This is a genomic window from Streptomyces sp. WG7, from assembly GCF_049975785.1.
GTDB lineage: Bacteria > Actinomycetota > Actinomycetes > Streptomycetales > Streptomycetaceae > Streptomyces.
Genome location: NZ_JBNGGE010000019.1, coordinates 1 through 115,343, shown reverse-complemented (window position 1 = coordinate 115,343; position 115,343 = coordinate 1). Strand labels below are relative to the sequence as shown.

The window sequence follows — 115,343 nt, the reverse complement described above, 5'->3', positions numbered from 1 at the left end:
GCCGCGGTGAAGGCCGGCTGGAGCAGGGGTTCGCCGCCGGTGAGGGTCACTCCCCCGCCGGCCGTGACGAGGAAGTCCCGGTACTTGTCGATCTCCGCCATCACCTCGTCGACGGTGGCCTCCCGGCCGTCTCGCATGTGCCAGGTGTCGGGGTTGGCGCAGTAGAGGCAGCGCAGGGGGCAGCCGCTGGTGAAGAGGACGAACCGGGTCCCGGGACCGTCCACGCCGGTGGACAGGTCCCAGGAGTGGACGCGGCCGGTGACCGATCCCGCTGCCACGGTCGGGGGCATCGTGCTCACAGCGATCCGTGGAAGGTGCGGCTGATCACGTCGAGCTGCTGCTCGCGGGTCAGGCGGACGAAGTTCACCGCGTAGCCGGAGACCCTGATCGTCAGCTCGGGGTACTTCTCCGGGTGTTCCATCGCGTCCTCCAGCACGGCGCGGTCCAGCACGTTGACGTTCATGTGGAAGCCGCCCGCGGACATGTAGGCGTCGAGGATGCCGACCAGGTGGCCGGCCCGCTCCTCGGGGACGTGGCCCAGCCCTTCCGGGGTGATCGTGGTGGTCAGGGAGATGCCGTCGCGTGCCGCCTCGTAGGGCAGCTTGGCCACCGAGAGGGCGGAGGCGGCCACGCCGTGCTGGTCGCGGCCGTTCATCGGGTTGGCGCCGGGCGCGAAGGGCTGTCCGGCGCGGCGACCGTCGGGGGTGTTGCCGGTGTGGTGGCCGTACACGACGTTGGAGGTGATGGTCAGCACCGACTGCGTGTGTTCGGCGTCGCGGTAGGTGGGGTGCTCGCGCACCTTCGCCATGAACGACTCCACGAGGGTGACGGCGAGGGCGTCGGCCCGGTCGTCGTTGTTGCCGTACGCCGGGAAGTCGCCCTCGGTGTGGAAGTCCACGGCCAGTCCGGTCGCGTCACGGATGACCTTGACCCGGGCGTGCTTGACGGCGGAGAGGCTGTCCACGGCGACGGACAGGCCGGCGATGCCGCAGGCCATGAAGCGGTGCACCGGGTGGTCGTGCAGGGCCATCTCGATGCGCTCGTAGGCGTACTTGTCGTGCATGTAGTGAATGACGTTGAGTGCGTCGACGTAGGTCTGGGCCAGCCAGTCCAGTACGCGGTCATAGGCGGCCGACAGCTGGTCGTAGTCCAGGTACTCGCCGGTCAGCGGGGGCATCTCCGGGGTGATCTGGTCGCCGGTCATCTCGTCCCGGCCGCCGTTGACGGCGTACAGCAGCGCCTTGGCGAGGTTGACGCGGGCTCCGAAGAACTGCATCTGCTTGCCGACCGCCATCGCGGAGACGCAGCAGGCGATGGCGGTGTCGTCGCCGGTGCGCGGGCGCATCAGGTCGTCGGACTCGTACTGGACGGCGCTGGTGTCGACGGACACCTGGGCGCAGAACTCCTTGAAGCCGGCCGGCAGGCGGGGCGACCACAGGACGGTCAGGTTCGGTTCCGGTGCGGGGCCGAGGTTGTAGAGGGTCCGCAGGAAGCGGAAGGAGGTGCGGGTGACCAGCGGGCGGCCGTCTGCGCCGATGCCGCCGATGGACTCCGTCACCCAGGTCGGATCGCCGGAGAACAGGGCGTCGTACTCGGGTGTGCGCAGGAAGCGCACGATGCGCAGCTTGATGACGAAGTCGTCGATCAGCTCCTGGGCCCGCCCCTCGTCGAGGAGCCCCTCGTCGAGGTCGCGCTGGAGGTAGACGTCCAGGAAGGTGGAGGTACGGCCCAGCGACATGGCCGCGCCGTTCTGCTCCTTCACCGCGGCGAGGAAGCCGAGGTAGAGCCACTGAACGGCCTCGTGCGCGGTGGCCGCGGGCCGGGTGACGTCACAGCCGTAGGACGCCGCCATCTCGGCCAGCTCTCCCAGTGCCCGGATCTGCTCGACGAGTTCCTCCCGGTCACGGACGACGTCGGCGGTGGACGGCCGGGCGTCCAGCAGGGCCCGCTCGGCACGCTTGGCCTCGGTGAGCCGGTCGGTGCCGTACAGGGCGACGCGGCGGTAGTCCCCGATGATCCGGCCGCGGCCGTAGGCGTCGGGCAGTCCGGTGATGATGCCGACCTTGCGGGCGGCGCGCATGGCGGGGGTGTAGGCGTCGAAGACGCCCGCGTTGTGGGTCTTGCGGTAGGTGTCGAACACCTTCGTGACGAACGGGTCGGGCTCGTAGCCGTACGCCTTCAGCCCGTTCTCCACCATGCGCAGGCCGCCGTTGGGCATGATCGCCCGCTTCAGCGGGGCGTCCGTCTGCAGGCCGATGATCAGCTCGCGGTCGCGGTCGATGTAGCCGGGGGCGTGCGAGGTGATGGTGGAGGGGGTGGCGGCGTCCACGTCGAGCACGCCCCTGCGCCGCTCCTCCGGGAACAGCGCGCTGACCTTCTCCCAGACCGCTCGGGTGCGGTCCGTGGGACCGGCCAGGAAGGAGGCGTCGCCCTCGTAGGGCGTGTAGTTGGCCTGGATGAAGTCGCGCACGTCGATGCGCTCACGCCACCCGCTCCCGGCGAACTGCCGCCAGGCGTCGGCGGTCCGGGGGCCGGCTGTCACCGTCGCGGTCATCACAGGTCCTCTCGTCGTACGGTCTTGTCACTGTCGATGCTCGTCGTGCGGGTCCGCGGCGAGGAGTGCCGGACAGGGCACCGGGTGGTCCCGTGCGGCCCCGACCGGCCGGGACCTTCGGCCCCGACCGGCCGCCGTGGTGTCAGTCGTGCGGAACCACGGCGACGGGACATCCGACGTGGTGAAGGACGGCGTGCGTGACCGGCCCCGTGAAGACACCGACCTGATGATCGAGCCCGCGGCGGCCCACCACCAAAAGGCCCGCGTCCTGAGCGGCCCGCACCAGAACCACCGCGGCGCGCCCCTCGGTGACTGTCTCGGTCACGGGGACGGTCGGGTACTTCTCCCGCCAGGGACGCAGCACCGCCGCCACGGTGCGCTCCTGGTCCGCCAGTGCCTGAGCCTGCGGCCACGGAACGGGAGCCGGGCCCTCCGGGGCCGCGGACACCAGGGGCACGGACGGAACGGGGGCGGGCCGGAAGGCGGTCCGGAAAGCGTGGACCACGGACAGGCCGGTGCCACGCCGGCGGGCGGCGTCGAAGGCGAACTCGATCAGTTCGTCACAAGGACGGTCCGTCTGCAGCCCCAGGACCACCTGGCGGTAGGGCGTCTGTGGTATCTCCTCGGGGGCGACGCCGTCGGTGGCCGGCAGGTGCTCGTCGGCGGCGGACCGTCCCGCGCGGACCAGGACGACCGGGCGGGCGGACCGGCCGACGACTCGCTGGGACACGGAGCCCGTGAGAAAGCCGCCCACAGGCCCGAGGCCACGGGAACCGAGGACCAGCAGGTCGGTGTCGGCCGCGGCCTTGAGCAGGCCGGCCACCGTGGCGTCGCACACGAGTCGGCCGGTGATCCGTAGCCCTGGGTGGGCGGCCCGGACACTGCGTACGGCCTCGCCCAGGAGCTGCTCGGCCCAGTCGCGCTCGGTGCTGTCCATGGGGACATACGGCGCGGGGTGGGGGTGGCGGTGCCAGACGTGGATCACACCGAGTCCGGTTCCTCGCCGCTGAGCCTCCTGGGCCGCCCAGTGTGCGGCGGCCAGTCCTTCGGTCGATCCGTCGATCCCCACCACGATGTCGTGCGGCATGACGTGTCCCCTCCCTGGTCGTCGGAATCCGATGGCTTCGAGCCTCGGCCCGGCCGTGCCGGTGGTCCACGGGCCGTACAGCCCCGGCAGGGCGCCGATGGTCCCTCCTGCATGGCAAGGGCTCATCGGGGGCCGACCGGTCCCTCACGCGGGACGGCCGGCACCTCGCGTCCGGCCCGCCCCCGTCCGACGCTGGAGTCATCACGCCCCAACGCTTGAGGAGCGCAGCGTCATGGTCCGTTACGTGTACGACTTCACCGAGGGCGGCCGTGACATGGCCGATCTCCTCGGCGGCAAGGGATCGAACCTGGCGGAGATGACCCGGCTCGGGCTCCCCGTACCGCCGGGATTCACCGTCACCACCGAGGCGTGCCGCGCCTTCCTGGAGACAGGCAGCGAACCCGCGGGCCTGTGGGAGGAGGTCTCCGCACACCTGGCGGGCCTCGAAGCCTCCGCCGGCCGTTCGCTGGGGCAACCGGACGACCCGCTGCTGCTGTCCGTCCGCTCCGGCGCGAAGTTCTCCATGCCCGGCATGATGGAGACGATCCTCGACATCGGCCTCAACGACGACTCCGTCCTCGGGCTTGCCAAGGTCTCCGGCAACGAACGCTTCGCCTGGGACTCCTACCGCCGCCTCGTCCAGATGTTCGGCAGCACGGTCATGGGCGTCGACTCCTCCCGCTTCGAGCGGTCCCTCGCCCTTCTCAAGGACCTGCGCGGCGTCCAGGACGATGTGCACCTGACGGCATCCGACCTGGCCGAGCTGGTCGAGACGTACAAGAACCTGATCCACCTGGAGACAGGTGACCACTTCCCCCAGTCCCCCGCCGAGCAGCTGCAGCGGGCAATCCTGGCCGTATTCGAGTCCTGGAACGGCGAACGCGCCCGCCTGTACCGGCGCCGCGAGCACATCGCCGACGATCTGGGTACCGCCGTCAACGTCCAGCGCATGGTCTTCGGCAACCTCGGGGCCGACTCCGGCAGTGGCGTCGCCTTCACCCGCGACCCGGCCACCGGCCGTTCCGGCCTGTACGGCGACTATCTGCCCGACGCGCAGGGCGAGGACGTCGTCGCCGGCATCCGCAACACCGTGCCGCTGGCCGAGCTGGAGCGCCTGGACGCCGCGTCCTACGACGGGCTGCGCACGCACATGCGCACCCTGGAACGCCACTACCGGGATCTGTGCGACATCGAGTTCACCATCGAACGCGGCACCCTGTGGATGCTCCAGACCCGGGTCGGCAAGCGCACCGCCGAGGCCGCCTTCGTTCTCGCCGCCGAGCTGGCCGACGAAGGGCTCATCACCCCGGACGAGGCGCTGGCCCGGGTGAGCGGCGAGGGCCTGGCCCGGCTGATGTTCCCGCGCTTCGACGCCTCCGCGACCGGTACCGCACTCGCCCACGGCGTCCCTGCCTCTCCCGGCGCGGCGGTCGGGACCGTGGTCTTCGACTCCGCCCAGGCGGTGCGCCGCGCCGCGGCCGGCGAGAAGGTGGTCCTGGTCCGTCAGGAGACCACCCCGGACGACCTGCCCGGCATGATCGCCGCTCAGGCGGTCCTCACCAGCCGGGGCGGCAAGACCAGCCACGCGGCCGTGGTCGCCCGCGGCATGGGCAAGGTCTGCGTGTGCGGCGCCGAGGAGCTCACCGTGGACACCGAGGCCCGGCGCTTCACCGCCGCGGACGGCACCGTGGTCGAGGAGGGCACCGTCGTCTCGGTGGACGGCTCCGCCGGAGCGGTGTACGCCGGTTCGGTGCCGCTGGTGGACTCGGCGGTGATCCGGTATCTGGAGGACGGCCGGGGCGACGGTGGCTCGCAGGGCGTGGACGTGGTCGACGCGGTGGCCCGGGCGCTGGCCCGCGCCGACACCGTGCGGCGGCTGGAGGTGCGGGCCAACGCCGACACCCCGGAGGACGCCGTCCGGGCCCGCCGGTTCGGAGCGCAGGGCATCGGCCTGTGTCGCACCGAGCACATGTTCCTCGGTGACCGCCGCAAGCTGGTCGAGCAGATGATCCTGGCCGGCACGGACGCCGAGCGCGACCGGGCCCTGGCGGATCTCCTGCCGCTGCAGCGGCAGGACTTCGTCGGCATCCTGGAGGCCATGGACGGTCTGCCGGTCACCATCCGGCTGCTGGACCCGCCCCTGCACGAATTTCTGCCCGACCACACCGAACTGGCGGTGCGGATCGCCACCGCTCAGGCCCGTGGCGAGGAGCCGGACGCGCACGACGTCGCACTGCTCGGCGCGGTGAACCGCATGCACGAGGAGAACCCGATGCTCGGGCTGCGCGGCGTACGCCTGGGCCTGGTCGTGCCCGGCCTGGTCGCCATGCAGGTCCAGGCGATCGGTGAGGCCGTGACCGAGCGCCTGTCGGCCGGTGGCGCACCCCAGGCGGAGATCATGGTCCCGCTCGTCGGTGACGTCCGTGAACTACGCCTCGTACGCGCGGAGGTCCAGCGGGTGCTGGCCGAGATCTCACGGGCGGCCGGAGTCGTCCTCGACTGCCCGGTCGGCACCATGATCGAGTTGCCCAGGGCCGCCCTGACGGCGGGCCGGATCGCCGAGGAAGCCGAGTTCTTCTCCTTCGGCACCAATGACCTGACCCAGACGACCTGGGGCTTCTCCCGCGACGACGTCGAGGCGGAGTTCTTCTCCGCCTACCTGGACAAGGGCGTCTTCTCCACCTCCCCCTTCGAGGCGCTCGACCGCGAGGGGGTCGGCCGGCTGGTGAACATCGCGGTCGCCGAGGGCCGCGCCACCCGCCCGGACCTCAAGATCGGGGTGTGCGGTGAGCACGGCGGCGACCCCGACTCGGTGCGCTTCTTCCACACCGCCGGACTGGACTACGTCTCCTGCTCGCCGTTCCGGGTGCCGGTGGCGCGACTGGAGGCGGGGCGGGCGGCGCTGGAGGAGACCGAGGGGAGCGACAGCAGGTGAACCGCGGGGCGGGGCCGCCCGGCCTTCGTGCCAGGGACCGGCCGCTCCGTCCTCCAGGGCCGGTCGCCCCTGGGACGAGAGCGACCGGCGCAGCAGGCTTGAGGCGACGCAGAACGATCACAGGGAGTGGAACACATGACCGCCAAGGACATCGGTGCCCGCGAGACCGCCGCCGCCGTGCTGGTCCGCGCCGACGGCGAGGTGGACGAGGAATCTCTCGCCTACCTCCACGAGAAGGTCGCCGCCGCTCTGGACCGGCCCGGCCTGCCGCCCGTGAACGGTGAGGTGCGCGTACGGCGGGCATCGGCCCACCATGTGGAACTGCCCTGGTCCGGCCGCACCGACATCCGGGTCGGCAGGGACCTCGTCGTCGTCCACGCGCGCGAGGCGAGCGCCCGCGAACTCGCCGACCGGCTCCACGACCGGCTGCGCTCCGCCACCGAACGCGTCGCCCACCGAAGCGACACCACCCGCCGGACGGCCGCCCCGCCCCCGTGGCGCGGCGGCCCGCAGAAGTAGGCGCCACACGGCGCCCGCCCGACCTGGCGGGGAGCCGGAACCGAACCGGGCTCCGGCCCTCCCCCGCCCGCGCGCGTGAAGGAGATCCGCCGTGACCGCTCACATCGTCGGCGAGGTAATGACCAGGGACGTCGTCCACGCCCTCCGGACGACACCGTTCAAAGAGGTCGTCCGGTTGCTCGACCACCACCGGATCAGCGGACTGCCGGTGGTCGACGCCGACGACAAGGTCCTCGGCGTCCTGTCCGGCAGTGACCTCGTACGCAACCAGGCGTACCGGGACGGCCCCGCTCCGCCGCCGTCCGTGACGGCGGGCGATGTGATGTCGAGCCCCGCCATCACCGTGCACCCCGAGCAGACCGTGCCGGACGCCGCCCGGCTCATGGAGCGCCGCGGCGTCGAGCGACTGCCCGTGGTCGACGAGGCCGACCGCCTCATCGGCATCGCCACCCGCCGGGACCTGCTACGGGTCTTCCTGCGCGCGGATGACGACATCCGCCGCCAGGTGACCGAGGAGATCGTCGTGACCGCGATGGGGATGCCGTCCGACGCGGTCCGCGTCGCTGTCCGCGACGGCGTCGTCACCCTCGACGGCCGGGTGGAAGCGCGTAGCCAGGTGCCGGAACTCGTGCACGCCGTCTGGCGGCTCGACGGCGTGGTCGGCGTGGTGAACGGCCTGGGCTTCCGCTTCGACGACCGCGAGTCGCCCACCCCGTCCCACCGGACCGGGAGCCCGTGACCTCAACGGCCGGCGCCGATGTGCGGCGGGCCGGGCGGGCCGGCCGTGCCGGGGGCCGACGGTCCCTGCCCAGCCGGGCCGGACGGACGCGAGAGGGGCCCTTCGGCGCCTGCCACGGCACCGGGACCCGTCGGAGAGTGGAGCCAGGGAGGGGCGCCGGTCCCCCGCGGTGTCCCTCCCGTCCCGAGCCGCCGCATGAGCACGGCGGTCCCTGACAACGGAGGCACACCACCATGACCCGACAGGACGTGCGGACCAAGGACCGCGTCGGGATCGACGCCCCGTCCGACACCGCGGTCGCCGTGGACCGTCTGGTCACGGCCGGCCTCAAGGCTCTCGCCGACTACGAGGCCCTCTCCCAGGAACAGGTCGACCACATCGTCAAGAAGGCGTCGGTCGCCGCCCTGGACCAGCACACCGCCCTGGCCCGCCTGGCGGTCGAGGAGACGGGGCGCGGGGTCTTCGAGGACAAGGCCGCCAAGAACATGTTCGCGTGCGAGCACGTCACACACAGCATGGGCCACACGAAGACCGTCGGGGTCATCGGCCGGGACGACATCGAGGACATGGTGGAGATCGCGGAACCGGTGGGCGTGGTGGCCGCGGTCACCCCCGTCACCAACCCGACCTCCACCACGGTCTTCAAGGCGCTGATGGCGCTGAAGACCCGCAACCCGGTGATCTTCGCGTTCCACCCGTCCGCCCAGCGGTGCAGCTCCGAAGCGGCCCGCGTCGTGCGGGACGCGGCCATTGCCGCCGGAGCGCCGGAGCACTGCGTGCAGTGGATCGAGGCCCCGTCCGTCGAGGCCACCCGCACGCTCATGCATCACCCGGGCGTCTCGCTGATCCTCGCCACCGGCGGCAACGCCATGGTCAAGGCCGCCTACTCGGCCGGCAAGCCGGCCCTCGGGGTCGGTGCCGGCAACGTCCCGGCCTACGTCCACCGCAGCGCCAAGCTGCGCCGAGCCGTCAACGACCTCGTGCTGTCCAAGTCGTTCGACAACGGCATGATCTGCGCCTCCGAGCAGGCCGTCATCCTGGACACGGAGATCTACGACGCCGCGATCACCGAGTTCCGCTCCCTGCACGCCCATCTGGCCACCCCGGAGGAGAAGGCGAAGCTGGAGTCCTTCCTCTTTCCCGCCACCGGCGGTTCGGGCGCCGGCTGCGAACCCAAGGTCAACGCGGCCGCCGTCGGGCAGAGCCCGGCGTGGATCGCCGAGCGGGCCGGATTCTCGGTGCCGGCGGACACCTCGGTCATCCTGGTCGAGGCCGAACGGGTCGGCCCGGACGAGCCGCTGACCCGTGAGAAGCTCTGCCCGGTCCTCGCCGTACTGCGCGCCGAGGACGAGCGCCGCGGGTTCGACCTCGCCGCCGACATGGTCGCCTTCCACGGCCAGGGCCACAGCGCCGTCATCCACACCGAGGAGCCTGCCGTGGCGGAGGCGTACGGCATGCGGATGAAGACGGTACGGATCATCGTCAACTCGCCGTCCTCGCAGGGCGCGATCGGCGGCATCTACAACGGTCTGCTGCCCTCGCTCACGCTGGGGTGCGGCTCCTGGGGCAGCACGTCGGTGTCCAACAACGTCTCCGCCGCCCAGCTGCTCAACGTCAAGCGGGTCTCCACCCGCCGCAACAACCTCCAGTGGTTCAAAGTCCCGCCGAAGATCTACTTCGAACCGCAGGCCATCCGCTACCTGACCTCCATGCCGGACGTCCACCGCGTCACCATCGTCACCGACGCCACCATGACCCGCCTCGGATTCGTCGACCGGATCAGCCGCGTCCTGCAACGGCGTCGGGAGCCGGTCACCCTCCAGATCATCGACAACGTCCAGCCCGAACCCAGCATCGACTCCGTCCAGCACGGCGCCGACCTCATGCGGGACTTCCGCCCCGACACGATCATCGCGCTCGGCGGTGGCTCCCCCATGGACGCCGCCAAGGTCATGTGGCTGCTGTACGAGCAGCCCGGCATCGGCTTCGCGGACATGCGGCAGAAGTTCTCCGACATCCGCAAGCGCGCCTTCCGCTTCCCCACCCTCGGCAAGCAGGCCCGCCTGGTCTGCGTGCCCACCACCTCCGGCACCGGCGCCGAGGTCACCCCGTTCGCCGTCATCTCCGACCCCGCGACCGGCAAGAAGTACCCGCTCGCCGACTACGCCCTCACCCCCAGCGTCGCGATCATCGACCCCCTCCTCACGACCGCGTTGCCCCCGGCGCTCGCCGCCGACAGCGGCTTCGACGCCCTCACCCACGCCATCGAGGCGTACGTGTCCGTCTACGCCAACGACTTCACCGACGGCCTCGCCCTGCACGCCATCCGCCTGGTCTTCGGAAACATCGAGGCGGCCGTGAACAACCGTGCCAACGCCGCGGAGGCCCGGGAGAAGATGCACAACGCCGGCACCATCGCGGGCATGGCCTTCGGCAACGCCTTCCTCGGCATCGTCCATGCCATGTCGCACACCCTCGGCGCCACGTTCCACATCGCGCACGGGCGCACCAACGCGGTCCTGCTGCCGCATGTCATCCGCTACAACGGCACCGTCCCGACGAAGCTGACCGGCTGGCCCAAGTACGAGAACTACCGTGCCCCCGAACGCTTCCAGGACATCGCCCGCGCCCTCGGACTGGCCGCGGCCACTCCTACCGAGGGCGTGGAGTCACTCGCCGCGGCCGTCGAGCGGCTCCGTGACGCCGTCGGCATAGAGCCGACGTTCCAGGCCCTCGGCGTCGACGAGCGCGCCTTCCTCGACGCCCTGCCCCAGCAGGCCCTCAACGCCTACGAGGACCAGTGCGCGCCGGCCAACCCGCGCATGCCGATGCTCGACGACATGCAGGAGCTGATGCGCACGGCGTACCACGGCTGAACAGGCCGTGCCGGAGGCCGCCGCGCGGGAGCCTTACAGCTTCCGCGCGGCGGCTTCGCCATGCCGGCGGAGCTGACGTACCGAGGGGTCGCACGGGCCCCTGCGCATGGGCCATCGGACCCTACTGCCCGGCGAGCACCTGGTCTTGGCTGTCCCTATGACGCACGAGCACGCCCGCACCGGCCCGATCCGCTCCGAGTACACCGTCGGCCACACGACCGTCCTGGAACTGCGTGGAGACCTCGACATCGCCGTGACACCGATCGTCACGGCCCGGCTGGACGCCCTCACCGCATGCCCACACCCCGATCTGGTCGTGGACCTCCGTCCTGTGCCCTTCCTGGACTGCGCCGCGCTGGGAGTGCTGTGCAAGGCACGCGTGCGGATCCGTGAGCGGCACGGCAGGCTGCGTCTCGTCTCCGGCAGCGACCGCTTACGCGACATCATGCGCCGCACCGGGCTGGCGGACTCCTTCGATGTCTACAGGTCGCTGACGGACGCCCTGGCTGTCCAGCCCCGCGGGTACCGACGCGTCGTCCCAGCCTTCGCCGACCGCCCAAGTGGGGGCTTCAGCCGATCCCGCTGACGGGCGGGCAGTTCTCCGCGGGCGCCACCACTCGCCCAGGGAGCGGACGCAGCAGGGCCCGGACAGCGGATCCGACGTCCGCGGTCCGGGCCCCTCGGGGTTCCTGTCAGCCGTCCCACGTCCAGTCGGCTACCTCGGGAAGGTCGACACCGTGCTCGCGGATGTACGCGTGGTGGCGCAGCCGGGCGTCCTCCATCCCCTGGCGCACGGCCGCCGCGCGCACCGCGAGGCCGGGGACACGGTCGATGACGTCCATGACGAGGCGGTAGCGGTCCAGGTCGTTGCGGACCACCATGTCGAACGGTGTGGTGGTCGTGCCCATTTCCTTGTAGCCGCGCACGTGCAGGTGCTGGTGGCCTGTGCGGCGGTAGGCCAGTCGGTGGATCAGCCACGGGTAGCCGTGGTAGGCGAAGACGACCGGCTTGTCGGGGGCGAACAGGCCGTTGTACTCGAAGTCGCTCATTCCGTGGGGATGTTCCTCGCTCGGCAGCAGTCGGGCGATGTCGACGACGTTCACGACCCGGACGGCCAGCTCCGGCAGGTGGTGCCTCAGCAGCTGTGCGGCGGCCAGTACCTCCTGGGTGGGGACGTCGCCCGCGCAGGCGAGCACCACGTCGGGTTCCCGGGTGCCGTCCTCGGTGCCGGCCCAGTCCCAGATGCCGGCGCCGCGCGCGCAGTGCACCCGGGCTTCCTCCATGGTCAGCCAGTCGAAGCAGGGCTGTTTGCCGGCGACGATCACGTTGACGTAGTCGCGGCTGCGCAGGGCGTGGTCGGCGACGGAGAGCAGGGTGTTGGCGTCCGGCGGCAGGTAGACCCGTACGGCTTCGGGGCTCTTGTTGAGGATGTGGTCGACGAAGCCGGGGTCCTGGTGGGAGAAGCCGTTGTGGTCCTGGCGCCATACGTGGGAGGTGAGCAGGTAGTTGAGGGAGGCGATGGGGGCGCGCCAGGGCAGGCGGCGGGTCACGCGCAGCCATTTGATGTGCTGGTTGACCATGGAGTCGACGATGTGGACGAACGCTTCGTAGCAGGAGAACAGTCCGTGCCGGCCGGTGAGGAGGTATCCCTCCAGCCAGCCCTGGCACGTGTGTTCGGAGAGTATCTCCATCACCCGGCCGTGGCGGTCCAGGTGCTCGTCCACGTCAAGGGTGCGGGCCTGCCATGCCTTGCCGCTGGCGCCGTAGACGGCCTGGAGGCGATTGGAGGCGGTCTCGTCGGGGCCGACGACGCGGAAGTCACGTCGGTCGGCGGTCTCGCGCATGATGTACTCCAGCAGGTCGCCGAGGACGCGAGTGGGTTCGTGCAGGGTCGCGCCCGGCTTGTCCACCGGGACGGCGAACCTCTCCAGAGGCGGCAGCGGCAGTTCGCGCACCAGCAGGCCGCCGTTGGCGTGCGGGGTCGATCCCAACCTGCGTGCGCCGTCGGGGACGCACGTCAGGACGTCCGGGCGAGGTGCCCCGTGCTCGTCGAACAGCTCTTGCGGCCGGTAGGAGAGCAGCCATTCCTCGAGCTGCCGCAGGTGGTCGGGGTTGTCCCGGACGGCTGACAGGGGGACCTGGTGAGCTCGCCAGGTCCCTTCCACGGGAAGACCGTCGACCTCGGCGGGGCCGGTCCAGCCCTTGGGGGTACGCAGAACGATCATCGGCCAGCGGGGCCGCTCCGTCTCCCCCTCCTCGCGGGCGGCGCGCTGAACAGCGGCGATACGGTCCGCGGCGGTCTCCATGGCCTGGGCTATCGCGCGGTGGACGGCGGCCGGCTCGTCTCCGGTGACGTGGATGGGCTCGTGTCCGTATCCCTTGAGGAGTTCGTCGAGTTCGGACTCCGGAAGCCGGGACAGCACGGTGGGATTGGCGATCTTGTAGCCGTTGAGGTGCAGGATCGGCAGGACGGCGCCGTCCTGCACGGGGTCCAGGAACTTGTTGGAGTGCCAGGAGGCGGCCAGCGGCCCGGTCTCCGCCTCACCGTCACCGATGACACAGGTGACCAGCAGGCCGGGGTTGTCGAAGGCGGCGCCGTAGGCGTGAGAGAGGGCGTAGCCGAGTTCCCCGCCCTCGTGGATGGAGCCGGGCGTCTCCGGGGCCACGTGGCTGGGGACGCCTCCGGGGAACGAGAACTGCCGGAACAGCCGGGCCATCCCGGCGGCGTCCCGGGTGATGTCCGGGTAGGTCTCCGTGTACGACCCTTCCAGCCAGGAATTGGCCACCACGGCGGGGCCGCCGTGACCGGGCCCCCAGATACAGAGGGCTTCCAGCCCCCGGGAGCGGATGAGTCGGTTGAGGTGTGTGTACACGAGGTTGAGGCCAGGTGAAGTGCCCCAGTGACCGAGCAGCCGCGGCTTGACGTGCTCAGCGCGCAGCGGTTCGGTGAGCAGAGGATTGGACATCAGGTAGATCTGGCCGACGGACAGATAGTTCGCTGCACGCCAATGGGCGTCCAGCCTCCTTAATTCCTCGTCCGAGAGCGGACTGGACACCTGTTGCGAATGGGCGCACATGTTGGGTTTCCTTGCGATCGATGGTCGGCTCGACGGAGAGCCCTGCGAGGTCTTTCGTCTCACCCTGCCCCGTTCACCGGGTACCCGGCAGGGCCGACCGGACCCTTCTGTACACATACCGCTTGCGGCCGCCCGGTGTTCGATCGAATAGAGGGGAAGGCTCCCGCGAACGCCCCCTGATCGAGCGGCAGTCTCCGGATCGCGAGGTGGGGGCACAGCCTGTCGAGAGGTCCGTCTCGCGATCCCCGCATGGCATCGTCGCCGCCGGGTACCGATGGCGTTGTGCCGGCCGGATGGTACGGCGTGGTCCTGGGGAGGTCGCGCGCCGTACCATCCACCGCGAGGTGGACGGGCCCTCGTCCACCAGGCCACTGCGACGGGCTAGACGGACACGTGCGGGATACGCGCCCGGCATCCTTCGACCCACCTCCGTGGCGTGCCTGCGCTGCCATGACCGGCCACTACGACCAATTGAGCCGTTGTCCCCCATAGCCGCTTCCTCCATCCCTGTGCGGACAGACAGCCCACCGCAACGTCCGGGAAACGCCTCCTGAGTCCGGAAAGCGCCGCGGCAACCGACACTCCGCGCTCTCGACCACTCCAAGGGAGCCGACGACGCAGGACCAGCAAAGACACGCCTCGGGCCGAGGCTTCGGCGAAGGCGCACTCCATGGCCTCTACAGCCTCTCCGGCGGACGCCGACGCGTCGACGGCCACCAGAACGGGAGCGGTCGAGTCGGCCGTGGCGTCGACCACCAGCACCGGGCAGACACTGTGGCGCATCAGCCTGCGCACGACCTTGTCGCGGCGTGGATGGCCGGCCCCCTGCCGGTGGCGGTCGAGTACGACGAGCGACGCGTCCCCTGCAGCGGCTTCCAGCACTGCCGCGGGATCACCCAAGAGGACCTCGTGAGTGATGTCGACCTTCGGTGCGACCACATGAGCTCTCCGCAACGCCGCCGGTGGCAGACCGTCCATCTCGCGCGGTTCGGACCCGTCCGGATCCCAGGGCGGCACGCCGTCCGGTATTCCGCCGGTAGGCCATGCGATGGCCTGAGTGAACCGCAGGGCCACTCCTCGCCGATCCGCCTCACGCGCCGCGCAGTCCACGACCGCGGGTACCTCACGCGAGCTGTCCAACGCCATCACGACCGGGCCGTCCATGACGATCCCTCCCCTCCCTCGCTTGACGGGACCGGCCGACGGCGCAGCCCCGCTTACTCGACGAAAGGCTGCTGCGGCGCCCCACTCCGGCACAGGGGCCGAACGGGCCGACCCTCCGCCGTACGGCCCCGAGGTGCAGCGCCCCCGGTCCGAAGCCGCGCAGCCCGCCGGGACCGGCGTCAACCGAGTACGTCGGAGAGAGCGCGCCGGGGCAGAGCACGTACGCGTGGTGCGTGCCCGAGGCGCAGGATCACCTGCGGGTACTGCCCGGCGGTGAGAGCCTGTCGGACACGGGTGCGCAGGTGAGGCACTTCCAGAGGTTGTGTGTGAAACGCCGCCATGACTCCGTGCCCGGCCGCGTGCAGGAGCAGCCGCTGAAGCGCCTGCCCGGACCGCAGCCAGGTGAGCGGATCGTCCTTGCCCGTGGCGAGGAGCACCACCAACCCGGTCCGGGCGGGCCATCGTCGAGGAGGCGTGGGGAACATGTCCGTCAACCCCGCATAGTCCCGCCCCGCGAGGGCGGTGGAGTCGGGGTGGAGGACGCTGACGTCGGCCGGCACACCGTCGTCTCGTGGCCGGGCGAGCCGCCAGGTCCAGGCGGCCCGTTCGGTGGCGAGCCGTGCGTCGGTGCGATGGGCTTCCTCGCCCACACGGACCAGTTCGGCCAGCAGTCGCCGTTCCGTGGCGTCATCGATGATGTGCAGGTCCGCGCCCTCCCGACGCGTGTGATCCCGCATGCCGTCGACAAGATCTGGGGGCAACGGTTCCGGCAGGAAGGGACCGTGTGCGGTGTGCTGTCGGCCCAGAGCGGCGTACAGACGCTGTTCCTCGTCAGTGGGCCGGGTGTAGGCACCCCACCCAACAGTGGCGAGGTGTGCCGGGTCCTGTGGGTCGGGGAACGTGTGGACGACGGGCCGGAAGCCCAGGTACAGCATGGCCAGCCGCACGTTGAACAAGGCGGCGCCGCAACCGACCACGAGTTCCCGTCCGTGGGGGTCGGCGAGTGGCAGCCCGCGCCGGGTGTCCGCGTGCAGCTCGATCCCCATGTCGCCGTCCGCGACGAAGCGCCAGGGCTGGGTGTTCAGGAGCGACGGCGCGGTCATCGCCGCACGGACGAGGAAGGTGGACGCGTGGGAGAGGCGCCCGCTGCGGAAGGACATGGGAGTGCCTGCCTTTCATGAGGGCGGGACGACGGGACACGACGATTGGCCGTGAAGACCAACGGCGCCTGGTGGAGAAGACGGTTCTCTGCCCACCTGCAGCTTCGCGCCGCCCGGCAGTACCGGGCAGAGGCGATCGGTCCGTGGTACGGCCCCACTGGCCCATGTGCCCTGTACGTCGGTGACGCCAGTTGCCCTGCCTGCGGCCGGGAACGGTCAGCCGGAGCGGACCTCACTGCGCGCCGGGTCCGGTGTGGATGCGGCTGTGGAAGGCCGGGGCTTGTCGAGCATGCCCGACGCCCGGTCGGACGCCCTGATGCGCGAGACCACGCCACGGGTCGGTGCCAGGCGGGTGAGTACGGGACCGCACACTGCCAGAAGGATCACGTAGCAGGTCACCAGGGCCGCAAGGCGGTCCTGAGCGGTAGCGGCCAGTCCGATGACGACGACCGAGAACTCCCCGCGGGCGACGAGCGCGGTCCCGGCTCTCAGTCTGCCCCGGCGGCCCGCTCCCTCACGCCCTGCGGCGTACCACCCCGTGGCCACCTTGGTGATCGCGGTGATGAAGGCCAGGACCGCTGCGGCCGGCAGCGCGGGCAGCAGATGCCCTGGATCGGCCGACATGCCGAGAGCGAGGAAGAACACCGCGGCGAACAGGTCGCGCAGCGGGCCCAGTACGGTCCTGGCCCGCTCGGCGGCGGCGCCGGTCAGCGCGAGCCCGACCAGGAAGGCCCCGACCGCGGCGGAGACGTGGACCAGCTCGGCCAGTGCGGCGATGACCAGGGTGAAGCCGAGCACCCTGAGCAGTACCTGCTCGGCGTCGGCCGGAGACAGAACTCGGCCGACGTGATGTCCCCAGCGGCTCGACCCGCCTACTGCCGCCCCCACCACCGCAGTGGCCGCGAGTACGGCGAACAACGCTTCCCACCAGCTGCCTCCGGCGGTGACGACCGCGAGGAGAGGGAGGTAGGCGGCCATCGCGAAGTCCTCCAGCACCAGCACCGACAACACCGCGGGCGTCTCACGGTTGCCGAGCCGGCGCAGATCGCCGAGAAGCCGGGCGATGATGCCGGAGGACGAAACGTAGGTCGCACCTGCCAGGGCCAGGACACCTGCGGCGTCGAGACCGAACAGCCATCCGGCCACGGCTCCGGGGATGGCGTTGAGAACGAGGTCCACGACAGCGGAGGACCGGTGACGGCGCAGGCTGGCCGTGAACTCTCGGGCGGTGAAATCCAGGCCGAGGGTCAGCAGCAACAGGATCAGTCCGATCGCGGCGCCGGTGTCGACGAACTCGCGAGCCGCTGGGACCGGCGCGATGCCTCCGTCGCCCAAGGCGAGCCCTGCCAGCAGGTACAGCGGTACGGGCGTCAGGGCGAAGCGTCTGGCGCCCGCAACGATCAGACTCGACGCGGTCAGGATGATGCCCAGTTCCAGCAGCAGGGCTACAGGGGTGTGCACGGCTCAGCCTTGGATGATGCGTTGTACGCCGGTGATGCCTTCACGCGTGCCGATGACGACCAGCACGTCTCCGACGTGCAGACGCTGGGCAGGTCCGGGTGAGGCGATGACGTCCTCACCGCGGACCACGGCCACGATCGACGCGCCGGTACGGGTACGGGCCCGGGTTTCTCCCAGTGGCCGTCCGGCGCACGGGCTGCCGGGGCCGACCTCCAGTCGTCCGGCGTCCAAGCCGGGGACCTCGCGCGTCAAGTCGGCGAAACGCTCGGCAATGCGCGGGGCGCCGAGGATTTCGGCGAGAGCGTCCGCTTCGTCCCCGGTGAGCCGCAGCACCGGATGAGCCTCGTCGGGGTCGTCCCGCGGGTAGACCACCAACTCGAACTCCCCCGAGCGCTGGGCGACGACACCGATCCGGTGGCCCTCGTGGTTCACGAACTCGTAGCGCAGTCCCACGCCGGGCAGCAGCACCTCGTTGACGTCCATACGCGCCCCTTCCTCGTTGCGACTCACCTGTTCTGTCCGCTCATCGGCGACCACCCGCGTCACCCGCCGTAGCCGTCCCGAGGCTCAGGGGCACGTGCTGAGAGAGACCGGGCACGCTCACCCGGCCTCCTTCCCAGACGGACCAAGATCCTGTTCTGGTGCGCGCCGCCATCCCGCGCCGGCCCGACGAGGGACGACCCGCGCGGCACACCGGTAGGCCCGCGGACGTGCTGGTGGGGCGGGCCCGTGGGTGGTCCCGCCCCACCAGTCGTGTTCAGCGCAGCCACGCGTAGTCGCGGACGACGGGGAGCCGCGCCCACCACCGGCCCAGCCCGAAGACGTTCCCGGCCGAGACCGCGGCCAGGACGATCAGCACCACCGCATACACCAGGTGGTAGTCGGCGAACGGGTTCGTCGACATGCTCGCCGACCCGTCGGACAGGTGCTTGGCCGGCGGCCACTCCGCCACCCACATCAACGCCATCATCACCGTCCCCGCCAGCGCCGCCAGACGCAGCGCCACCCCCGCGGTCAGAGCCAGCCCGATCCCCAGCAGACCCAGCATGAACAGCCAGTCCGCCCACGCCGCCCCGGCCCACGAGTGGAACGTCGACTCCATCGGACCGACGGCGACATGCCCCAGGAAGCCCTCCGTGGGCGAACCACCGTCGACCCAGCCCTTCCCGGACGCGGTGGCGTAACCGAACCCGAACGTCTTGTCCAGGAACGCCCACAGGAACACGAACCCCATCAGCACCCGGGCCGACGCGAACACACAGGCCCGAGCGGTAAGCGCGCCGGCCTCCACCGACCCGGGCGCGGAAACCGCGCCGTCACGACGGAACGACGGCAGACGAAAACCCGAACTACGGTGCGTGGACTGGTGCACGGCCATGACAGTGACTCCTTCAGAGAAGATCCGGCTGGTTCCTGACACCACTCACTCTCCCGGACCCCACCACCCCGCACCCGACGCCGAAGGGCCACACCCCAGGGCCCCAACAGCCCCGATCCACAGGGACCTTCGGCCACCACCGGTATTGAAACAGCCCGCCTGTACGCGGTGGTGTCTCACGCATCGCGTACAGGCGGGCTGAGGATCGGACAGGAGGAGGTCTCCCTCGTTGAGTTCGCTGTCCTGGGCAAGTCCTTCTCGGTCAGTCGTGCGAGATCACCGCCACCGGAGCGACGGCATGATGCAGCAGCGCCTGGGTCACCGGACCGATATGAGTGCCGACCACCGCCCGACGGTTCTGCCTGCCCACCACCACGAGGGCGGCGTCATAGGAGGCGTCGACCAGGTGGCGCCCGGCACCACCGATCGTGGCCTGCGTGTGCACCTCCACTGTGGGGTACCTGTCCTGCCACGGTCGCAGGACGTCGGACAGTTCGCTCCGTACCTGCTTGACCATGCCGTCGTTCAGGTCGGGCATGAGCGCGCCGCCGTAGTAGTAGGGCGGCAACGTCCAGCCGTGAATGATCCGTAGGCTTACGGCGCGCCGTGAGGCCGCGTCGAACGCGAAGTCGATCACCGCGTCATTGGGCTTGTGCAGGTCCAGGCCCAGGACGACGTCACGGTGGCCGGAGACGGCGGAGACCTCGCGTGCCGAGGTCTCCGCCGGCGCCTCCTCTTCGCCGTGCTCGGCAGCACGGACGAGGACGACGGGCCGCTCGCACGAGGCCAGGACGGCATGGGAGACGGAACCGAGCAGGTATCCCGCCGCCTTGCTCAGTCCGCGGGAGCCCAGTACCAGCAGCTCGGCCTCCTCGGCGGCCTTCAGCAGAGCCGGGACGGGCAGACCGGGGATCTCGTCCGTGTCGATCCGCAGCCCGGGGCGGGTCTCGCCGACGCGGGAGCGCGCCTGGGCCAGCAGGTGCTGTGCCGATGCCCGCTGGAGGTCGCTCGGCGGCACCGGCACGCCGAGTCCGGTCGCAGGTGCGAAGGCGGGGGCTTGCCACTCCCACGCGGTCACGAGCCTCAGAGGCAGGTCCCTGAGCTGTGCCTCGTGCGCGGCCCAGTCTGCGGCAGCCAGGCTCGCCGGCGAGCCGTCCAGTCCGACGGTGATGGTGCGGGTCATGGAAATCCTCCTTCAGGCTGCTTCGAGTCTTGGTCCCGTCAGGCGGTGACAGCAGGGGCCACTGGTCCTTGGCCAGGACCCGACCGTCCCGGAATCCGACTCCCGGTGCGCCGCCTGCTGCTTGTCATCCGATGGGGAGTTCGGGTCGTACGAGCGTCCCCGATGTTCCGTGGGCGATGGCGTACGCGGCGTCGAGGGCTCCGATCGCGGCCAGGCCACCGGTCCGTTCCACGAACCGGGCAGCGGCCTCGGTCTTGGGCTTCATCGAACCCTCGGGGAAGGCCCTGTCCCGAAGTTGCGCGGGGGTCACGTCGAGCACGGGCTGCTGGCGAGGCGTGCCGAAGTCGGCGTACACGTGCGGGACGTCGGTGAGGATGAGCAGGAGATCGGCCTTGAGTTCCTCGGCCAGGAGAGCGGCGGTGAAGTCCTTGTCGACGACGGCTTCGACCCCGGTCAGCGCCCCGGTGTCGTGATCGGCTGTGACGGGGACGCCTCCGCCGCCGGCGCAGACGACCAGCGTTCCGCTGTTCAGCAAGGCTTGGACGGTGTCCGTCTCCACGATGGCCTCGGGCGCCGGGGACGGGACGACGCGGCGCCATCCCGTGGTGTCCTTGGCGATGTGCCAGCCGCGCTTGCGGGCGAGGACGTGCGCCACCTCCCGCGAGTAGACCTGGCCGACGAACTTGGTGGGCCGCGCGAAGGCCGGGTCGCCCGCACGGACCACGGTGTGGGTGACGAGCGCGGCGACCTGCCGTCCGGGAAGGGCACCTCGCAGGGCCCGGGCGAGCAACGACCCGATCATGCCCTGCGTCTGAGCACCCAGGACGTCCAGCGGGTAGGGAGTGGACAGGGCGGGATCAGAGGCGCTTTCGACGGCCAGTAGGCCGATCTGGGGGCCGTTGCCGTGCGTGATGACGAGTTCGTTGTCACGGGCGAGTGCGGCGAGGGCGGTGACGGCCCTGTCGATGTTGACCTGCTGCACCGCGGCGTCGGGGCGTTCGCCCCGGTGCAGTAGGGCGTTGCCGCCGAGGGCGACGACGATGCGCATGGATCAGTCCTCCAGGGTGGCGACGAGTACGGCCTTGATGGTGTGCAGCCGGTTCTCGGCCTGGTCGAAGACGAGGGAGGCCGGTGAGGAGAAGACGTCGTCGGTGACTTCCAGGCCGTCCAGTCCGTAGGTGTCGAAGAGTTGCCTGCCCAGACGGGTGCTGCGGTCGTGGAGTGACGGCAGGCAGTGCATGAACCTGGCGTCCGGGTTGCCCGTGGCCGCCATCGTCTTGGCGTCGACGCGGTAGGGCAGCAGCAGTTCGACGCGCTCCCGCCAGGTCTCCGCCGGCTCCCCCATGGACACCCATACGTCGGTGTGCAGGAAGTCGGCGCGGTGGACGGCTTCCTCCACGTCCTCGGTCAGGGTGATGCGGGCCCCGCTGACGGCGGCGAGGGAGCGGCAGGCGGTGACGAGGCCGGCTTCGGGCCACAGCGCTCTGGGGGCGGCGATCCTCGCGTCCATACCGAGCAGGGCTCCCATGGACAGAAGGGAGTTGCCCATGTTGTTGCGGGCGTCCCCGAGGTAGCAGTAGCTGATCTCCGCCAAGGGCTTCGAACTCTGTTCGGTCATGGTGAAGACGTCACAGAGGCTTTGGGTGGGGTGGGTGGTGCCGGTCAGCCCGTTGAAGACCGGCACACCGGAGTGCTCGGCGAGTTCGGTGACGACGGACTGGCCCGAGCCGCGGTACTCGATGCCGTGGAACATGCGGCCGAGGACACGGGCGGTGTCGGCGACGGACTCCTTGACGCCGAGGTGGGTGTCCCCGGGGCCGAGGTAGGTGGTGGCGGCTCCCTGGTCGGCTGCGGCGGCCTCGAAGGCGCAGCGGGTACGTGTGGAGGTCTTCTCGAAGATCAGGGCCAGGTGCCGGCCGGTCAGGCGCGGCCGTTCGGTGCCCAGGCGCCGGGCCTTCTTGAGGTCGGCGGCGAGATCCAGGAGATGACTGATCTCCGGTGCGGTGAAGTCGAGCTCGCTCAGGTAGGAGCGGCCTCGCAGGTCGATGCTCACGGCGGTTCCTCGTGGTTGGCGGTCAGACGACCGGGTCGCGTTCGATGGGGCAGCTCATGCAGCGGGGACCGCCCCGGCCGCGGCCGAGTTCGGCACCGGCGATGGTGATCACTTCGATGCCCTGCTTGCGCAGGTAGGTGTTGGTGGTCACGTTGCGCTCGTAGCCGACGACGACACCGGGGGCCACGGCAAGGAAGTTGCTGCCGTCGTCCCACTGTTCGCGCTCGGCCGCGCGTACGTCCTGCGGTGCGGACAGCATGCGGACCTTGTCCAGGTCGAGGGCCTCGGCCAGGGCAGTGGCGAGATCCGACTCGGCGTTGACGTCGAAGCCGCAGTCACGATCCGTGCTGGGCACCAAGGACCAGGAGCGCAGGGAGTCGGCCAGGCCCGGATAGACCGCGAAGGCGTCCCGGTCGACCATGGTCAGGACGGTGTCCAGGTGCATGTACGCCCGTGTGGCGGGGAGCTGGACCGCCAGCAGGCGCTTGGCCGTGCCCTCGGCGAAGAGGCGGGTGGCGAGGGTCTCGACGGCTTGGGAGGTGGTGCGTTCCCCCATGCCGACCATGACCGTGTCGTTGCCGAGGACGTGGACGTCACCGCCCTCCAGGGTGCCCTGACCGCCGGGCGCCGGGAAGTCCTCCAGGATCGGAGCAGTGGCGGACTCGGCGAACAGCGGGTGGAAGCGGTAGACGGCCGCAGCGTGCAGGCTCTCCCGGCGCCGAGCCGGCTTCGCCATGGGGTTGACGGAGAGCCGGTCGTAGATCCAGCACGAATTGTCGCGCGGGAACAGATGGTTGGGCAGCGGCGTGAGGGCGAAGTCCTCCTCACCGAGCGCGCTCCAGAACAGACTGTTAGGAGTGGTCAGCGGCAGGTCGTCCTTCAGCAGGCCGCCGATCAGGTAGCCGGCGAGTGTCTCACCGTCCAGGTCGGCACACAGGTGCCGTATCGGCTCCGCGAGGGCGGGGCCGACGGCGCCCGGCGTGATGATCCGGTCCAGGAGCCAGGTGCGAGCCTCAGCCATGTCCAGGACCTCGGCGAGCAGGTCGGCGAAGTAGTGGACGCGTACGCCCTGGTCCCGCAGGGCCTGTGCGAAGGCGTCGTGCTCTTCGCGGGCGCGCTTGGCCCACAGGATGTCGTCGAACAGCAGGGCATCGACGTTGCGAGGCGTCAAGCGGGAGAGTTCGAGTCCAGGCCGGTGCAGGATGACCTGGCGAAGTCGGCCGACCTCGGAGTCGACGTGGAAGACGGTCATGGTCGCAAGCTCCAGGGAGGGAAGGGTGGCGAGTGGTCAGTGCTGGTCGCGTCGAGCGCTTCTGCGAAAGCGGACGACCGTCGTCCGGCGGCCGGGCAGGCGAGCGGGCGTGGTTTCCGGTGCTCGTGGGCCAGGAAGGACGGGCGCGGCCGAGCCGGACGAGTTGTCGGACGCCGCAGGCGCGGGGCCGTCAGGCGCTTCGCCCTCGTGGCGGGTCCGCTTGAGCCAGACGTACACCGGCAAGCCGAGCAACAGCACGAACAGGCCGTAGTAGACCGTCTGGTAGCCGCTGCCCTGGATCGACCAGTAGGAGAAGGCCATGGCCAGTGCGGCCACGGTGACATCCCGGACCAGTCGGCCGAGCGTGAGGCCGTCCCGGCCGCGGACCAGGACCCAGTACAGCTGTGCGGCGGCGGAGAACAGGTAGGGGATCACCGCGGTGAGCACACTCAGCAGAACGATCTTGGTGAAGACGTCGTCGAAGCGGGTGTAGCTGAACACCGTGATCAGGGACGCGAGCACGGTCGAGACGACGATGCCGAAAATAGGTACTCCGCTGGTGCCCCGCGTCCTGGCGAAGGCAGCGGGGAAGAGTCCGTCGCGGGCGGCCGCGTACGGCATCTCCGCGCAGAGCATCGTCCAGCCGTTGAGTGCGCCGATGCCGGAGACGATGGCGGCCACGGCCACGGTGTTGCCCGCCCACGTGCCGCCGAAAATGTTGTTGGCGGCGTCGGTGAACGGTGCGGTGGACGAGCCCAGCGCGCCGTGCGAGACAGTACCGAAGACGGCGAGCGTGCCCAGGATGTAGATGACCGCGCAGGCCAACGTTCCGTAGACGGTGGCTCGGGGCACGTTGCGCCCGGGCTCCCGTACCCGCCCGGCGACCACCGAGGCAGCCTCCAGCCCGAGGTAGCTGAAGAGCGCGATGGCCGCGGCCGCCGATATCGCCCCCAGCGTCGACTGTCCGCTGGCATTGAAGGGACCGAAGTTGTCAGGGTCGACGAACAGCAGCCCGATGGTGGCCATGAAGATCAGCGGTACGAACTTCACCACGGTCGTGATCACCTGAAAGGCGCCCGTGTTCCGCACGCCGGTGAGGTTGACCGCTGCAGGGATCCACAGCCCTACCAGGGCGATCAACATCGAACCGCCCACCTGGTGGCTGGTGTTGACGAACACTTCGACGTACCCGACCCAGGCCACCACGATCGCCGCGTTGCCGGCCCACGCGGTGATCCAGTACGACCAGGCGTTGAGGAACCCGGCGAATTCCCCGAACGCTTCCCGGGCGTATACGTAGGGTCCGCCGCTTGACGAGGTGCGCTTGGACAGCGCTCCGAACGTCATTGCCAGCGCCAGGGCGCCGAACGTGACCGCCGCGAACGCCACGAGGGAGATCGGCCCGTACGGCGCGAGTGCGGACGGAAGCGCGAAGACGCCGGTCCCGATGATGCTGCCGATTACCAGGGCGGTGGCTGCCGGCAAGCCCAGCGAGGATGTCGCACTGGGACGGCGATCCGTGCCTGTCCCACCCGGGGACTCGGATTCTCTTGAGGTCGAGGGCATGGCAGCACTCCTGATGTCGGCCGTTTTCAGCAGGCGAGTCGATCTATGACTGATCCTGCTGCGGCGTGAGCGCGCCGATCAGTGGCTATCGGTCCACCGACGAAGGCCGATGGTCCCTGTGATCGCTTCCGACCGGCCCACGGAACCTCGGTACCACTCGTGAATGCCCGCTCCTTTCGCGAGTCGTCGAGGACTCGTCCTGATGCACGCCTGGTCGAGCGCAATTGCAAAGCACGCGCACCCCGGAAGCCTCACCGGAACACGCATCGCATGAGGTGCCCACCACAACGTGAGTGCAATCGGAGCCGATCTCATGGCGAAGCCGCGCCGTAGCGTTCCGGCGCGGCTTCGTCGTCCTTGAGATTCGTGCGGTGGCCCGTCAGAGTGGCTCGCGGCGGTGCCCCACCATTCACCGACGCCCCTATAACGCGGGGGCGCGGGAAACTGGTCTGACCAGGTTGAAGACCTCGCGGGCTGCGTATCGCTTGAGGCATCGGATGATCTCACGACGGGTCTTGCCCTCCTGGGTGCGGCGTTCGAAGTACGCCTGGGTACGCGGGTCGTGGCGCAGCCGGGTGAAGACGATGCGATGCAGGGCGGCGTTGGCCTGCCGGTCGCCGCCGTAGTTGAGCCGGCGCGTGCGCCGTCGGCCGGAGGAGTACTCGATGGGGCTGACTCCGCAAAGGGCAGCAAAGGACGCCTCGGTGTTCAGTCGCTCGGGGTTGTCCCCCATGGTGATCAGGAGAGTGACGGCACTGTCCGGACCGATGCCCACCGGTTCGAGCAGCTGTGGGGCGTGGTGTTCGACGAGCCGGGTCAGGCGCTGGTTCAGCTCATTGATCTGCCCGGTGAGCTGTTCGATACGCTCGGCGAGCATGCGCAACGTCATGTGGGTGGCCTGGGCCACCGCGTCCTCGTCTCCCCCACCGTCGTGCGGGCCGAGGCGCGCGCAGGTGCGGAACAACTCGGCATTGCCCAGGCTCGACAGCCGTTCCCGCAGCGCGGGGTCGGCGATGACCAGGACGGCCTTGAGCTGGTTGATCGCCTGGGTGCGGGCCTTGACCGCGGAGTCCTTGGCGAGCTTGTAGATCCGGGCGCTGTGCACCGGTCCGTCGCCGGATTTGGCCCGGGCCTGGGCGCGGCCGCTGAGCACGGCCCGCGCGGCGGCCTGAGCGTCGAGCGGGTCCGACTTGCCGAGCAGCCGGCGGGCCGTGCGGTCGGGCCGGTTCACTTCAAGCACCTCGACGTGCTGAGCCAGCAGGTACCGGGAGAGGCCCGCTCCGAAGGTACCGGTGCCCTCCACGCCGGCCCGGCGCACCGTCCCCCGCTTGCGGGCCCAGACGAGCAGCTGTCGGTAGCCGGCCGCCGTCGCCGGAAAGGACTCGGTTCCCAGGACCTTTCCCAGCGGGGAGACCACGGCGGCGACATGCACCTCGCCGTGCGTGTCCACGCCCAGGACCACCTCGCGCCGATTGGGCGGATCCATGCTGGAGGAGGTGCTGCGCTCTCTGGTCGTCATGATGGTTCGCCTCCCACGTGCTCACGTGCTGGGTGGATGGCACCGGCCCGCTCGGGCGGTCTGAACCGTGATGGCGCCTGGAACTCGGCAAGGCCCCTATAGGGACACGCCCTGTGGCTCGGTACCAGCAGAAACCATCCCGCAACGACAGTCGACAAGCCTGTGACTGGACACTTCGGTCAAAGATCTCAAGAGTCAGACCCCCGTACGGAACGGCATCGCGCAACCGTCCCATCGTCCCCGGTGCATCAGCACGTCCCGACCACAGCCGGATGGCTTCGCCCGAACCAGTGCCCAACCTGGCTGGAGCAGGCTGAGAATGAGCCGAATCCCCGCCCACTCGTGACCGGCAATGACGGACAGCCGTCTGGCCCGCCGCACGGTCGTCCCTTCATCGACCATCGCACGAACGGCTTCGAGTCCTCTTTCTGGTACACGGCTGTGCACAAGTCATATAGCGGGCACCGACGGCCCGCGATGCGGCGAACTCGGTGCGCTGGTGGCGTTCCCGCTCCCGGTGGGCCTGGGCTATCTACTGCAGGACGATCCCGGCATCAGCGGGCCAGTCCTATTTGAAAGAAGCGGACTTAACGTCCAATCAGGGGCTTGGCGACTGAGTCCTGATTCCCTCGGTAAGGGCCCGTCGGCCCTTACCGGTGCGCCGGGTGGGTGTGGTTGCCAGGACTGTCGCGGGGTCGGGCCTGCCGCCGTCACCAGGGGAGTGTGCCGGCGCGATCGGTCACCGTGCCGGTGGGCGTGTCGGGCCCCAGGGTGGCGATACGCACCGCCGCCTCCGCGCCCTCCTCGACGCTCTGCCCGATGTGGCCGGTGAACTCGGTCGCGGTCTGGCCGGGGTCCACCGCGTTGAAGCGGACGTCGGGGATCGTCCTGGCGTACTGCATGGTCAGCATGGTGACCGCGCTCTTCGACGAGCCGTAGGCGGCGAGCGGATACTGCGACTCGACCCGCTCCGGGTCGTGGGTCAGCGTGAACGACCCCAGACCACTGGTGACGTTGACGACGGACGGGGCAGCCGCCTTCCGCAGCAGGGGCAGGAACGCGTGCGTGACGCGCACCAGACCGAAGACGTTGGTTTCGTAGACGTGGCGGATCTGGTCGGCCGTCATGTCCTCGGGGGCCGTCACTTCACCGAGGATGCCGGCGTTGTTGACGAGAACGTCCAGGTGGCCGGCCCGCGCGCGCAGCGTCTCGACCGCCGCGCCGACCGACGCGTCGTCGGTCACGTCCAGCTGGACGAAGCCGGCGCCGAGCCGGTCGGCGGCCTTGCGTCCGTTCCCGGCGTCCCGGGCTCCGATCCAGACCGTCTGGCCCACCTGGACGAGTCGGCGCGCGATCTCGTGGCCGAGGCCCCTGTTGCCGCCGGTGATCAATGTGGTGGTCACGTCGTGTCTCTCCTGTGCGTGTCGTCGGAGCGGGTGCTCCCGCAAAAGCGGTCACCGGGAGCACCCGCGGGATCGGTTCGCGGCGGTGCGGCCCGCCGGCGTCGATGCCGGCGGGCGTCCGGCGCTAGTGGGCGGGACGGAACGGGCGCAGCAGGCGGATGCCGTCCTCGATGGATCCGTCGATCAGCTCGAGCATCTGCGGGACGAGTTCCCGCATCCGGGGCGCGGCGAGGTGTGCGTCGAGGTGGGCGCGTGTCTCCCAGCGTTCGTAGATGACGAACTCGCCGGGTCGGCCCTCGACTTCGTGGGCCTCGTAGTCGATGTTGCCGAGGTCGTTGCGCGAGGGGGTGACGGCGGCGGTGATGAACGCCTTGAGGTCGTCCTCCCTGCCCGCCTTCGCCTTCGCGTCCCAGACGACGGTCACGTAGCCGGTGGGTGTTGCGGTCATGGTCATTTCTTTTCTGTTCCGGGCTGACGGGCTGTGTGTCGGTACCGGGCCGGTGTCAGCTCTCGATGAAGTCGAGGAGGTCGGCGTTGACGGTGTCGGCGTTCACGGTGCACATGCCGTGCGACAGTCCCGGGTAGACCTTCAGGCGCGCGTTCTTGACCAACGTGATCGCCATCTCGGCGGAGTTGGCGATCGGGACGATCTGGTCGTCGTCGCCGTGCATGATGAGCGTGGGCACGTCGATCGCCCGGAGGTCGTCGGTGAAGTCGGTCTCCGAGAACGCCTTGATCCCCTCGTAGTGCGCCTGCGCGCTGCCGGTCATTCCCTGACGCCACCAGTTCTGGATGACGCCCTGGGAGACGTCCGCGCCCGGGCGGTTGAACCCGTAGAACGGCCCGGAGGCGAGGTCGAGGTAGAACTGGGAGCGGTTGGTGGCCACGGCCTCGCGGAAGCTGTCGAAGACCTCGACCGGCAGCCCTCCCGGGTTCGATTCGGTCTGGACCATGAGCGGCGGGACCGCTCCGATGAGGACGGCCTTGGCGACCCGCCCGGCACCGTGCCTGGCGACGTACCGGGCGACCTCTCCGCCACCGGTGGAGTGGCCGACGTGGACGACGTCGCGCAGGCCGAGGTGCGCCACCACGGCGGCGGCGTCCGCCGCGTAGTGGTCCATGTCGTGCCCGTGGCCGACCTGGGCGGAGCGCCCGTGCCCGCGGCGGTCGTGGGCGATGACGCGGTAGCCGTGCTGGACGAGGAACAGCAGTTGGGCGTCCCAGTCGTCCGAGCTCAGCGGCCAGCCGTGGTGGAACATGACCGGCCGGCCCGAGCCCCAGTCCTTGTAGAAGATTTCGGTTCCGTCGCTGGCGGTGACGAACGGCATGGTCTGCTCCTCGTGGTCTCGCCCGGGTACCGGGCGGATTCGATGTCTCCACGAGAATGGCTCGGCCACCGTACCGACAGCCTCCGTCAGCTGACTGACATCCGGCCGACGGCTCGCTTACGTCAGTACCGGGGCAGTGCTGAGACCCGACCGGTAGCTCTCACAGCCCGGTGGCCGGAAGTTCGGGAGGCAGCGCCTCCAGAGCGTCGCGGAGCCCGGCCCGCGACGTGATCCCCAGCTTCGGGAACACACGGTAGAGATGCGACGACACGGTCCGCGGCGAAAGGAACAGACGCGACGCGATCTGCGGGTTCGACAGCCCTGTCGCCGCCAGCCTGGCGACCTCCAGCTCTTGCGGGGTGAGGGCCTCACCAGCCTTGCTCCGGCCGGTCCGCGTCATCCCGGTGGCGCGGAGCTCCGCCGCGGCCCGAGTCTCCCACGAACGGGCCCCGAGCGCCTCGAAGCGGCCGCGGGCGGCGGTCAGCTGCACCCGGGCCTCGCGGTTGAGTCCCTGACGGCGCAGCCTCTCGCCGTACGCCAGATGAGCACGGCCGACCTCGAAGGGCCACTGCTCGACGCCCGGCAGTGCGAGTGCCTCCTCGAAGCACCGGACCATGTCCTCGGCAGCCGATGTCATCGCCGTGACCGTGGCCGAGCTCAGCGCGAGCCGCGACGAGAGGTGGCCGACACCGGCGTCGCGCAGCGCGTCCGCGTGCCGTCGCGCCTCCTCGTGCCGCCCGGTGCGCACGGCGGCCTCGACGAGGTCCGGCGCGGACCACACGGCCTCGGGGTTGAACGGCGGCAGCACACCCGGGGCGCAGATCGCTGTGGCGTGCCGGAAGGCCGTCTCGAAGTCGGCGGCGCCGAGGGCCGCCCGGGCCGCCGCTTGGTGGGCGCAGTTCTCCAGCCGCCGCAGTCTTCTGGGCCCCGACCACCCCCAGACGGCCTCGCAGTGGCGGCGGCACGCGTCGAGGTCGCCGCGCTGGGCCGCGGCCATCGCGGCGATGTAGTGCCCCACCTGGGCGAACAAGTGGTATCCCGTCTCCTCGGACAGGGCGACGAGCTCGTCCGCGGCGTCGGCCGACGGCTGCCAACGGCCGGTGTACAGGTCGTCCAGGGCGACGAACATCAGGGCCGGCATGCTCGATCCCACCGCGTCGCCGTCGCGTATGACCCGCAACACGGCCTCGCGGCAGCCCGGAAGCCGGTCGAGGTACGAGGCGGTCAGGGCGGTGCGGATGACCACGTCGGCGTCACTCTGGTCCCTCAGCCGCGCGATCTCCTCGTCCAGGCGGCGCAGCATGCCGTCGGTGAGGGAGCCGAGGTCGTGGTGGACGCGAGCCAGGGACGCCGCGGCGGCGGGCGACGCCGCGGGAAGCTGGGCGAGGACCTCGGACAGAGGCTGCCAGTGCTCGGGCCGGCCCGAGTACTGGCTGGCGAGCGTGAGGGTGAACAGCGCGGTCTCCAGCTCGGCGGACGGCGGACCGGGCGACACCGGCGCCTGCTCGAGCGCCTCCATCAGCAGCGCGTGGGCGGTGTCGGCGTCCCCTTCCGTGACGAGCACGAGGAAGCCGGCCGTCGCGGCCGCCAGGAGCGACCGGACCGCCGGATCGCCCTCGACCTCACGCATGATCTCGTGGCTGATCTCCAGATGACCCGCGACCCAGGCGGCGACGTAGGCGGCCTGCGACAGGCGGCGTCTGCGGACCATCCGGTCGGGGCTCAGCTCGGCCGCGCGCCGCAGCCTCGCGATCGCGCCGTCGGCGTCACCGCGTCGCAGGCTGCTGCGGGCCGCCGACTCCACGACGGCGGCGACCGCCTCGTCGGGCGCCGTCGTGGCTCTCGCGAGGTGATCACCGCGCCGCTCGGGCTGGTCGGCCAGCGCGTCGGCCAGCCGGCGGTGGGCGCTGCGCCGCTGCTCGCCGGTGGAACCGTCGACCACCGCGGCCCTGACCAGCGGGTGCCTGAAGCGCACCACGCGGCCGTTCTCCGCGACCATGACCAGGTGGTCGCGCTCCGCGGGAGCGAGCCCGTCGAGCCCGCCCGGCCCGCCGGCCGCCTCGAGAATGCCGATGTCGCCGGAGCCCTCGAGAGCCGCGAGCAGCAGTACCTCGCGCGTTCTGTGCGGCAGCCGCCCGACGCGGGCGCTGTATAGAGCGCGCACGTCCCGTCCCTGGCCGCTCGCCCACCCCGCCCCTTGGCCGTGTTGGCCGCCGGACGCCCCGGCGGACCCGGCGAACTCGAGCAGAGCCAGGGGGTTTCCCTGCGCCTCGTGCGCCACGGTCGAAAGGACCCGACGGGGGAGGTGGGCGAAGCGCCGGGACAGCAGTCGCAGGGCGTCCGAGTCACCCAGCGGCGCGATCTCGAGCTCCGGCAGGCCGGTGGACCGGAAGGATGCGTCGGACTCCGTTCGCCCTGCTCCGAGCAGCCCGATGCGGCGACCGCCCAGTCTTCTGGCGACGAAACCCACCGCAGCCCGGCTCGCCTGGTCGACGGCATGAAGGTCATCGACCACGAGGAGCAACGGCCGCTCCTTCGCGGCCTCGTCGAACAGGGACAGTGCCGCGTTCAGGACGGCGATCCGGCTCGGCGCGGGACCGGCGCCGAGACCGAGGGCGACCTCGAGGGCCTCCCGCGTGGAACGCGGCAGACGACCGAGCTCGTCCGGCAGCGAGCCGACGAGCTGATGGAGCCCCGCGAAGCTGATGTCCGTCTCGTACTCGTCGCCGCTCCCGCGGACGACCCGCATTCCCTTCGCCACCGCCAGCTCGGCGGTCGCGTCCAGGAGCGCCGTCTTCCCCACGCCCGGATCACCGGTGAGCAGCAGGACGGCTCCGTCCGTCCCGGCCATGTCCAGGAACGCCGCAAGCTCTGCGAGCTCGCCCTCCCGGCCGACCAGCCCAGTCGGGCCGACACCCATGCCTGTCCTTGACTTCGCCCACATCCGCCGTGTCCCTCGCTCTGCCTCGCGAGGCGGTCGAACCACCAGCCACGCACTTGACCAGCGATTATCGCACCCACCGGCAAACGGAGTGTGAAGCCATCTGCTTCGCCGACACCCGCAGCTCCCAGACGAAGATCATGCAGAACACCCGTCGGGCGCTGCGGCCCCACCGCAACGACAGCACGAAGGCCACGCGGGTCATCGTGCCGGTCTCTCCCCCGGCCTGGCAAAGACCCGGCCGGCATGGTCGCCTCCGCCGGCTATCGCCCCTTCGTCGCCGTCCTCCGAGGCCTGCGCAGTCGTGATGAACGACTCGTCGAGCAGCTCGCATCCCGCGCCCGCACCGGCGGACAGCGCAAGATCCACGTCCGACGCGACGAAGACGGACGGATCATCGGTGCCGACACCGGCGGCGAGGACGTCGTCCAGGGCCAGCGGGTTCGCGGTGCCGAGCGGGTGCGTCCCCGTAGCCGGTGTGAACAACGTGTCACCGTCGTTGAGCAGGTGCACCGGGCGCACGGCACGGGCGCCGTCGTACGCCGTGCCGGCCAGGTTCCCGCGGCGGCGAGGGTTCCCTCACAGAACTGGCACCGCGACGCTTTCCTCGCCCCTCCCACGCTCCGGGCTCGTCCCGAGCGCCGTCAGCGTCACCCCGGCTGCCACCGCCAGCGCCGCCACCAGCCCCGCCGCGAGCACCGCCCAGTGACCCAGGAACGTACAGACGACCACCAGCAGCGCCGTGGCCGGCAGCACCGACTGCTGGGCGATCCCCACCTTGTAGAAGCGCGAGTGCAGCGCCCACACCGTGAGCAGGAACAGCGCTGTCGGCAGCGTCACCGCCGCCGACGCCGACAGCGCCGAAAGGTGCGCCTTGCCCACCGCCTGCTCCACCGCCACCTCCAGGCCGGCCCCGATCGCGGCACCCGAGACGAAGATCAGGTAATGGCCGTAGCCCCAGAGGAAGGACTGCCGGTTGGAGCGGAGGTGCCCGTGGATGGGGACCGCGAAGTACACCCACCAGGCGGCGAAGATGATCAGCAGTCCGCCGGCGGCGATGGGCAGCAACTCACCCAGGGCCTCGTGCTCGTCGATCCCCGACTTCACGGCGACGGTCGCCGCCGCGATGGTCTCGCCGAGCACGATGAGCGTGAGCAGCCCGTACCGTTCGGCGATGTGGCGGGGGTGCCACGGCGTGGGGTGGGCCCGCTCCGCATACAGCGGTACGGCCATCTCCAGCAGCGCCATCACCAGGAAGACCCACGGGCGGCCGGCCTCCGGCAGGGCCAGTAGCCCCAGCCAGCCGATCTGGCACAGCCCGATGGCGTACCGCAGCGCCATCGTCCGCTCGGGGCCCTGGCTCGACCGCGCCACGCGCAGCCACTGCGCCGTCATGGCGAGCCGCATGATCACATAGCCCAGGACGACGACCAGGTACGCGTGTTCCTCGAACGCCGGGGAGACGCCTGCCGTCAGGACGAGCACGCCGGCTATCTGGATCAGCGTGACGATCCGGTACAGCACGTCGTCGTTGTCGTAAGCCGAGGCGAACCACGTGAAGTTCATCCACGCCCACCAGATGGCGAAGAAGATCATCAAGTAGTTGAGGATCCCCTCGCCCGTGTGTCCCTCTACCATGGCGTGCACCAACTGGGCGCCTGCCTGGGCTATGGCCACGATGAAGCACAGGTCGAAGAAGAGCTCCAGTGAGGAGACGCCGCGGTGGGTCTCGTCGCGGCCTCGCGCCGTGAGCCTGCGCAGTGGTCTGTGGTGTGCGGGCGCCGCGGAGCACACCGGCGGCGGAGCCGGGCTGCTTGTCATCTGGTGAGCCAAGCTCCGAAATGCCGCTGCAGTCGGGGATTGATCTGCCAGACCATCGCTGCTGCCGCCGCCGGGACGAGTACAGCGAGTCGCACCGGCAGGTACAGATCCTCCAGAACAGGGTTCGTGGCCAGGCCCAGCAGGACGATGGTGGGGTAGATACCGCACACGGTGAGGAGCCACAGTTTCCAACGCCGGACGGCGGCCGGAACGGTGGGGCCGAGCCGGGGCTCGGCGTTCGCGGACGCGTCCCGGCTCTGCTCCCGGAGCGTGTGCCGGATGTCTGTCACTGCCGGTGGGCTTGGCAGTCCAGGATCGTCGGCACCGTAGGCATGGGAAACAATTCTCTCGTTCATGGACCACTCCAAATCGAAATGCTGCGTGTCGTTGTGATTCCATCGGTTCCTGCTCGACCGAGGCGATGTTGGCGCTGCGTGATGGGCTGCCCGCGCGCAACAGCGGCAGCAGTTGCCGGGTGAGCAGCACAGGGCTCAGATGGTTTCGCTGTGTCTCGGCCGGAGCGGACAGGTCGGCGATGTATTGCTCGGCCCCGAAACGCTGCGCGATCGGCACCGGTCGCTGCGGGGCACGACCGTGCAGAAGTAACTGGTGCACGACTTCCGCAAGCTCCTCAGCCAGAGCGAGACCAAGACCGTTCGTCGCTCCGGTGATCAGAATCGACGCCTGGTGCAACCTTCCCGTGCAGGGGTCAAGGCCCGACGGCCCGGCACCCAGGTGGGCGCCGGGCCAGGTCATGATCTGATCAGTGAGCGGACTGGGTGTGGTCCTGCTCCACGTACACCTTGAGGGCCTGGAACTCCTCGATCGCTCGCGGGCCGCACAGATAGCCGTAACCGCTGCCCTTGACGCCGCCCTCCTCGAAGTCCTCGCTGATGGCTCCCCAGGTGTTGATCCACACCGTGCCGGTGCGGATGCGCCGGGCGATCCGGCGGGCCTTCATCGAGTCCGAGCTGAACACCGAGGCGGCCAGACCGTAGATGGTGGCGTTCGCCTTGGCCACGGCGTCGTCCTCATCATCGAAGATCTCGAACGTCTGGACCGGACCGAAGACCTCCTCCTGCACGATCCGGACGTCGGTGCGGTCCACCTCGATCAGGCTCGGCCGGTAGAACGCGCCGGCGGCCAGCGGGCCGTCGGTGACCACACCGCCGCGCAGCAGCACCGTGCCGTACGAGGCGGCTTCCTCGACGATCGCGTCCACCCGCTGGGCGGACGCCCGGTCGATCACCGGGCCGAGCTGGGCCTTCTCGTCGTCGCCCGACCCGAGCCGCACCTGCGCGAGCGCGGCGGTGAGCCGAGTGCGCACCTGGTCGGCGATGTCCCGGTGAACCAGTACACGGGAGCCGGTGCAGCAGAACTGCCCGTTCATCAGCACCAGCGACTGCACCACGGTGGGGATCACCATGTCCAGATCGGCGTCGGGAAAGACCACCATCGGCGCCTTGCCGCCCAGTTCCAGACCGAGCCGCTTGAGCGTGGTGGAGGCCGCAGCCGCGATACGGCGCCCGACCGGCGTACTGCCGGTGTAGTTGATCACGTCGACCTTGTCCGAGGAGACCAGGAACGGGGCCCCGGTGTTGCCGGACTCGGTGAACACGCTGACCACGCCCGCCGGGATCTCCGTGACCGAGGCCAGGACCTGCGCGAAAAGCTCATTGGTCAGCGCCGTCTGAGCCGGAAGCTTGACCACGACGGTGCAGCCGGCGGCCAGCGCCGGGCCCAGTGCCCGCACGGTCAGCATGATGGGGGAGTTCCAGGGAGAAATGATCCCGGCGACACCGAGCGGCTCGGGTACCGAGTGGGTGTACTGGCCGGGTGCCGTCTCGGCGGCGCGCCCGGCGGTCTGAGTGCGCACAGAGGCCGCCGCGTACCGCAGCCACCCGACCGCACCGCTGACCTCCCACGTGGTCTCACCCAGCAGCTTGCCGTTCTCCCGGGACAACATGGCCGCAACCTCGGGTACCCGGGCCTCGAGGGCGTCGGCCAGCCGGCTGAGCGCGGTCGCCCGGAGCGAGGGAGTGCGCGCCCATTCGGTGGTCTCGAACGCGGCGGCGGCTGCGTCCACGGCGGCCGAGGCCTCTGCCTCGCCACCGTCGTAGAACGAGCCGACGACGGTGCCGTCGGCCGGGTTGATCGATTCCAGAACCGAGCCGGAGCCGGTCCACTGTCCGTTGATCCAGTGCTGCGCGATGGTGTTCATGGTCCGCTCCTCGTGGTCTCACCCGGGTACCGGGCGGATTCGATGTCTCCACGAGAATGGCTCGGCCACCGTGCCGACAGCCTCCGTCAGCTGACTGACATCCGGCCGACGGCTCGCTCACGTCAGTACCGGGACAGTGCTGAGACCCGAGCGGTGGCTCTCGGTGGACGCCAAGTCCACTTCTGGTAGCGGACTCGTCCCGGCTGCTCGAGGAATCCTTGGCGGGCGAGTCGTCCCAGGCGGGAGCAGGTGACGTTGATCGAGGGCTCGTCGGTGGGCAGGTCGAGGTGCTCGTGCAGATCGCGGACACGGAACACCTTTCCGGGGTGCTCGTTGAACATGGTCACGATGCGCTGGTAGACGGTGGCAGTGGCGGTCTCCGCGGGGGCCGTTGTGTGGTGGGGAGGGGTGAGGCCGTCGATGACTTTGCGGGTGGCGGCGAGCTCGGCCAGGCGGGCTTCTGTCTCGGCAAGGTCGGTGGTAAGCCGCTCGATCTACTCGCGCAGGTGGTCAGCGCGAGCTGCGGTTTCATCGTGTTCGGTCTGCAGCAGCCGCAGGAGTTCGCAGACGTTCACGCGGCCAGCTCCACGTCGTCCCGCCATGTGGGAGTAGGGGCGGTGAGGCGGCGGAGCATGCCGGCGGTGGAGGCCCAGTAGACGCGGGAGGTCGCGTTGTCGGGCCGGTGATCGTAGTTTCGGGCCAGGCGCCGCTGCAGCATGAGGGTGCCGTTGACCTGCTCGACCACCCACCGCTTCGGTTGCGGGACGAAGCCTTTCCCCTCGTCGTCGAGGTTGCGGCGAACCACCTCGACGGTGATGTCCTTCACCGCCCCGTGGATGATCACGGCGTCCTTGAAACCCTGGTCGACCAGGACCTTCTCCAGGCGCATCCCGCACCGCTCGGCCGCCTGGTCCAGCAGGGCGATGCCGGCCTCGTTGTCGTGCGCGCTCGCGGCCAGAACCACCACTCCGATGATCAGACCCAACACGTCGACGGCGAGCCCCCCGCTTCCTGCCGGGCGTCTTCTTGTTCGCGTCCAGTCCCGTCGTCTCCTTCGGCACCCCGGCCGCCACGCGGACGGACTGGGTGTCGATGATCACCAGGGACGGGTCCTCTAATCGTCTGGACCGCTCCCGCACCTGGCAGCGCAGGATCTCCTGGATCCGCTGGTCGAGGCCGTCCTGGCGCCACAGGGTGAAGTAGTAGAACACCGCCGACCAGGCCGGGAGGTCGTGCGGCAGGAGCCGCCACTGGCAGCCCGTCCGGTTCTGGTAGAGCAGCGCGTTCACGACCTCGCGCAGGTCGCAGGAGCCCGGGTTCCCGGTCGCCGACTGTGCCACCCGCTCCTGCTTCCACGCGGTGACCAGCGGCTCGATCAGCGCCCACTGCTCGTCGGACAAGTCGGTTGCGTACGGCATCCGTTCCATGCCCGCGACCCCATCATGCACACGCCATGGCACGAGGACGGAACCGTCCCATCACCCACGAACGGGCGACACCACATCATCAGGAACGGGACTTAACGCCCTCTGAGAGGACGTTCGCGTCATTTGCGTAGTGGTTTGGGTTGGTTTGGCCGCGCCAGGATTGGCCATATACAGGCAGAACAGGCGGTTTGGGGCCGCCGTTTCGGCAGACGCGATCCTGCGTTTCACCCCGGTTCTGTCCAATAGCTCCTGTCCGGTTCGAAGAACATACCGAAAAGGGCTTTTGCCTCGCTCGATCGAGCGATATGCCCGGGCGCGGGCCTCGTGCATGAGTATCCCCATGACCTCTTCGCAGCCGCGCCTGCCGTACCTGAGTGATCTCTCCGACGCCCGCTGGGCGTTGATGGAACCGACGTTGACGGCTTGGCGGGCCGAGCGTCAGAAGACCTCGCTCAATCTCGGCGGCAAGGTCACTGACCTGCGGGAAGTCATGAACGCGATCCTCTTCCTCAACCGGACCGGCGTCCCGTGGCGCTATCTTCCACATGACTTTCCGCCGCACACCACGGTGTTCGGCTACTTCAGTGCCTGGACCGCCGACGGCACCATCGAGAAACTCGGCGTCCACCTGCACCGGATGGTCCGTGAGCAGGCAGGACGCACCGCCGAGCCCACCGCCTGCGTGATCGATGCACAGAGCGTCAAGACCGCGACCAGCGTTCCCACCGATACCCAGGGGACGGATGCCGGCAAGAAGATCGTGGGCCGCAAGCGCAGCATCGCCGTCGACACCCTCGGCCTGTTACTGCTGGTCATCGTGACCGCCGCCGGCGTCTCCGACAACGAGGCCGGCAAACAGCTCCTCACCCAGCTCGCCGCCGATCACCCCACCATCACCAAGGCATGGGTCGACACCGGCTACAAGACCAAAGCCATCGAATACGGCGCCACTCTCGGCATCGACGTCGACGTCGTCCCACGAAACGAGCAGGTCAAAGGCTTCTCCGTGATCCCCAGGCGCTGGGTCGTCGAGCGAAGCTTCGGATGGATCATGATGCACCGCCGACTCGCCCGCGACTACGAGACCAAACCCGCACACTCCGAGAGCATGATCCGCATCGCGATGATCTCGAATCTCGCGAAACGAGCAACCGGCGAAACACCCATAACCTGGCACAACCCATGAACTATCCGGTTTTCAACCGGAACGTCCTCTGAGTACGTGTTCGCGGCCGTCGCTGACTTCGATGAGGCGGATGACCACGCTGTCCTGGCTGCCGTACAGCCCGAACCAGCCGCGGTACGTGCGCAGGGCGGGAGCGTCGCCGGTCCATTCGCCGGTGACGGCCGGGCCGCCTTCTTCGAACTGGAGGGCCGCGAGGTACCGGGTGGGCTCCGGCTGGTCCGCCGTACGCGGGGCGGGAACGTCCCTGGCCTTCAGGGCGGCGAAGTCGGCGTGCGCGGCCTCGACGGCTTCGGGGTACGCCTCGCGCTTGGCGTGTTCGGCGAGCGCCCGGTAGATGCCGGCGACGGAGGGGTTCTGTCCCTTGCGCTTGCTGGTGGGGGTGATCAGGTCGGGCTGGATCTGCTCGACGGACTCGCCGCCCGCGCGGCACCGGAGCACGGTGTGGAGCATGTCGGCGGTGATGACCGGGGGTCGGCCGCCGTGCTTGCCCTTGCGGGCCGCGGTGTCGAGCCCCTCCAGCGTCGACTCCGGGATGTCCTCCCGTTCGGTCTCCGCCATCGCCGCGAAGAACGCGAACAGCAGCTTGCCGGGGCCGGTGGGTCGTAGATGCCGGGCAAGGGCCCGGCGAGCATCTCCAGGACCAGGCCGTGGGCGGTGAGGTGGTCGGCGAGCACGGTGAGTTCGGCGGCGTCGCGGCCGAGCCGCTTCATCTCGTACACGGTAAAGATGACGCGGCTGTGCGGGGCGTGGGCCTTGACCTCCCGCGCCGTACAAGCGACTCCTCGAACTGGGCCCTCCGCGGACGCGGGTGCTGATCTTCTCGCTGAAGATCTTGTCCCTCGGGATGCCGTGGCCCGCAAGGCGTCGAGCTGGGAGTCGTCGTCCTGCCCAAGGGCGGAGCAAGGGGCGCGGGTGGTGCCGTCTCTTACGCCGGCCTCCGCGCCGGTTCTCGTGATCGTCACGGACTCATGGCAGGCCGAGCCCTCCACGGTCCGCGCACGCGTGGAACTCGTCCACGGTCAGCGTCGGATGCGCAGGGCTTGGCGGCATGGGGAAGGGCAGTCCGGCACCGCGTACCTCGATGATCTTTGGGGTGGGGTCTCGTCGCAGCCGTGTGTCTCGTGGAGGCGGGCCCGGAGAACGTCACTCGATGTGGGTCGTTGCCCTACCTGCCGGCCAGGGCTGCTGATACTCGATGAGTCGGCCTGCCGGGTCGTGTCGGCGGTTGGGTGCGAACAACAACTTCGTTCGAGAAGCAGCGCCGGGTATGCGGCCCGAAGAAGGGAGTGTCTTGTCGCATACTCGGCGCTGACCGGCAGAGTTACGCCGTCGTGGCTGCTGTCTCGGTGGCTTCGACTGCGGACTTGAAGTCAGGGTGGACCCCGATTTGATCAAGCCACACGCTCATCGAGTTGTAGCAATTGAACCTTTCGATCTTTCCGTCACGGAGGTACCAGAGGTCCGCCGCCGGCACGTCGATCCGGTTCCCGGTCGGTGGGATCTCGCCGACCGGAGTCGGAAACCCTCCGAGATGCGTGCCCTGGATTCGCAACTCGACGGCGACGACATCACCGAACGCATGTACCTCGAGCAGCTCACGGTGTACATCGGGGAACGAGCGGGCGAGGCCCGCGATCACCTGGGGAATCTGCTCTCCGCGGAAACTCTGCGAGGTCGACATGTCGTTGAACGACCCGTCCTCGGTGAACAAGGCCAGGAAACCGTCACCGTCGAGAACGTTCCCTTCCGCGAGCCGGTAAGCCTCGCGAATGGTCTTTTCGTTACTTTCCATTCCTGTTCTCCTTTGAGTTTCGCAACACGCTCACGGTCCGCGCTTGTCTTTGATTGACACTTTCCGGATGTCGTAACGATAGTTGTTACTTCAGATTGTCGCAACCTTCACTGTTGCGACTACGCTGTCGTAACATGGAGCGTTGCGACCGGAGGAGGGGTCATGAGCGCCAACAGCAGGCTGACCATTGCCGCCCATGCGCTGGCCTGGATCGGCCTCTACCAGCGCCAGGGCCACGAGGTCGCCACCTCCGAGCAGATCGCAGCCAGCGCGAACACCAACCCCGTGGTGATCAGACGGCTGCTCGGCGAGCTGCGCAGGGCCGGCCTCGTGGAGTCCCGGCGGGGCGCGGGCGCGGGCTGGTCGCTGGCGCGCGAGCTGGGGTCGATGACCCTGCTCGACGTGTACGAGGCAGTGGAACCCGGCCCGCTGTTCGCGATGCACCGCACCGCCCCGGACCAGGGATGCGTGGTGGGGCACGGCATCCAGCCGGCAATGCAGAACATCTACGAGGGCATCGAGGAGACCCTGAGACACGAACTGGCCCGCGTCACGCTCGAGAAGGTACTCAGGGACGTACTCGCGGCACCTCGCCAGCCTCTCTGATCAGCTGGGCGACCCCGTGCGAACCGTAGGGTTCGGCGTGGGTTCTGCCCACCGGGGCGGAGTGACGTGAGCGTGGAGACGGAATCCCGCGCCGAACGCGTTGGATCCACCGCCGGAACAGACGGCGGGCGCAGGCCGAGCTCACCGCGGACCAGGCCGTACTCGTCCAGCGGCTCTACGCCGACGAGCGGGAGAAGACCGTCCAGCAGATCCCCGACAGATCCGGCGTGCCCCGTTTCACGGTGCACGGGCGCCTCGACAAGCCCAGACCGTCCCCCGCCAGGCCCAGAAGGCTGCGACCGCCCACCCAGCCGGACAGCCGGACAGACCATCAGCTGCCGCAATGATCGGCAGACCCTTAGGCCAGGACGTCGACGCGCCCCGAGCACGCCCGCTGAATGGCCTGCAGGTCCGCCCGCGCAGGGCCGTCTCTTCCGCCGTGGACAGCTGTCCGCACCTTCGCCTCGATCTCAGCCACCACCTCGTCGGTGAGGAACGGCAAGCCGATGCGGCGGTAGCCGGTGTCCACGGGCGTGGACAGGCCGAGCTTGACGGCGTCCCAAGCCCGCAGCGCCGCTTTCTGCTCGTCGGTGTGGCCGCCGCCCGCCTGCCGCCCGCCGCGCAGCCGCCGGATCCAGGGCTTCGCCGTGCTCGTCGTGCTGCGGCTGCGTGCCTGGTCGAGCTCGTCGAGGTCTCTCAGCAGGGTCTGCGTGTCGGCGTGGATCTGCGTGCACAGCTTCCGCGCCCGGGCGAATGTCTTGTGGGTGACCACCGCAGCGGCCACCACGAGCGTCAGGCCAGTGGAAATCAGAGGCACCGGGTGCGTGGCGACGAACCGTGCCCCCAGGAAAGCCACCACGGCGAAGATGCCGGTCACGTTCGCCAGCGCCCGGAAGACAGCCGCTCGCTGGATACGGCTCGCGAGCCGCTCCAGGACGTGGTCCTTCGGCTCGGCGATCCGAGACAGGATCGTCAGCGCGATGTAGATCAGTGCCAGCGAGAGCGCGGCCTGCCGGTAGTTGACCGGCTGCGCCGTGCCGTCGAAGACCTTGACCAGACTGACGATCGGGCCGGGGACCGCGAAGCTCCCGACGATGAACAGGATCACGAAGATTTTGAGGATGCCCTCACGGAGATGGTTCGCCTTCAGGTAGCGGTTCAGGGCTGGCATCCCGGAAAGTGCCACCACCCATCCGCCGATGAAGAGGAACTTACCCAGCCCCCGCTGGCCGTCCCGGAAGAGCAGGTCGCCGTACATGATGCTCGCGAACCCGAGGGGAAGCAAAGCGAGTTGCCCGTAGGTGCGCACGGTGCGGACCGTTGTCATGGGCCCACTGTGCGAGACCGCACCGGTCGGCCGTGCTGATTTGAGGCAGGCCAGAGGGTTTCGGCGCCGTACGACGGTTGTTGGTTCGCTTACCTGCCCGCGCCGCGCTCGGATTGCGCCTGCCGTCAGCCGCTGCTCGGAGACATGCCTGCCCCGACCCGCCCGCGCGTGGGCTTTCGCAGGCCAGTGACCGGCTGGTGAGTGATTGGCCGACGATTTACTACCAACCCATTGACTGTTCCGAGCCGAACGGCGGTGATCGAACCTGAGGGATCCCGTTGACACCGGTACAGCTCGTCACGACTGCCGATCGGGTAAGGGCTCTTTCCCGGATTGCTGCCCGCTGCACCGCATCGTCTTCACCCGGCTACGTCACGACCCACGCACCCTGGCGTACTACGAAAGCCGCACCCAGGAGGGCAAGACCCGACGTAAGATCATCCGATGCCTCAAGCGGTATGCGGAGGTCTTCAACCTGGTCAGACCAGTGTCCAGCACCCCCGCGTTATAGGGGCGTCCTGGAGCATGCCCACGAAGCAGCGGCCGTCCACCGTGTCGCTAGCCGCACGGCTGGGCACCGACTCCAAGACCGTGTGGAACTGGCTGCATGGAAAGTCGCGGCTGTCGGCGGGCGGCCCCACCAGCTCCTCTGAGAACAAGGCGGCATTCGCCTGTCGGTCGCCGCCGTAGTTGAGCCGGCGCGTGCGCCGTCGGCCGGAGGAGTACTCGATGGGGCTGACTCCGCAAAGGGCAGCAAAGGATGCCTCGGTGTTCAGCCGCTCGGGACGTCGCCCGTCATGGCTGCGATCGCGAATTCAGCGTCCCTGAGAACAGCGCTGGCAGACAAACTGCATGACGAGCCGAACGCGTCACGCGGGCACGCACAGTCAACTTCCCAGTGATGCCCCACCGGAGCGCTCCGGTGAGGCTTCGTCTCATGGCTCCAGGTGGAGGCCCGCCAAGGATGCTCCCCGGCGGGGCCTCGATCTACACCGGCGCTGTCACGCGTCTGTCACCAGCTACGCCGACGCCACCGGACCGCAAAGCCCTGACCTGCTACAACGCACACACCATGGACTGGCATGGACGCCGATAGACGGTCTCTACAACCTGTGCCATGTGGTACCCAGTGAGGGACCCAGGATCAGGACCGGGGCCTCTTCTGGCCCGTCAAAGCGGTATTGCAGGGTGTTCGACGGTGTCTCACTCACGGCTCCGACCCTCTCACGTCTCACAGACGCCCTTATAACGCGGGGGTACGGGAAATCGGTTTGACCAGGTTGAAGACCTCGCGGGCTGCGTATCGCTTGAGGCATCGGGTGATCTCACGGCGGGTCTTGCCCTCCTGGGTGCGGCGTTCGTAGTACGCCCGGGTACGCGGGTCGTGACGCAGCCGGGTGAAGACGATGCGGTGCAGGGCGGCGTTCGCCTGGCGGTCGCCGCCGTAGTTGAGCCGCCGGGTTCTTCGCCGGTCGGAGGAGTACTCGATGGGGCTGACTCCGCAAAGGGCGGCAAAGGACGCCTCGGTGCTCAGCCGCTCGGGATTGTCTCCCATGGTAATCAGGAGAGTGACGACGCTGTCCGGGCCGATACCCACCGGTTCGAGTAGCTGCGGGGCGTGGTGTTCGACGAGCTGGGTCAGGCGTTGGTTCAGCTCATTGATCTGAGCCGTGAGCTGTTCGATGCGCTCGGCGAGCATGCGAACGTCATGTGGGTGGCCTGGGCCACCGCGTCCTCGTCTCCCCCACCATCGGGTGGGCTGAGGGACGCGCAGGTGCGGAACGGCTCGGCATTGCCCAGGCTCGACAGCCGTTCCCGCAGAGCCGGGTCGGGATGGCCAGAACGGCCTTGAGCTGGTTGATCGCCTGAGTGCGGGCCTTGACCGCGGAGTCCGTGGCGAGCTTTAGATCCGGGCGCTGTGCACCGGCCCGTCGCCGGACTTGGCCCGGGCCCGGGCACGACCGCTGAGCACGGCTCGCGCGGCAGCCTGCGCGTCGATCGGGTCCGACTTGCCGAGCAGACGGCGGGCCGATCGGTCGGACCGGTTCACTTCGAACACCTCGACGTGCTGGGCCAGCAGGTACCGGGACAGGCCCGCGCCGAAGGTGCCGGTGCCCTTCACCCCGGCCCGGCGCACCGTCCCCCGCTTGCGGGCCCAGACGAGCAGCTGCCGGTAGCCGGCCGCCGTCGCCGAGAAGGACTCGGTGCCTAAAATCTTCCCGAGCGAGGAGATTACTGCATGAATCACCACCCTCTGCCACAGAATCAGGCAGATACACCGGCATGCACCGGAATCGCCGGGCTGCGGTAGACGTTCGTAGTCTCGGACCAGCGGGGCTCGTGGGGGTCGGCCGCGTTCCCGAAGCGGTGGGCGAGACAGTCACACTCCGCAGTGAACGAACTGGAGTCCGCGGACGTGACCACGTACAACTGCGACACGGGGCCTGCTGCCGCTCGAGCTTCAACACCCGCGAGCTGTCAAAAGGCCCTCCGCTCGGATCGGGTGGAACCCGTGAACCACTTTCCTGCAGGCAACCGCTCAGCTGTACTGGCTATGCTCTGTCAAGTGCAGCAACCATTAGCCACCCTCCTCGCCTACCCGGCGTCCGAGGCTGCCGACGAACGGCTCATGGGCCACCGAGGCGGCGAACTGCCGCCGATCAGCGTAGTCATCCTGGCTGCGGAGAAGGACATGGCCGGGCTGGACGTCTGTATACGGGGTGTACTCGCTCGCTCCCTGAACCCCGTGGAGCTGGTGCAGGTTGTCGCTCAGCGCCTACCGGCGCGGTCCTTCGACGGTCTAGATTCGCGCGTCGTCTGGTTCGACGAACGAAGCTGCGCACCCAGCAGCCGGGATGTGCGTGAGTACCTGCAAGGCTTGGGCAGAGATCCGTCCACTGCCTCGTGGTACTTCCAGCAACTGGCGAAGCTGCAGTGTTTCGATGTCCTTCCCGCAGGCACGCCGGAGCATGTCCTGGTGGTAGATGCGGACTTCGTGTTCCTGCGAGACATGGCATTCGTCGACGGCCAGGGGGCTTCCGTGTTGCCGTACGGCTATCCCCTCTCCTGGCGCCTGAACACCCGGGTGCACCGGCTGCCGGACCACCACACTGCGCTGGAGGCGGCTGGGCGGCTGATCCCGGGCTGGCTGCCTGTGGACGCCTACAGCGGCATGCAGCACCACATGGTTTTCGATCGCACCATTCTGGGCGATATTATCCAGCGGGCCCAGAAAGCACACGGCATACCCTTCTGGCAAGCGTTCCTGCGCACCGCCGACCCCTGTAAGTGGACGGGCGCCTCTGAGTACGTCCTCTACCGACACTTCGCCGCGCGCTTCTTCCCCGAACGCGTGCGCCATCGGCACGTCGATGCCGTCGACGTGATCCAGGCACAGGGACACGGCGGCTTCGTCCTACCTGAGGTGGCCGCTGCCGCCGAGGGTTCGTCGCTGCACGCTGTCGGCTGCCACCGTTTCCTCCATTACGCCGAGCGGCTCGCGACCATGGATTACATTCCCGCCGACCTGCGCCGTACCGTGTGCGCCGAGCCGACACCTCTCCAACTGCGTCTGGACGGAGGACTGTTGACCATACGGAACGCGGTCCCGCCACTCACGCTCGCTTGAGGCCGCCTGGGCGCGTTGCCACTCGACTTTCGACGTTCTGACAGGTTTGGGTGCTCACGCGGCGGCGTTGGTACTGACGGCGGCCCATGTCTGCTGGACGGTGCGGATTTCTTGCTCGGTGGGCTGACCCTGGGCGGGTGGGATACATCGGGCGGCGATGATCACCCGGCGGAGCTTGGCGACCATGTCTGACAGCGAGGGGGCGGTCTTGGTGGTGTACCAGGGTGCGCGCCGGCGGTGCTCGGCCACGTCGCCGGGCTGGTGGCCGTGCAGCGCGTACCAGGCCACGGTGATCGTGTAGCAGCACAGCCCGAAGGGCACGGTGCGCTCGACGGCGGCGCGAGTGCGGTTGTGGGCCTGGCCGGTGCCGAGCAGGTGGCGGGCCTCGGCGAAGGTGACCTCGATGGACCAGCGCATCTCGTATCGGGTGATCAGGTCGGCCGGGCTGCTGGTCAGGTCGGTGGTGACCAGGGCGAGGCCGCAGCCGGTGTCGGTGGTGTCGTCCCGGAGCAGGATCACGCGCACAGTGCGGGCATGGAAGGAGCCATACCACAGGCAGGTGACCTCGGCCAAGTGCACGGTGTCGGTGCGTTGGTAGCGCGCGACCCGCACCGGAGTGAAGTCGGCGGCGGCCGCGAGCTGGGGGGCGTGCCCAACCGCGTGCCCTTGAGCTCGGGACGCCCGCGTTTGCCGGTCGGGGGCGGGGCCAGGGCGAAAAGCACCGAGGACGCGGGCAGCCGGGTGTTGAAGGTGCAGGTCGCCGGCAGATCGAGCAATGCCTTGCCGTGGTAGGCGACGTCCGCGACGACGGGCCTTTAGAGGTCCTAACAGAAGTCGTCGATCGCGTGACTGACGACTTGTCGGCTCGTTGGTGTGGCTGTGGGGAAGCATCAGTCGCGGCCGTGGATCGTGTCGGACGAACTGTGGTCGCTCATCGAGCCGTTGCTGCCCGAGCCGGGGCCGAAGCTGGTGGCGGGGCGGCCGCGGGTGCCGGACCGGCAGGCCCTGTGCGGGATCCTGTTCGTGCTGCACACCGGCATCCAGTGGGAGTACCTGCCCCAGGAGCTGGGCTTCGGCTCGGGGATGACGTGCTGGCGGCGCCTGGCCGCCTGGAACGAGGCCGGCGTGTGGGACCAGCTGCACCTGGTGCTGCTGAAGAAGCTGCGGACCGCGAAGAAGCTCGACTGGTCGAGGGCGGTGATCGACTCCTCCCATGTCCGGGCGGCCCGCCGGGGCCCAAAAGCGGTCCCAGCCCGGTCGACCGCGCACGGCCGGGCAGCAAGCACCACGTCCTCACCGACGGCCAGGGCATCCCGCTCGCGGTGTCGCTGACCGGCGGAAACCGCAACGACGTCACCCAGCTCCTGCCCCTGCTCGACAAGGTCCCCGCGGTCTCCGGCGCCGTCGGCCGGCCACGTCGGCGGCCGGACGCCCTGCTCGCCGACCGCGGCTACGACCACGACAAGTACAGGCGCCTGCTGCGGGCCCGCGGCATCCGCCCCGCTATCGCCGAACGAGGCCAGGAACACGGCTCCGGCCTGGGCATCTTCCGGTACGTCGTCGAAAGGACGATCGCCTGGCTCCACGGATTCCGCCGCCTGCGCATCCGCTGGGAACGACGCGACGACATCCATGAAGCCTTCCTCGGCCTCGCCGCCTGCCTCATCACCTACCGACACGTCCAACGCCTTTGTTAGGACCTCTTAGGCCACCCACACCGCGGGGGTCCAGGCCATGGGCCTGATCCTTGCAACGGGCGGCGGATTCGTCGGGGAGCGACTGCTGGGATGGATGGAGGCAGTCAGAAAGCTCCTGAGCCGGTGGGCTGAGGCTTCGAACGCCCCTCTCCGCAACGCGAGAGACATCGCGCGACGCAGGCCCCACACTGCCCCGCCGGTGAGCGGGGCCAGAACGCGGTTTCCGCGTGCCGGTTCACCGCGGCGGACGGGCACCGTGGGCAGAGACTTCACCCACGGCGGAGAGCATTTGGGCAACATGGTGGCCGTCGGGCCATATCGACTACCTGGATCTCGACTACTGATCTCGGAGCCCATTTATGGCGAACATCGGCTCCCCGTGAACTGAAGCACAATAGCCGCCACAAGCGCAGACCGGCTGTCACCAATGCCCCGAGTTATTCACCGCTCGGGCGAAATGTCGTCTGTGCGCTGGTTTGCACCAGTATCTACGGCGCACTGTACGTGGACATGAGCACCCTATGGATACTCTTCGCGCCCTTCCGGTTCCCTAGGGTGACGGAAATGATGAGCGCACCGCACATAAGCCAGGTGATCCGCGGTCCCCTGTCCCTCGGCCGGGCGGACTGGCGGCGAAGGAGGTCAGGGTGTTGCTTCTCATCTCCCCGGACGGTGTCGAGGAGGCTCTCGATTGCGCGAAAGCTGCGGAGCATCTCGACATCGTCGACGTCAAGAAGCCTGACGAGGGCTCTCTCGGCGCGAACTTCCCCTGGGTCATCAGGGAGATCCGCGAAGCGGTCCCGGCGGACAAGCCGGTGTCCGCGACCGTGGGGGATGTCCCGTACAAGCCCGGCACAGTGGCCCAGGCTGCGCTCGGCGCGGTCGTCTCGGGGGCCACGTACATCAAGGTCGGCCTATACGGGTGCACGACGCCCGATCAGGGCATCGAGGTCATGCGTGCGGTCGTCCGTGCGGTGAAGGACCACCGCCCCGAAGCGCTCGTCGTCGCCTCCGGATACGCCGACGCTCACCGCATCGGCTGCGTCAACCCGCTCGCCCTGCCCGACATCGCCGCCCGATCCGGGGCCGACGCGGCCATGCTCGACACCGCCGTCAAGGACGGGTCGCGGCTGTTCGACCACGTTCCGCCGGACGTCTGTGCCGAGTTCGTCCGGCTGGCCCACGCGTCCGGTCTGCTCGCCGCCCTCGCGGGCAGTGTCAAACAGACCGACCTCGGTCCGCTGACCCGCATCGGCACGGACATCGTGGGCGTGCGCGGAGCGGTCTGCGAGGGTGGCGACCGCAACGCTGGAAGGATTCAGCCGCATCTGGTGGCCGCCTTCCGGGCGGAGATGGACCGGCAGGCCCGGGAGCACGCGGCCGGCGTCCCCGCGGTGAACTGACCACCGGCATGCCGACATTCGAGTCCGAGCGCGTTCCCGGACGTCAACCCGCGCGTTTCGCCGTGGTCGATCCGGCCACCGGGGAGACCTTCGACGAAGCCCCTGACCAGCAGCCGGACGAGTTGGACGCCGTGGTCGACCGGGCCCACCGGGCCTGGCACGGCTGGCGGGCCGACCCCGTCGTACGCACGACTGCGTTGCGCGTGGCAGCCAACGCCGTGGAGGCGGCCGGCGATGACCTCGCTCGGTTGCTCACCCTGGAACAGGGCAAGCCCCTGGCCGAGTCGCACGCGGAGGTCGCCCGTACGGCGGCTCGCCTGCGCTACTTCGCCGACCTGGCCCCCCGAACCCGGCAGATCACCGACGGCCGGCCCGTACACAGCGAGATCCGCTGGCGATCCCTCGGACCTGTCGCCGCGATCGTGCCGTGGAACTTTCCCCTCCAGCTCGCGGCGGCGAAGTTCGCGCCCGCACTCGTGGCGGGCAACACCGTGGTCCTCAAACCATCCCCGTTCACCCCCCTCGCCACCCGGCTGCTCGGCACCGTCCTCGCCACCGCCCTGCCCGAGGACGTCCTGACCGTCGTCACCGGCCGCGAACCACTCGGCGCCCGCCTCGCTTCCCACCCGGGCATCCGCCACGTCACCTTCACCGGCTCGGTACCCACCGGGCGGGCCGTCGCCGAAGCGGCGGCGGCCTCGCTCGCCCGGGTCACACTGGAACTGGGCGGCAACGACGCCGCCGTCCTGCTGGACGACGTCGAGGTGGAACGGATCGCGGACCGGCTGTTCTGGGCCGCGTTCCGCAACTGCGGGCAGGTCTGCATGGCGGTCAAACGCGTCTACGCTCCGGCCCAGCTCCACGCCGAAGTCGTCGAAGCCCTCGCCCAGCGCGCGAAGACCGTCGCCGTCGGCTCCGGCCTGAACCCCGAAACCCGGCTGGGCCCGGTCAACAACGCCCCCCAGCTGGCCCGGGTCGAGCAGGTCACGAAGCAGGCCCTGGCGGACGGGGCCCGGGCGGCGGCCGGCGGCCACCGGCTGGACGGGCCCGGTTACTTCTTCGCTCCCACGATCCTTACCGACGTCCCGCCCGGCAGCCCGGTGGTGACCAAGGAACAGTTCGGGCCGGTCCTGCCGGTGCTGCCGTACCGCAGCCTCGACGAAGCCGTCGACGCGGCCAACGGCACCGGCTTCGGCCTGGGCGGCTCCGTATGGGGCACCGATCTCGACCGGGCCGGGGCGGTGGCCGACCGGCTCGAATGCGGCACGGCCTGGATCAACCACCACGCCGAACTGTCCCTCGCCCAGCCCTTCGCAGGCGTCAAGAACAGCGGTGTCGGCATCGCCGGCGGGCCGTGGGGGCTCTACGGCAACCTCCGGCCGTTCGTCGTCCACCGCCCGCAGGAGGCATGACGATGAGGTTCCAGGCGGCCGTACTGCGTTCGCACGGCGACCCTTTCGCGGTCGAGGAGGTGACCCTGCACACGGAACCCGCAGACGGTGAGATCCTGGTCGAGATCGCGGGCTGCGGGATGTGCAGGACCGATCTCGCGGTCCGGCGATCGGCCGGCCGCAGCCCGCTGCCGGCGGTGCTCGGCCACGAGGGGGCCGGGGTCGTGGTGCGGACGGGCGGCGGCCCGGACACCACGATCGGCGTCGGTGACCACGTCGTGCTGAGCTTCGACTCCTGCGGACACTGCCGCAACTGCCGCGGCGCGGCCCCCGCCTACTGCGACTCCTTCGCCTCCCTCAACCTCTTCGGAGGACGCGAGGAGGACACGCCGCGGCTCACCGACGCGACCGGGGGAGCGCTGGCCCCCCGCTGGTTCGGCCAGTCCTCGTTCGCCGAGTACGCGCTCGTCCCGGCCCGCAACGCCGTCCGGGTCGACCCCGCACTGCCCGTCGAACTGCTCGGGCCGCTCGGCTGCGGCTTCCTCACCGGCGCCGGAGCGGTGCTGAACACCTTCAGCGCCGGCCCCGGCGACACCCTCGCGGTCTTCGGCGCGGGAGCGGTGGGCCTGGCCGCGGTGATGGCGGCCACCGCCGCCGGCGCGCTGACCGTGGCCGTCGACCGGCATCCCGGGCGGCTGGCCCTGGCCGAACGGTTCGGCGCGATCCCGCTGCCCGCCGAAACGGCCGGACTGCCCGAGCAGATCCGGCGGCTGACCGACGGCGGCGCGCAGTACGCGCTGGACACCACGGCCTCGTCCCCGCGCATCAACGACGCGCTCCGGGCACTGCGCCCGACCGGCAGCCTCGGCCTGGTGGCACGGCTCCACACCGCGCTGCCGCTCGACCCGGGCACGCTCGACCGAGGCCGCAGCATCCGCCACATCTGCGAAGGGGACGCCGTACCCGGACTGCTGATACCCCGGCTGACCGGGCTGTGGCAGGCCGGACGCTTCCCCTTCGACCAACTGATCCGCACCTACCCACTGGCCGACATCAACGAGGCCGAACGCGACTGCGACGCGGGCCGCGTGGTCAAACCCGTACTCCTTCCGGCGGGAAGAAGCCGATGAGCGAGGCACTCCGCACCGCAGCCTCACCGCATCCGACAAGCAGGCACCTCGCACCCCCACTCCCACCAACGGAGGAAACATGGTCGGCACGGCACCCCGGCACACGGACGCGGAAGGCGTGGACGCAGGTGTGGGGCTGACCGCCCTCCTGGTCGCCGCGGCACGGGCGATCGAGACCCACCGCCACGACAGCCTGGCCCAGGACACCTACGCGGAACACTTCGTGCGCGCCGCCCCGGCGTGCGCGGACTGGCCGGTGCGCATCCAGCAGGTCCCGGACGGCGACGGCAACCCGCTGTGGGGGCGGTTCGCCCGCTACTTCGGCCTGCGGACCAGGGTCCTCGACGACTTCCTCCTCCGGACGGTCCGTACGAGCGCCCGCCAAGTCGTCCTGCTGGGAGCGGGGTTGGATACCCGCGCCTTCCGCCTGGACTGGCCGTCCGACTGCGTGGTCTTCGAGATCGACAGAGCGGGCGTGCTGGCCTTCAAGCACCAGGTGCTCAAGGACCTGTCGGCCACCCCCAAGGTGAAGCGCGTCCCCGTACCGGTCGACCTGCGCGCCGACTGGGTCACCGCGCTGACCACCGCCGGCCTCGACCCGGTCGCACCGAGCGTCTGGCTGGCCGAGGGACTCCTCTTCTACCTGCCAGGCCCCGCCGAGACGTACCTCATCGACACGGTGGACCGGCTGACCACCGAAGGCAGCGCACTGGCCTTCGAAGCCAAGCTGGAGAAGGACCTGCTGGAATACCGCGACAGCCCGATCTACACGGCGACGCGAGAACAGATCGGCATCGACCTGCTTCACCTCTTCGACAAGGAACCACGACCCGACTCCGCGGGTGACTTGACGGCCAAGGGCTGGTCCACCTCGGTACACACCCCCTTCGACTTCACCCGCCGGCACGGACGTGGCCCCCTGCCCGAGCCGAACGACGCACTGGAGGGGAACCGGTGGGTGTTCGCGCACAAGCCCTCGCCCTGACGCCCGCAACGCTCACGACGTCCCCCCGCAGGCTAAGGGCGGGGCCCGCCGCAAGGCCCCGCTCGGTGGGACGTGTCCCGATGGAAGCGGCAGTTCGGTCACGTCTTAGCGGTGCCGCCCACGGCCGAATAGCCGCTGACGGACCGTGTCAGACAGCCCGGGCAGCCACCAACTGGTCGCCCGCGATCCCGGCCATGTCCGGCGCGTAGTAGTCCTTGATGCCGGCGGCCCACATAGCCACGGTGATGCGGTCCTCAGCGTCCGGACCGAAGGCGTCGAAGAGGGCGTGGATGTTCGCCTCCTCGAAGCCGATCGCCGTCATCAGCGATACGAAGAGGGGGCGCTCGATCAGGCCGTCCCCGTCGGGGTCGCCGAGTGCGGAGAGCGCCTCGGCGAACTCTGCGATCGTGGGACCGAAACGCTCGGGGTCAAGCACGAACGGACGGAACTCATCCATGGTGATCACACCGTCGCCATTGGCGTCCAGTTCAGTGGCCAGCGTCGTCCAGTAGCGGCGGAACGCGGCCCGCATGGCGGCCTTGGCACCGTCGTCCGAAGCGTCCGCCGCCTCCAGAACACGGCCCGTCATCAGATCGAAGTCGTCGGAGTGGATGACTCCGTCGCCGTTGACGTCGAAGAGGGAGAAGACCAGCTCGACCCGCTTGGCGGCCTCGTCTCGCATTTCCATCACCTGTCTTCTGCGACCCGGCGATCCCGGGCCTGGGCCAATGAGGACCTCTACTCGACCGTGTTGGGACACACGAAAATCCCCTGCCAACTGCACTGATGCAACCCCGCACGTGCAGCGGCCATCACCCATGGAACCGCCATGACGAGCCACAGGTTCTCGATCTCCGCATTTGATACCAAAAGGACTGCTGAATGAGCAGACGTGACAAGTCAGATGCCTCGCCTGCGACAACCAGGCTGCTTCGACCGATCCCATTCCCCAGCTCGGGACAGCACCACTCGGCGGCGTCTTCTACTGCGACTCCACGGGCATCACCGTCCGCGGACGCGGCTCGCGCCCTCCTCGAAAGCATGGAGACCCTGGTAGGGCAGCGGGCCGCTCACCTGCAGACGGTCGTGGCCGAGCTGCGCTCCGCCACGACGGACCTGCGCCGGTCTCAGCAGGGGCTGGAGCAGCGGGAGCGGGGGCTGCGCGAGGAGGTGATGATCGTCGAGCTGCGGCAGGAGGTCGGCAGCGTCCTGGCCGCCGAACTCGACCTCCACGCGCTGGTCCAGCACGCGGTCGACGCCGCCACCCGCCTGGCCGGAGCGAGGCGTTCGGCGCCTTCTTCTGCAACGTCCTGGGCGAGACCGGAAAGACGTACCTGCTTTACATGATCTCGGTGTCGACCGGTCGGCCTTCGACAAGTTCCCCATGCCGCGCAACACCGAGATGTTCGATCCGCTACGGCACCACTGCACGCCTGGACCGGCGTCGGCTATCTCACCGCAACCGCCTCCTGGGATGCCTTCCCGGGGCACACCCCCGACGATGTGCAGAAGCGGCATCGGCGTCTTGCAGACCAAAGCGGCAGCATCCGCCTCACCCGGCAGCCAGGCTCTGCCCTCGACGACCGGCGGGCAGGGCCCGGCTCAGGGCAAACCCATCGCCAACGAGACAGGGCGGGGCCGGCGCATGGCCCCGCCCACGGGGTTCCCAACTGTCTCTCTGGCCGGGCTCTCACCTCGTCCCGGCCTCGAGTGGTCCAGAAGCTCCTCATGGTGTGGACTTTCCGACACGGAGAAAGTCATGGACCCGCCAGGCCGAAGGCCGCGACGGCGAGCCGAGTGCCTGTGTTCTGGAGGCCCAGAGCGTGAAGACCTCCAGCAATGTGCCGGCGGCCGGCCAGGGCATCGACGCCGGCAAGGAAATCGCAGGCCGCAAGCGCCATATCGGGGTAGACACCCTCGGCCTGCTCCTGGCCGTCTGGGTCACCGCGGCAAGCGTTTCCGACAACGTCGGCCGGCATGCACCTGATGTCCCACATCGCCGTCGCCCACCCTCGCGTGACCAAGGCATGGGCCGACACCGGCTACCGCACCAAAGCCATCGAGCACGGCGCCCGCCTCGGCATCGACGTGGAAGTCGTCCAACGGGACCCCGCAGTCAAAGGCTTCAAGGTGATCCCGCGACGCTGGGTGGTCGAGCGGACCTTCGGCTGGCTCATGCACCACCGCCGTCTCGCCCGCGACTACGAAACCCACCCCCACCGCTCCGAAGCCATGATCCACGTCGCCATGATCGACCTCATAAGCCGACGCCTCACCCGGGAATCCACCCCGAACTGGCGCGACACCTGAACCTCGAACCAAACAACCCTGCCGGGACAAAACGCTCTTTTAGCGCCGGTTTTCGCTCCGTCGGAATTCCTGAACCGCGGCGGGGGCCCCGTTCGCCCCTCCCGCCTGGACCAGGCCCGTCTGGTACGCGATGACGACGAGCTGTGCCCGGTCGCGGGCGTTGAGCTTCGTCATCGCGCGGTGGATGTGCGTCCGTGCCGTCAGTGGGCTGACCACCAGCAGCTCGGCGATCTCCGCGTTGGACTTGCCCTCGGCCGCCAGCACCATCACCTGCCGTTCCCGTCCGGTGAGGTCGGCGAGCCGTTCCGGGGGCACCAGGTGGGTGCCGGGGGCCGGGGAGGTGAGGAAGCGGGTGATCAGGGTGCGGGTGGCGCCGGGGGAGAGCAGCGCCTCCCCGGAGGCCACCGTGCGGATGCCGGCCAGCAGGGCGTCCGCGGTGACGTCCTTGCCGAGGAAGCCGCTGGCTCCGGCTCTCAGCGCCTGGGCGACGTAGTCCTCGGTCTCGAAGGTGGTCAGGATCAGCACGCGGGTGGTCGCCAGCTCCGGGTCGGCGCAGATCGCCGCGGTGCCGGACAGGCCGTCCGTCCCGGGCATGCGGATGTCCATGAGCACCACGTCCGGGTGGTGGGTACGGGCCAGCTCCAGCGCCTCCGCCCCGTCGGACGCCTCCCCGACGACCTCCATGTCCGGACAGGAGTCGATCAGAATGCGGAACGTGGCCCGCAGCAGGGCCTGGTCGTCCGCGAGCAGCACCTTCACGGTCATGGAGACTCTCCTTCGACGGCGGCGGACGGTTGCAGCGGCAGCGCGGTGGTGACCTCGAAGCCACCCTCGGGGCGTGGGCCCGCGCTCAGGTCGCCACCGATGGACTGGGCGCGCTCCCGCATGCCCCGCAGCCCGAAGCCGCCGGACGTCCCGCTGACGGCGGTGGCGGTGGCCGGGCCGTCGTTGCTGACGGTGATGAGCAGCCGGGAGTCGGCGTAGGTGAAGCTGACGTGGGCGGCGCGTTCGGGGGCGTGCTTGGCGACGTTGGTGAGGGCTTCCTGCACGATCCGGTACGCGGTCAGGTCCACGCCCGGCGTCAGCGGGCGGCGCACGCCCTCCTGGTGGACGACGACTTCCAGGCCCGCCGAACGGTAGGTGTCGATCAGCTCGGGAAGGCGGGCGAGCCCCGGCGCCGGTTCCAGGCCCTCGCCCTCGGACCGGTCGTCCTGGCGCAGCAGGCCCAGGGTGGCCTTGAGCTCGCGCAGCGCCGCGGAGGTGGTGCCGGTGAGGTCGTCGAGGATCTTCCGGCTCTGCTCGGGGTTGCTGCGCGAGAGGTGGGCGGCGGTGCCGGCCTGGGCGTTGGCGAGGGCCAGGTGGTGGGCTACGACGTCGTGCAGCTCGCGGGCGATGCGCATGCGCTCCTCGGTGACCCGCAGCCGGGCCTCCTCCTCCCGGGTGCGTTCGGCGTGCTCGGCGCGGGCCTTGACCGCTTCCAGGTAGTCGCCGCGCAGCCGGGCCAGGCTGCCGCCGACGAGCGGCAGGGCCATCCAGAACACCGGGCCGATCACGGTCAGGACCGGGGAGAGGTCGCGCATGCCGTCGGAGAACAGGTGCACGGTCAGCAGGGCCACCGTGACGACGAGCGCGTACAGGCGGACGGTCCGGCGGTCGCACAGGACGGCCAGCCAGTACATCGCGGCGAGCAGTGGGGCCAGCAGCATCGGGGTGAGCAGGTAGCCGCGCGCGATCGCGGCGATGGTGACCCCGGCGACCACGACCACGACCGTGCGGGTGTGGGTGCGGTACTTCAGCAGGACGAAGCAGGACAGGCCGAGCATGACCTCCAGCGACTTCCCGATGTCCGGGCGGTTGACGCCGGGGAGGCTGAGCTGGGTGCCGAAGGAGGCGCAGCCGATGAGGGCCAGCACCACCATCACGTCCGGGAAGCGGGGGAAACGCGGGAAACGCGGGAAGCGCGACGCGTGCTGCTCCACGCGCTCGGTGTAGCGCTCCAGGCTGCTGCTCATGGTCGGCTCTCTCGGTGAGGGGCTGGCATCCATGGTGGACGATGCGAAGCCGCCCGGGTCGCGGGACGACCTCGGGCGGCTCCTGCGCACCCGGTCAGGCGCGGGCGAGGTCCTTCTCGGCCGGTTCCGCCTCGGGCTCGGTCGGGCGGGTCAGCGCCTCGCCCTCCACATCGACCCGGGGCAGGATCCGGTCCAGCCACTTCGGCAGCCACCAGGCCCGCTCGCCGAGCAGGGCGAGGACGGCCGGGACGATCGCCATCCGGACCACGAAGGCGTCGAGCAGGACGGCCGAGGCGAGGCCGAAGCCGATCATCTTGATCATGGCGTCGCTCTCCCCGATGAACCCGGAGAACACCGCGATCATGATCAGCGCGGCGGCCACGACGACCCGGGCGCTGTGCTGGAACCCGGAGGTCACGGCCTGGGCGGGCCGTTCGCCGTGGACGTACGCCTCGCGCATCCGCGAGACCAGGAAGACCTCGTAGTCCATGGCGAGGCCGAAGACGATGCCCACCAGGAAGATCGGCATCAGGCTCATGATGGGGCCGGTCGTCTCCACGCCCAGCAGGTCGGCGCCGTGGCCCTGCTGGAAGACCACGACCACCGCGCCGAGCGAGGCGAGCACCGAGAGCAGGAAGCCGGCGGCCGCCTTCAACGGGACCAGGATCGAGCGGAAGACCACCAGCAGCAGGATCACGGCGAGCCCGACCACCACGAGCAGGTACGGCACCAGCGCGGACTGCACCTTCTCGGAGATGTCGATGTTCATCGCGGTGGTGCCGGTGACCTCGAAGGTCGCCCCGGCCTCGGACTCGATGCCGGGCCGGTCGCCGCGGACGGTGTTGACCAGGTCCTTGGTCTCCTGGTCGGTCGGCGCGGTGGTGGGGACGACGGAGAAGACGGCCGTGTCACCGGATTCGTTGAACTGGGCCGGGGACACCGACACCACGCCCTCGGTGCCGCCGATTCGCTCGGAGACGGTCTCGGCCGCCGCCTTCGGGTCGTCGGCGTCCTCGGCGTCCACGACCACGGTCAGCGGTCCGTTGAAGCCGGGCCCGAAGCCCTCGGCGAGCGCATCGTAGGCCCGCCTCTGGGTGGTCTCCGTGGACTTGGCCTCGTCGCCGGGCATACCGAGCTGGAGGTCGGTCATCGGCAGCGCCAGGGCGCCGAGGCCCGCGACGGCGGCGAGCAGCACGGGCAGCGGGCGGCGCAGCACGAAGCTCGCCCAGCGGGTGCCGCCGTTGACCTTGCGCGTCTCCTGCGGCGTACCGCCCGCTCGGCGGGCCTTGCGGTCCTTGCGGGTCAGTACGGCGTTGGGCCAGAAGCCGAGGAAGGCCGGGACCAGGGTCAGCGCGATGAGGACGCCGACGACGACCGCGCCCGCCGCGCCCAGGCCCATCTCGGTCAGCATCGGGATGCCGACGACGGAGAGACCGGCGAGCGCGATGACGACGGTGAGCCCGGCGAAGACCACTGCGGAGCCCGCGGTGCCGGTGGCGAGGGCGACGGCCTCCTGGGGCGCCCGCCCCTTGGCGCGCTCCTCGCGGTAGCGGGAGACGATGAACAGGGCGTAGTCGATGCCGACGGCCAGGCCCAGCATGATCGCCAGGGTGCTGGTGGTGTCGGTCAGGCCCAGCGGACCGGCCAGGGCCGTGATGGCGAACAGGCTGATGCCGACGCCGATGAGCGCGGTGAGCAGCGGGAGTCCGGCGGCGGCCAGTGAGCCGAAGGTGATCAGCAGGACGACCGCTGCGACGGCGATGCCGATCGCCTCGGCGGTGCCGCTGGGTCCGCCCGTGTCCTCCATGGCGTCGCCGCCTGCCTCGACGGTGAGCCCGGAGTCACGGGCGTGCTCGAGCGACTCGTCCAGGTGGCTGCGACTGGCGTCGGTGAGTCCGGAGGCGTCGACCTTGTAGGTCACGGTCGTGTATGCGGTGGAGCCGTCCTCGCTGACCGCGCCGGACTCGTACGGGTCGACGGTGCTCGCGACCTGCGTGCCGTCCCCGAGTTCGGCTATCGCGGCCTCGACGGCCTTCTTGTTCTCGGTGGCGGTGACCTTTTCGCCGTTCGGCGAGACGAAGACGACGCGGGCGGTCGCGCCGTCGGCGGCGGCGCCGGGGAACCGCTCCTCCATCAGGTCGAAGGCTTTCTGCGATTCGATCCCCGGCATGGAGAAGGGTTCCTCCTCCGCCTCCGGCGCGGTCATGCCGGCGAGTCCCACGGCGGCCAGCACGGCGGCCCAGACAAGGGCGACGGTCCAGCGTCGCCTGAAGGCCAAGCGGCCCATTCGATACAGAAAAGCAGCCACGGGAGGGTCTCCACATCCGGGTCTCGAAGGTGCCTCCAGACTCCTGAAGAGGGGGGTGTCCTGTCGTCGTCCGGCTGCCGACACTGCGCGGTACTGAATCCGCAGTACTACGCCCTCCTCGGATCCCACCCGGGGACGAGAGCGGGTCGGCCTCAGGTCGCGGGGTTGAGTTCCTCAACCCCCGGAAACGGCACCGGCGGTCATCCCGCTACCGCGTCCGCACGGTAAGGGGCGCGCGTCTCCGTCCGCCGGTGCCGTCTTCCCCCCGTCCTCGGAGGCATTCCCGTACCTCATCGACGACCGGCTCGTGCTGTTCACCATCGACGGCCGGGCGGTGTTCCGGGACACGGCGATACGGGAGTTCGCCGTGTGAGGTTCTTCGCGAGGCCGAAGTAGGCGGCGAGGTGGCAGCGGTAGGGAAAGCGGTCCGTCGCCGACATCGTCGATCGTCCTGCCTCCGGTCCTGACGCCGATACGCGGCATGGACGTCAGGACCTCGGAACGAGGGTGGGCCTCCAACAGTTCCCCGATCCACGAGGCCAGGAGTCGCCGCCTCGTCGGTCTCCCCGTCTCGCTCAGTACGTCGCCGAGGCGCAAGTGTTGCGGGCGGCCTTGCGCTGCGCGGCCCGCGAGAACTCAGGCCGGGAGGCCCAGTTCCCTCGCGATCAGCATGCGCTGTACCTCGCTCGTGCCCTCGCCGATCTCCAGGATCTTGGAGTCCCGCCACATCCGCGCCACCGGGTACTCGTTCATGAACCCGTACCCACCATGGATCTGCGTCGCCTCGCGCGCGTTGTCCACCGCCACCGTCGAGGAGTACAGCTTCGCCACCGCCGCCTCCTTCTTGAACGACTCCCCCCGCACCAACCGCGACGCCGCGTCCCGCCAGCCCACCCGCGCCATGTGGGCCCGCATCCCCATGTCCGCGATCTTGAACTGGATCGCCTGGTAGTCACCGATCGGGCGCCCGAACGCGCGACGCTCACCCGCGTACTTCACCGACTCGTCCACACACCCCTGCGCCAGTCCCGTCGCCAGCGCCGCGATCGCCACCCGCCCCTCGTCCAGAATCCGCAGGAACTGCGCGTACCCACGCCCCTCCTCACCCAGCAGGTTCCCACCCGGCACCCGCACGTCCGAGAACGACAGCCCACGCGTGTCCGACGCGTTCCAGCCCACCTTCGAGTACGGCGCCGCCACCGTGAAGCCCGGCGTCCCCGACGGCACGATGATCGACGAGATCAGCGGCCGCCCGTCCGGCTTGCGACCCGTCACCGCCGTCACCGTCACCAGACCCGTGATGTCCGTACCGGAGTTGGTGATGAAGCACTTCGACCCGTTGATCACCCACTCGCCCGTCGCCTCGTCCCGCACCGCCGTCGTCCGCGTCCCGCCCGCATCCGAACCGCACTCCGGCTCCGTCAGCCCGAACGCCCCCAGCATCTCCCCCGCGCACAACTGCGGCAGCCACTGCCGCTTCTGCTCCTCCGTCCCGAACCGGAACACCGGCATCGCACCCAGCGAGACACCCGCCTCCAGCGTGATCGCCACCGAGGAGTCCACCCGCGCCAGCTCCTCCAACGCGATCCCCAGGGCCAGGTAGTCCCCGCCCATCCCTCCGTACTCCTGTGGGAACGGCAGCCCGAACAGCCCCATCCGCCCCATCTCCCGCACGATCTCGTACGGGAACTCATGGCGCTCGTACAGATCCCCGATCTTCGGGGCCACCACGTCCTGGGCGAACTCGGCGACCGTGCGGCGTAGTTCCTCGTGCTCGGGGGTGAGGCGATGGTCCATGGTTTCGTCGGTCCTTAGTGAGAGGATTCGTACGCGGGTCAGGCCTGCCACGTCCCGGCCAGTCGCGAGGCGGCTACGCGCACCACGTCCGCCGTACCCGCCTTCGCCTCGGTAGGTACGTAGTCCGGCCTGTTCGAGACCGGTGCGCAGCAGGCCCCTGTGGCGTTGCAGCGTGCTGCGCAGCCCCGCCGTGTGCGCCGTCACGGGCACGGAGTGCCGGCCGCGGGTGCCGGTGCGGTACTGGTCCGGCCTCAAGCAGCCGCTCGACTTCCGCTCGGGCGTCGGCGGTGGACGGGTCGAGGGTGAACGGCGGATGGGACGGATCCACGAGGTGCACCCATGAAGAGTGGGGATACCGGTGCGGCCGCGGGTGGGCACGTGTTGCCACCCGCGGGCCGGCCGTCAGCGGTCATGGGGTGCGGTCAGCCCAGTGGGGGCCAGGTGAGGACCGCTTCGTTCTGACTGGTGAGCTTGGACAGCGGTACGAACCGGAAGTAGAGGTCGCGCGCCAGGGCGGGAAAGAGGCCCTCCAGCTGCTCGGTCTCGCTCAGCGCACGGGCCGCGGCGACCAGCCCCTCCGTCCGCGGCCTGCGCTCGTCCTCGTAGCCGCGCAGCGCCGCGACCGGGTCCGCTGTGGCGCGCAGGTGCTGGGCGAGGACGACGGCGTCCTCGATGGCCAGCGCCGCCCCCTGGCCCAGACTCACGAGCATCGGGTGGGCCGCGTCGCCGAGCAGGGTCGTACGTCCGGTGCCCCACCGCCGGAGGAACGGGCGGTCCTGGGCGGTGATGCGGACGATCGATTCCTCGGGGGTGGTGCGGATCGCCTCCCGCACCTCGTCGGCCCAGCCCGCGAAGAGGCCCGCGAGCCCTTCCTTGCCGCGCCGCAGGTGTCCGGAGGCGCCCGGGGGCACGTTCTTCGTCGCCCACCAGTAGGCGCGACCACGGCCGATGTCGGCGAGGCCGAAACGCTGTCCACGCCCCCAGTAGTGCGCCGCGTAGCCCTTGCTCATCCGCGGGTGTGTGAAGGGCACCGTGGCCAGCCAGCACGCGTAGTTGCCGGGCCGCGGCTCGTCGGCGCCCGCCACCCGCCTGCGAATCGCCGAGTTGAAGCCGTCCGCCCCGATCAGGAAGTCGCCCGAGGCGGTTCTGCCGTCCTCGAAGGTGACCTCCACCCCGTCCTCGCCGCTGACGAAATCCACTGCCGCGGCGCCGAGTTGGATGACGCTCTCGTCCCCGAGGGCGTCCAGCAGCGTCTGCTGGAGATCGGCCCGGTGGACGGCGTAGTTCGACGCCCCCAGCCGGTCCGAGACCTCCCGGAACGGAAGGGCCCTGATCGGACGGCCCCGCCGGGTGAGGAACTTGAGCTCGTCGAACACCGCACCACGCTTGTCCAGGCCCGGGGCGATGTCGATGTCGATGCCGCGCAGCGCCAGGACCGCGTTGCACATCAGCGACACCGCCGTGGTACCCGGCCGCAGCTCGGAAGCCCGCTCGAAGACCTGTACCTCGACGCCCACACGGCGCAGCGCCGCGGCGGCGGCGAGGCCGCCGATGCCCGCTCCGACGATGAGGGCCTTGCGCGGGGGGGACTCCGTCATTTCCCACTCCTCTCCGACGGTCGTCGGCCCGGTCGGCCGGCCACCGCCTGTGCCACCTTCTCGGCAACGACGTTCACGTGCGGTTCCTCCAGGAGCACCAGGTGGTCACCGGGGACGTCGACCACCTGGAGCCGGCCCGTGGTCAGGTCGCCCCAGCCGTTGGTGGGGTCCGCGTGCAGGCTCTGTGCTGCTCCGTGCATCGGCTGGAGGATCTCCGGCAGCTCCGAGGTCGCGCGCAGCAGCACCACGTCCTCGTCGCCCGGTTCGGGCTGGTAGGTGAGGATCGCCCGCCAGTGCGCCTTGAACATCTGGAACAGGCGCCGCACGGTGGTGCGCGAGCTGCCCGCGGGCAGGACGCCTGCCTGCGTGGCGTGTCCGACGATGAAGTCGAACTTCGCCTCCTCCTCCAGACCGTCCGGCAGCGAGACCACCGGTGCGGTGCCACCGCGCTCCATCCACAGCAGCTCCCAGAAGAACCACTCCAGCAGCGAGTGGTCGGCGATGTCGGGCCGCTCCCCCTGTTTGACAGCGATCGGGTCGATCAGCACGGTGCCGTGCAGGGCGCCCGGGTCACTGCGGCGCAGCTGGCGCGCCATCTCGAAGGCGATGAAGCCTCCGAAGGACCATCCTCCGATCACGTAGGGCCCTTCGGGGCACGCGCGCCGTACGGCCTCCAGGTAGCCCGCCGCCATCTCCGGGATCGAGCTGAGCGGCTCCGTGCCCGGCACGGTCCCCCACGCCTGAAGCGCGTAGACCGGCTGGTCCTGCGGTAGGTGACGGGCGAGTCGTACGTAGCACAGCACATGGCCGCCCAGCGGATGGACGAGGATCAGCGGCGGCTTGTCCCCCTCGGTGCGGATCGGCACGACCGGGTCGAACCGGGCCGCCGCGTCGCTGCCCCGCAGGCGTTGGGCCAGCCCGGCGACGGTCGGGGCGGCGACGAACGCCGAGAGCGGAACGCTGACGCCGTAGCGCTTCTCGATCGTCATCACCAGCCGCATCGCGGTCAGTGAGGTGCCCCCGATGTCGAAGAAGTTGTCCCGCACGCCCACCGCGGGCAGTTCCAGCAGTTCCGCCAGGATGCCCACCAGCGCCTTCTCGTGCTCGTCGGCGGGTTCGGTGGCGTCCGACGACGGCGCGGCCAGTGGCATGCGACTCAGCAGCGCGTCGTCCCGCTTGCCGCTGGGCGTCAGGGGCAGGCTCGCCAGCCACTCCAGGTGCGAGGGCATCATGTGGTCCGGCAGCACCGCCCGCAACCGGCTGCGCACCTCGTCCAGGTCCACGGCCTCGGGGTCGCCGACGAGGAACGCCGCGAGGAACGCGTCGCCGCCCTCCCGGCGCCGCGACACCACCGCCGCCTCGCGGATACCGGACGCGGACTGCTCCTCGGCGAGCTTGGCGATGGCCAGTTCGACCTCGGCCGGCTCGACCCGGAAGCCACGCACCTTCACCTGGGAGTCGGCGCGGCCCAGCCATGCGAGGTTGCCGTCGGGCATGAGTCTGGCGAGGTCGCCCGTGCGGTAGAGGCGGGCACCCGTCTCACCGGACGGGTGCGGTACGAACCGCTGCTCGGTCAGGTCGGGACGGTTGCGGTAGCCGTGGGCCAGGCACACCCCGCCGACGTAGACCTCTCCCTTGGCGCCCGCCGGGACCGGCCGCATGAGGCCGTCGAGCAGGTGCAACTCGATGCCGTCCACGGGGACGCCGACGGGCGGCAGGTCGGGGAAGCGGGCCGGGTCACCGGTCATGGTGTGGTGGGTCAGCAGGTGGGTCTCGGTCGGCCCGTACTGGTTCTCCAGTACGGTGTCCGGCCGCGCGGCGCAGAACCGGCGGATCTCGTCGGTGACCCTCAGCTGCTCACCGGAGGAGATGATCACCCGCAGGGCACGCGGGCGGATGCCCAGCGCCTGGGACGTCTCCGCGAGCTGCTGGAGCGCCACGTAGGGCATGAAGACGCGCTCCACCTCCTCGCGGTCCAGGAGCCTCAGCAGGGCCGGCATGTCCCGCCGCTCGTCCTCGGCGAGCAGTTGCAGGGTGCCGCCGCCGCACAGTGTGGAGTAGATCTCCTGGAACGCCACGTCGAAGCTCAGGGGGGCGAACTGGAGGGTCTTGCCGCCCGCCGCGCCGCTGGCGGAGGGCACCTGCCAGCGCATGTAGTTGGCGAGCACCCGGTGCGGGAGTTCGACGCCCTTGGGCTCGCCGCTGGACCCGGAGGTGAAAAGCAGGTAGGCGACGGTCTCGCCGGTGATCTCCGGCAGTTCCGCGGCGCCACCCGGGTCCGGTTCGGCCTCGAGCAGCCCGTCCACGTACAGCAGCCGGGAGGAGTCGTCAAAGAGCAGTGCGTGCGTCTCGTTGGTGACGATCCACAGCGGATCGGCCTGGGCGGTCATCACCGCGAGCCGGGCCCGCGGGTAGCTGACGTCGAGCGGAACGCAGGTGGCTCCGGCCTTCCCCACGCCCAGGACGGTCGCCAGGGTCTCGGGCGAACGGTCCATGGCGATGCCGATGGTGGAACCGGTGCGCACTCCGGCGCCGACGAGGCCGTGGGCTATCCGGTTCGCGGCCGCGTCGAGCTGGGCGTACGTCCAGCTGCGGGCACCGCAGCTGACGGCCACCGCGTCGGGCGTACGGGAGACGTGCTCGCCGATCAGCCGGATGACGTCCGCGGGCGGCTCCCCCGCGAGCTGCGCGGCGGGTACGCGCCCGCCGCCCAGGAAGGCGAAGTCCACGTCCCCTTCGGGTTGCTCGGTGATCCGCCGGAGGATGGTGACGTACGTCTGTCCGATGCTCTCGGCCTGGGAGCGCGAGAAGGTGCGTCCGTCGCAGTCCATACGCAGCCACAGGCGCTCGTCCACCGGGTCGACCACGGCGTTGACCAGGAGCTTGAAGTTCGTTTCCTCCCAGGTCCTGAACTCGGTCAGCTCCATGCCGGTGCCCTCGAAGAGGGACGTGAGCACGTGCGGGTCGACGTAGTTGAAGGCCGTGTCGAAGACGACGTCCCCGCCACGGTCCTCCTGGATGGCGCTGAGCGGGTAGCGCCGGTGGGGATGGCTCTCCCGCTCCTGTGCGTACACCTCGCGCGCCGAGTCCAGCCAGGAACGCGGCTGGGCGTCCAGGCGCAACGGCAGGGTCTCCAGGAACAGCCCGGTGATCCGTTCGGCGTCGGCCTGCTCCGGCCGTCCGCCGGTGACCAGACCGGTGGTGATGTCCTCCACGTCGGAGAACAGCCGCAGCGTCAGGCAGTGCGCTGCGAGCAGCAGGGACTTGACCGGCAGGCCGTGGGTGCGCGCCAGGCGGCCCACCCGGTCGGCCAGGCCGTCCGGCAGCTCCACCTGGTGCACGACGAGACCCGTGTCGCCCGCGGGTTCGTAGGGCCGCAGACCGTCGAGCTGGGCCAGTTCCGCGCCGTCGAGCAGCCGCTGCCAGTACTGCTTGCTCTCCTCCGAGGCGAGGGCCCGGCGCTCCTCGCGTACGTACAGGGCCGGCGAGGGCAGCGCCTGCGACGGGACGGCGGCGACGGGCTGTCCGGCGTGGTGGAGGAAGTCCTGGAGCAGTTCGCGCACCAGCGTGGCCACGCTCCAGCCGTCGAGGATCGCGTGGTGGAAGCTCAACACCAGTTCCAGGCGGTCGCGCAGGACGTGCATGCGGAACAGGTACAGCGGCGGCCGGTCCAGTCGGTACTCGTGGTAGCGCCGTTCCTGGACGTGCCGGTCCACCTCGTCCTGCGCCTCCTGCTCGCCGAGGCTGCGCAGGTCCACGATCTGCAGTCCGCCGTCGGCCTGCCGGTGCACCAGCTGGAGCGGCTCGGAGTAGCCGCCGAGGTCGAAGGCGGAGCGCAGCACCGGATGGCGCCGTACCAGGCCGTCGAAGGCGCGGCGCAGCGCCTGCTCGTCCCACGGCGACTTCAGCGAGTAGCGGAAGACGTCGTGGTAGACGCACGACCTCTCGTGCTCCCGGCTGTGGTAGAGCAGGCCCAGGTGCAGCCGGGTGGCCGGGTAGGCGTCCGCCAGGCCGGTCAGCCGCGCCCGGTCGACGCTCGGGACCAGGGCGAACGGTGCGAGCGGTGCGTCCTCTTCCTCCCGCGGTGCGGTCGTCGCGGCCGCCGCGAGCGCGGCGACGGTGGGGTTGCGGACCAGGTCGGCCAGGGTGAAGTGGACCCCCGCACGGCGTGCCTCCGCCTGGATGCGGAGCATCTGGATCGAGTCCCCGCCCAGGGAGTAGTAGTCCTGGTCGACGCCGACCGCGTCGGTTCCCAGTACGGCCGCCCAGACCGCCGCGAGCTTCGCCTCGGTCTCGTTGGACGGCGTCTGCGCGCCGGTGTCCGTCTCCACCCTGGGAGCGGGCAGCCGCCGCCGGTCGGCCTTGCCGTTCGTGGTCAGCGGTATCCGGTCGATCCGCACGAAGTACGCCGGGATCATGAACTCCGGCAGCGAGTCCAGGAGTCGGGACCGGAGGCGGGCCGCCTCCACCTCCTCGTCCGCCACGTAGTAGCCCACCAAGTGCACGCCACGGCCCGGCGCGGTCCGGTCCACCACGAGGGCGTCCCGCACGCCCGGGCAGGCCGCCAGGCGGTTGCCCACCTCGCCCAGCTCCACACGGTTGCCGCGGATCTTGACCTGATCGTCCAGCCGCCCCAGGTACTCCAGGGTGCCGTCCGCCAGCCACCGCGCCCTGTCGCCGGTCCGGTACATGCGCCCGCCAGGCGTGAACGGGTCTGCCACGAACGCCGCGGCGTCCAGCTCGGGTCGTTCCAGATAGCCGCGCGCCACGCCCACGCCCGCGATGCACAGCTCACCGGCGACGCCGGCGGGCTGGAGGTGCCCGTGCGCGCCGACCACGTACAACCGGATGTTGTCGATCGGCCGCCCGATCGGCACCCGGCGCACCTCCCCGTCCGTTCCGCCGGGGCAGTCGTAGTACGTGACGTCGACCGTGGCCTCGGTGGGGCCGTAGAGGTTGACCAGCCGGGGAGCCGTGGCACCGGCAGCCGCGAACACCCGGTTGAAGCGGTGCACATGAGCGGGTGTCAGCGTCTCACCGCTGCAGAACACCTGGCGCAGGGATGCCGCGTCCGCCGCTCGGGCCGGGTCCTCCTCGACCAGGTCGAGGAAGGGACCGAGCATCGACGGCACGAAGTGGACCACGCTCACCCGGTGTGCTCGTACGGTGCGGAGGATGGCTTCGGGGTCGCGCTCCCCGCGGGGCGGCAGCAGCGCCAGGCCGGCCCCGGTGAGCGCCCACCAGAACAGCTCCCACACCGACACGTCGAAGGTCGCCGGCGTTTTCTGCAGCAGGACGTCCCCCTCGCCGACCGGGTAGCGGCGCTGCATCCACTCCAGCCGGTTCACCACGGAGCGGTGTTCGATCTGCACGCCCTTGGGCCGCCCGGTGGATCCGGAGGTGTAGATGACGTACGCGAGGTCCCGCGGTCCGCCCAGCGGGACGGGTGCGGCGGGCACGGTGGACGCCGCGGCCTCCAGGCGCCGTACGGGCGCGGCGTCGCCCACCAGGGTGGTGGGCACGGTGCTGCCCAGCAGCACCGCCGCCACCTTGCTGTCCGCCAGGACGAACCGGACCCGCTCCTCGGGGTGGCCCGGGTCGACGGGGACGTAGGCGGCGCCTGCCTTGAGGACGCCCAGGACCGCTGCGACGAGGTGCGGGCCGCGCTCGGCCACCACGGCGACCCGGTCACCCGTCTGCACGCCGTCCTCACGCAGCTGGTGCGCGATGTGGTTGGCCCAGCCGTCGAGGCGGGCGAAGGTCAGCGACTGTGCGGGGTCGTCGGTGACGACGGCCACCCGGTCGGGCGTCCGTGCCGCCTGCCGCTCGAAGAGCGCGTGGACGGTGGCGTCCTCGGTGAACGCGTGCACCGGGCCGGTGCCCGTCGCGATCAGGGTGGCCCGCTCCTCCTCGCCGGTCATGGGGATCTGCGACAGCGGCAGGTCCGCCCCCGCGAGCGTGCCCTTGAGGATCGCCTCGATGTGGGTGGCCACCGACTCCACGGGGAAGTCCGCGTCGAACACGTCCAGGGCGTAGTCCATGTCGACCAGGACGTCACCGACGTCGTCCAGTTCGTTGACGACCACGGCCAGCACGTCGTCGTCGTGGGCTCGCGCCTGCACGACGGTCTCGTACTCCACGCCCTGGACGGCCGGCGGACTGGGCCAGCGCAGATAGGCGATGGTGGTGTCGAACAGCCGCTTGGGGCCGCTCTCCTGGAGCGGTACGCAGCGCAGCAGGTCGCCCAGGGAGAAGCGCTCGTGCGGCTTGAGCTCCCGGGTCGATGCCTGCACCTCGGCGACGAGCTCGCTCATCGTACGGTCCTCGCCGGCTGTCACCCGCAGCGGCAGGGTGTTCGCGAAGTGGCCTACGGTCTGCTTCTGCTGAGTGGTGGGCCGGTTCAGCAGCGGTACGCCCAGGACGACTTCGTCGCTGCCGTGCACCCGCGACAGGTAGACGGCGAAGGCGCCCGCGACGAACGCGAAGACCGAATGGCCGCGTGCACGGATGCTCTCGATGACACCGCGTTCGATCACGAAGCTGTGGCGGGCACTGCTGCGGGAGCCGGCCGGGGCCGAGCGGCTGAAGAGGGCCGGGGAGACGGCCCGCAACTGCTTCTGGAAATAGGCCCGGTCATCCGCGTAGTCGTCCGAGGCACGGTAGCGGCGCTCGTCCTCCGTGAATTCCAGGTACGACGGCACGGACGGCTCTTCGAACCGCCCGGTCCTTCGGATACGGTCATATTCGGCGCGGACTTGGGACATGAAGAGGTTCAGGCCCCAGGCGTCCGCGACGATGTGGTGCACCTTGACGTAGGAGTGAAAGACTCCCTCGCCCTCCTCGAGGACCGCGAGCGTGAACAGCCGGCTGCGTTCCACCTCGAAAGGAACGTCGAACGCGTCCTTGATCCACGCCTCGCAGGCGTCCCGCGGCGATGGGGCGTCGGAAAGGTCGATCGTCGGGATGTCGTAAGCCTCGTCCTCGACCCACTGGCGCGGGGTTCCCTCCTCCGGGTCGATCCGGATCCGGAATGCATCGTTGCGGTCGACCGCACGGCGCAGGCACGCCTTGAGGAGGTCGACGTCCACGTCACCGGTGAACCGGTCGGTGATGAAGCAGTTGAACTGCGGGAGGTCCGGAAAGAGAGAGTTCGCAGCCCAAATATCCTGCTGGTAGGCCGTGAGGGAGTAACGCTCCCGTCGATTCACGATCGCTCCATTTCCTCGGCTCTTGCCTTCATTTCCTGAGCTGTTCGACTGTCTTCTCCGATGCCCTGCGCTCGCCGTGGCCGACGTCGTACACCCGTATCAGCCGCCGCTCTCCGAGGCGATGGTGCTGCCGTGGTACCAGGGGTTTCCCGCTGCCTCGGATATGAGGTTGCGCGACTGGGTCTCCCGCGCCTTGCCCAGATCGAGAGTGAGGTACTGGACGAACTCCAGAGCGGTGAAGTACTGCCGAATGAAGGTCGACTGGTCGAGTTCGATCTCGGTGACGGTGACCTTTGCGTTCTGCGGGATCGGTGCAGTCAGCAACGACACCAGATTCCTCCGCTTGGCCCGGGTGTATTCATCCTCTTCCGGGTCGGAGAAGACGAGGATGCTGTGCCTGCGCTCGGGGTCGGTGAGCGTGGCCACCTCGCTGTGGCAGAACTCGTGGAAATAGTTGCGCGTCGCCGGCACCATGGCGATCTCGTTGAAGTGCATCTTGGCCAGCTTCAGCAGGCTCTCGTGCCACTTGGGTGAGCCGAGCATGATGACGTTGGCGTTCTCGCTGCGCGCGGCGGCGTCCGCGGCCAGGGCACGCAACTCGGGGGTGAAGTCGGTCCGCAGGTCCTCGGCCAGGGAACGGACCTCGGGCCCGTAGTCCTTGTCCAGCAGACCGAGCCGCAGGAACATGTCGACCAGGATCGAGAAGTACTGGCCCACATGGAACAGCGGGTACTCGCGGTCCGGCTTGCTCAGCGTCCAGCGCGCGATGGACACGCCGTGCTCCTCGCCCAGCTCGCCCAGCCGGCCGCCCGAGGTGAGCAGCAGCACCCGGTCATGCATGGGGCGCAGCGCGTGGAAGGCACGGACCGGCTCGTTGGAGTAGCCGCTGTACGAACTCAGGATGACGAGCGTGCGCTCGTCCTCGATCACCGCGCGCGGAACAAGGTACTCGAAGTCGTAGTCGTTGAAGACATACACTTCGAGGTCGCTGCGGATCGAGTTGAAGAACACCTTTATTACGTCCGACACGATGGCCGAGCAGCCCATTCCACTGAAGACGATGCGCGTGAAGTGGCCGTCCTTCAGCCTCTTCAGGAGGTCGGATGAGATGCCGGATATGTCATACTCGTCGAACTTGGTGAACCCTGCATGGTACTCCTGCTCCAGGAACTCCTGGTAGCGCTCAAGGCGTGATCGCATGTATTCCTCTTCCTAGGGAATTAATGGAGTGCCGTAGATTCCAGCACGAGGAGCGTGCGCGCCCCGGTTGTGCACCGAGTGCTTCACCACATGAACTGGCCGCCGTCCACAATCAGTTTCTGCCCCGTGACGTACGCGGCTCCCTCGCCCACCAGGAACTCCAGCGCGTCCGCCATCTCGTCGGTGGCACCTATCCGGCGCTGCGGTATCTCACTCAGCAACGCTTCCATGTACTCCGGCTCGGCCAAGCGGTAGCGTGTACGCATTTCGTCCGTGTCGATCATTCCCGGAATGAGGCAGTTCACGCGGATACTCGGCGCGAGTTCCATGGCCAGGCACTTGGTGAGATGAAGCATCCCGGCCTTGCTCGAACAGTAGTTGGCGCCGTTCATCCGGGGTCGAATCGCTGTGGTCGCACCGATGTTGACGATGGAACCGCCGCCGGCCTCCAGCATGACCGGGGCGAAGGCCCGCGTCATGTAGAACGGGCCGGACAGATTGGTGTCCACCACCCGGCGCCAGTCGGCGTCGGAAATCTCAAGCACCGGACGGTCGATATTGAGACCGGCATTGTTCACCAGGACCTGCGGGACTCCGTGCTCGGTCCGTACGAGTTCCGCGAGTTCGGCGACCTCGCCCGGATCGGACACATCCGACCGTACGACGGACAGCCCCTTCTCCACCTCTTGCACAGCAAGATTCGCCGACTCCTCGTCACTGCGATACGTGGCGACCACCCGGAATCCCATCCGGGTCAGACGGTGACTGAAAGCGAGACCGATTCCCTTGGTTCCGCCGGTAACGATGGCAAGCCTGTCAGGCGAGTTCACTCGCGCTCCCTTTCTTGGATGCGGCGCCGAGGACACGAACAGGGCACGCCGCCTCGCCCCGACTTCGAGGAGACGGGAAGGCGGGTGGGGTGACGACAGCGGTGACGGTGATGCGGTCCGGATCGCGTGCCGGCAGCGCGGGGCGGCGCTCGGCGCCGCCCCGCGCCCTCGCGCGGAGCCGCACGGATGCGTGCGGCTCGCACACGAGCGTGCCGCATGAAGGGGGATGGGACGGGCCTGTACGTGGGCGAACGGCGCCCGGGTGGAGGATGCCGGAACGCATGGGTGCACGGACCTGAGCACCCGAAGGGTGCGTCACCCGGGCGCAGGGCCCCGTCGAAGTGATCCGGCCGCGCCCTGTCGGGCGGGCCGGCCCCGTGTCAGACGGTCGGAGTTGCCCGCCTGACGGATCGGCAGCGCGGCATGGAACGGACCGGACTCACCGGGCGATGGGCTTGCGGGCACGCAGGATGACGTCGAAGCGGCCCGGGTACTGGCGGTCCATCGGCTCGAAGCCCGCTTCGGTGTACCACTGCTCGAATTCCTGCGCCGTGTAGATACGGCCCTCGGGTGACGCGATCGTCTGGACGTACCCCGCCATGAACGCGGCGTGGGCGGGCCCGGTCTCGTCGTCGTCCTGGGCACACGCGACGATCACCATGTGACCGCCCGGCTCCAGCGCGCGGTACGTCTTCGCGAAGAGGTCGCGGACCTGATCGGGCGACCAGATCTCAAGGAAACGGGAGTAGACGACGCAGTCGTGGGACGAGGGAAACTCGTCCTTCCAGATGTCGGTCCCGACCGCGTTGATGCGCTCGGAGAGGCCCGCCTCGGCGATGCGGGCGGCGGCCATCTCCGCCACGTTGGGCAGTTCGAGGATGGTTGCCCGAAGATGCGGCCAGCGCTGCGCGAAACCGATGGAGTTGGTCCCGGTGCCTCCGCCGACGTCCAGCACCTTCTTGTAGGACGAGAAGTCCACGGCGTTGACGAGGTCCTCGACCACCGAGCGGCTCTGGTGCTCCATCATGGCCGTGAAGACCTGCTCCAGGTTCTTGTCCTCTCCGAGGAGCTCGTAGAGCGTGGTCGCCGGGGAATCGGCGAGCAGTTCGCGATGCAGCCCCTCGTTCTCGTTGTTCACCAGCGACTCGTGGAGCCAGCCCATCGGCTGGTACAGCATCTCGTGGGTGTAACGGACGATCACCGGCATGAACGCGTTCTGATCGCCGGCCAGCAGGTCGGTGGCCGCGGTGTTGTGGTAGCCGTCGCCCTCCTTGCGTACGAGGCCGAACGCACAGCATCCGAGGAGCAGCACGTGTCCGGCACGTTCCTGCAGTCCGAGCTCGGCGGTGATCTCGTCAAGACTGCGGCCCGGCCGGTTCTTGAGCAGGGTGAAGAGTTCAAGACGCATGGCGGCGTGCATGAACGGAAACCTGAAGCTGGTGTACACCAGCTCCCACAGCTCGTCCAGGGCCGTCTCCGAAGATTCCTTCACAGTGTGTCCTCCACGTCTCTTTCAGATCGCGAGCAAGCGCTTTCGGCCATGGAGTAGTCAAGTCCCGCAACGTCCTGTTTTCTCCGGTTGGTGCTCAATGCGGAATAGACATACGGCGTACCGCAACCGCTCACCCGCCCGTCAGCCCGCCCGCGGCGGGCGTGTCACCACCGCACCGGCAGCTCCCGCACCCCCCGGATCAGCATCCCCGGGAGCCACTCCCCCGGCTCCCCGTCCGCCGTCAGGTCCGGGCAGCGCTCCAGCAGCGTGCGCACCGCCACCTCGCCCTCGAGGCGGGCGAGGGGAGCGCCCAGGCAGAAGTGGATCCCGTGTCCGAAGGAGAGATGGCCCCGGGCCTCGCGCCGTCGTACGTCGAAGCGTTCCGGATCGGGGAAGCGCGCCGGATCGCGGTCCGCGCCGGCCATGGCGATCAGCACGATGGCACCGCGCGGCACCCGTACCCCGCCGATCTCGGTCTCCTCCAGGGCGATGCGCGGCGTGGTGGTCTCCACCGGCCCGTCGTAGCGCAGCGTCTCCTCCACCACCCCCGCCGCCAGCCCCGCCGGATCGGCCCGTACGGCCGCCAGCTGCTCGGGGTGCGCGAAGAGCGCACGCACCGCGTTGCCGATCGTGTTGACCGTCGTCTCGTGCCCGGCGACGAGCAGCAGGAAGGCCAACGAGACCAGCTCGTCCTCGGTGAGCCGGTCGCCGCCCTCGTCGACCGTGTGGACGAGGGCGCTGAGCAGGTCCTCCCCGGGGCTCTCGCGCTTGGCGGCGATGAGCCCCTTGAGATACGGCATGACCTGCTCGTACGCCTCCTTCTCCGCCTCGGGGCTGGTGGGCGCGAGGGTCTCGTTGGACCAGGCGTGGAAGGCGGCGCGGTCCAAGCCGGGGACGCCGAGCAGTTCGGAGATGACGATCATGGGGAGCGGGGAGGCGAACGCGTCGATGAGGTCGGCGCGGCGCGCTCCGTCCGCCGTCATGCGGTCCAGCAGCTCGTCGGTGATCTCCTGGATGCGGTCCCGCATCCCCTCGACCCGCCGGGCCGTGAACTCCCGCGCCACCAGCTTCCGCAGCCGGGTGTGGTGGGGCGGGTCGCTCATCAGCATGTTGGCGTTGCCGAGCATGTTCAGGGCGTACGGCGGGCTCCAGCCGGCCTGCCGCCACTCGCGCTGCCAGTCCCGGCTGAGCTGCGGGGCGGTGAAGGCCTCGCGCGCGGCCTCGTACCCGACCACGAGCCACACCCGGCCCCTGTCGGGTGTGACTACCTCGTGCACCGGACCGCGCTCGCGCAGCCGCGCGTAGGCGACGTACGGGTCGGCGGTGAAGTCGGGGCTGAGCGAGGCGAGCACCTCGATCCCGCCGGGGCTGTCGGGCCGGTCGGTCAAGTCGGGTATCGCGGGATCGGCGGCGGCTTTCTCGGCCTCGGTCACGACGGAATTCCTTCCCTCAGGCCCGGATTGCCGGCCCCCGCCGACCACTCCGAACACGGCCGCTCACTTGACAACACCGAAGCGGGCGTGAGGCTTCACCTCGCCACGGCCGTTCACATACATAGTTTTTCTAGCCGCAGATACAACACCAACCCCGGTGGTCGCACAAGGTGTTCAAGGTTCTCGCATCCGCACCAGTGGCGTGAATCATGCGCTGCGCGACGGTTTAACCCCCGGCCAACGTGGCGTAATGGTCAGGACACGGCCGGACACAGGTCCGCCCAGTGGCTTGAAGTCGTCCGATGGGAACTCTGACCTCTGGCACCCCTGCTCAACTCGGACATCGCGACGGAATGGCCGGCGGATTGCAAAGACGCATACAATCGCGTCGCCGGCCCACGGGAAAGCTGACGCCAGTTTCCGGAACACTCACGAATTTCGGACATGCCAATGAGCCCGGCGTGATACTTCTTCGCTCGCGCCGGGCTCACGGTGTTCGGAATGGTGCACAGCGTTCAAGCGCCCGGCCCCGGTCCATGGGGCCGGACCGCGGCTGCGCAGCTACGCCTCAGGACGCCTGCGCGGCCGCACACCGGGACGGCGGCGGCAGCGCAGAAGGAACGGGCGGAGTCAGCGGACCCCTGCGACCGAACGCGGGGTCACCACCTTGTCGACGATTCCGAACTCCAGGGCCTGCTCCGCCGTGAGCACGCGGTCGCGCTCGATGTCCTCGTGGACCTTGGCGGCATCACGGCCGGTGTGGCGGGCGAGGAACCCCTCGACAAGCTCCCGCTGGCGCTGCACCTCGCGGCCATGGATCACCAGGTCGGATACCTGGCCCTGGCTGCCGGGGCTCTGCGGCTGACTGAGGACGACCCGGGCCCCCGGTAGCGCCAGGCGCTTGCCGGGCGTGCCCGCGGCCAGGACCACGGCGGCCACCGAGTTGGCCTGCCCCAGGCAGACCGTCTGGATGTCGGGCTGCACGAACTGCATCGTGTCGTACACCGCGGTGAGCGACGTGAGGTCGCCACCGGGTGAGTTGATGTACATGGAGATGTCCCGCTGCGGATCCAGGGACTCAAGGCACAGCAACTGGGCCATGATGTCGTTCGCCACAACGTCGTCGAGCTCGTGGCCGAGGAAGATCACACGCTCCTCGAAGAGCTTGCCGTAAGGATCGTACTCCCTGGTGCCCTGCGCGGTGCGCTCGACGAAGTGCGGCGTCACGTAGCGGCTTTCGGGGCGCAGACGGCCGGATCCGGACGGACCCGCCGCTGGGGTGGACATGGACGTGCTCACTGGACTTGCCCCTTCTGGGGGATGGCCGGACGTGCTGGTCAGGAAGGCGACTAGGCGATCGATCCGAGGGTGGTGGGGTGATTGTCGCCCGACGACAGGACCTCGTCGATCAGGCCGTACTCCTTGGCCTCTTGGGCGGTGAACCAGCGGTCCCGGTCGGAGTCACGCGTGATCGTCTCGGCGTCCTGGCCGGAGTGGTGGCCGATGAGCTCGGCCATCTCCTGCTTGGTGCGGATCAGTTGGTCCATGTAGACCTTGATGTCGGAGGCCGAGCCTCCGAGGCCTGCCGAGGGCTGGTGCATCAGGATCTTGGTGTGCGGCAGCGCGAAACGCTTGCCCTTCGCGCCGGCGGTGAGCAGGAACTGCCCCATGGAGGCACAGAATCCCATCGCAATGGTCACGACATCGTTCTTGATGTACTGCATCGTGTCGTATACAGCCATACCTGCGGTGACCGAACCACCCGGCGAGTGGATGTACAGGTAGATGTCACGGGTCGGATCCGAGGCGAGCATCAGCATCTGCGCCGTGATGCGGTTGGCGATTTCGTCGTCGACTTCCTTGCCCAGAAAGATGATCCGGTCGTCGAGAAGACGATTGTAGACCGCATCCACGCTGATGGCGTCACCGTTGGCGCGGGCATAGGGCATCGCCTGCTGTGCTGCGAGAGGCAACTGCCGATTGCTCATCTGTTCCACTCCTTTGTTCGCGCGCGGCACCTATGGCGGGGCCAGGACTCCCGTCCGTCAATCCGGTGCCCACCAGGCGTAGCGGCAGGTGCGTTCGCCCCCACCTCATACGTTGTGAAGCTAACACGTAATTCAGCCTGCACCGTTGGGGCAAGACGAGCGGTTCGCTGAGAGCAGAGAACGCGCATCGCGCTCAAGTGGCCTGAAATCAGGGGGAGTACACCTCTCCCCTCCCGGACAAAAGAAGGCCCGGTCCGCGAGCTCGTCCACTCATTCACGGGCATACAGGGCAATATTCGGCGCCTGGATCAAGCCAGAACGAAATGCCGGCCCGGAAAGGCCGGACGCGACCGCCCGCCCGCCCACGAACAACGCACTGCCCGTTCCCCGACAGCGACTTCGTGATCACGGGAACCACGCAAGAGGAATGCCGACCCCCGGTTTTTCATTGCGTCTTTTTCTGACTCTGCGTCAACCCCGGTACGCGAGCGAGGTCAGTCGTCCGGTCGACCCACAGGCGGCAATCCGCGAAGGAAGACTGCACGTCAGACGTGTACCGAGCCCTCACCCTCGGTGGCAGCAGCCGTCCGGAACAGCTCCATGGTCATTACGGTCTGTTCGCATGACGACGGTTACGACGCGCACGGTCACTTATCCGGCCGACGGCCTGACCATGGTCAGCCACCTCGCGCTCCCGGCCGGCAGCGGCCGTCGGCCCGCGGTCCTGATCGGCCCCGAGGGACCGGGGCTGAACGACTTCCAGCGGCGCCGCGCCGACGCCCTGGCCGAACTCGGCTACGTGGCACTGGCCTTCGACATCAACGGCGGATGCTGGTTCACCGACCCCGAGGAGATGCTCGCGCGCATCACCCCTCTGCTCTGCGCCCCCCAGAGGATGCGGGACATCGGCCACGCGGCCCTCGGCATCCTGCGCGCCGAACCGCGAACCGACCCCGACCTGATCGCCGCCATCGGTTACGGCACCGGGGGCGCGATCGCGCTGGAACTCGGCCGCGACGGCGTCGACCTGCGGGCGATCGGCACAGTCAACGCACTCACCACCGGCCGGCCGGGCGAGGCGGCACGCATCCGGTGCCCGGTGTGGGCCGGGGTCGGATCGGAGGACCCGATCATGCCTCCGGCACAGCGCGAGGCGTTCGCCGCCGAAATACAGGATGCGGGTGTCGACTGGCGTCTCGTGCTCTACGGCGGCGCCGTGCACGCCTTCCACCACCCTCCCGTCGACCAGCCGGTGGTGCCCGGCGTCGCCCACCACCCGCGGCACGCAGAGCGCGCTTGGCGCGACGTCGTGGACCTGCTCACCGAGTGCTTGCCCTTGGCGGAGTGACGCACAGGGGGGCCTTCCCACAACGGGAAGCCCCTGTGGGCTCTGTCGATCGGACGGCGCGACCGAGGTGGGTGTCGGGATGCCGATCGGCACATCGATATCCGGTACGGCAGGCGGTAGCAGACAGTCCGTGGCGGGTGCGCGCGACCGACGGTCCTCGTGCACGCGGGTCGCCGACGGCAGAGCCGTGGGGACGGGCCGTTGAGGTGCCGGCCGGTGAGGTGCCGGTCGTTGAGGTACAGGCGCTCGAAGTAGAGCAGGACCGGATGCACCCACCACGTCGGCTCCGCCTCCTCCGGCATGGTGACCCGGTGCTCGTTGGCGGCGGCCGGCGCGGAACTCGGCCGGGGGCGCGTGGACGACCGCTTCGGGGACGGCTTCCGCACCGGTCTGCCCGTCGGCTGTGCCGTGGCCGTGGTCTCGGCAGCCGTCGCCCTGCTCATCCCCCGGTACGCACCGCCGCCGACGGCCCGGAGGAGGCCGGGGTCCCGGCGGACCAGACACCGGCTCGCGCCCGAACGGCCCGAACGGCCTGTTCGTTCCTGCCGTCTCACCCCCGGGGCGAGCCCCTTCATGGGTCGTGGCGACCGCGGGCGTTCAGCCCAGTCCGCAGCGGTCGAGCGAGGCGTGGACCAGGGCGAGTCCCTCCGCCCTCCAATGGTCCCGGTCGGGCATCTGGTCCGCGCGGCGCCAGCGCCAGGCCGAGAACATGGCCCAGTCCACGGCGCGGCACCGGTGCAGGAGATCCTGGTCGGCCCCCGCGTAGTGCTCGGCCACACCGTCGGGAGCGTGGGCGAGGTCGAACTCGACCGGCCCGCGACAGCACGTGGCGAGGTCCACGAAGAGCGGCCCCCGCTCCGTGGCGAGGAGGTTGCCCTCGTGCGGCTCGCCGTGCAGCAACTGGTCGTTGGACCGGTCCGCGCCGATGGCGGCGCTCACCTCGCCCAGGGTGCGGGCGAGGAGTTCCCGGTCGGCGTCGGACAGGTCCGGGGACCGCTCCCGGTCGGTCACCTCCCGCAGCGCGCGGGCGGCCCGGTCCGTGAAGTGGGGCGCCTCCAGCTCGACCCGGCGCAGGGCGGCGTGCTGCCGCCTGAGCACGTCCGCGTACGCGGACGGCGTGATGTCCGCAGCCACCGGTGCGTAGTAGGTCCACAGAGAGACGGCGAAGCCGTCCCGTACGTACACGCGGGGCTCGCCCCGGGGGTCCAGCTCGGCCACCGGGGCGTCGACGGCACCGAGCCGGCGGGCCACCTCGACCTCGAACGCCGAGTCGGCCAGTTGGTCCGGCGGCGCGACCCGGGCCAGCACGTCGCACGGGAGCAGGCGCAGCGCGACCCGGTCCGAGTCGTGGACGACGACCACGTCGTCCACCCCCAGGCCCAGCTCCGTGGCGGTCGCCCGGGCCGCCTCGACCGCGCGACGCAGTTCCGCAGGCTCCATGTCGTTCTCCTCGTCGTCGGCTACGCACACACCTCCGGGGACGGCGACAGCACCCCGTACGTCGTCGGGGACATCATCCGGCACCCGGACCCCGGGAAGATCCGCTTTCGGCCGACCGAGGCCTCCCGCGACAACGGCCGCGGCCGGGGCCCGCCGTCCGAGGCGCGGACGGCCCCGGCCGGCGGAAGCGCCGGTACCGCACGGCCCGCCGCCGGCGCTTCAGCCGGCCGCATAGGCCTTCGCCTGGATGCCGTACAACTCCGCGTAGCGTCCGCCGACCGCGAGCAGTTCCTCGTTCGTGCCGGACTCGGCAACACGTCCGGCGTGCAGCACGAGGATCAGATCCGCGTCGGTGACCGTGGAGAAGCGGTGCGAGACGACGACGGTGACGGTCCCGGTCCGTGCGCTCAGTTCCCGCGCGCGGGCCCGTCTCCGCCGCGACTCCGCCCCGTCCGCCCCGTTCGAGCCGTCAGTCCGTTTCCTGGGAGTGCGGGGCCGTCGCGGGCGGATGGGTCGGACGGTCCCGGCCTCCGTCCCGGCCGGACACCACCACGATGACGAGCCCGACGACGACGGCTCCGGCGGCGACCCGTCCGGCCGCCCGCAGCCACCACCCCGGCCGGGCCGCGCCCCCGCCGGCGGAGCCCAGCCGTTCGGCCCGCCGGGCAGGTCTCAGCAGGCGGAGCAACAGCAGTACGGCAACCGGCAGTTGCAGCAGCCACAGAACGGTGCGCGGCCACTCTCCGTACCAGACGTTGGTCCCGTACAGCAGGGTGTGCCACACGCTCAGCACGTACACGACGATCACGAACCGGTGCAGCCGTCGCCACGTGTTCGCTCCGATGCGGTGCCGGACGTAGAACAGCAGCCCCAGCGGTATCGCCAGGTACAGGGCGCCCTGGCCGATCGGGACGGCGATCCGGCCGGTGCCGGAGTCGTACCAGCCGGGCACGAAGCTGTCGGCGAAACCCACCCACAGCCGCTCGGCCCAGTCCAGCTTCGTCTCGTAGCGCACGAGTTCCGCCGCGAACATGAGCGCGTGCGCGGCCATCAGGGCCGTCGTCGTCAGACTCGTGGTGCGGTGCCAGCGCTCCAGTACCGGCCGGGAGACCGGCAGCCGGGCGGACCGCGGTCCCGACAGCAGCAGACCCAGCATGACCGTGCCCCAGGCCCACAGCAGCCCCGACCACCCGAACGCCTGACTGAGCAGGTACATCCAGTAGGTGCCGGCATCGTCCATGAACGGCATGACCGCGACGGTGTCCGAGTCACCCGACTCGATGCGCGCGTACAGGAACGCGAAGACAAGCCCCGTCACCACCACCGCCGCGGAGGCGTCGGGCAGGGCGGACCGCATGTCGCCGCGCAGCGCGACGCGGTCGCCGGGGCGCGGTTGCCGTCCGGGCGGTATCGGCGCCCCGTCCTCTTCCGACCTGGCGTCCGACAGCATCAGGGCCTCCCCGGCACGGGGCACCGCAGGGACGGTGCGCATGTGGCGTGAGCCAACAAGTCTGACCGAGGGGGCGGTGTCCCCCCGAGGCAGTATCCGGCCAGAGTCGCCACGGGACGTGCGGCGTCCGCGACGACGGTGGCGCCGTTGTCGAACCACCAGAAGTCCTCGCCGGTCCCGGACCACCGCCACCGGCCTGCCGGCCGCGGGGTGCTCCGCCGGCAGCCGCATCTGCCGCTGGGCCCGGGGCCGACGTCGGCCGACGTCGGCCCCGGGCCGTGGGGGTCGGCCCTCAAGCAGGAGTGACGTTGTCGGCCTGCGGGCCCCTGTCACCCTGGGTGACGTCGAAGTTGACCTTCTGGCCCTCCTGCAGCTCCCGGTAGCCGCCTCCCGCGATGGCCGAGTAGTGGACGAACACATCCGGTCCGCCACCATCCTGCTCGATGAAACCGAATCCCTTTTCGGCGTTGAACCACTTCACCGTCCCGGTGGCCATGTCCTGTCCTGCCTTTCGTCACGCAGCGAGACGGCTGCTCACTGCTCTGTGCTGTGATCATCGCGCTCCCGCGCGACCGGGGAGACAACGATGCTCTTCAGCGCTCCGGGTGCCCGCCCCGGCACCCGTCTATCCGCGGACCGGCCACTCGCGGCGGTACGGGCACGAGCGGACCTGGCCGGGCCCGCGCGAAAAGACCGGCCTCGGTTTCCCGCCAGGCCGTCACCGCGTTCGGAGCCGCCCGAGAGGCCGCCGATGCCACGTGGGGCTCCGCTCGGGCCGCTACCGCTACCGATCAGCGCCTCACGTGCGGGAAGGCGGGGTCCCGTAGCCCTTCAGGATCTCGATGACCTGGTCGTCGCCGACCTGGTCGAAGTCGTCGTACCAGAGGCCGACCGCCCGAAAGTCCGGCGGCTGCCGGAGGCAGACGACACCGTCCGCTTCCGAGCGCATCTCGGCGACGGTCTCAGGGGCGCCGACAGGGACGGCGAGGATCAGCCGGGCGGGTCCCGACCGCCGAAGCCGGCGGAGGGCGGCGCGTGCGGTGGCGCCGGTGGCCAGGCCGTCGTCGACGAGGACGACGGTGCGGTCCTTGACCTGCGGTGTGGAACGGTCACCCCGGTAGAGCAGGGCCCGGCGTTTCAGTTCCTCACGTTCCCGGGCCACGTCCGCGACGAGGCGGTCTTCACTCAGACCGGCCATTTCGAGGGCCCGCTGGTCGAACAGGGGCGGGTCGTCGTCCACGACCGCGCCGATACCTGTCTCCGGCCGGCCGGGAAGACCGATCTTCCGTGCCACGAGCACGTCCAGGGGCGCCCTGAGGGCCTGGGCGACTTCGGCGGCCACCGGCACTCCGCCGCGGGGCAGCGCGAGGACCACGGGGTGGGGCAGTTCGCCGTCGGATGCCCATTCCATGAGCCGCAGGCCGAGTTCCTGGCCCGCTGTCCGGCGATTGTGGAATCGCATGACGTCTCTCCTCCTCACAGGCGCTGAAGGGCCACCGCTGCCGGGCCCACTCATCACTTCGGGGCTCGGCTCCGGGCTGGGGCGGGGTTCGCGCCGCTTTCCGCTGGGCCGGCCCGCCTCCCGTCGGTCGAAGCGGCGGTACGCCTCGACAGCGTTCTCCGTGCCACCCCACCGGGTGACCAGCGGCGTGGGGTCGAAGCTTCCTGAGGCGAGGCAGCGAGACCGGACGGGGCAGGTAGGCATCGGGGGTCGCGGTTGCCCCTCTCCGGAGCTCCACCCACCGCCCGCACGGAGCCGCCATCGACCGCCGCGTTCCGGCCGGCATCGTCACCGGCAACCGCATCACTTCTTCCGTCCGCCCCCGCCCCCGCCCCGTCACCGGCGCGGGGCCGGGCTGTCCGCCGGTGTCAGGTCATCGACGGAGCCAGACCGCCGTGTCACCGGGCAGTCGACCGTCACTGTCCAGTGGGCTGCTGGCCAGCAGCAGTTCCTCATGCGGCGGCAGACCGATGGATCGGCCGGAGAGGTTGACCACGCACACCAGGCCGTTTCCGCGGGCGAAGGCGAGGACGCCGTCCTCGGCGGGCAGCCAGGTCAGCGGGCCGTCGCCGAAGCCCTCGGTGGACCGGCGCAGGAGCAGGGCCGTGCGGTAGAGGCTGAGCATCGAGTCGGGGTCGGTGTCCTGGCGGTCGACGGCGTACCGCGCCCAGTCGGCGGGCTGTGGCAGCCAGGGTTCGGTGCGCGCACCGAACCCGCAGGACGGCTCGTCGGCGGCCCAGGGCAGCGGCACCCGGCATCCGTCGCGCCCCGGGTCGGTGCCGCCGGAGCGGAAGTGCATGGGGTCCTGAATGCGGTCCAGCGGGATGTCCGCCTCGGGCAGACCGAGTTCCTCGCCCTGGTAGAGGTAGACCGAACCGGGCAGCGCGAGCGTGAGCAGAGCGGCGGCGCGGGCGCGCCGGGTGCCCAGCTGGAGATCACTGGGCGTGCCGAACTCCTTCGTGCCGAAGTCGAACCCGGTGTCCGTACGGCCGTAGCGGGTGACCGTGCGGGTCACGTCGTGGTTGCAGAGGACCCAGGTGGCCGGGGCGTGGACGGGCGCGTGCTCGGCGAGGGTGTCGTCGATGGTGCGGCGCAGCCGGCCGGCGTCCCAGGGGCAGGAGAGGAAGTTGAAGTTGAAGGCGGTGTGCAGTTCGTCGGGGCGCAGGTAGCGGGCGAAGCGTTCGGCGTCGGGGAGCCAGACCTCGCCGACGAAGACGCCGTCGTACTCGTCGGCTATCGCGCGCCAGGAGCGGTAGATGTCGTGGATCTCGTCCTGGTCGATGTACGGGTGCGGGTCGACGCCTTCGGTGAAGTCGGGCAGGTCGGGGTGCTTGGTGAGCAGGGCTGCGGAGTCGATGCGGACACCGGCGACGCCGCGTTCGAACCAGAAGCGGAGTATGTCCTCGTGTTCGCGGCGGACGGCGGGGTGGGACCAGTTGAGGTCGGGCTGTTCCGGGGTGAACAGGTGCAGGTACCACTCGCCGTCGGGGACCCGGGTCCAGGTGGTGCCGGAGAACTGGGACGGCCAGTCGTTGGGCGGGAGTTCACCGTTCTCGCCGCGTCCGGGCCGAAAGTGGAAGCGCTCCCGCTCCGGACTGCCGGGCCCGGCCTCCAGCGCGGCACGGAACCAGGCGTGCTGGTCGGACACATGGTTCGGGACGATGTCGACGATGACTCGGATACCGAACTCGTCGGCCTCGGCGATGAGCTTCTCGGCCTCCTCGAGGGTGCCGAAGGCCGGATCGATGGCTCGGTAGTCGGCCACGTCGTAGCCGCCGTCGACGAGCGGGGAGAGGTACCAGGGCGTGAACCACACGGCGTCGACGCCGAGTTCGGAGAGATAGGGCAGGTGGGTGCGGATGCCCGCCAGGTCCCCGGTCCCGTCGCCGTCGCCGTCCGCGAAGCTGCGGGGGTAGATCTGGTAGATGACGGCGTCTCGCCACCATGTGTCGGTTCGGGAGGGGTGCACGGCTGCCACGTAACGGTCCTTTCGGGCAGGTGAGGGCCCCGCCGCCGGCCGGGGCGGGGTCATGGACGAAGTGGCCGGCGACGGGTGCTCCGGGGGTGGCGGCGGGGTTCGGTCACGCAGGGGGGCCAGGGGCCGGTGCCGGGTGCGGTCAGCCCTTGAGGCTTCCGGCGGTGAGGCCCGCCATGATGCTGCGCTGGAAGAAGAAGAACACGATGATCATCGGGATGCTCGCGATCACGAGGCCGGCCATGACCTGGTTCTGTGTCACGGATCCGGCCGTCTGGGACAGGCCCACACTGATCGTCATCTTCTCGCTGTCCGGCAGCACGAGCAGTGGCCAGACGAAGTCCTTGAAGACCAGGACGACGGTGAAGATGGACACCACGCCGAGGATGGGCCGCGAGATCGGCAGGATGATCGAGACGAGGACGCGCCACGGGGGTATGCCGTCGATCTCGGCCGCTTCGAGGATCTCGTCGGGGATCGAGTCGAAGAAGCGCTTGAGCAGGAAGATGTTGAAGCCGTTGGCGGCGACGGGGAACCAGATGGCCCAAGGGGAGTTGAGAAGCTGCCAGCCGAAGACGGGCACGTCCGTCACGGTGATGTAGGCGGGGATCATCACCACGATCGGCGGGATCATGAGCGTGGCCAGCATGGCGCCGAGGATCACGTTTCCGAACATCGGCCGGAGCTTGGACAGGGCGTACGCGGCTGTGACGTCCACGGCGAGTGCGAAGAGCCACGCGCCTACGGCGTAGAAGAGGGTGTTCTTGAGGAGCAGCCCGATGTCGAAGAGTTCCCAGGCATCCGCGAACACGGAGAGATCGGGGTTCTCGGGGAACAGGGTGGGCGGCATCTGGGCGATTTCCTCGCCCGTCTTCATCGCCCCGGTGACCATCCAGTAAAGGGGGAACACGAACACCAGGGTGAACACGGTGATGACGGCGGTGAGCAGCGTCCAGTAGATCCTCGTGCCCCAGCGGGATTTCAGCTCCAGCGGCGAGACGATGGTCCTGGCATGGCCGTCGGCCCATGCGGCCGGGCGCTTCTTCCTGCGCCCGGGTGGCTGCGGCGACGCCGTCCTGCCTGCTTCTTCCGCCACTTCGGGGTCGGCGGTGGTGTCGATCACGGACCTACCTCTTCTCGTCACGGGTCAGCCGGAGTTGGACCGCGGCGACCGCAAGAAGGACGATCATGAGCATCAGGCCGAGCGCGCTGCCGGCCCCGTAGTTGCCGCCGTAGACGAAGGCGTACTGGTACATGAGGTACGCGACGGTGACCGTCGCGTTCTCCGGTCCGCCACCCGTGAGCATGTACGGCTCGATGAAGACCTGCATGGTGGCGACGATCTGCAGCATCAGCATCAGGAGCAGGATGAGCCGGGTCTGCGGGATGGTGACGTTCCAGATCCGCTTGAAGATGCCGGCACCGTCGAGCTCCGCCGCCTCGTACAGGTCACCGGGGACGTTCTGCAGGGCGGCCAGGTAGATCAGCACGCCCGAGCCCAGGTTCATCCAGGTGGAGACGATGACCAGCGAGATGAGCGCGGTGTCGGTGGAGTCGAGCCAGGACAGCGTCGGCAGCCCGGCGAAGTCGAGGACCTGGTTGAACAGTCCCGGTCCGGGATCGTAGAACCAGCGGAACAGCAGGACCGATACGATCGGTGGCAGCATGACCGGCAGGTAGACCACGAACCGGAGATACCCGCGGGCGTGCCGCAGCTCGTTGAGCACGATCGCCACCGCGAACGGGATCACATAGCCGCACAGCAGGGCGAGCAGCGTGAAGGCGATGGTGTTCTTCCAGGCCTGGCCGAACGCCGGGTCGTTCACCACGGTGCGGAAGTTGTCCAGGCCCACCCAGGTCGGCTCGTCGACGAGGTTGGTCTGCTGGAAGCTGAGGATGACCTCCCTGACGATCGGCCACCAGGCGAACATCGCGAAGCAGAACAGAGCGGCGCAAAGAAACGCGTAGGCGGTCAGGTTGCTGCGTACCGAGCGGCGCCGCTTCGACGGTGGTCTGCGACGCGGTTTCGCCGGCCGCTTCGGCTCGACGGTGAGTGTTTCCATGGCGATCTCCCGCTCCTGTTCTCTCCTGCCGGCCGGGCCCGGGGTACCGCTCTCCTCCTCCTTCGGGCGACACCCCGGGGCAGTCGCCGTCAGCCCCTGGCCAGAATCCCGTTGGCCTTGGTCTCGGCGTCTTCGAGCAGCTTGTCGATGTCGGCGCTCTCCCGCGTCAGGACCGCGGACATGGCCACGTCGAGCACTGCGTAGAGTTCCTGGGCATGCGCCGGCTCCAGCTTGAGCTCGACGTTCTTCGAGGTGTCCACGTAGGGCTGGTAGTACTCGACCGGCAGGACGGCGTTCGCCGTCCGGTCCTCGGCGATCTTCCGGCCGGTCGGGGAGCCGCCCATGTAGTCGTTGTTGGGAACGCCGACGGCCTCACCGTTGGCTTTGCCGCGGGCGTAGTCGTGACGGCCCTTGCCCGGTGTGTTGAACTGGAAGTCGATCCACTGCATCGCCGCCCTGGTCTCGGCGGCGTTCGCCTTCGGGTTGATCATGTAGGCCTCGCCGCCGGACAGCGACGCCTTGCCCTCCGGTATGCCGGTGATGCCGTAGTCGTCCTTCTCCCCCTGGAACTTCTGGACCACGTCGGTGACGACGTCCGGCGCGCCGAGCATCATGCCCGTCTTGCCGGCGGCCATCTGCTGCATCAGTGCCTCCCAGCCGATCAGCACCCTGCTGCCGACGCTGTCGTCCTTCCAGCGCATGTCGTGCAGCGTCCGCAGCACGGCCTTGCCCTCGGGGCTGTTGAACGCGGCCTTGCCGTCGACGACCATCTCGCCGCCGCGACTGAAGATGGACTGTGCGAAATGCCAGCCGCCGACGTTGCCGCCGCCGTACTCGCCGTACCCGACGTAACCGTCACCGAGATCGGCGATCTTCTTCGCGGCGGCCCTGACCTCGTCCCACGTCTTCGGCGGGGCGTCGGGGTCGAGACCGGCCTCCTCGAACAGCTTGCGGTTGTAGACCAGACCGACGCTGTAGCTGACGTTGGGAACGCCGTAGACCTTGCCGTCCACGGTGACCATGTCCCTGACGTCCTGCCTGATGTCGCCGTAGTTCTTCACCAGGTCCGTGACGCCGGTGATGTCCTTCGCCTGCTTCTTGGAGATCACGTCGGCGTAGTTGGTGACCGGCACCATGAACACGGTCTCCATCTGCCCGCCGGCGAGCTTCGCGGCGAAGGTCTTCGGGTCGAAGCACGGCTGCTGGTCGGTGCTCTTGACCTTCACTCCCGGATGCGCCTTCTCGAACGTGGCGACGTCCTGGTTCCACGCCTCGCGCTGCTTCGGTGCGGTCTTCGGGGGCTGGCACGCCACGGTGATCGTCACGCCTCCTCCCGCATCGGAGTCCGACGAGTCACCGCCGCAGGCCGCGGTGGTCAGTACGAGACCTGCGGTCAGCAGGATCACGAGTTTACGGGGCTTCATTGCGGCTCCTCCGAGGTGACGCCCAAGCGCTGCCCTGATCGGAGCGTCACGATAGGACGGTCGGCAGATGCACGCAATATTCTGATCCAGAGTTGCAAGGTTACGACTGTGTCACGACCTCTACTCGCCGATGGCCTATCAGGAGCTGTACTTGTGGATGACATCGAGAGCGCCGCTTCGGGCTCGACCGGAGCCCACTGCCCGCGCTCCCCGGCTGAGGCGCTGTCAGTGATGTGCTCGCGAGCGCGAGACCTTGCCGAGCCGAGACCGCCGGCCGGCACCGCCGGCCGGCACCCTGGAGTCCGCGCCGCCGGGCGGGCGATCGCTCCGCTCCGCGGGGCGCGGAACCGCAAGGGAGCTCACCGGCGGACGCACTGCCCTCAGCGATGCCGACCCGAGCGGCAGGCGATCGCGGCCTCCGACATCGAACGCGCGCCTGGGCAGCGGGCTCGTCTCCGGCCCCGTCCGCGAGGGCAGCGCACTGCGCGCGGACTCACGGCCTCGCGAGCCGTCCACCGGCCGTCTTCGCTTCGCCGGGACCTCCACCGCACGGGCCGGCACCCCCGAACCCGCCCGGCGAACCCGCCTGGCGAACCCGCCTGGCGAACACCTGACGGATCGGACGGGCGCCCCCGGCCGCCACGTCGTCTACCGTGGCATCGACGGCATCAGGTTCAGGACAGCAGGCCGGAGGGTGGCCGGGCTACGGCCAGGCCGAGAAGAGAGGGACGCAAGAAATTTCGGAGCTTGCGATAGGCTTGCGTGCATGACGCGACGACTTGCCCAGGTAGCGAAGAAGGTTGGGGTCAGCGAGGCCACGGTCAGCCGTGTCCTCAACGGCAAGCCCGGTGTCTCCGATGCGACCCGGCAGTCCGTGCTCACGGCGCTGGACGTCCTGGGGTACGAACGCCCGACGCAGCTCCGCGGGGAACGCGCCCGGCTCGTCGGCCTCGTGCTGCCGGAACTGCAGAACCCGATCTTCCCGGCCTTCGCCGAGGTCATCGGGGGCGCTCTCGCCCAGCAAGGACTCACGCCGGTGCTGTGCACCCAGACGAAGGGCGGGGTGGCCGAGGCCGAGTACGTGGACCTGCTGCTTCAACAGCAGGTTTCCGGGGTGGTCTTCGCCGGAGGGCTTTTCGCGCAGGCCGACGCGCCGCACGAGCACTACCACCTGCTGGCCGAGCGGAGTGTTCCGGTGGTCCTCGTCAACGCGTCGATCGAGGGTCTGGACTTCCCGTGCGTCTCGTGTGACGACGCGGTCGCCATCGAGCAGGCGTGGCGCCACCTCGCCTCTCTCGGACACGAGCGGATCGGCCTGGTCATCGGCCCCGCCGACCACATTCCCTCGCGTCGCAAGCTGGAGGCGGCCACGGCGGCGGCGAAGGCCCTGGGCCTGACCCTGCCCGACGAGTTCGTGCAGCGGTCGATCTTCTCGCTGGAAGGCGGTCAGGCCGCGACCGCGCGACTCCTGAAGCACGGCGTCACCGGCATCGTCTGCGGCAGTGACCCGCTTGCGCTCGGAGCCATCAGGGCCGCCCGCCGGAGCGGACTCTCGGTCCCCGCGGACGTCTCGGTGGTGGGCTTCGACGACTCGGCCTTCATGACTTCGACGGCTCCGCCCCTGACGACCGTGCGTCAGCCCATCGAGGCGATGGGACGCGCGGCGGTCGACCTGCTCTGCGCCCAGATCCAGGGGCCCCAGCCCCACTCCGGAGAGCTCCTCTTCGAGCCCGAACTCGTCGTCCGCGGATCGACCGCGCCGGCCCGGAGGCGCTGACCGCCGGCACCTGGCGAACCCAGGTCGGGCGCATCACTCCCCCACCCGTCCGACCGGTATCACCACTGCACTCGTCTGACCGATATCACCTCTTCGGCACCGGTATCACCGTTCGCTTCGCGCGACCGTGACACCGGTGCCGCTGTGTTTCCCGGGCACGTCAGCCACGTTCGGAGTGACGGATCCGTTGACAAAACCGGCCCGCGATAGAAACCTTCCACCTCAACAACGTAAGCAAGTCATCAAATCACTCAAGAAGTTGGCTTGCTGTCGCACCTGCCAGTCAGATTCAGGCCGGGTTCCCGGCGCCCAACCTTGCCACCTCGCTCAGGACCCCGTCGTGCCCATGGGGCTGCGCGGGTTCCGGAGACGGTGACGGGGGGGCGTCCTGCCCGCATCATGGAAGGGCCACCATGAACGGCACACATGTGAGCAGACGTTGGGGGGTCGGCCTGTTGACAGCGGGCCTGCTCACCGTCGGGCTGCTGCCCGCCCCCGGGTACGCCGCGGACGGCGATCCCAATCTCGCGCTCGGCAGAGCGGCGACGGCCGGAGGGGCGCACGGCGGATACCCGGCGACGAACGTCACCGACGGCAGTCAGCAGTCGTACTGGGAGGGCCCGGCCGGCTCCTTCCCCCAGTGGGTGCAGGTCGACCTGGGTGCACAAGTCGCCCTGGACCGCGTCACGTTGAAGCTGCCCACCGGCTGGGAGGGACGCTCCCAGTCCCTGGCCGTCCTCGGCAGCGCCGACGGTGGGTCCTTCACCGCGCTGGCCGGCACGCAGGCCCACGCGTTCGCGCCGTCCGCGGCGAACACCGTGGATGTCGACCTGCCCTCCGCCACCGCCCGGTTCGTCCGCGTAGAGGTCGCCGCCAACTCCGGTTGGAACGCGGCGCAGCTGTCCGAGCTGGAGATCTACGGCGAGGACGGCGATACGGGTGAAGGCCCCGTCGACCCGCCGGTCGAAGGTCTCAACCTGGCACGTCACAAGCCGATCGAGGCCACATCCACCACGCAGAACTACGTGGCACGGAACGCCAATGACGACGACCTCACCACCTACTGGGAGTCGACGGGCTTCCCCTCCGACCTGACGGTGAAGCTGGGCGCCGACGCGGACGTCGAGGCCGTGGTCGTCAAGCTGAACCCCGACCCGAAGTGGCAGTCGCGGCAGCAGTCGCTGGAGGTGCTGGGACGCAAGGAGGGAGCCTCCGCGTTCAGCTCGGTGAAGACACGCGCCGACTACGCCTTCAGCCCCTCGGACAGGAACTCCGTGGTGATCCCGGTGACCGGACGCTTCGCGGACCTGAGGCTGTCCTTCCACGCCAACACCGGTGCCCCCGGCGCCCAGGTCGCCGAATTCCAGGTGCTCGGCAAGCCGGCTCCCCACCCGGACTTCGTCGTCACCGACCTGACCTGGTCCCCGAGCACTCCGTCCGAGAAGGACGAGGTGACGGTCGACGCCACCGTCCGCAACGCCGGCACCTCCGCCGCCCCCGCGACCACCGTCAACGTCAGCGTCGAGGGCGCCGTCGCCGGTTCCGCCCCGGTCGCCGCACTCCCGGCCGGCTCGTCCGCGACCGTCTCCGTCCCGGTCGGCAAGCGCCCGACGGGCTCGTACTCCGTGTCGGCCGCCGTCGACCCGACGGACACCGTCGCCGAGCTGGACGACAGCAACAACAGCCGTACCGCGGACAGGAAGCTGACCATCGCACAGAGCCCGGGCCCGGACCTGCGGGTCACCGGCATCACCAGCAACCCGTCATCGCCCGCGGTCGGCTCCTCCGTCTCCTTCACCGTCGCGGTCAACAACCGCGGCACCACCGCCGTCCCGGCCGGCACCATCACCGGCCTCAGGGCCGGTGACACCGCTCTCGCGGGTACGACCGGGGCCATCGCCGCGGGAGCCACCACCACCGTCGCCATCGACGGAACCTGGAAGGCCGCCGACGGCGGAGCCACGCTGACCGCCACCGCCGACGCCACCGGCACGGTCGAGGAAACCGACGAGAACAACAACGTCTTCGCGCGCTCCATCGTCGTGGGACGCGGGGCCGCGGTGCCCTACACGGAGTACGAGGCGGAGAACGGCAGCTACCGGGGGACACTCCTCACCGCGGACGAGAAGCGCACCTTCGGGCACACCAACTTCGCCACCGAATCCTCCGGCCGGCAGTCGGTGCGCCTGGAGGACACCGGTGACCACGTCGAGTTCACCTCCACCGACGCCGCCAACTCCATCGTGGTGCGCAACTCGGTCCCGGACGCGGCCGCGGGCGGTGGCCGCGAGGCGACGATCAGCCTCTACGCCGACGGGCAGTTCGTCCGGAAGCTGACCCTCTCCTCCAAGCACAGCTGGCTCTACGGCACCACCGACGACCCGGAGGGCCTGACCAACACCCCGGGCGGTGACGCGCGCCGTCTCTTCGACGAGTCCAACGCGCTACTGACCGAGAGCTACCCGGCGGGCACGAAGTTCCGCCTCCAGCGGGACGCGGGCGACTCCGCCGCCTTCTACGTCATCGACCTGATCGACCTGGAGCAGGTCGCCGCCCCCGCCGCCAAGCCCGCGGCGTGCACCTCGATCACCCAGTACGGTGCCGTGCCCAACGACGGAATCGACGACGCCGACGCGATCCAGCGTGCCGTCACCGCCGACCAGGAGGGCGAGATCGACTGCGTGTGGATCCCCGCCGGGCAGTGGCGCCAGGAGAAGAAGATCCTGACCGACGACCCGCAGAACCGCGGTCAGTTCAACCAGGTCGGCATCCGTGACGTCACCGTCCGCGGCGCCGGCATGTGGCACTCGCAGCTGTACTCGCTCACCCCGCCGCACGAGGCCGGCGGCATCAACCACCCGCACGAGGGCAACTTCGGCTTCGACATCGACGACAACACCAAGATCTCCGACATCGCCATCTTCGGCTCCGGCACCATCCGGGGCGGCGACGGCAACGCGGAGGGCGGCGTCGCGCTCAACGGCCGCTTCGGCAAGAACACCAAGATCACCGATGTCTGGATCGAGCACGCCAACGTCGGCGCCTGGGTCGGCCGCAACTACGACAACATCCCCGCACTGTGGAACCCGGGCGACGGCCTGGAGTTCAACGGTGTGCGCATCCGCAACACCTACGCCGACGGCGTCAACTTCACCAACGGCACCCGCAACTCCACCGTCTACAACTCCTCTTTCCGCAACACCGGCGACGACGCCCTGGCCGTCTGGTCCAACAAGTACGTCAAGGACACCTCGGTCGACATCGGCCACGACAACCACTTCCGCAACAACACCATTCAGCTGCCCTGGCGCGCCAACGGCATCGCGGTGTACGGCGGTTACGGCAACACCATCGAGAACAACCTGATCTCCGACACCATGAACTACCCGGGCATCATGCTCGCCACCGACCACGACCCGCTGCCCTTCTCCGGGCAGACCCTCATCGCCGGCAACGCCCTGCACCGCACGGGCGGCGCGTTCTGGAACGAGGACCAGGAGTTCGGCGCCATCACGCTCTTCGCGCAGGGCCCCGACATCCCCGGCGTCACCATCCGTGACACCGACATCCACGACTCGACCTACGACGGCATCCAGTTCAAGACCGGCGGCGGCTCGATACCCGACGTGAAGGTCACCGGCGTCCGTATCGACAAGTCGGTCAACGGCTGCGGCATCCTCGCCATGAGCGGTGCCCGGGGCAGCGCCACGCTCACGGACGTGACCATCACCGACTCGGCGGAGAGCGACGTCTGCGTCGAGCCCGGCTCGCAGTTCGTCATCAACCGCGGCTGACCCCCGCGGCACCGGTACGGCGGCCCGCTCCCCGGGCCGCCGTACCGGCGTGCCCGCACGCGGACGAGGGAGGAGGACGAAGGGCATCGGCGCCCGAACGCGTCACTCCGCGCCGATGGACACCCGCGTCCGGAGATCCCGGTGCCTCAGCGCCGCGATCGCGACAACCCGCAGACCAGCCGTCCTCGTCTCGGGACTGCGGAGCCCCGTGACAACCCGAAACCCCGGCCGCCGGGCCCAGGGCTCACGCTCACGGCTCACGCTCACGGCTCACGGCTCACGGCTCACGGCTCACGGCTCACGGCACTGAGGAAGCCGGCCCGCCCGCCCCCGATGTGCCATGACCGTGCGGTCCGGGCGACGGCCTGACCACCCCGGCACGATCCGCGTTCCGGATGCTCGTGATCCATCCCATGGATGCCTCCTGTTCCGGTGGTACGTGCACCGGAACGCGCGCATCAGGTGGCGGCCCGGATCTCGTCCGCCTCCGCCATCCGCCTGCCGACTCGCGCGGCGGTCTCCCGCAGCCAGATGTGGGCGGCGTCGTGCGTGTGTACGGGGTGCCACCACATCGCCTCCCGCAGCGGCACCGCCTCGTACGGCGGCTCCACGGCCCGCACGGCGGCGAGCGGCCCCATCAGCCGGGCGAGGCGGGCCTGGATCAGGGCGATGCGCCGGGTGCCGGCCACCAGCAGGGGCAGCAGCTGGAAGCTGTCGACGGAGACCTCGACCCGGGGTTCGATGCCGAGCATGCCGAGTTGGCGCACGGCGGGCGCGTCGTAGGTGCGCTGGTAGGTGACCCACGGCAGCCGGGCGAGGTCGTGGCGGGTGAGCCGGTCGTCGACGCTCGGGTGGTCGTCGGCGACGAGGAAGATCCAGCGGTCCTCGTAGAGGTCGGTGGCGGGGAAGTCGCTGATGACGCCGTGCGGCATCAGCAGGCCGTCGGTCGTGCTCAGCAGCGTGTCCGTGGCGTCCACCACCGTGGGCGGGGTCTGCGCGAAGCGCAGCCGGATGCCGGGTGCCTCCTCGTGCACGACACGGGCGAGTTCGGTACCGAAGACGGCGACGGCGTAGTCGGACGCCACGAGTTCGAACTCGCGGCTCTCCTTGGCGGGGTCGAAGTCGGCCTGGCTGGCGAAGAGGCGTTCCAGCACGTCGTACGCGTTGGCGGTGCGGTCCAGGAGGACCTGGCCGAGGGCGGTGAGCTCGTAGTGGCCGCCGACACGGGCGAGCAGGTCGTCGTCGAAGTGCCGGCGCAGCCTGGCCAGGGCGGCGCTCGTCGCGGGCTGGCTGAGGCCGATGCGCTGCCCGGCACGGGTGACGTTGCGTTCCTCCAGCAGGGCGCGCAGGGCGACGACGAGATTGAGGTCCAGGCTACTCAGTTGCACGGCTCTTCCCTTGGCTGAACGACGCCGACCAGGTGGAATTCAGGCCATGGATGGCAGTCATCCACAGAATCTATTTCCCTGATCGGCGGTGGGGGGTCCAGATTAGTGCCACCGCAATCAGGAGGACATGTACGTGAAACCCGCACCCGCGTCCGCGCCGTTCACCGGCCCCTTCGCCCTCGGCACGCTGTCGGCCCAGGACGGGCCGGCCTTCCCCGCCCTCGTCACCGCCGACGCCCAGGTGCTCGATCTGCGCGTCGCCTTCGACGACGAGCGGCTGACCACCCGGACACTGCTGGAGAGCTGGGAGACGGCACTGCCGCGGCTGCGGGCGCTGGCCGACGGCACCGGTCGGGCCCGTGAGCCGCTCGCGGAGTTCCGGGTGCACGCGCCGGTCGAGCCGCGCCAGGTGTTCCAGTCCGGCGCGAACTACCGGCAGCACGTGATCGACCTGCACGTCGCGCACCGCGCCCCGGGTGACGACCGGCCCGAGGCGGAGCGGCGCGCGGAGGCGGCGGAGATCATGGACCGGCGGGCGGCGGAGGACCTGCCGTACGTGTTCATCGGCCTGCCGAGCGCGATCACCGGCCCGTACGACGACGTCGTGCTCCCCGCCTGGGCCGAGAAGCCCGACTGGGAGCTGGAGTTGGCGGCGGTGATCGGCCGGCCCGCCCACCGGGTCTCCGTCGAGGAGGCGCTGGACCACGTCGCCGGGTACACGATCGCCAACGACCTGACCGACCGCGCCACCGTCTTCCGCCGGGACATGCCGCAGATCGGCACCGACTGGCTGCGCAGCAAGAACGCGCCCGGTTTCACTCCGCTCGGCCCGTGGATCGTGCCCGCCGAGTCGATCGCGGACCCGGACGACCTGCTGCTGACGCTGAAGCTGAACGGCGAGACGATGCAGGACGAGTCCACCAAGGACATGATCTTCGACGTGGCGCGCATGGTGTCCTACGCCTCGCAGACGGCCCGTCTCCTGCCCGGCGACCTGGTGCTGACCGGCAGCCCGGCCGGCAACGGCATGCACTGGGGCAGGCTGCTGCGCGACGGCGACGTCATGGACGCCTCCATCACCGGTCTCGGCGCCCAGCGCACCCGCTGCGTCGCACAGGAGGCACCGTGACCCCGGACCGCACCGACCCCGAGGGCGCGATAGCGAAGGCCGCGCAGGCGTACTCCAACTGGGGCCGCTGGGGCGAGGACGACGTCCTCGGCACCCTCAACTTCCTCGACGAGGCGAAGCGCCGGGAGGGTGCCGCCCTGGTCCGGAAGGGTGCGAGCTTCTCCCTCTCCCAGCGCTTCGACATCAACGGCCCGCAGAAGGGCTGGCGGCGGCGCACCAACCCGGTGCACACGATGCTCGACACCGGCACCGACGCGGCCCTCGGCAACCAGGGGCTGCCGCACGGCATCGGCGGCGCCGACGACGTGATCGCGATGCCGTTGCAGTGCTCCACCCAGTGGGACGGGCTCGGCCACATCTTCGACCACGGCAAGGCGTGGAACGGTCGCCCGGCGGAGAAGGTCGTCACCTCCGACGGCGACCTGGTCACCGGCATCGAGCACATGGCCCCGCACGTCGCCGGACGCGGAGTGCTCCTGGACGTCGGACGGGTGATCGGCGAGGACGGTGAGCTGCCGGACGGGTTCGCGATCACCGAGGAGCACCTGACCGCGACCGCCGAGGCCCACGGTGTGAGCGTCGGGCGCGGCGACATCGTCGTGGTGCGCACCGGGCAGCTCGCCCGGGTCCGCCGCGACGGGTGGGGCGAGTACGCGGGCGGCCCCGCGCCCGGACTGTCGTTCACCGCGGCCGGCTGGCTGCACGGCACCGAGATCGCCGCGATCGCCACCGACACCTGGGGCTTCGAGGTCCGCCCGAACGAGTTCGCGCACGCCTTCCAGCCGCTGCACCAGGTCGCCATCCCGCACCTCGGCCTGCTGATCGGCGAGATGTGGGACCCGGACGCGCTCGCCGAGGACTGCGCGGCCGACGGCGAGTACGCCTTCTGGCTCACCGCCGCTCCTCTGCCCATCACCGGCGCGGTCGGCTCGCCCGTCAACCCGGTCGCCGTCAAGTAACCAGCGGAACAAGGGAGTTCCCCATGAGCAACGCCCGTACGGTCCTGGTGATCGGCGGAGGTGCGGCCGGCAACGCCGTGACGGTCCTGCTGCGCCGTGCCGGTCTCACCGTGGACCTGGTCGAGGCCAAGGACGACTGGAACGCCACCGCCGGCTCCGGCATCACCCTCCAGGGCAACGCCCTGCGCGTGCTGCGCGAACTCGGCGTGTGGGAGCGGGTGCAGGCGTCCGGTTTCGGCTTCGGCTCGGTCGGCATCACCGCCCCCGACGGCACCGTCCTGCACGTGCAGGACGACCTGCGCACCGGCGGCGACGACCTGCCCGCCACCGTCGGCATGCAGCGCCCGCGGCTCCAGCGGATCCTCATCGAGGCGGTGCGCGCCAGTGGCGCGTCGGTCCGCCTGGGCACCACCGCCGAGATCCTCGGCCAGGACCCCGACGGTGTCCGCGTCCGGCTCTCCGACGGCTCCGAGCACCGCTACGACCTGGTGGTCGCCGCCGACGGCCTCGGCTCCACGACCCGCGCCGCGATCGGCATCACGGCGAGACCCGAGCCGACCGGCATGGCCATCTGGCGCGTCGCCGCCCCCCGCCCGGCCGGTGTGACCCGCACCGACCTCGCCTACGGCGGCCCGGCCTACATCGCCGGGTACTGCCCCACCAGCGAGAACACCTTGTACGCGTACGTCGTCGAGGCCAACCGCGACCGCGCCTCCATACCGCCCGAGTCCTACGCCGACGAGATGCGCCGGCCGGCCTCCGCGTACGGCGGCCACTGGCCGGAGATCACCGAGCACATCACCGACCCGGCGAAGGTCAACTACACCTGGTTCGACCGGATGCTCGTCGAGGGCTCCTGGCACCGCGGCCGGGTCGTCCTCGTGGGCGACGCCGCCCACTGCTGCCCGCCCACCCTCGCCCAGGGCGCCGCCCTGTCCCTGGAGGACGCCTGGGTGCTGGCCCAGATGCTCACCGGGAACGACGCCTGGGACGACGCGCTGTTCCAGGCGTACTACGAGCGGCGCGTCGCCCGTGTCCGGCCGGTCGTCGAGGCGTCGGTGCAGATCGGGCGGTGGCAGCTCGACGGGGTCCGGGACGCCGACGTGCCCGGCCTGATGGCCGGCACCATGGCGATGCTCAGGGAGCTGCCGTGAACCGGCCCACCATCGACGTGCACGCACACGTCCTGCTCCCCGAGGTCGAGTCACTCGTGGCCGGCCTGCCCGGCCACGCCGAGGCCAGGGAGCTGGACGCCCGGCGCAACGGGCCCGCCGCACTCGCCGTCAGCGGCCCCATGGTCCGCGAGCGCATCCCGCGGCTGACCGATGTCGCCGTGCGCCTGGCCGCGATGGACGCGCAGGGCGTGGACGTTCAGCTGGTCAGCCCCTCCCCGTCGCACTACCACTACTGGGCCGACGAGGAGAGTGCCGAGAAGCTGTGCCGGCTCGCGGGTGAGGCCACGGCGGCGCACTGTGCGAAGGCGTCCGACCGGCTGCGCGGGCTCGGTCTCGTACCGCTCCAGCACCCTCACCTCATGGTGCGCGCCCTGGACCACGCCCTGGAACAGGGCCTGGCCGGGGTGGAGATCTCCAGCCACGCGCCCGGGCGGGAACTCTCCGACCCGGCCTACGAGCCCTTCTGGACCCGGGCCGAGGAGACCGGCGCGATCCTTTTCCTGCACCCCTTCGGGTGCACGCTGGACGAGCGCCTGGACCAGTGGTACCTGTCCAACACCGTCGGCCAGCCCACCGAGAACGCCGTCGCCCTCTCGCACCTCATCTTCTCCGGCGTACTCGACCGCCACCCCGGCCTGAAGCTGATCGCCGCGCACGGCGGCGGCTACCTGCCCACCCACATCGGCCGCTCCGACCACGCCTGGTCGGCCCGCTCCGACGCGGGCGCCGGCTGCGCGCACCCGCCCAGCAGCTACCTCAAGCGGCTGTACTTCGACTCCCTCGTCCACGACCCGCACGTCCTGCGGGAACTGGTCCGCGTCGCCGGCGCCGACCGGGTGCTGCTCGGCTCCGACTTCCCCTTCGACATGGGGACCGGGGACCCGGTCGGCGCCCTGCGCGCCGCACGCCTGTCCGAGGCCGACACCGCCGCCGTACGCGGTGCGAACGCCGCCGCCCTGCTCGACCTCACCCTCGTCTGAGGAGGAACCCATGAGCGCACGCCTGCTCACCCACCTGCGTCACGTCGACCTCGCCGTTCCCGACTACGACAAGCAGCTCGACTTCTACGCCGGCGTCTGGGGCCTGACCCAGGTCGCCGAGGACTCCCGCATCTCCTTCCTCGCCGCCGAGGGCTCCCCGGAGCAGTACGTCGTGCGGCTGCGCAAGGCGGACGAGAAGCGCCTCGACCTCGTCTCCTACGGCGCCGCCTCCGCCGCCGACGTCGACACCCTCGCCGAGCGACTGCTCGCGGGCGGCGTCCAGCTGGTCTCCCGGCCGGGGAAGGTGGACACGCCCGGCGGCGGCTACGGCTTCCGGTTCTTCGACGTCGACGGGCGCACCATCGAGGTCTCCGCCGACGTCGAGGTGCGCCGGCACCGCCGGATCGAGGAGAAGGAGTCCATCCCGGTCAAGCTCTCCCACGTCGTCCTCAACTCCCCCGACCTGAACCGCACCCGCGAGTGGTACGAGCGCCACCTCGGCTTCGCCCTCTCCGACACGCTCAGCTCGCCCCACATGGGCGAGGTCATGCACTTCATGCGGATCAGCAACCAGCACCACTCGATGGCCATCGCGCAGGGCCCGCACACCGCCCTGCACCACGTCTCCTTCGAGATGCGCGGCATCGACGAGTACATGCGCGGCTCGGGCCGGGTCATCCGCGCGGGCTTCAAGAAAATCTGGGGTCCCGGCCGGCACATGGCCGGGGACAACACCTTCACCTACTTCCTCGATCCGCACGGCAACACCGTCGAATACACCACCGAGCTGGAGTGCCTGGACGAGGACACCTGGCACCCGCACGTCTACGACTTCTCCCAGCCCGAGGTCACCGACCAGTGGGGCACCGCCAACCCCATGAACGAACTGGTCGCCAGGGAGTCCTTCAACGACCCCGACCGAGGCGTCTTCATCGCCCCGCCGGTCTGAGCCGGCTCCTCCTCCCCGGGGACGCGACCGTGCTGTTCACGCCCTGACGCACACCGTCGCGTCCCCGGCCCCGGCCTGCTCTCCTTCGCGGTAGCCGCGGGCGCGGCTCTCCATGCCGTCGCATGCGCGAGGCGCACACCGACGCCACCGCCCGCGCGGCCGGCTGTCGCGGCCGTATCACCGTGGGCCACGGCCTCACGCGCGTCCCGCTCGACCGACCGACCCTCCCACTGGAGCCCCACCATGCGTTTCGCCGCCTACGAGCACCGTCACCGCCACCGGGTGGCCGTCGTGGAGGACGACGGCACCCTGTACCCGCTGCCGGGCGTCTCCGCCCTGTCCGCCCTGCTGACGGAGACCGACGGCCTGCCCGGGCTGCTCGCCGCCGGCCGGCAGGCGCTGGATGTTCCGCCCGGTCCGCATGTCTCCGAGGTACGGCTGCTCCCCCCGCTCCAGCCCACGTCCGTACGGGACTTCGTCACCTTCGAGGAGCACGTCGAAGGCGTACGCCGCTCCGTCGACGGCGTCGCCGGCGTCCCCGAACAGTGGTACGCGGCGCCGACCTTCTACTTCACCAACCCGCACGCGGTCTACGGCGACCAGGACGACATCCCGATGCCGCCCGGTTCGGCCGTTCTGGACTTCGAACTGGAGGTGGGCGCGGTGATCGGGCGGGAGGGCCGGGACCTCACGCCCGAGCGGGCCCGCGACCACATCGTCGGCTACACCGTGTTCAACGACTGGTCGGCGCGCGACTTGCAGGGCGCCGAGATGAAGGTCGGTCTCGGCCCGTGCAAGGGCAAGGACACCGCCACCACCCTCGGACCGTACCTCGTCACCGCCGACGAGCTGGAGCCGTACCGGGACACCGACGGGTTCCTGCGCCTGGCCCTGACCGCCGAGGTCAACGGCGAGAGGGTCGGCGAGGACCTGCTGTCCAACATGAGCTGGACCTTCGAGGAGATGACCGCCTACGCCTCCCGCGGCACCCGTGTCGTCGCCGGCGACGTCCTCGGCTCCGGCACCTGCGGCAACGGCGGCTGCCTCGCCGAACTGTGGGGCCTGCGCGGCGAGCGGAACCCGCCACCGCTCAAGCCCGGCGACACCGTCGCCCTCACCGCCGAGGGCATCGGCACGCTGACGAACACCGTCGTCCCCGGCGCCGAGCCCGTACCGCTCCCGGCCGGCCGGCGGCGCGACCGGGAGCGGCCGTGAACGGCCCGCGAGACCCGCACCCCAAGAGGCTGCTCGGCAAGGTCGTCATCGTGACCGGCGCCGCCCGGGGCCAGGGCGCCGCCGAGGCCGAGTCCCTCACCCGCGAGGGCGCCCGGGTCGTCGCCACCGACGTCGAACCCGCGGCAGGCCTCCGCCGCCTCGACGTCACTCGTGGAGACGGCCCCGGGCGTCACCGCCGAGGACATCACCGCGCGCACCGGCGCTCCGCTGCGCCTGGACGGCCTCACGACCGCCCGCTGGTCGCGAGGCGCACCGGCTCCTCGGGAGCCGGGTGCGCGTGCGTGATGCGACGGCTGCCTGCCCGGCGGGAACCGGGACGGCCGTCACTTCACTTCTGCTTGACCGGCGGACACGTGCCGGTGTCCTCGCCGATGGAGTTGATCTCGGCGTTGGAGCGCGAGTCACCCGCGTAGTCGAGCTGGTCCGTGCACTTCGCACCGGGCCCCTTCGGCGTACCCGACACCCCCTCGGACTTCTGGACCGGCGGACACGTGCCCGTGTCCTCACCGACGGAGTTGATCTCGGCGTTGGAGCGCGGATCGCCCGCGTAGTCGAGCTGGTCCGTGCACTTCGTAGCGGAATCGGCGGGCGCGTCGGACGACGTGCCCGCCGCGGTGTCGGACTGCGGGGTGCTCGCGACCGCCGATGAACTGCCGGCGGAGGAGCCGGCGTTGTCGGCGCTGCCGTTGCCGCATGCCGTCAGTGCCAGGCCGAGGGCCACCGCGGTCATGGTCAGTACCGAGATCTTCCGAGTGCGCATGCTGTGTCTCATTCCTCTGTGTGAGGCTGTCGCTCCGGACGGAGCGGGCGGGCGGTGGAGAGCTGGGCGACCGTTCGCCCGCGTGGCTTTCTGCCCTCTGAGACAGTCGGTGCGGTTGCCCCGTTGGGTCTTGACCGCGCTCGGGACACGTTCATGACATGACGGTGGCCGCGTCGTGAAGTCCGCGTCGGCGTGTCGCCCGGCCGCACGTCCTCGGCCCGCGCGGCGCTGTGCCCTCACCCCTGCCGCCGCACGGCGCCGCTGCCCCGACCGGGAGCCCTTCGCCCGGCAGGCGCCGCCCAAACGGTGCGCGCGCATCCCCCTTCGCAGGCGCCCTACGCGTCAGACAGGCGGCTCGGGCTGCCCGGCGAAGCGGGCAAGCGCCTCCGCGGCGCCGCGTGGCAGGCCGGCGACCGCCGTGTCCGGCAGTGCCGTGACGGCGGTCCGCAGCCGTGCGCCGGGCTCCGGCAGCAGGGCCCAGGCGGAGGCGGGGGCATCGACGGTGGCGAGCAGCAGGTCGCCCGCGTAGAAGTAGGCGTCGAGCAGCGGCTCCTCGATCAGCAGGCGCACGGCGAGCGGAAGGACGTGGGGCAGTGCCACCTGCTGCGAAACGAGGATGCGCAGATCCGCGGGACTCAGTTCGCCCAGAGCCACCCGCCGCAGCTCATGCACGGTGCGCACCAAGCGGGTCGCGTCAGCGGCGGGAGGCGTCCAGCGGGGCGGGTCCAGCTCGTCGAGCGTGCGGTCGAGGTGCAGCAGGTGGTCCATGGGCTTCATTCTGACCGGACCGCTGGGCCGGAGTCCGCCGCCGGAGTCCGTCTGCCGCTGCCACCACCACTGCCCGGCGACCGACTGGGCCGGGCCGCTGGACCGGCTGCTTCCCGACGGCAGCCGTGAAGGACTGACGCGCGATGCCACGGACGGGCGGGCGCCCCTGACCCGGCACACGAGCGGGCTCGTGCGGGCGGTGTGGAGCGGATGTCGGTCGGCGAGTCTCCGCTCACCGGCTGTTTCGCGCTGTCCACACCGTGCCGCGGGCCTCGTACTCGAGCATCTCCTCCAGACCGACCGCGGCGTCCGCGCCGAGTTCCCGGCGCACCAGCCACAGGGCGAGGTCCAGCCCGGAGGTCACCCCGCCGGCGGTGACCAGGTCGCCGTCGTCGACCACGCGGGCGTTCTTCAGCACGCCGCCCTGCCGCTCCAGGTCGGCCCGCGCCCGGTGGTGGGTGGTGCAGGGGCGCCCCGTGGTCAGCCCGGCGGCGGAGAGCAGCATGACGCCCGTGCACAGCGCGCTGACGGTCAGGTCCGGGCGGGCCGCGGCGGCCAGGGCCCGCGGCAGGGAGCCCCGCCGGATCTCCGCCCATACTCCGGGGTCCTCGCGGCGCGCGTACCCGCCGCCGGGGACGACGAGGAGGTCGGCGTCCTCGGGCGCCCACCCGTGGTCGACGCGCAGCCTGGTGCCGTAGGCGGCCTTGACGGTACGAGGACCGTCGAGCGTGACGTAGCGGACCCGCACCTCCCGGTCGGCGAAGTAGCCGGAGGCGGCGAACACCTCGTACGGGGCGGTGAAGTCGAGTTCCTCCACACCGTCGAACATGACGACGTGTACGCGCAAGGGACGGTCGCGCCGGGGAGCCGCGGCGGCCGCGGCGTCGGCCCGGGTGGCGGTGCCGGCGGTCAGCGTCGCGGCGCCGAGCGCGGTGGTGGCGTGCAGGAGGGTACGGCGGTTCATCTCGGTCGGTACTCCATTTCTCGGTCGGTCATGGGGAGAGGAGGGGCTCGTCCGCCAGGTACGGGGGTGCCGGGTCGTACTGGAGGGCGCGGCGCACGGCGCGGGCGTGTTCGCGCCCGTGCAGCCGGCCGACGAGCCACAGGGCGCTGTCGATGCCGGCGGACACGCCCTGGCTGGTGAGCAGGTTGCCGTCGACCACGTAGCGGGCGTCCCGTACGACGGTGACGTCGCCGCGTCCTTCGAGTGCCTCCTCGTACTGCCAGTGGGTGGCGACCCGGCGGGCCCGGGCCGGGCCCGCGGCGTGCAGCAGGAAGGCCCCGGTGCAGACGCCGACCACCCAGGCGGCGCGCGCGGCGGTGTCGGTGAGCCAGCCGGTGACCCGCTCGTTGTACGGCTCCACCTCCCGGGCGCCGTAACCGCCCGGTACGAGGACGACGTCCAGCGGCGGGTGGTCGCCGAGTGTGTGATCCGGCAGTACCCGCATGCCCTGGGAGCACCGGACGGGCGCGGATCGCTCGGCGACCAGCACGACGTCGTCCGTGCCGTCCCGCAGGCCGGAGGAGGTGGTGAACACCTCCCACGGGCCGGCGAAGTCGAGTTCCTGCGCGGTGTCGAACAGCAGGATTCCGTACGTGGTCATGCTCAGTTGCCCCAGCGCGCGGCGTCGGCCATGGTCTCCATCCGGGTCCGGTGCGGTGGCACGGACCGCTCCCGCAGCAGTTCGGACGCGATGGAGAAGAGCGGGGCCTTCTCCGGGCGGCGCTGTGCCTGGGCGACGATCTCGTCGGTGAGGGTGGTGGCCATGGACAGCCGCGGATAGGCGGCGTGGATCGCGGCCCCGGTCGCGTCGTCGACGCAGTCCGCGTCCCAGCCGAAGTCCATGCCGGTCCCCTGGTGCACCAGGGCGCACAGGATGCCGCGGCGCTCGGCGATGCCCGGCGTCGTGTGCAGGGCGATGGCCTCCCAGACGGCGTCGACGTCGGCGGTGGGCAGGCCCTGCCCGGTGAGGAACTCCGCGGCCGTGTCGGCGCCGTCCACCTCGAACCGCTGGCGGCGGTCGCCGGCCCGCGTCAGGCCGATGTCGTGCAGGACGCAGGCCAGGAACAGCAGTTCCGGATCGTAGTCGTGCCCCGCCTCCGCGCCCTGGTGGTCGGCGCGGAGGCGGGCGAACAGGGCGCTGCGGACGCTGTGGTTGGCGGTCGCGGTGGACTCCGTCTCGCGCACCAGGGCCAGCGCGCGGCGGGTGACGGGAGTGTCCGGGAGCGGCGGGACGCCGGTGATCATCTCGTCGTTCATGGAATCGATGATGGGCCGCGCCAACTGGTCGCGACAGTGGCAGACTTGCCCTCATGCGAGAGGAAACTGCCACCTCCTGCGCACCGCACCGCGTGGCGGTGCTGGCCATGGACGGCGTACTCCCCCTCGACCTGGGCATCCCGGCCCAGGTCTTCATCGCCGTGCCCGGTGATCCCTACGAACTGACCCTGTGCGGACGGAAACCGGGATCGGTCCCGACCGCCGCGGGGTTCGCCGTGACGGTGACGGCCGGGCTGGAGGCGGTGGGCGAGGCGGACACCGTGGTGGTCCCGGGGTACGAACCGCACCTGCGAAGGCTCCCGGCGGACGTGCTCGCCGCACTGACCGGCGCCCACGCCCGGGGCCGACGGCTGGTGTCCATCTGCACCGGGGCGTTCGCGCTGGCCGCGGCCGGCATCCTGGACGGCCGGGAAGCCACCACCCACTGGAAGCACGCCGACGAACTGGCCGCGCGGTACCCGAGGGTGTCGGTGGACCCGCGCGTGCTCTACGTGGACGAGGGACAGGTGCTGACCTCGGCGGGCGTCGCCGCCGGCATCGACCTGTGCCTGCACCTGGTGCGACGCGACCTCGGCGCGCGGACGGCGAACCAGGTGGCGCGCTCCCTGGTCTCCGCTCCCCACCGCGACGGCGGGCAGGCGCAGTACATCAAGCGGCCGCTGGCCCCCGACACGTGCGGCGTCACCCTCGCGCCCACCCGCGCATGGGCCCTGACCCGCCTGCACGAACCGCTGACGGTCCCGCTGCTCGCCGCACACGCCCACATGGCGCCGCGGACCTTCGCCCGGCGGTTCGTCACCGAGACCGGCACGACACCCCTGCGGTGGCTGCTCACCGCCCGGCTCGACCGCGCCCGGGAACTGCTGGAGAGCACCGGACTCGCGGTGGACCACATCGCCGACCGTTGCGGTCTGGGCAGCCCCTCCAACCTCCGACTGCACTTCCGCCGCACCCTCGGGACGACACCCACCGCGTACCGCGCGGCGTTCGCCCCCACGACGCAGCCGGACTCCGCCCAGACCCGCACCCCGACGACCACCGGTCCACCGGCGACTGCCGCCGCCCCCGCCGGCTCCCCCGGCTCCCCCGGCTCCCCCGGCTCCTCGCAGAACGCGGGAGGATGAAGGTCCGGCAGATGTCTCTTGCTCCGGTGACAAAGCTGGGATCATTGTCGTCTGCAGGGACATTGCACAGCCAGTCAGGTACGGGGGATGCGTCGATGACCGAGGTGCGCGTACGGGTGGAGGACGCCGCGGGCGCCGCTGCGCTGAGAGGCTGGCTGCGGCGGGATCCCGGGGTGTCGGGGACGGGCGTCCGGGTCGGAACGGGCAGCGACGACAAGGGGACGGCGCGGACGAACCCGGATGCGGGTGCGGGTGCCATGGGCACCCTGGAATCGGTCACCGCGGTGGTGGACAGCGCCTCGGGTCTGCTCGCCCTGCTGGTCGCGGTGGGGGCATGGCGTTTCCCCCGGGGAACCCGACCGCCGGTCGTACGGGTCACCGAGAACGACGGCACGGTGCTGGAAGGCACCGCCGAGGACGTGCTCGCGGTTCTCCAGGAGCGGCGCGCGCAGCGGGAACAGGAACCCGAGCCTGAGCTGGACCCGGGGCAGGAGCGGGGACCGGGGCAGGGCACGGTATGAACGTGCGGCTCTCCGACCGCGGCGCGTCGCGGGCGGTGCTCATCGGTGTCCACGACTACGCCGCGGACGGCGGGCTCAGCCAGTTGCCCTCCGTCGAACGGAACGTCGCGGCCCTGCAGGCGACGCTGTGCGACGAGACGGTGTGGGGTCTGGCCGCGTCGGACTGCCGGGTGCTCGGCCCCGGGTCCGGCCCGGAAACCGTCATGCGGGCCATCGACGCGGCGGTGCGGGAGGCCACCGACACCCTCCTGGTCTACTACGCGGGACACGGACTGCTGCATCCCGACCGCCCCACCGAACTGCACCTCGCCCTGCGTGACTCGAACGAGCACCAGATGTGGCGGTCCCTGCCGTACGCGCACATCCGCGACGAGGTCCGGGCGGCGCACCGGCAGAGGCGTCTGAAGTGCGCCGTCATCCTCGACTGCTGCTTCAGCGGAGCCGCCGTCGAGGGTGGCATGAGCCATCCCGAGGCGCTGCTCAACAAGGTCGCCGACATCGACGGCGTGTGCGTGCTCACCTCCAGCGCCGCCACCGAACTCGCCTGGTCGCCGCCGGGCGAGACCCTGTCCGCCTTCACCGGCACCCTGCTCGACCTGGTGCGCACGGGTGTGCCCGGCGCCGGACCCGTGCTCGACTTCGGCACCCTGCACGCCGGACTGCGGCGGAGGCTGAGCACCCGTGAACGTCCTCAGCACCCCCAGCTCGGCGCCCACAACTCGGGCGAGCGCATCGCCGTCTTCCGCAATCCGGCGTACGTGGTACGGGAACCGGCCGACGACGTTCCCGGGCGCGGAGTACCGTCCGCCCACGACCGGCTGATCGGCCGGGAACGCGAGCTGCGGGAGCTGGCGGAGGAGGCCGCCCGGGGCCCTGGCGTGCTGCTCGTCCACGGGCCGCCCGGCGTGGGCAAGAGGGCACTGGCCGCGGAGCTGCAACGGCACCTCGTGCACCGCACCCCGGGGTTTCCACCCGTCGGATTCCCGGTCGTACGGTTCACCGAGCCGGTGGCTGCCGACTGGCTGCCCGACGCCGCCGACGTCCGGCCCGACGCACTCGTCCTGATGACCAGTCACTCGTCGCTCACCGGCGTCCCCCTCCCCGTCCGCCGCTACCGGCTCGGGCCGCTCACCGTCGAGCACGCCGTGGAACTGATGCGGTACCTGAGCGGACTCACCGGCCACGAGCGCGAACTCTCGGAGATCGCCGGGATGCTGAGCTGTCTCCCGTTCGCCCTGCGTCCCGTCGCCGCCCGCCTGCGCCGCACTCCGCCGGACCTGTTGCTCGAGGCCATGCGGGAGTCGGACCACCCGCTCCAGCACCTGCGCTCCGACGACCACCGCGTGCGCGCCGCGTTCACGCTGGCGTACGAGACGCTCAGCGAGCCGCAGCGGCGGGTACTGCGCGAGTGCGCGGGCCACCCCGGGCCGGACTTCGACCGCCACTCGGCCGCGGCGCTGAGCCGGATGTCCTCCGGGATCTGCGGTCTGATGCTGGAGGAACTCGTGGACGCCGGTCTCCTCCAGCGAACGGACGGCCGCTACGCGTTCCACGACCTCTATCGCGCCTACTGCCGCACGAAGCCCGGTGCGGAGCCGCTGCAGCGCACCTGGCTCTACCGGCACCTGCGGGAGCGTCTGTGGAACGCCCGGCGGGACGGCCCCGGCGACATCGGCAAGCGGTGGCGGGCCGGCGCGCTGCCCGAGCTGAAGGCGGCGGCGCTCAGCGCGCGGAACGAGGGCTGGGCCCTCGCGGCGGAACTGACCTGCGCGGTGGCCGACGCGCTGCGTGAGGAGGGCCGGTTCGAGGAGGCGCGGGAGCAGGCGGACGCCGCCCACCAGTACGCGGCCCTGAGACGGGACGGCATGGGCATGGCTCGGGCGCGGGGCTGCCTGGCCCAGCTGGGCGAAGCGGACCGCACCGGACGCCCGCGGCCGCCGGAAGGGGGGCCGGCAGCCGCGGTGCGGGAGAAGCTGGCAACGGAACTCCACGAACGGGCCCGGGACGTGCGGACGTCGTCGGGCGGCCTGGGACACCGGGGCCGACTGCTCATGACGCTCGCCGACCGGGCGCTGGCGGCCCGGCTGGTCGAGGACGCGCTGACCTTCCAGGACGAAGCCGCAACCTGTCTCGAGGAGGCCGGTGACCCGCTGCTCGCCGACTGCCTGGTGGGCGAGGCCGCCCTGCGTCTGTACACGGGAGACCTGCCACGCGCGGCCGAGCTGGCCGCGAAGGCCGCCGGACTGCTGGAGGGCCAGGCCGACAGGGAAAGTGCCGCACACGCGCACATGACCGCGGCCGAGGCCCTGCGGAAGTCCGGCGACCTGCCGGAGGCGGACCGGCATGCCCACGAAGCACTCGAACACCTCTCGGAGACGGAAGATCCGGCCACCCTCAGCTACGCCCACCGCCTGGCGGCCAAGATCGCCTTCGCCCGGGGGCACAGGGACACGGCCGCGCACCTGCTGAAGGACGCGCACCGGCTCCGCCTGGACTCGCGCGCCGAGGACGGGCCGTCCACCAGGGCCATCGCCCACCCGTCCCGGGCCCCCCGGGCACGGCTCGGGGATGCTCCCTCCCCGCTCCCGGGACATCCCTGACGTGCCCTCCGCATCGACGTCACCGGTGAACCGGCCGGGCGGGTCCCTCGGCCGGGTGCCGGGTGGGGAGGCGCTGGTCAGGGCTTGAGGAGGGTCTTGACGGCGCGGCGTTCGTCCATGGTGTCGCCGGCCGCGGGCCGCGGCCGCGCGAGCGGGCCACGCACGGTCCGGAGAAAAAAGTTCGGCGGAAGGTGAATCCTTTCCGGGCCTTGTCGTCTCTTGTCTGTGTACCGGCCGAACGGGCCGACAGAACCAGGAGGAAAACCAATGATGGTCACTGGCCTCGTAGTGGTCGGAGCCCTGCTCGTGGGCGCCTGCAGCTGGCACCTGATGCGGCGCTACAAGAGCCGCGGCTGACCAGCGCCCTGCGCGCGGGGCGCCACACGGGTATGAGTAGCACATGAACCAACGCTTCTCCTGGCCGGACGAGCGGCTGATCAAGGCCGCTCAGGACGGCGACGTCACTTCGCTCACCACCGTCGTCATGGAATCGCAGCCTCATGTGCGCAAGTTCGCCATCTCGCTGTGCGCCTCGCCGCAGGACGCGGAGGACGCCGCGCAGGAGGCGCTGATCATCCTGTACCGGAAGATCGGCACCCTGCGGGCCACCGGCGCGCTCGCTTCATGGATGTTCCGGATCGTGCGGAACGAATGCCTCCGGCAGGTACGACTCCTCGTCTCGTGGAACAACGAGGCGTCGGCCGAACCGGAACCGTCCGCCGAGGACGCGGTGCTGCACAGTCTGGAGGTGGAGCGGATCGCGGCCGCGGTCAGCGCCCTTCCCCGTGACCAGCGGCAGGTCCTGATCATGCGTGACGTACAGGGCCTGCCCGGCAAGACCGTTGCCCGTTCGCTCGGTCTGAGCACCGCCGCGATGAAGTCCCGGCTGCACAGAGCGCGCGCGGCACTGCGTCACTCACTCGCGGTGACCGACCAGGCACCCGATCAAGCCATCGACCGACCAGCCGGAGGAGACCCACGACCGTGAACACCATGAAGCCCGCACAGGACACGAAGGGCCGGGCCGCCACGCAGACCGCGGCGTCCGGGCCGGACTTCTCCAGCAAGTCCGTCCCGCGCCATCTGGCGCGCGGCGTCATCGGATTCGGGGTGATCGTCGGCTCGATCGCCCTGGTGCCCGTCGTCGGCCCGGCCGCCCTGCTGGCGGCGCCGCTGGCCCTGGTCGCCTTCCGCGGCTGCCCCACCTGCTGGATGGTCGGTCTGATGCAGACCATTTCCCGCGGCCGGCTGGAGCGTGAGTGCGTGGACGGCGTCTGCACCCTGACCAAGGCGCACCCGGCCGACAAGGCCGCCGAGGAACCGACACCGCGTCAGGCCCCGGCCGTCTTCCGGTGATCGGGCCACGGCCCGCGAGCGCCCGCCCGTCGGTGCCTCCGTGGCCGCGGCCCCGGATCTCCGGCCTCCCGGCCCGGCTCGGCCTCCGCCCTCCTGTTCGACCGACCTCGTGGGCTGGTGTCACCGGGCGGGGAGGCGTCGGCCGACCCCGCCGACATGGGCACGAGTGCCGAGGACGGTGGGCACGCCTCGGCAGCGACCCCGTGGAAACACGTTCCGCGGCGCGAAGGCGCAGACCACGCGGTCGTGATCAACAGCCCACCGCAAGTACACGCTCTTTCCGCGTTATTAACGAGACGCTTACAAGGGATGCCGGCACCCCCGATTATCCGCCATATTGATTTCGCATACCAACTCCATGCCTTGGTCATTGGTTTACGGAGCGCCAGCTCGATGCTAGGCTCCAAATCGAATCAGACTGGGCCGCCGAGTCGGCAGCGCCGTTGATTGTGCTTCACGGGGGGAGTAAGAGAACCATGATCCGCCATGCCCGGATTCAGGTGGCGGCACCGCCATCGGACAGTGCGGCAGGAAGCCCGTCAGGCGGTGCACCGGAAAACCTGGAACAGTCGCTCCTGGACGGGCAGTCGCAGCAGACGCCCGATCAGGTCGACGACCGGACGGTTGCCGTCGTCGGGCTTTCCTGCCGCTTTCCCGGTGGAGCAAGCCCCACCGAATTCTGGGACCTCCTCAGGAACGGCCGCGACGCGATAGCGGAGCCACCCGCGGACCGCGCACACCTTGCCTCTTCAGGCGATGGATCGCCGCGCCCCGGCGGTTTCCTGCCCCGTGTCGACACCTTCGATGCCGAGTTCTTCGGCATATCCCCGCGCGAAGCCGCCGCGACGGACCCGCAGCAGCGGCTCGCGCTCGAACTCGCCTGGGAGGCGCTGGAGGACGCCGGCATCGTCCCGGCCACGCTCGCCGACACCGCCACCGGCGTCTTCGTCGGCGCGATCGCCGACGACTACGCGGCCCTCACCCACGCGGCCGGTCCCGGCGCCACCTCCGCGCACACGGTGACCGGATTGCACCGCGGCATCATCGCCAACCGGGTCTCCTACGTCCTCGGCCTGCGGGGTCCGAGCATGGTGGTCGACACCGCACAGTCCTCGTCGCTGGTAGCGGTGCAACTGGCCTGCGAGAGCCTGCGCCGCGGCGAGTCCGTCGTGGCGCTGGCCGGCGGCGTCAACCTCAACCTCGCACCGGAGAGCACCCAGGCCCTGGCAGCCTTCGGCAGCCTCTCTCCCGACCACCGGTGCTTCGCACTCGACGCCCGGGCGAACGGCTACGTCCGGGGCGAGGGCGGAGGTGTGGTGGCGCTCAAACTCCTCAGCCGTGCCCTGGCCGACGGGGACCGCGTCCACTGCCTGCTGAACGGGGGCGCCATCGGCAGCGACGGCGCGAGCGACACCCTTCCCACTCCCCGCGGAAGTGCTCAGGAACGCGTCATACGCGACGCCTGGGAAAACGCGCGTATACCGCTGGAACAAGCCCAGTACGTCGAAATCCACGGATCGGGCACCCGGGTCGGCGACCCCATAGAAGCCGCGGCCCTGGGCGCTGTTTTCGCCTCGTCCCGCACTCCGGGAAACCCGCTCAGGGTCGGCTCCGTCAAGACGAACATCGGCCACCTCGAGGGGGCCGCCGGCATAGCCGGACTCATCAAGACCATTCTCTGCCTCAAAGCGCGGGAACTCGTCCCGACCTTGAACTACCGCACCCCGAATCCTCGGATACCATTCGACGAGCTGCAGCTCGCCGCCGTCACCGAAACCGGGCCGTGGCGGAATCCCGACGGTCCGCTCGTCGCGGGTGTGACCTCGGTCGGCATGGGGGGCACCAACTGTCATCTGGTGCTCAGCGAGTGGCAGGGCGACACCGCCACGGCCGCCGGAAACAAGCCAGAGCGGCCGAAGGAATCGGTCGCATACGATTCCCTCGCCTGGGTGCTTTCCGGACGCGGTGACAAGGCGCTGCGCGCCCAGGCGGCCCGGCTGCGGGCGCACCTCGCCGCGCACCAGGATTCCGGTGCCGCCGAGATCGCCCGGGCCCTCGCTCACGACCGCACCGCCTTCTCCCACCGGGCCGTTCTGGTCGGCACCGACCGCGACGCCCTGCTGACCGCCCTCGACGCGGTCGCCGAGGCCCGGGTCACCCAGGCCGCGGTCGAGGGCAGCACCCACCGGACCGGCCGGAAGGCCGTGTTCGTCTTCCCCGGCCAGGGTTCCCAGTGGGCCGGCATGGCAACGGAACTCCTCGACAACGTTCCCGCCTTCGCCCAGGTCATCGAGGACTGCGAGCGCGCGCTGCGCCCGTATCGCGACTGGTCGCTGACCGATGTGCTGCGCGAACGCCCCGGCGCGCCCGCCCTCGACCGCGACGACGTCGTGCAACCCGCCCTGTGGGCCGTGATGGTCGGGCTGGCCGCCCTGTGGCGGGCGGCAGGTGTCGAACCGGCCGCGGTCGTCGGCCACTCCCAGGGCGAGATCGCCGCCGCCACCGTCAGCGGCGCCCTCACCCTGGACGACGCGGCCCTGCTGATCGCCGTACGGAGCACCGCCCTCGGCGCGCTGGCCGAGCGCGGTGGCGGCATGCTCACCGTGTCGCTGCCCGCCGACCGGGTACGCGACGACCTCGCCGCGTACCCGCGGTTGAGCGTGGCCGCCGTCAACTCGCCCGGCATGACCGTGGTGGCCGGTGACGGGGCCGACCTGGACGCACTGGCCGCCCACTACGGCGAGGACGTCCGTACCCGGCGCGTCCCGGTCGCCTACGCCTCGCACAGCTCGCACGTCGACGCCGTGCACGACACGCTGCTGTCCGGGATCGCCGGCATCGCACCGCGTACTGGGAACGTGCCGCTGCACTCCACCGTGACCGCCGAGGCGCTGGACGGCTCCGAGCTGGACGCCGGCTACTGGTACCGCAACCTGCGGGAACCCGTGCGGTTCGCGCCCGCCGTGCGGACACTGCTCGACGCGGGGCACGAGCTGTTCATCGAGATGAGCCCGCACCCCGTGTTGTCGCTCGCCGTCCAGCAGACCGCCGAGGCCGCGGACCTGCCGGTCGCCGCGCTGGGCACACTGCGCCGCGGGGAGGGCGGTACGCAGCGCCTGCTGCTCGCGTTCGGCGAGGCGTTCTGCCAGGGCGCGGACGTGGACTGGTCCGCCGTGCTGCCCGCCGGCACCGCCCGCGCCGAGTTGCCGACGTACGCCTTCCAGCGGCGCCGCCACTGGATCTCCGGACAGCCCGGCGGCGCCCGGGCCCTGCCGTCGGCGGGCACCGCGCCGGCGCCGCAGGCTGCGCCGCTCCCGGAGGACGCCGCGGACGGACACCGGACCGAGCCGAGCCGCTCGCTGACCGGCCCGGCCGCCCTGGAACTGGTCCGGGCGCACACCGCCGCCGTGCTCGGCCACGACTCCGCCGCCGAGGTCGCACCGCGGCGGACGTTCAAGGAGCTGGGCATCGACTCGGCGATGGTCGTCGAGCTGCGTGACCGGCTCGTCACCGCCACCGGGCGCAAGCTCCCCACCACGGTGGTGTACGACCACCCCAGCCCGACCGAGCTGGCCGCGCTGCTCGCCGACGCGCAGCATGAGGCGGCGGCCCCCGAGGCCCGTTCGGAACAGGACGACCCCATCGTGATCGTCGGTATGGGGTGCCGTTTCCCGGGCGGTGTGGACTCGCCGGAGGCGCTGTGGCAGGTCGTCGCCCAGCAGCGCGACGTGATCTCGGACTTCCCGTCCGACCGCGGCTGGGACCTCGACGGCCTCTACCACCCCGACCCGGACCACGTGGGCACCACCTACGTACGCAACGGCGGCTTCCTCGAAGGCGCCGCGGACTTCGACGCCGAGCTGTTCGGGATCTCGCCGCGCGAGGCGCTGGCGATGGACCCGCAGCAGCGCGCCTTCCTCGAAGTGTGCTGGGAGGCCCTGGAACGGGCCGCGATCGCACCGGGCTCCCTGCGCGGCACCCAGACAGGGGTGTTCGCCGGGGTCATGGCCCAGGAGTACGGTCCGCGGCTGGGTGAGGCGGGTGCCGGGGCCGCCGGGTTCGGACTCACGGGTACGACGTCGAGTGTCGCGTCGGGCCGGGTGGCCTACACACTCGGGTTACAGGGCCCGGCACTGACCGTGGACACGGCATGCTCCTCGTCGCTGGTCGCCCTGCACCTGGCGATACGCGCCCTGCGCTCGGGCGAATGCTCACTCGCCCTCGCCGGCGGCGTCACCGTGATGTCCACACCCGGCATCTACGTCGAATTCTCCCGCCAGCGAGGACTCGCCCCCGACGGCCGCTGCAAATCCTTCTCCGCCGACGCGGACGGCACCGCCTGGGCCGAAGGCGTCGGCGT

At 70.2% G+C, this 115,343-nt stretch carries 85 protein-coding genes and 7 pseudogenes (1 of these 92 running past the window's edge); 32 read left to right on the top strand and 60 right to left on the bottom strand.

Annotation, left to right across the window (positions count from 1 at the left end; all coding sequences use genetic code 11):
- The 3 genes from pflA to ACP4J0_RS20415 form a co-directional block, all read right to left on the bottom strand.
- Positions 1–290 carry the 5' end (the start) of a pyruvate formate-lyase-activating protein gene (gene pflA, locus ACP4J0_RS20425; protein ID WP_086877983.1) on the bottom strand. Its footprint begins 463 nt before the window's first position, so 290 of the gene's 753 nt are visible here — the first part of the coding sequence; it begins with the start codon at positions 288–290; the stop codon falls past the left edge of the window.
- A gap of 5 nt (positions 291–295) precedes the next feature.
- Positions 296–2,554 carry a formate C-acetyltransferase gene (pflB, locus tag ACP4J0_RS20420; protein WP_426600102.1) on the bottom strand — a complete coding sequence of 753 codons (2,259 nt, stop codon included), beginning with the start codon at positions 2,552–2,554 and terminating at the stop codon, positions 296–298.
- 142 nt (positions 2,555–2,696) lie between these two features.
- Entirely contained in the window at positions 2,697–3,641 is a 945-nt protein-coding gene (locus tag ACP4J0_RS20415) for a universal stress protein (RefSeq protein WP_426600101.1), read from the bottom strand.
- Positions 3,642–3,873: 232 nt separating this feature from the next.
- Here ACP4J0_RS20415 and ppdK point away from each other — a divergent pair, with 232 nt between their 5' ends.
- The 5 genes from ppdK to ACP4J0_RS20390 all read left to right on the top strand — a co-directional run bounded on the left by ppdK (position 3,874) and on the right by ACP4J0_RS20390 (position 11,296).
- A complete protein-coding gene (gene ppdK, locus ACP4J0_RS20410; protein WP_426600100.1) occupies positions 3,874–6,576 on the top strand; it encodes a pyruvate, phosphate dikinase in 2,703 nt (900 codons plus the stop codon).
- Positions 6,577–6,711: 135 nt separating this feature from the next.
- Positions 6,712–7,095, top strand: coding sequence for a hypothetical protein (locus tag ACP4J0_RS20405; protein WP_426600099.1), 384 nt, complete (start codon positions 6,712–6,714; stop codon positions 7,093–7,095).
- 91 nt (positions 7,096–7,186) lie between these two features.
- The gene (locus tag ACP4J0_RS20400) at positions 7,187–7,834 is read left to right on the top strand and encodes a CBS domain-containing protein (RefSeq protein ID WP_426600098.1); all 648 of its coding nucleotides are present in this window, start codon (positions 7,187–7,189) and stop codon (positions 7,832–7,834) included.
- 233 nt (positions 7,835–8,067) lie between these two features.
- Positions 8,068–10,710 carry a bifunctional acetaldehyde-CoA/alcohol dehydrogenase gene (gene adhE, locus ACP4J0_RS20395; protein WP_426600097.1) on the top strand — a complete coding sequence of 881 codons (2,643 nt, stop codon included), beginning with the start codon at positions 8,068–8,070 and terminating at the stop codon, positions 10,708–10,710.
- 157 nt (positions 10,711–10,867) lie between these two features.
- The gene (locus ACP4J0_RS20390) at positions 10,868–11,296 is read left to right on the top strand and encodes an STAS domain-containing protein (RefSeq protein WP_426600096.1); all 429 of its coding nucleotides are present in this window, start codon (positions 10,868–10,870) and stop codon (positions 11,294–11,296) included.
- A gap of 106 nt (positions 11,297–11,402) precedes the next feature.
- On the opposite strand, the gene ACP4J0_RS20385 is transcribed toward ACP4J0_RS20390, so the two are convergent.
- The 16 genes from ACP4J0_RS20385 to ACP4J0_RS20310 form a co-directional block, all read right to left on the bottom strand.
- Positions 11,403–13,787: a phosphoketolase family protein gene (locus ACP4J0_RS20385; RefSeq protein WP_426600095.1), complete on the bottom strand. Its 2,385-nt coding sequence runs from the start codon at positions 13,785–13,787 to the stop codon at positions 11,403–11,405.
- 381 nt (positions 13,788–14,168) lie between these two features.
- Positions 14,169–14,933, bottom strand: coding sequence for a universal stress protein (locus ACP4J0_RS20380; RefSeq protein ID WP_426600125.1), 765 nt, complete (start codon positions 14,931–14,933; stop codon positions 14,169–14,171).
- A 197-nt stretch (positions 14,934–15,130) separates the two neighbouring features.
- Positions 15,131–16,111 carry an Acg family FMN-binding oxidoreductase gene (locus ACP4J0_RS20375; protein WP_426600094.1) on the bottom strand — a complete coding sequence of 327 codons (981 nt, stop codon included), beginning with the start codon at positions 16,109–16,111 and terminating at the stop codon, positions 15,131–15,133.
- A gap of 216 nt (positions 16,112–16,327) precedes the next feature.
- A complete protein-coding gene (locus ACP4J0_RS20370; RefSeq protein WP_426600093.1) occupies positions 16,328–17,572 on the bottom strand; it encodes a cation:proton antiporter in 1,245 nt (414 codons plus the stop codon).
- A gap of 3 nt (positions 17,573–17,575) precedes the next feature.
- Positions 17,576–18,055 (bottom strand): cation:proton antiporter regulatory subunit, encoded by a 480-nt coding sequence (locus tag ACP4J0_RS20365; protein WP_019331187.1) that lies wholly within the window; start codon positions 18,053–18,055, stop codon positions 17,576–17,578.
- 274 nt (positions 18,056–18,329) lie between these two features.
- Entirely contained in the window at positions 18,330–18,950 is a 621-nt protein-coding gene (locus tag ACP4J0_RS20360; protein WP_426600092.1) for a hypothetical protein, read from the bottom strand.
- Between the two features lie 262 nt (positions 18,951–19,212).
- Complete coding sequence (locus tag ACP4J0_RS20355; protein ID WP_426600091.1) at positions 19,213–20,133, bottom strand: universal stress protein; 921 nt, start codon at positions 20,131–20,133, stop codon at positions 19,213–19,215.
- A gap of 124 nt (positions 20,134–20,257) precedes the next feature.
- Positions 20,258–21,181 (bottom strand): carbamate kinase, encoded by a 924-nt coding sequence (locus tag ACP4J0_RS20350; RefSeq protein ID WP_426600090.1) that lies wholly within the window; start codon positions 21,179–21,181, stop codon positions 20,258–20,260.
- Between the two features lie 3 nt (positions 21,182–21,184).
- Entirely contained in the window at positions 21,185–22,186 is a 1,002-nt protein-coding gene (gene argF, locus ACP4J0_RS20345) for an ornithine carbamoyltransferase (RefSeq protein ID WP_426600089.1), read from the bottom strand.
- 22 nt (positions 22,187–22,208) lie between these two features.
- Positions 22,209–23,438, bottom strand: a complete 1,230-nt coding sequence (locus tag ACP4J0_RS20340; protein WP_426600088.1) for an arginine deiminase — start codon at positions 23,436–23,438, stop codon at positions 22,209–22,211.
- A gap of 36 nt (positions 23,439–23,474) precedes the next feature.
- On the bottom strand, positions 23,475–25,004 hold the full coding sequence (locus ACP4J0_RS20335) for an APC family permease (RefSeq protein ID WP_426600087.1): 1,530 nt from the start codon (positions 25,002–25,004) through the stop codon (positions 23,475–23,477).
- Between the two features lie 421 nt (positions 25,005–25,425).
- Positions 25,426–26,523: an IS110 family transposase gene (locus ACP4J0_RS20330; protein ID WP_426600086.1), complete on the bottom strand. Its 1,098-nt coding sequence runs from the start codon at positions 26,521–26,523 to the stop codon at positions 25,426–25,428.
- Between the two features lie 710 nt (positions 26,524–27,233).
- On the bottom strand, positions 27,234–27,926 hold the full coding sequence (locus ACP4J0_RS20325) for an SDR family NAD(P)-dependent oxidoreductase (protein ID WP_426600085.1): 693 nt from the start codon (positions 27,924–27,926) through the stop codon (positions 27,234–27,236).
- 124 nt (positions 27,927–28,050) lie between these two features.
- On the bottom strand, positions 28,051–28,374 hold the full coding sequence (locus tag ACP4J0_RS20320; RefSeq protein ID WP_043382939.1) for a putative quinol monooxygenase: 324 nt from the start codon (positions 28,372–28,374) through the stop codon (positions 28,051–28,053).
- A gap of 55 nt (positions 28,375–28,429) precedes the next feature.
- Entirely contained in the window at positions 28,430–29,254 is an 825-nt protein-coding gene (locus ACP4J0_RS20315; protein ID WP_426600084.1) for an alpha/beta fold hydrolase, read from the bottom strand.
- A gap of 160 nt (positions 29,255–29,414) precedes the next feature.
- Complete coding sequence (locus tag ACP4J0_RS20310; protein ID WP_426600083.1) at positions 29,415–32,174, bottom strand: ATP-binding protein; 2,760 nt, start codon at positions 32,172–32,174, stop codon at positions 29,415–29,417.
- A 116-nt stretch (positions 32,175–32,290) separates the two neighbouring features.
- Between ACP4J0_RS20310 and ACP4J0_RS20305 the strand changes: the two are divergent.
- Positions 32,291–32,615 (top strand): annotated as a pseudogene (locus tag ACP4J0_RS20305) (DEAD/DEAH box helicase); the annotation flags it as partial.
- On the opposite strand, the pseudogene ACP4J0_RS20300 reads toward ACP4J0_RS20305, so the two are convergent.
- The 6 genes and pseudogenes from ACP4J0_RS20300 to ACP4J0_RS20275 form a co-directional block, all read right to left on the bottom strand.
- A pseudogene (locus ACP4J0_RS20300) lies at positions 32,604–32,750 on the bottom strand (P1 family peptidase); the annotation flags it as partial. The pseudogenes ACP4J0_RS20305 and ACP4J0_RS20300 overlap by 12 nt on opposite strands.
- Before the next feature lie 24 nt (positions 32,751–32,774).
- Positions 32,775–34,016, bottom strand: coding sequence for a low temperature requirement protein A (locus tag ACP4J0_RS20295; protein WP_426600082.1), 1,242 nt, complete (start codon positions 34,014–34,016; stop codon positions 32,775–32,777).
- Positions 34,013–34,372 (bottom strand): hypothetical protein, encoded by a 360-nt coding sequence (locus tag ACP4J0_RS20290; RefSeq protein ID WP_361568196.1) that lies wholly within the window; start codon positions 34,370–34,372, stop codon positions 34,013–34,015. The genes ACP4J0_RS20295 and ACP4J0_RS20290 overlap by 4 nt, the downstream gene beginning before the upstream one ends.
- Positions 34,373–34,779: 407 nt before the next feature.
- On the bottom strand, positions 34,780–36,237 hold the full coding sequence (locus tag ACP4J0_RS20285; RefSeq protein ID WP_426600081.1) for an aldehyde dehydrogenase family protein: 1,458 nt from the start codon (positions 36,235–36,237) through the stop codon (positions 34,780–34,782).
- A gap of 122 nt (positions 36,238–36,359) precedes the next feature.
- On the bottom strand, positions 36,360–36,584 hold the full coding sequence (locus ACP4J0_RS20280) for a hypothetical protein (RefSeq protein ID WP_426600080.1): 225 nt from the start codon (positions 36,582–36,584) through the stop codon (positions 36,360–36,362).
- 224 nt (positions 36,585–36,808) lie between these two features.
- Positions 36,809–37,664 (bottom strand): annotated as a pseudogene (locus ACP4J0_RS20275) (IS5 family transposase).
- Between the two features lie 340 nt (positions 37,665–38,004).
- On the opposite strand from ACP4J0_RS20275, the gene ACP4J0_RS20270 reads away from it, so the two are divergent.
- Positions 38,005–38,850, top strand: a complete 846-nt coding sequence (locus ACP4J0_RS20270; protein WP_426600079.1) for an IS5 family transposase — start codon at positions 38,005–38,007, stop codon at positions 38,848–38,850.
- 12 nt (positions 38,851–38,862) lie between these two features.
- Here ACP4J0_RS20270 and ACP4J0_RS20265 read toward each other — a convergent pair whose 3' ends face one another.
- Positions 38,863–39,408, bottom strand: a complete 546-nt coding sequence (locus tag ACP4J0_RS20265; protein WP_426600078.1) for a hypothetical protein — start codon at positions 39,406–39,408, stop codon at positions 38,863–38,865.
- 763 nt (positions 39,409–40,171) lie between these two features.
- Complete coding sequence (locus ACP4J0_RS20260) at positions 40,172–40,642, bottom strand: nuclear transport factor 2 family protein (protein WP_053637133.1); 471 nt, start codon at positions 40,640–40,642, stop codon at positions 40,172–40,174.
- Between the two features lie 162 nt (positions 40,643–40,804).
- On the opposite strand from ACP4J0_RS20260, the gene ACP4J0_RS20255 reads away from it, so the two are divergent.
- Entirely contained in the window at positions 40,805–41,248 is a 444-nt protein-coding gene (locus ACP4J0_RS20255; protein ID WP_426600077.1) for an Rrf2 family transcriptional regulator, read from the top strand.
- Between the two features lie 358 nt (positions 41,249–41,606).
- Here the strand turns inward: ACP4J0_RS20255 and ACP4J0_RS20250 are convergent, their stop codons facing one another.
- The 5 genes and pseudogenes from ACP4J0_RS20250 to ACP4J0_RS20230 form a co-directional block, all read right to left on the bottom strand.
- Positions 41,607–42,575, bottom strand: coding sequence for a hypothetical protein (locus tag ACP4J0_RS20250; protein WP_426600076.1), 969 nt, complete (start codon positions 42,573–42,575; stop codon positions 41,607–41,609).
- 656 nt (positions 42,576–43,231) lie between these two features.
- Positions 43,232–43,369 (bottom strand): annotated as a pseudogene (locus ACP4J0_RS20245) (transposase); the annotation flags it as partial.
- A gap of 318 nt (positions 43,370–43,687) precedes the next feature.
- Positions 43,688–43,786: pseudogene (locus ACP4J0_RS20240) on the bottom strand (alpha/beta fold hydrolase); the annotation flags it as partial.
- Between the two features lie 32 nt (positions 43,787–43,818).
- Complete coding sequence (locus ACP4J0_RS20235; RefSeq protein WP_426600075.1) at positions 43,819–44,274, bottom strand: transposase; 456 nt, start codon at positions 44,272–44,274, stop codon at positions 43,819–43,821.
- A gap of 204 nt (positions 44,275–44,478) precedes the next feature.
- Positions 44,479–44,823, bottom strand: coding sequence for an IS110 family transposase (locus ACP4J0_RS20230; protein WP_426600074.1), 345 nt, complete (start codon positions 44,821–44,823; stop codon positions 44,479–44,481).
- A 318-nt stretch (positions 44,824–45,141) separates the two neighbouring features.
- Between ACP4J0_RS20230 and ACP4J0_RS20225 the strand changes: the two genes are divergently transcribed.
- Positions 45,142–46,203 carry a hypothetical protein gene (locus tag ACP4J0_RS20225; protein ID WP_426600073.1) on the top strand — a complete coding sequence of 354 codons (1,062 nt, stop codon included), beginning with the start codon at positions 45,142–45,144 and terminating at the stop codon, positions 46,201–46,203.
- Between the two features lie 54 nt (positions 46,204–46,257).
- Here ACP4J0_RS20225 and ACP4J0_RS20220 read toward each other — a convergent pair whose 3' ends face one another.
- On the bottom strand, positions 46,258–46,722 hold the full coding sequence (locus ACP4J0_RS20220) for a hypothetical protein (protein WP_426600072.1): 465 nt from the start codon (positions 46,720–46,722) through the stop codon (positions 46,258–46,260).
- Positions 46,723–47,082: 360 nt separating this feature from the next.
- On the opposite strand from ACP4J0_RS20220, the gene ACP4J0_RS20215 reads away from it, so the two are divergent.
- The 5 genes from ACP4J0_RS20215 to ACP4J0_RS20195 all read left to right on the top strand — a co-directional run bounded on the left by ACP4J0_RS20215 (position 47,083) and on the right by ACP4J0_RS20195 (position 52,809).
- Positions 47,083–47,900, top strand: a protein-coding gene (locus tag ACP4J0_RS20215) for an IS5 family transposase (RefSeq protein WP_426600071.1) whose coding sequence is annotated in 2 segments (ribosomal slippage) — positions 47,083–47,412 and positions 47,415–47,900 — 816 coding nt in all. Because the reading frame shifts where the segments join, the coding sequence is not laid out codon by codon here.
- 647 nt (positions 47,901–48,547) lie between these two features.
- Entirely contained in the window at positions 48,548–49,303 is a 756-nt protein-coding gene (locus tag ACP4J0_RS20210) for a (5-formylfuran-3-yl)methyl phosphate synthase (protein ID WP_037684233.1), read from the top strand.
- A gap of 8 nt (positions 49,304–49,311) precedes the next feature.
- Positions 49,312–50,715, top strand: coding sequence for an aldehyde dehydrogenase family protein (locus ACP4J0_RS20205; protein ID WP_426600070.1), 1,404 nt, complete (start codon positions 49,312–49,314; stop codon positions 50,713–50,715).
- A gap of 2 nt (positions 50,716–50,717) precedes the next feature.
- Positions 50,718–51,824: an NAD(P)-dependent alcohol dehydrogenase gene (locus tag ACP4J0_RS20200; protein ID WP_426600124.1), complete on the top strand. Its 1,107-nt coding sequence runs from the start codon at positions 50,718–50,720 to the stop codon at positions 51,822–51,824.
- A 79-nt stretch (positions 51,825–51,903) separates the two neighbouring features.
- On the top strand, positions 51,904–52,809 hold the full coding sequence (locus ACP4J0_RS20195; RefSeq protein WP_426600069.1) for a class I SAM-dependent methyltransferase: 906 nt from the start codon (positions 51,904–51,906) through the stop codon (positions 52,807–52,809).
- A 148-nt stretch (positions 52,810–52,957) separates the two neighbouring features.
- Here ACP4J0_RS20195 and ACP4J0_RS20190 read toward each other — a convergent pair whose 3' ends face one another.
- Positions 52,958–53,491 (bottom strand): EF-hand domain-containing protein, encoded by a 534-nt coding sequence (locus tag ACP4J0_RS20190; RefSeq protein ID WP_426600068.1) that lies wholly within the window; start codon positions 53,489–53,491, stop codon positions 52,958–52,960.
- Between the two features lie 359 nt (positions 53,492–53,850).
- Here ACP4J0_RS20190 and ACP4J0_RS20185 point away from each other — a divergent pair, with 359 nt between their 5' ends.
- Both ACP4J0_RS20185 and ACP4J0_RS20180 read left to right on the top strand, forming a co-directional pair.
- Entirely contained in the window at positions 53,851–54,156 is a 306-nt protein-coding gene (locus tag ACP4J0_RS20185) for a hypothetical protein (protein ID WP_426600067.1), read from the top strand.
- Between the two features lie 419 nt (positions 54,157–54,575).
- Positions 54,576–55,162 (top strand): annotated as a pseudogene (locus tag ACP4J0_RS20180) (transposase); the annotation flags it as partial.
- On the opposite strand, the gene ACP4J0_RS20175 reads toward ACP4J0_RS20180, so the two are convergent.
- The 12 genes from ACP4J0_RS20175 to ACP4J0_RS20120 all read right to left on the bottom strand — a co-directional run bounded on the left by ACP4J0_RS20175 (position 55,159) and on the right by ACP4J0_RS20120 (position 76,946).
- Positions 55,159–55,884 carry a response regulator transcription factor gene (locus ACP4J0_RS20175; protein WP_426600066.1) on the bottom strand — a complete coding sequence of 242 codons (726 nt, stop codon included), beginning with the start codon at positions 55,882–55,884 and terminating at the stop codon, positions 55,159–55,161. The pseudogene ACP4J0_RS20180 and the gene ACP4J0_RS20175 sit on opposite strands and share 4 nt — an antisense overlap.
- Positions 55,881–57,131, bottom strand: coding sequence for a sensor histidine kinase (locus ACP4J0_RS20170; RefSeq protein WP_426600065.1), 1,251 nt, complete (start codon positions 57,129–57,131; stop codon positions 55,881–55,883). Before ACP4J0_RS20170 ends, ACP4J0_RS20175 begins: the two co-directional genes overlap by 4 nt.
- Before the next feature lie 94 nt (positions 57,132–57,225).
- Entirely contained in the window at positions 57,226–59,439 is a 2,214-nt protein-coding gene (locus ACP4J0_RS20165; protein ID WP_426600064.1) for an MMPL family transporter, read from the bottom strand.
- Positions 59,440–60,075: 636 nt separating this feature from the next.
- Positions 60,076–61,236, bottom strand: a complete 1,161-nt coding sequence (locus ACP4J0_RS20160; protein ID WP_426600063.1) for an acyl-CoA dehydrogenase family protein — start codon at positions 61,234–61,236, stop codon at positions 60,076–60,078.
- A gap of 422 nt (positions 61,237–61,658) precedes the next feature.
- The gene (locus ACP4J0_RS20155) at positions 61,659–62,834 is read right to left on the bottom strand and encodes an FAD-dependent monooxygenase (RefSeq protein ID WP_426600062.1); all 1,176 of its coding nucleotides are present in this window, start codon (positions 62,832–62,834) and stop codon (positions 61,659–61,661) included.
- The gene (locus ACP4J0_RS20150; RefSeq protein WP_426600061.1) at positions 62,831–70,042 is read right to left on the bottom strand and encodes an amino acid adenylation domain-containing protein; all 7,212 of its coding nucleotides are present in this window, start codon (positions 70,040–70,042) and stop codon (positions 62,831–62,833) included. Before ACP4J0_RS20150 ends, ACP4J0_RS20155 begins: the two co-directional genes overlap by 4 nt.
- Positions 70,043–70,141: 99 nt before the next feature.
- Positions 70,142–71,242, bottom strand: a complete 1,101-nt coding sequence (locus ACP4J0_RS20145) for an SIS domain-containing protein (RefSeq protein WP_426600060.1) — start codon at positions 71,240–71,242, stop codon at positions 70,142–70,144.
- An 83-nt stretch (positions 71,243–71,325) separates the two neighbouring features.
- Entirely contained in the window at positions 71,326–72,072 is a 747-nt protein-coding gene (locus ACP4J0_RS20140) for an SDR family NAD(P)-dependent oxidoreductase (RefSeq protein WP_426600059.1), read from the bottom strand.
- Between the two features lie 439 nt (positions 72,073–72,511).
- The gene (locus tag ACP4J0_RS20135; protein ID WP_426600058.1) at positions 72,512–73,564 is read right to left on the bottom strand and encodes a methyltransferase; all 1,053 of its coding nucleotides are present in this window, start codon (positions 73,562–73,564) and stop codon (positions 72,512–72,514) included.
- 164 nt (positions 73,565–73,728) lie between these two features.
- Positions 73,729–74,922, bottom strand: coding sequence for a cytochrome P450 family protein (locus ACP4J0_RS20130; RefSeq protein ID WP_426600123.1), 1,194 nt, complete (start codon positions 74,920–74,922; stop codon positions 73,729–73,731).
- Positions 74,923–75,627: 705 nt separating this feature from the next.
- Positions 75,628–76,284, bottom strand: coding sequence for an ATP-dependent Clp protease proteolytic subunit (locus ACP4J0_RS20125; protein ID WP_426600057.1), 657 nt, complete (start codon positions 76,282–76,284; stop codon positions 75,628–75,630).
- A 62-nt stretch (positions 76,285–76,346) separates the two neighbouring features.
- Positions 76,347–76,946, bottom strand: coding sequence for an ATP-dependent Clp protease proteolytic subunit (locus ACP4J0_RS20120; RefSeq protein WP_426600122.1), 600 nt, complete (start codon positions 76,944–76,946; stop codon positions 76,347–76,349).
- A gap of 661 nt (positions 76,947–77,607) precedes the next feature.
- Here ACP4J0_RS20120 and ACP4J0_RS20115 point away from each other — a divergent pair.
- Positions 77,608–78,333 (top strand): dienelactone hydrolase family protein, encoded by a 726-nt coding sequence (locus ACP4J0_RS20115; protein ID WP_426600056.1) that lies wholly within the window; start codon positions 77,608–77,610, stop codon positions 78,331–78,333.
- Positions 78,334–78,930: 597 nt separating this feature from the next.
- Here ACP4J0_RS20115 and ACP4J0_RS20110 read toward each other — a convergent pair.
- The 8 genes from ACP4J0_RS20110 to ACP4J0_RS20075 all read right to left on the bottom strand — a co-directional run bounded on the left by ACP4J0_RS20110 (position 78,931) and on the right by ACP4J0_RS20075 (position 88,186).
- Complete coding sequence (locus tag ACP4J0_RS20110; protein WP_426600055.1) at positions 78,931–79,773, bottom strand: phosphotransferase family protein; 843 nt, start codon at positions 79,771–79,773, stop codon at positions 78,931–78,933.
- Between the two features lie 469 nt (positions 79,774–80,242).
- Positions 80,243–81,223: a ferric reductase-like transmembrane domain-containing protein gene (locus ACP4J0_RS20105; RefSeq protein ID WP_426600121.1), complete on the bottom strand. Its 981-nt coding sequence runs from the start codon at positions 81,221–81,223 to the stop codon at positions 80,243–80,245.
- Positions 81,224–81,515: 292 nt separating this feature from the next.
- Positions 81,516–81,719, bottom strand: a complete 204-nt coding sequence (locus ACP4J0_RS20100) for a cold-shock protein (protein WP_426600054.1) — start codon at positions 81,717–81,719, stop codon at positions 81,516–81,518.
- A gap of 303 nt (positions 81,720–82,022) precedes the next feature.
- A complete protein-coding gene (locus ACP4J0_RS20095; protein WP_426600053.1) occupies positions 82,023–82,685 on the bottom strand; it encodes a phosphoribosyltransferase in 663 nt (220 codons plus the stop codon).
- A gap of 412 nt (positions 82,686–83,097) precedes the next feature.
- On the bottom strand, positions 83,098–84,702 hold the full coding sequence (locus ACP4J0_RS20090; protein ID WP_426600052.1) for a glycoside hydrolase family 13 protein: 1,605 nt from the start codon (positions 84,700–84,702) through the stop codon (positions 83,098–83,100).
- Positions 84,703–84,841: 139 nt separating this feature from the next.
- Complete coding sequence (locus tag ACP4J0_RS20085) at positions 84,842–85,822, bottom strand: carbohydrate ABC transporter permease (RefSeq protein ID WP_426600051.1); 981 nt, start codon at positions 85,820–85,822, stop codon at positions 84,842–84,844.
- Positions 85,823–85,826: 4 nt separating this feature from the next.
- On the bottom strand, positions 85,827–86,762 hold the full coding sequence (locus ACP4J0_RS20080; RefSeq protein WP_426600050.1) for a carbohydrate ABC transporter permease: 936 nt from the start codon (positions 86,760–86,762) through the stop codon (positions 85,827–85,829).
- 89 nt (positions 86,763–86,851) lie between these two features.
- Positions 86,852–88,186 carry an ABC transporter substrate-binding protein gene (locus ACP4J0_RS20075; protein ID WP_426600049.1) on the bottom strand — a complete coding sequence of 445 codons (1,335 nt, stop codon included), beginning with the start codon at positions 88,184–88,186 and terminating at the stop codon, positions 86,852–86,854.
- 766 nt (positions 88,187–88,952) lie between these two features.
- On the opposite strand from ACP4J0_RS20075, the gene ACP4J0_RS20070 reads away from it, so the two are divergent.
- Together ACP4J0_RS20070 and ACP4J0_RS20065 are read left to right on the top strand one after the other, a co-directional pair.
- A complete protein-coding gene (locus tag ACP4J0_RS20070) occupies positions 88,953–89,963 on the top strand; it encodes a LacI family DNA-binding transcriptional regulator (protein ID WP_426600048.1) in 1,011 nt (336 codons plus the stop codon).
- Between the two features lie 413 nt (positions 89,964–90,376).
- Complete coding sequence (locus ACP4J0_RS20065; protein ID WP_426600047.1) at positions 90,377–93,757, top strand: CARDB domain-containing protein; 3,381 nt, start codon at positions 90,377–90,379, stop codon at positions 93,755–93,757.
- A 458-nt stretch (positions 93,758–94,215) separates the two neighbouring features.
- On the opposite strand, the gene ACP4J0_RS20060 is transcribed toward ACP4J0_RS20065, so the two are convergent.
- Positions 94,216–95,145 (bottom strand): LysR family transcriptional regulator, encoded by a 930-nt coding sequence (locus ACP4J0_RS20060; protein WP_426600046.1) that lies wholly within the window; start codon positions 95,143–95,145, stop codon positions 94,216–94,218.
- Between the two features lie 127 nt (positions 95,146–95,272).
- Here ACP4J0_RS20060 and ACP4J0_RS20055 point away from each other — a divergent pair, with 127 nt between their 5' ends.
- From ACP4J0_RS20055 to ACP4J0_RS20025, 7 genes and pseudogenes are all read left to right on the top strand, one after another.
- Complete coding sequence (locus tag ACP4J0_RS20055) at positions 95,273–96,274, top strand: fumarylacetoacetate hydrolase family protein (RefSeq protein WP_426600045.1); 1,002 nt, start codon at positions 95,273–95,275, stop codon at positions 96,272–96,274.
- Positions 96,271–97,233 carry a cyclase family protein gene (locus ACP4J0_RS20050; protein WP_426600044.1) on the top strand — a complete coding sequence of 321 codons (963 nt, stop codon included), beginning with the start codon at positions 96,271–96,273 and terminating at the stop codon, positions 97,231–97,233. Before ACP4J0_RS20055 ends, ACP4J0_RS20050 begins: the two co-directional genes overlap by 4 nt.
- Positions 97,234–97,256: 23 nt before the next feature.
- A complete protein-coding gene (locus tag ACP4J0_RS20045) occupies positions 97,257–98,387 on the top strand; it encodes an FAD-dependent oxidoreductase (protein WP_426600043.1) in 1,131 nt (376 codons plus the stop codon).
- Entirely contained in the window at positions 98,384–99,388 is a 1,005-nt protein-coding gene (locus tag ACP4J0_RS20040) for an amidohydrolase family protein (RefSeq protein ID WP_426600042.1), read from the top strand. Before ACP4J0_RS20045 ends, ACP4J0_RS20040 begins: the two co-directional genes overlap by 4 nt.
- A 10-nt stretch (positions 99,389–99,398) precedes the next feature.
- Positions 99,399–100,337 (top strand): VOC family protein, encoded by a 939-nt coding sequence (locus tag ACP4J0_RS20035; protein WP_426600041.1) that lies wholly within the window; start codon positions 99,399–99,401, stop codon positions 100,335–100,337.
- Positions 100,338–100,580: 243 nt separating this feature from the next.
- Entirely contained in the window at positions 100,581–101,552 is a 972-nt protein-coding gene (locus ACP4J0_RS20030) for a fumarylacetoacetate hydrolase family protein (RefSeq protein ID WP_426600040.1), read from the top strand.
- Positions 101,549–101,722: pseudogene (locus ACP4J0_RS20025) on the top strand (3-oxoacyl-ACP reductase); the annotation flags it as partial. The gene ACP4J0_RS20030 and the pseudogene ACP4J0_RS20025, both read left to right, overlap by 4 nt.
- A 179-nt stretch (positions 101,723–101,901) precedes the next feature.
- On the opposite strand, the gene ACP4J0_RS20020 reads toward ACP4J0_RS20025, so the two are convergent.
- The 5 genes from ACP4J0_RS20020 to ACP4J0_RS20000 form a co-directional block, all read right to left on the bottom strand.
- On the bottom strand, positions 101,902–102,333 hold the full coding sequence (locus ACP4J0_RS20020) for a hypothetical protein (protein ID WP_426600039.1): 432 nt from the start codon (positions 102,331–102,333) through the stop codon (positions 101,902–101,904).
- A 342-nt stretch (positions 102,334–102,675) separates the two neighbouring features.
- Complete coding sequence (locus ACP4J0_RS20015; RefSeq protein ID WP_426600038.1) at positions 102,676–103,101, bottom strand: contact-dependent growth inhibition system immunity protein; 426 nt, start codon at positions 103,099–103,101, stop codon at positions 102,676–102,678.
- Positions 103,102–103,333: 232 nt separating this feature from the next.
- Complete coding sequence (locus ACP4J0_RS20010) at positions 103,334–104,065, bottom strand: DJ-1/PfpI family protein (protein WP_426600037.1); 732 nt, start codon at positions 104,063–104,065, stop codon at positions 103,334–103,336.
- A gap of 28 nt (positions 104,066–104,093) precedes the next feature.
- Positions 104,094–104,705: a DJ-1/PfpI family protein gene (locus ACP4J0_RS20005; protein ID WP_426600036.1), complete on the bottom strand. Its 612-nt coding sequence runs from the start codon at positions 104,703–104,705 to the stop codon at positions 104,094–104,096.
- A gap of 2 nt (positions 104,706–104,707) precedes the next feature.
- Positions 104,708–105,361, bottom strand: a complete 654-nt coding sequence (locus ACP4J0_RS20000) for an HD domain-containing protein (RefSeq protein ID WP_426600035.1) — start codon at positions 105,359–105,361, stop codon at positions 104,708–104,710.
- A gap of 53 nt (positions 105,362–105,414) precedes the next feature.
- Here ACP4J0_RS20000 and ACP4J0_RS19995 point away from each other — a divergent pair, with 53 nt between their 5' ends.
- From ACP4J0_RS19995 to ACP4J0_RS19970, 6 genes are all read left to right on the top strand, one after another.
- A complete protein-coding gene (locus tag ACP4J0_RS19995; RefSeq protein WP_426600034.1) occupies positions 105,415–106,506 on the top strand; it encodes a GlxA family transcriptional regulator in 1,092 nt (363 codons plus the stop codon).
- Between the two features lie 95 nt (positions 106,507–106,601).
- Positions 106,602–107,027 (top strand): effector-associated constant component EACC1, encoded by a 426-nt coding sequence (locus ACP4J0_RS19990; protein WP_426600033.1) that lies wholly within the window; start codon positions 106,602–106,604, stop codon positions 107,025–107,027.
- 2 nt (positions 107,028–107,029) lie between these two features.
- Positions 107,030–109,627 carry a caspase, EACC1-associated type gene (locus ACP4J0_RS19985; protein ID WP_426600032.1) on the top strand — a complete coding sequence of 866 codons (2,598 nt, stop codon included), beginning with the start codon at positions 107,030–107,032 and terminating at the stop codon, positions 109,625–109,627.
- Positions 109,628–110,027: 400 nt separating this feature from the next.
- Positions 110,028–110,615 carry an RNA polymerase sigma factor gene (locus ACP4J0_RS19980; RefSeq protein ID WP_426600031.1) on the top strand — a complete coding sequence of 196 codons (588 nt, stop codon included), beginning with the start codon at positions 110,028–110,030 and terminating at the stop codon, positions 110,613–110,615.
- Between the two features lie 5 nt (positions 110,616–110,620).
- Positions 110,621–110,983 (top strand): hypothetical protein, encoded by a 363-nt coding sequence (locus tag ACP4J0_RS19975; protein ID WP_426600120.1) that lies wholly within the window; start codon positions 110,621–110,623, stop codon positions 110,981–110,983.
- A 476-nt stretch (positions 110,984–111,459) separates the two neighbouring features.
- Positions 111,460–115,343, top strand: a 3,884-nt coding sequence (locus ACP4J0_RS19970; RefSeq protein WP_426600030.1) for a type I polyketide synthase, incomplete at its 3' end; no start/stop codon positions are given.

Bases quoted from the DNA above. Each gene is read 5' to 3' on its own strand.
- pflB (WP_426600102.1), bottom strand. From the start codon at position 2,554: ATGACCGCGACGGTGACAGCCGGCCCCCGGACCGCCGACGCCTGGCGG.
- ACP4J0_RS20415 (WP_426600101.1), bottom strand. From the start codon at position 3,641: ATGCCGCACGACATCGTGGTGGGGATCGACGGATCGACCGAAGGACTG.
- ppdK (WP_426600100.1), top strand. From the start codon at position 3,874: ATGGTCCGTTACGTGTACGACTTCACCGAGGGCGGCCGTGACATGGCC.
- ACP4J0_RS20405 (WP_426600099.1), top strand. From the start codon at position 6,712: ATGACCGCCAAGGACATCGGTGCCCGCGAGACCGCCGCCGCCGTGCTG.
- adhE (WP_426600097.1), top strand. From the start codon at position 8,068: ATGACCCGACAGGACGTGCGGACCAAGGACCGCGTCGGGATCGACGCC.
- ACP4J0_RS20390 (WP_426600096.1), top strand. From the start codon at position 10,868: ATGACGCACGAGCACGCCCGCACCGGCCCGATCCGCTCCGAGTACACC.
- ACP4J0_RS20385 (WP_426600095.1), bottom strand. From the start codon at position 13,787: ATGTGCGCCCATTCGCAACAGGTGTCCAGTCCGCTCTCGGACGAGGAA.
- ACP4J0_RS20380 (WP_426600125.1), bottom strand. From the start codon at position 14,933: ATGGCGTTGGACAGCTCGCGTGAGGTACCCGCGGTCGTGGACTGCGCG.
- ACP4J0_RS20375 (WP_426600094.1), bottom strand. From the start codon at position 16,111: ATGTCCTTCCGCAGCGGGCGCCTCTCCCACGCGTCCACCTTCCTCGTC.
- ACP4J0_RS20365 (WP_019331187.1), bottom strand. From the start codon at position 18,055: ATGGACGTCAACGAGGTGCTGCTGCCCGGCGTGGGACTGCGCTACGAG.
- ACP4J0_RS20360 (WP_426600092.1), bottom strand. From the start codon at position 18,950: ATGGCCGTGCACCAGTCCACGCACCGTAGTTCGGGTTTTCGTCTGCCG.
- ACP4J0_RS20355 (WP_426600091.1), bottom strand. From the start codon at position 20,133: ATGACCCGCACCATCACCGTCGGACTGGACGGCTCGCCGGCGAGCCTG.
- ACP4J0_RS20350 (WP_426600090.1), bottom strand. From the start codon at position 21,181: ATGCGCATCGTCGTCGCCCTCGGCGGCAACGCCCTACTGCACCGGGGC.
- ACP4J0_RS20340 (WP_426600088.1), bottom strand. From the start codon at position 23,438: ATGACCGTCTTCCACGTCGACTCCGAGGTCGGCCGACTTCGCCAGGTC.
- ACP4J0_RS20335 (WP_426600087.1), bottom strand. From the start codon at position 25,004: ATGCCCTCGACCTCAAGAGAATCCGAGTCCCCGGGTGGGACAGGCACG.
- ACP4J0_RS20330 (WP_426600086.1), bottom strand. From the start codon at position 26,523: ATGACGACCAGAGAGCGCAGCACCTCCTCCAGCATGGATCCGCCCAAT.
- ACP4J0_RS20320 (WP_043382939.1), bottom strand. From the start codon at position 28,374: ATGACCGCAACACCCACCGGCTACGTGACCGTCGTCTGGGACGCGAAG.
- ACP4J0_RS20315 (WP_426600084.1), bottom strand. From the start codon at position 29,254: ATGCCGTTCGTCACCGCCAGCGACGGAACCGAAATCTTCTACAAGGAC.
- ACP4J0_RS20310 (WP_426600083.1), bottom strand. From the start codon at position 32,174: ATGGGTGTCGGCCCGACTGGGCTGGTCGGCCGGGAGGGCGAGCTCGCA.
- ACP4J0_RS20295 (WP_426600082.1), bottom strand. From the start codon at position 34,016: ATGACAAGCAGCCCGGCTCCGCCGCCGGTGTGCTCCGCGGCGCCCGCA.
- ACP4J0_RS20290 (WP_361568196.1), bottom strand. From the start codon at position 34,372: ATGAACGAGAGAATTGTTTCCCATGCCTACGGTGCCGACGATCCTGGA.
- ACP4J0_RS20285 (WP_426600081.1), bottom strand. From the start codon at position 36,237: ATGAACACCATCGCGCAGCACTGGATCAACGGACAGTGGACCGGCTCC.
- ACP4J0_RS20270 (WP_426600079.1), top strand. From the start codon at position 38,005: ATGACCTCTTCGCAGCCGCGCCTGCCGTACCTGAGTGATCTCTCCGAC.
- ACP4J0_RS20265 (WP_426600078.1), bottom strand. From the start codon at position 39,408: ATGGCGGAGACCGAACGGGAGGACATCCCGGAGTCGACGCTGGAGGGG.
- ACP4J0_RS20260 (WP_053637133.1), bottom strand. From the start codon at position 40,642: ATGGAAAGTAACGAAAAGACCATTCGCGAGGCTTACCGGCTCGCGGAA.
- ACP4J0_RS20255 (WP_426600077.1), top strand. From the start codon at position 40,805: ATGAGCGCCAACAGCAGGCTGACCATTGCCGCCCATGCGCTGGCCTGG.
- ACP4J0_RS20250 (WP_426600076.1), bottom strand. From the start codon at position 42,575: ATGACAACGGTCCGCACCGTGCGCACCTACGGGCAACTCGCTTTGCTT.
- ACP4J0_RS20235 (WP_426600075.1), bottom strand. From the start codon at position 44,274: ATGCTCGCCGAGCGCATCGAACAGCTCACGGCTCAGATCAATGAGCTG.
- ACP4J0_RS20205 (WP_426600070.1), top strand. From the start codon at position 49,312: ATGCCGACATTCGAGTCCGAGCGCGTTCCCGGACGTCAACCCGCGCGT.
- ACP4J0_RS20200 (WP_426600124.1), top strand. From the start codon at position 50,718: ATGAGGTTCCAGGCGGCCGTACTGCGTTCGCACGGCGACCCTTTCGCG.
- ACP4J0_RS20195 (WP_426600069.1), top strand. From the start codon at position 51,904: ATGGTCGGCACGGCACCCCGGCACACGGACGCGGAAGGCGTGGACGCA.
- ACP4J0_RS20190 (WP_426600068.1), bottom strand. From the start codon at position 53,491: ATGCGAGACGAGGCCGCCAAGCGGGTCGAGCTGGTCTTCTCCCTCTTC.
- ACP4J0_RS20185 (WP_426600067.1), top strand. From the start codon at position 53,851: ATGGAGACCCTGGTAGGGCAGCGGGCCGCTCACCTGCAGACGGTCGTG.
- ACP4J0_RS20175 (WP_426600066.1), bottom strand. From the start codon at position 55,884: ATGACCGTGAAGGTGCTGCTCGCGGACGACCAGGCCCTGCTGCGGGCC.
- ACP4J0_RS20170 (WP_426600065.1), bottom strand. From the start codon at position 57,131: ATGAGCAGCAGCCTGGAGCGCTACACCGAGCGCGTGGAGCAGCACGCG.
- ACP4J0_RS20160 (WP_426600063.1), bottom strand. From the start codon at position 61,236: ATGGACCATCGCCTCACCCCCGAGCACGAGGAACTACGCCGCACGGTC.
- ACP4J0_RS20155 (WP_426600062.1), bottom strand. From the start codon at position 62,834: ATGACGGAGTCCCCCCCGCGCAAGGCCCTCATCGTCGGAGCGGGCATC.
- ACP4J0_RS20145 (WP_426600060.1), bottom strand. From the start codon at position 71,242: ATGCGATCACGCCTTGAGCGCTACCAGGAGTTCCTGGAGCAGGAGTAC.
- ACP4J0_RS20125 (WP_426600057.1), bottom strand. From the start codon at position 76,284: ATGTCCACCCCAGCGGCGGGTCCGTCCGGATCCGGCCGTCTGCGCCCC.
- ACP4J0_RS20120 (WP_426600122.1), bottom strand. From the start codon at position 76,946: ATGCCCTATGCCCGCGCCAACGGTGACGCCATCAGCGTGGATGCGGTC.
- ACP4J0_RS20115 (WP_426600056.1), top strand. From the start codon at position 77,608: ATGACGACGGTTACGACGCGCACGGTCACTTATCCGGCCGACGGCCTG.
- ACP4J0_RS20110 (WP_426600055.1), bottom strand. From the start codon at position 79,773: ATGGAGCCTGCGGAACTGCGTCGCGCGGTCGAGGCGGCCCGGGCGACC.
- ACP4J0_RS20105 (WP_426600121.1), bottom strand. From the start codon at position 81,223: ATGCTGTCGGACGCCAGGTCGGAAGAGGACGGGGCGCCGATACCGCCC.
- ACP4J0_RS20100 (WP_426600054.1), bottom strand. From the start codon at position 81,719: ATGGCCACCGGGACGGTGAAGTGGTTCAACGCCGAAAAGGGATTCGGT.
- ACP4J0_RS20095 (WP_426600053.1), bottom strand. From the start codon at position 82,685: ATGCGATTCCACAATCGCCGGACAGCGGGCCAGGAACTCGGCCTGCGG.
- ACP4J0_RS20080 (WP_426600050.1), bottom strand. From the start codon at position 86,762: ATGGAAACACTCACCGTCGAGCCGAAGCGGCCGGCGAAACCGCGTCGC.
- ACP4J0_RS20075 (WP_426600049.1), bottom strand. From the start codon at position 88,186: ATGAAGCCCCGTAAACTCGTGATCCTGCTGACCGCAGGTCTCGTACTG.
- ACP4J0_RS20070 (WP_426600048.1), top strand. From the start codon at position 88,953: ATGACGCGACGACTTGCCCAGGTAGCGAAGAAGGTTGGGGTCAGCGAG.
- ACP4J0_RS20065 (WP_426600047.1), top strand. From the start codon at position 90,377: ATGAACGGCACACATGTGAGCAGACGTTGGGGGGTCGGCCTGTTGACA.
- ACP4J0_RS20055 (WP_426600045.1), top strand. From the start codon at position 95,273: ATGTACGTGAAACCCGCACCCGCGTCCGCGCCGTTCACCGGCCCCTTC.
- ACP4J0_RS20045 (WP_426600043.1), top strand. From the start codon at position 97,257: ATGAGCAACGCCCGTACGGTCCTGGTGATCGGCGGAGGTGCGGCCGGC.
- ACP4J0_RS20035 (WP_426600041.1), top strand. From the start codon at position 99,399: ATGAGCGCACGCCTGCTCACCCACCTGCGTCACGTCGACCTCGCCGTT.
- ACP4J0_RS20030 (WP_426600040.1), top strand. From the start codon at position 100,581: ATGCGTTTCGCCGCCTACGAGCACCGTCACCGCCACCGGGTGGCCGTC.
- ACP4J0_RS20020 (WP_426600039.1), bottom strand. From the start codon at position 102,333: ATGCGCACTCGGAAGATCTCGGTACTGACCATGACCGCGGTGGCCCTC.
- ACP4J0_RS20015 (WP_426600038.1), bottom strand. From the start codon at position 103,101: ATGGACCACCTGCTGCACCTCGACCGCACGCTCGACGAGCTGGACCCG.
- ACP4J0_RS20010 (WP_426600037.1), bottom strand. From the start codon at position 104,065: ATGAACCGCCGTACCCTCCTGCACGCCACCACCGCGCTCGGCGCCGCG.
- ACP4J0_RS20005 (WP_426600036.1), bottom strand. From the start codon at position 104,705: ATGACCACGTACGGAATCCTGCTGTTCGACACCGCGCAGGAACTCGAC.
- ACP4J0_RS20000 (WP_426600035.1), bottom strand. From the start codon at position 105,361: ATGAACGACGAGATGATCACCGGCGTCCCGCCGCTCCCGGACACTCCC.
- ACP4J0_RS19995 (WP_426600034.1), top strand. From the start codon at position 105,415: ATGCGAGAGGAAACTGCCACCTCCTGCGCACCGCACCGCGTGGCGGTG.
- ACP4J0_RS19990 (WP_426600033.1), top strand. From the start codon at position 106,602: ATGACCGAGGTGCGCGTACGGGTGGAGGACGCCGCGGGCGCCGCTGCG.
- ACP4J0_RS19980 (WP_426600031.1), top strand. From the start codon at position 110,028: ATGAACCAACGCTTCTCCTGGCCGGACGAGCGGCTGATCAAGGCCGCT.
- ACP4J0_RS19975 (WP_426600120.1), top strand. From the start codon at position 110,621: ATGAAGCCCGCACAGGACACGAAGGGCCGGGCCGCCACGCAGACCGCG.